The 112,088-nt window shown below is 67.0% G+C and carries 106 protein-coding genes and 1 tRNA gene (1 of these 107 running past the window's edge); 54 read left to right on the top strand and 53 right to left on the bottom strand.

Annotated features, from left to right (window positions below; all coding sequences use genetic code 11):
* From iolG to AE618_RS16725, 6 genes are all read left to right on the top strand, one after another.
* Nucleotides 1-242: the end of an inositol 2-dehydrogenase gene (gene iolG / locus AE618_RS16750; RefSeq protein WP_054210213.1), read on the top strand. Its footprint begins 757 nt before the window's first position; the window shows 242 of its 999 coding nt (coding positions 758-999); its start codon lies off the left edge, out of view; it ends in the stop codon at nt 240-242.
* Between the two features lie 2 nt (nt 243-244).
* The gene (locus AE618_RS16745; protein ID WP_156330316.1) at nt 245-1,042 is read left to right on the top strand and encodes an inositol monophosphatase family protein; all 798 of its coding nucleotides are present in this window, start codon (nt 245-247) and stop codon (nt 1,040-1,042) included.
* A 90-nt stretch (nt 1,043-1,132) separates the two neighbouring features.
* Complete coding sequence (locus AE618_RS16740) at nt 1,133-2,176, top strand: ABC transporter substrate-binding protein (RefSeq protein ID WP_054210212.1); 1,044 nt, start codon at nt 1,133-1,135, stop codon at nt 2,174-2,176.
* A 30-nt stretch (nt 2,177-2,206) separates the two neighbouring features.
* On the top strand, nt 2,207-4,423 hold the full coding sequence (locus AE618_RS16735) for an ABC transporter permease (protein WP_054210211.1): 2,217 nt from the start codon (nt 2,207-2,209) through the stop codon (nt 4,421-4,423).
* 41 nt (nt 4,424-4,464) lie between these two features.
* Nucleotides 4,465-5,487: an ABC transporter ATP-binding protein gene (locus AE618_RS16730; protein WP_054210476.1), complete on the top strand. Its 1,023-nt coding sequence runs from the start codon at nt 4,465-4,467 to the stop codon at nt 5,485-5,487.
* Nucleotides 5,488-5,637: 150 nt separating this feature from the next.
* Nucleotides 5,638-7,359: a Na/Pi cotransporter family protein gene (locus AE618_RS16725; RefSeq protein WP_054210210.1), complete on the top strand. Its 1,722-nt coding sequence runs from the start codon at nt 5,638-5,640 to the stop codon at nt 7,357-7,359.
* 37 nt (nt 7,360-7,396) lie between these two features.
* Here AE618_RS16725 and AE618_RS16720 read toward each other — a convergent pair whose 3' ends face one another.
* Both AE618_RS16720 and AE618_RS16715 read right to left on the bottom strand, forming a co-directional pair.
* The gene (locus AE618_RS16720; RefSeq protein WP_054210209.1) at nt 7,397-7,840 is read right to left on the bottom strand and encodes an NUDIX hydrolase; all 444 of its coding nucleotides are present in this window, start codon (nt 7,838-7,840) and stop codon (nt 7,397-7,399) included.
* A 175-nt stretch (nt 7,841-8,015) separates the two neighbouring features.
* A complete protein-coding gene (locus tag AE618_RS16715) occupies nt 8,016-9,305 on the bottom strand; it encodes an ArgE/DapE family deacylase (RefSeq protein WP_054210208.1) in 1,290 nt (429 codons plus the stop codon).
* 139 nt (nt 9,306-9,444) lie between these two features.
* Between AE618_RS16715 and AE618_RS16710 the strand changes: the two genes are divergently transcribed.
* Nucleotides 9,445-9,789, top strand: coding sequence for a type II toxin-antitoxin system RelE/ParE family toxin (locus AE618_RS16710; RefSeq protein ID WP_054210207.1), 345 nt, complete (start codon nt 9,445-9,447; stop codon nt 9,787-9,789).
* Between the two features lie 13 nt (nt 9,790-9,802).
* Nucleotides 9,803-10,090 carry a helix-turn-helix domain-containing protein gene (locus AE618_RS16705; RefSeq protein WP_054210206.1) on the top strand — a complete coding sequence of 96 codons (288 nt, stop codon included), beginning with the start codon at nt 9,803-9,805 and terminating at the stop codon, nt 10,088-10,090.
* A gap of 34 nt (nt 10,091-10,124) precedes the next feature.
* Here the strand turns inward: AE618_RS16705 and AE618_RS16700 are convergent, their stop codons facing one another.
* The 6 genes from AE618_RS16700 to AE618_RS16675 form a co-directional block, all read right to left on the bottom strand.
* Entirely contained in the window at nt 10,125-11,765 is a 1,641-nt protein-coding gene (locus tag AE618_RS16700) for an ABC transporter ATP-binding protein (RefSeq protein ID WP_054210205.1), read from the bottom strand.
* A complete protein-coding gene (locus AE618_RS16695; protein ID WP_156330315.1) occupies nt 11,762-12,601 on the bottom strand; it encodes an ABC transporter permease in 840 nt (279 codons plus the stop codon). Before AE618_RS16695 ends, AE618_RS16700 begins: the two co-directional genes overlap by 4 nt.
* Nucleotides 12,595-13,566 (bottom strand): ABC transporter permease, encoded by a 972-nt coding sequence (locus tag AE618_RS16690; RefSeq protein ID WP_054210475.1) that lies wholly within the window; start codon nt 13,564-13,566, stop codon nt 12,595-12,597. The genes AE618_RS16695 and AE618_RS16690 overlap by 7 nt, the downstream gene beginning before the upstream one ends.
* Before the next feature lie 166 nt (nt 13,567-13,732).
* Nucleotides 13,733-15,325 (bottom strand): ABC transporter substrate-binding protein, encoded by a 1,593-nt coding sequence (locus AE618_RS16685; RefSeq protein ID WP_082365341.1) that lies wholly within the window; start codon nt 15,323-15,325, stop codon nt 13,733-13,735.
* A 196-nt stretch (nt 15,326-15,521) separates the two neighbouring features.
* Complete coding sequence (locus AE618_RS16680; protein WP_054210203.1) at nt 15,522-15,920, bottom strand: c-type cytochrome; 399 nt, start codon at nt 15,918-15,920, stop codon at nt 15,522-15,524.
* A 122-nt stretch (nt 15,921-16,042) separates the two neighbouring features.
* Nucleotides 16,043-16,873 (bottom strand): alpha/beta fold hydrolase, encoded by an 831-nt coding sequence (locus AE618_RS16675; RefSeq protein WP_054210202.1) that lies wholly within the window; start codon nt 16,871-16,873, stop codon nt 16,043-16,045.
* Between the two features lie 273 nt (nt 16,874-17,146).
* Here AE618_RS16675 and AE618_RS16670 point away from each other — a divergent pair, with 273 nt between their 5' ends.
* The 5 genes from AE618_RS16670 to AE618_RS16650 all read left to right on the top strand — a co-directional run bounded on the left by AE618_RS16670 (nt 17,147) and on the right by AE618_RS16650 (nt 22,978).
* Complete coding sequence (locus AE618_RS16670) at nt 17,147-17,776, top strand: FecR family protein (protein ID WP_054210201.1); 630 nt, start codon at nt 17,147-17,149, stop codon at nt 17,774-17,776.
* Nucleotides 17,777-17,779: 3 nt separating this feature from the next.
* Entirely contained in the window at nt 17,780-18,478 is a 699-nt protein-coding gene (locus tag AE618_RS16665) for a Crp/Fnr family transcriptional regulator (RefSeq protein WP_054210200.1), read from the top strand.
* Nucleotides 18,471-20,405 (top strand): CHASE2 domain-containing protein, encoded by a 1,935-nt coding sequence (locus AE618_RS16660; protein ID WP_054210199.1) that lies wholly within the window; start codon nt 18,471-18,473, stop codon nt 20,403-20,405. The genes AE618_RS16665 and AE618_RS16660 overlap by 8 nt, the downstream gene beginning before the upstream one ends.
* Nucleotides 20,406-20,600: 195 nt before the next feature.
* Entirely contained in the window at nt 20,601-21,791 is a 1,191-nt protein-coding gene (locus tag AE618_RS16655) for a hypothetical protein (RefSeq protein ID WP_054210198.1), read from the top strand.
* Nucleotides 21,788-22,978 (top strand): formylglycine-generating enzyme family protein, encoded by a 1,191-nt coding sequence (locus tag AE618_RS16650; protein WP_054210197.1) that lies wholly within the window; start codon nt 21,788-21,790, stop codon nt 22,976-22,978. The genes AE618_RS16655 and AE618_RS16650 overlap by 4 nt, the downstream gene beginning before the upstream one ends.
* 195 nt (nt 22,979-23,173) lie before the next feature.
* On the opposite strand, the gene AE618_RS16645 is transcribed toward AE618_RS16650, so the two are convergent.
* Both AE618_RS16645 and AE618_RS16640 read right to left on the bottom strand, forming a co-directional pair.
* Nucleotides 23,174-25,090: a TRAP transporter permease gene (locus AE618_RS16645; RefSeq protein WP_054210196.1), complete on the bottom strand. Its 1,917-nt coding sequence runs from the start codon at nt 25,088-25,090 to the stop codon at nt 23,174-23,176.
* A gap of 46 nt (nt 25,091-25,136) precedes the next feature.
* Nucleotides 25,137-26,120, bottom strand: a complete 984-nt coding sequence (locus AE618_RS16640; protein ID WP_054210195.1) for a TAXI family TRAP transporter solute-binding subunit — start codon at nt 26,118-26,120, stop codon at nt 25,137-25,139.
* Nucleotides 26,121-26,629: 509 nt separating this feature from the next.
* On the opposite strand from AE618_RS16640, the gene nadC reads away from it, so the two are divergent.
* Nucleotides 26,630-27,463 (top strand): carboxylating nicotinate-nucleotide diphosphorylase, encoded by an 834-nt coding sequence (gene nadC / locus AE618_RS16635; RefSeq protein ID WP_054210194.1) that lies wholly within the window; start codon nt 26,630-26,632, stop codon nt 27,461-27,463.
* Between the two features lie 16 nt (nt 27,464-27,479).
* On the top strand, nt 27,480-29,537 hold the full coding sequence (gene phnN / locus AE618_RS16630) for a phosphonate metabolism protein/1,5-bisphosphokinase (PRPP-forming) PhnN (RefSeq protein ID WP_054210193.1): 2,058 nt from the start codon (nt 27,480-27,482) through the stop codon (nt 29,535-29,537).
* Nucleotides 29,538-29,699: 162 nt separating this feature from the next.
* Here the strand turns inward: phnN and AE618_RS16625 are convergent, their stop codons facing one another.
* Nucleotides 29,700-30,200: an Lrp/AsnC family transcriptional regulator gene (locus tag AE618_RS16625; RefSeq protein WP_054210192.1), complete on the bottom strand. Its 501-nt coding sequence runs from the start codon at nt 30,198-30,200 to the stop codon at nt 29,700-29,702.
* Between the two features lie 247 nt (nt 30,201-30,447).
* Here AE618_RS16625 and AE618_RS16620 point away from each other — a divergent pair, with 247 nt between their 5' ends.
* The 5 genes from AE618_RS16620 (at nt 30,448) to AE618_RS16600 (ending at nt 36,138) form a co-directional block, all read left to right on the top strand.
* Entirely contained in the window at nt 30,448-31,710 is a 1,263-nt protein-coding gene (locus tag AE618_RS16620; protein WP_248310909.1) for a 3-methyl-2-oxobutanoate dehydrogenase (2-methylpropanoyl-transferring) subunit alpha, read from the top strand.
* Between the two features lie 4 nt (nt 31,711-31,714).
* On the top strand, nt 31,715-32,731 hold the full coding sequence (locus AE618_RS16615; protein WP_054210191.1) for an alpha-ketoacid dehydrogenase subunit beta: 1,017 nt from the start codon (nt 31,715-31,717) through the stop codon (nt 32,729-32,731).
* Nucleotides 32,731-34,056 carry a dihydrolipoamide acetyltransferase family protein gene (locus tag AE618_RS16610; protein ID WP_054210190.1) on the top strand — a complete coding sequence of 442 codons (1,326 nt, stop codon included), beginning with the start codon at nt 32,731-32,733 and terminating at the stop codon, nt 34,054-34,056. Before AE618_RS16615 ends, AE618_RS16610 begins: the two co-directional genes overlap by 1 nt.
* A 173-nt stretch (nt 34,057-34,229) precedes the next feature.
* The gene (gene lpdA, locus AE618_RS16605) at nt 34,230-35,627 is read left to right on the top strand and encodes a dihydrolipoyl dehydrogenase (protein WP_054210189.1); all 1,398 of its coding nucleotides are present in this window, start codon (nt 34,230-34,232) and stop codon (nt 35,625-35,627) included.
* Nucleotides 35,628-35,736: 109 nt separating this feature from the next.
* Nucleotides 35,737-36,138 (top strand): DUF983 domain-containing protein, encoded by a 402-nt coding sequence (locus AE618_RS16600; protein WP_054210188.1) that lies wholly within the window; start codon nt 35,737-35,739, stop codon nt 36,136-36,138.
* Nucleotides 36,139-36,146: 8 nt separating this feature from the next.
* On the opposite strand, the gene AE618_RS16595 is transcribed toward AE618_RS16600, so the two are convergent.
* The 6 genes from AE618_RS16595 to AE618_RS16570 all read right to left on the bottom strand — a co-directional run bounded on the left by AE618_RS16595 (nt 36,147) and on the right by AE618_RS16570 (nt 44,606).
* The gene (locus AE618_RS16595; RefSeq protein WP_054210187.1) at nt 36,147-37,526 is read right to left on the bottom strand and encodes a PLP-dependent aminotransferase family protein; all 1,380 of its coding nucleotides are present in this window, start codon (nt 37,524-37,526) and stop codon (nt 36,147-36,149) included.
* Between the two features lie 80 nt (nt 37,527-37,606).
* Complete coding sequence (locus AE618_RS16590; RefSeq protein WP_054210186.1) at nt 37,607-39,265, bottom strand: hydantoinase B/oxoprolinase family protein; 1,659 nt, start codon at nt 39,263-39,265, stop codon at nt 37,607-37,609.
* Nucleotides 39,262-41,391, bottom strand: a complete 2,130-nt coding sequence (locus AE618_RS16585; RefSeq protein WP_054210185.1) for a hydantoinase/oxoprolinase family protein — start codon at nt 41,389-41,391, stop codon at nt 39,262-39,264. The genes AE618_RS16590 and AE618_RS16585 overlap by 4 nt, the downstream gene beginning before the upstream one ends.
* Before the next feature lie 230 nt (nt 41,392-41,621).
* On the bottom strand, nt 41,622-42,398 hold the full coding sequence (locus AE618_RS16580) for an ABC transporter ATP-binding protein (protein WP_054210184.1): 777 nt from the start codon (nt 42,396-42,398) through the stop codon (nt 41,622-41,624).
* Entirely contained in the window at nt 42,392-43,474 is a 1,083-nt protein-coding gene (locus AE618_RS16575; protein WP_054210183.1) for a FecCD family ABC transporter permease, read from the bottom strand. The genes AE618_RS16580 and AE618_RS16575 overlap by 7 nt, the downstream gene beginning before the upstream one ends.
* Nucleotides 43,475-43,499: 25 nt before the next feature.
* Entirely contained in the window at nt 43,500-44,606 is a 1,107-nt protein-coding gene (locus AE618_RS16570; protein ID WP_248310933.1) for an ABC transporter substrate-binding protein, read from the bottom strand.
* Between the two features lie 259 nt (nt 44,607-44,865).
* Here AE618_RS16570 and AE618_RS16565 point away from each other — a divergent pair, with 259 nt between their 5' ends.
* Nucleotides 44,866-45,654, top strand: coding sequence for a class I SAM-dependent methyltransferase (locus AE618_RS16565; protein WP_054210472.1), 789 nt, complete (start codon nt 44,866-44,868; stop codon nt 45,652-45,654).
* 21 nt (nt 45,655-45,675) lie between these two features.
* Here the strand turns inward: AE618_RS16565 and AE618_RS16560 are convergent, their stop codons facing one another.
* The 5 genes from AE618_RS16560 to AE618_RS16540 form a co-directional block, all read right to left on the bottom strand.
* Nucleotides 45,676-46,377, bottom strand: coding sequence for an SDR family oxidoreductase (locus AE618_RS16560; RefSeq protein WP_054210181.1), 702 nt, complete (start codon nt 46,375-46,377; stop codon nt 45,676-45,678).
* Nucleotides 46,378-46,453: 76 nt separating this feature from the next.
* Nucleotides 46,454-47,278 (bottom strand): NAD-dependent epimerase/dehydratase family protein, encoded by an 825-nt coding sequence (locus AE618_RS16555; RefSeq protein ID WP_054210180.1) that lies wholly within the window; start codon nt 47,276-47,278, stop codon nt 46,454-46,456.
* Between the two features lie 131 nt (nt 47,279-47,409).
* Nucleotides 47,410-48,087: an alpha/beta hydrolase gene (locus AE618_RS16550; protein ID WP_054210471.1), complete on the bottom strand. Its 678-nt coding sequence runs from the start codon at nt 48,085-48,087 to the stop codon at nt 47,410-47,412.
* A 172-nt stretch (nt 48,088-48,259) separates the two neighbouring features.
* A complete protein-coding gene (gene frc, locus AE618_RS16545) occupies nt 48,260-49,510 on the bottom strand; it encodes a formyl-CoA transferase (RefSeq protein ID WP_054210179.1) in 1,251 nt (416 codons plus the stop codon).
* A 69-nt stretch (nt 49,511-49,579) separates the two neighbouring features.
* On the bottom strand, nt 49,580-50,047 hold the full coding sequence (locus AE618_RS16540) for a PAS domain-containing protein (protein WP_082365337.1): 468 nt from the start codon (nt 50,045-50,047) through the stop codon (nt 49,580-49,582).
* A 302-nt stretch (nt 50,048-50,349) separates the two neighbouring features.
* Here AE618_RS16540 and sucC point away from each other — a divergent pair, with 302 nt between their 5' ends.
* Nucleotides 50,350-51,522, top strand: a complete 1,173-nt coding sequence (gene sucC / locus AE618_RS16535) for an ADP-forming succinate--CoA ligase subunit beta (RefSeq protein ID WP_054210177.1) — start codon at nt 50,350-50,352, stop codon at nt 51,520-51,522.
* Between the two features lie 2 nt (nt 51,523-51,524).
* Complete coding sequence (sucD, locus tag AE618_RS16530) at nt 51,525-52,406, top strand: succinate--CoA ligase subunit alpha (RefSeq protein WP_054210176.1); 882 nt, start codon at nt 51,525-51,527, stop codon at nt 52,404-52,406.
* A 224-nt stretch (nt 52,407-52,630) separates the two neighbouring features.
* Here sucD (AE618_RS16530) and bhcR read toward each other — a convergent pair whose 3' ends face one another.
* The gene (gene bhcR, locus AE618_RS16525; protein WP_054210175.1) at nt 52,631-53,461 is read right to left on the bottom strand and encodes an HTH-type transcriptional regulator BhcR; all 831 of its coding nucleotides are present in this window, start codon (nt 53,459-53,461) and stop codon (nt 52,631-52,633) included.
* A 245-nt stretch (nt 53,462-53,706) separates the two neighbouring features.
* Here bhcR and gcl point away from each other — a divergent pair, with 245 nt between their 5' ends.
* From gcl to AE618_RS16495, 6 genes are all read left to right on the top strand, one after another.
* Nucleotides 53,707-55,488, top strand: a complete 1,782-nt coding sequence (gene gcl, locus AE618_RS16520) for a glyoxylate carboligase (RefSeq protein WP_054210174.1) — start codon at nt 53,707-53,709, stop codon at nt 55,486-55,488.
* Nucleotides 55,489-55,565: 77 nt separating this feature from the next.
* Nucleotides 55,566-56,351: a hydroxypyruvate isomerase gene (hyi, locus tag AE618_RS16515; RefSeq protein WP_054210470.1), complete on the top strand. Its 786-nt coding sequence runs from the start codon at nt 55,566-55,568 to the stop codon at nt 56,349-56,351.
* Between the two features lie 45 nt (nt 56,352-56,396).
* A complete protein-coding gene (locus tag AE618_RS16510) occupies nt 56,397-57,281 on the top strand; it encodes a 2-hydroxy-3-oxopropionate reductase (protein ID WP_054210173.1) in 885 nt (294 codons plus the stop codon).
* Nucleotides 57,282-57,306: 25 nt separating this feature from the next.
* The gene (locus AE618_RS16505) at nt 57,307-58,422 is read left to right on the top strand and encodes a 2-dehydropantoate 2-reductase (protein WP_082365336.1); all 1,116 of its coding nucleotides are present in this window, start codon (nt 57,307-57,309) and stop codon (nt 58,420-58,422) included.
* A gap of 66 nt (nt 58,423-58,488) precedes the next feature.
* A complete protein-coding gene (pyk, locus tag AE618_RS16500) occupies nt 58,489-59,901 on the top strand; it encodes a pyruvate kinase (RefSeq protein WP_054210172.1) in 1,413 nt (470 codons plus the stop codon).
* Between the two features lie 102 nt (nt 59,902-60,003).
* Entirely contained in the window at nt 60,004-60,780 is a 777-nt protein-coding gene (locus tag AE618_RS16495) for a fumarylacetoacetate hydrolase family protein (protein ID WP_054210171.1), read from the top strand.
* Nucleotides 60,781-60,843: 63 nt separating this feature from the next.
* On the opposite strand, the gene AE618_RS16490 is transcribed toward AE618_RS16495, so the two are convergent.
* From AE618_RS16490 to AE618_RS16470, 5 genes are all read right to left on the bottom strand, one after another.
* On the bottom strand, nt 60,844-61,569 hold the full coding sequence (locus tag AE618_RS16490) for a GntR family transcriptional regulator (protein WP_054210170.1): 726 nt from the start codon (nt 61,567-61,569) through the stop codon (nt 60,844-60,846).
* Between the two features lie 233 nt (nt 61,570-61,802).
* Nucleotides 61,803-62,702 (bottom strand): succinate--CoA ligase subunit alpha, encoded by a 900-nt coding sequence (gene sucD / locus AE618_RS16485; protein WP_082365335.1) that lies wholly within the window; start codon nt 62,700-62,702, stop codon nt 61,803-61,805.
* Nucleotides 62,703-62,902: 200 nt separating this feature from the next.
* Entirely contained in the window at nt 62,903-64,186 is a 1,284-nt protein-coding gene (frc, locus tag AE618_RS16480) for a formyl-CoA transferase (protein WP_054210169.1), read from the bottom strand.
* Between the two features lie 77 nt (nt 64,187-64,263).
* Nucleotides 64,264-65,994, bottom strand: coding sequence for an oxalyl-CoA decarboxylase (gene oxc, locus AE618_RS16475; protein WP_054210168.1), 1,731 nt, complete (start codon nt 65,992-65,994; stop codon nt 64,264-64,266).
* 58 nt (nt 65,995-66,052) lie between these two features.
* Nucleotides 66,053-66,739, bottom strand: a complete 687-nt coding sequence (locus tag AE618_RS16470; protein ID WP_054210167.1) for a GntR family transcriptional regulator — start codon at nt 66,737-66,739, stop codon at nt 66,053-66,055.
* Nucleotides 66,740-66,999: 260 nt separating this feature from the next.
* Here AE618_RS16470 and AE618_RS16465 point away from each other — a divergent pair, with 260 nt between their 5' ends.
* The 3 genes from AE618_RS16465 to AE618_RS16455 all read left to right on the top strand — a co-directional run bounded on the left by AE618_RS16465 (nt 67,000) and on the right by AE618_RS16455 (nt 70,332).
* Nucleotides 67,000-68,514 carry a tripartite tricarboxylate transporter permease gene (locus AE618_RS16465; RefSeq protein ID WP_054210166.1) on the top strand — a complete coding sequence of 505 codons (1,515 nt, stop codon included), beginning with the start codon at nt 67,000-67,002 and terminating at the stop codon, nt 68,512-68,514.
* A gap of 181 nt (nt 68,515-68,695) precedes the next feature.
* Nucleotides 68,696-69,700, top strand: coding sequence for a Bug family tripartite tricarboxylate transporter substrate binding protein (locus AE618_RS16460; RefSeq protein ID WP_054210165.1), 1,005 nt, complete (start codon nt 68,696-68,698; stop codon nt 69,698-69,700).
* 119 nt (nt 69,701-69,819) lie between these two features.
* The gene (locus AE618_RS16455; protein ID WP_054210164.1) at nt 69,820-70,332 is read left to right on the top strand and encodes a tripartite tricarboxylate transporter TctB family protein; all 513 of its coding nucleotides are present in this window, start codon (nt 69,820-69,822) and stop codon (nt 70,330-70,332) included.
* A 102-nt stretch (nt 70,333-70,434) separates the two neighbouring features.
* On the opposite strand, the gene AE618_RS16450 is transcribed toward AE618_RS16455, so the two are convergent.
* Nucleotides 70,435-70,791 carry a hypothetical protein gene (locus tag AE618_RS16450; protein WP_054210163.1) on the bottom strand — a complete coding sequence of 119 codons (357 nt, stop codon included), beginning with the start codon at nt 70,789-70,791 and terminating at the stop codon, nt 70,435-70,437.
* A gap of 249 nt (nt 70,792-71,040) precedes the next feature.
* Between AE618_RS16450 and AE618_RS16445 the strand changes: the two genes are divergently transcribed.
* Nucleotides 71,041-71,565: a cupin gene (locus AE618_RS16445; RefSeq protein WP_054210162.1), complete on the top strand. Its 525-nt coding sequence runs from the start codon at nt 71,041-71,043 to the stop codon at nt 71,563-71,565.
* A gap of 241 nt (nt 71,566-71,806) precedes the next feature.
* Here the strand turns inward: AE618_RS16445 and AE618_RS16440 are convergent.
* Nucleotides 71,807-71,883: transfer RNA gene (locus AE618_RS16440), tRNA-Arg, on the bottom strand.
* A gap of 217 nt (nt 71,884-72,100) precedes the next feature.
* On the opposite strand from AE618_RS16440, the gene AE618_RS16435 reads away from it, so the two are divergent.
* On the top strand, nt 72,101-72,658 hold the full coding sequence (locus tag AE618_RS16435) for a hypothetical protein (RefSeq protein WP_054210161.1): 558 nt from the start codon (nt 72,101-72,103) through the stop codon (nt 72,656-72,658).
* A gap of 2 nt (nt 72,659-72,660) precedes the next feature.
* Here the strand turns inward: AE618_RS16435 and AE618_RS16430 are convergent, their stop codons facing one another.
* From AE618_RS16430 to AE618_RS16420, 3 genes are all read right to left on the bottom strand, one after another.
* On the bottom strand, nt 72,661-73,026 hold the full coding sequence (locus AE618_RS16430) for a c-type cytochrome (protein WP_156330312.1): 366 nt from the start codon (nt 73,024-73,026) through the stop codon (nt 72,661-72,663).
* Nucleotides 73,027-73,067: 41 nt separating this feature from the next.
* Entirely contained in the window at nt 73,068-73,439 is a 372-nt protein-coding gene (locus AE618_RS16425) for a c-type cytochrome (RefSeq protein WP_054210159.1), read from the bottom strand.
* Between the two features lie 193 nt (nt 73,440-73,632).
* Nucleotides 73,633-74,037 (bottom strand): host attachment protein, encoded by a 405-nt coding sequence (locus AE618_RS16420; RefSeq protein WP_054210158.1) that lies wholly within the window; start codon nt 74,035-74,037, stop codon nt 73,633-73,635.
* A gap of 257 nt (nt 74,038-74,294) precedes the next feature.
* Here AE618_RS16420 and AE618_RS16415 point away from each other — a divergent pair, with 257 nt between their 5' ends.
* The 3 genes from AE618_RS16415 (at nt 74,295) to pgm (ending at nt 78,369) form a co-directional block, all read left to right on the top strand.
* Nucleotides 74,295-75,530 carry a Zn-dependent hydrolase gene (locus AE618_RS16415; RefSeq protein WP_054210157.1) on the top strand — a complete coding sequence of 412 codons (1,236 nt, stop codon included), beginning with the start codon at nt 74,295-74,297 and terminating at the stop codon, nt 75,528-75,530.
* 48 nt (nt 75,531-75,578) lie between these two features.
* Nucleotides 75,579-76,607, top strand: a complete 1,029-nt coding sequence (locus AE618_RS16410) for an alpha/beta fold hydrolase (protein WP_054210156.1) — start codon at nt 75,579-75,581, stop codon at nt 76,605-76,607.
* Nucleotides 76,608-76,719: 112 nt separating this feature from the next.
* Complete coding sequence (gene pgm, locus AE618_RS16405; RefSeq protein ID WP_054210155.1) at nt 76,720-78,369, top strand: phosphoglucomutase (alpha-D-glucose-1,6-bisphosphate-dependent); 1,650 nt, start codon at nt 76,720-76,722, stop codon at nt 78,367-78,369.
* A gap of 204 nt (nt 78,370-78,573) precedes the next feature.
* On the opposite strand, the gene AE618_RS16400 is transcribed toward pgm, so the two are convergent.
* The 4 genes from AE618_RS16400 to AE618_RS16385 form a co-directional block, all read right to left on the bottom strand.
* On the bottom strand, nt 78,574-79,758 hold the full coding sequence (locus AE618_RS16400; RefSeq protein WP_054210154.1) for a hypothetical protein: 1,185 nt from the start codon (nt 79,756-79,758) through the stop codon (nt 78,574-78,576).
* A 260-nt stretch (nt 79,759-80,018) separates the two neighbouring features.
* Entirely contained in the window at nt 80,019-80,465 is a 447-nt protein-coding gene (locus AE618_RS16395) for a hypothetical protein (protein WP_054210153.1), read from the bottom strand.
* Nucleotides 80,466-80,500: 35 nt separating this feature from the next.
* Nucleotides 80,501-80,986, bottom strand: a complete 486-nt coding sequence (locus tag AE618_RS16390) for a hypothetical protein (RefSeq protein ID WP_054210152.1) — start codon at nt 80,984-80,986, stop codon at nt 80,501-80,503.
* Nucleotides 80,970-81,773 carry a hypothetical protein gene (locus tag AE618_RS16385; protein WP_156330310.1) on the bottom strand — a complete coding sequence of 268 codons (804 nt, stop codon included), beginning with the start codon at nt 81,771-81,773 and terminating at the stop codon, nt 80,970-80,972. The genes AE618_RS16390 and AE618_RS16385 overlap by 17 nt, the downstream gene beginning before the upstream one ends.
* A 295-nt stretch (nt 81,774-82,068) precedes the next feature.
* Between AE618_RS16385 and AE618_RS16380 the strand changes: the two genes are divergently transcribed.
* From AE618_RS16380 to AE618_RS16360, 5 genes are all read left to right on the top strand, one after another.
* The gene (locus AE618_RS16380) at nt 82,069-83,055 is read left to right on the top strand and encodes a TRAP transporter substrate-binding protein (RefSeq protein ID WP_054210150.1); all 987 of its coding nucleotides are present in this window, start codon (nt 82,069-82,071) and stop codon (nt 83,053-83,055) included.
* Between the two features lie 40 nt (nt 83,056-83,095).
* Nucleotides 83,096-83,878, top strand: a complete 783-nt coding sequence (locus AE618_RS16375; protein ID WP_054210149.1) for a VOC family protein — start codon at nt 83,096-83,098, stop codon at nt 83,876-83,878.
* 212 nt (nt 83,879-84,090) lie between these two features.
* A complete protein-coding gene (hydA, locus tag AE618_RS16370; protein WP_054210148.1) occupies nt 84,091-85,515 on the top strand; it encodes a dihydropyrimidinase in 1,425 nt (474 codons plus the stop codon).
* A 62-nt stretch (nt 85,516-85,577) separates the two neighbouring features.
* The gene (gene cobF / locus AE618_RS16365; RefSeq protein ID WP_054210469.1) at nt 85,578-86,333 is read left to right on the top strand and encodes a precorrin-6A synthase (deacetylating); all 756 of its coding nucleotides are present in this window, start codon (nt 85,578-85,580) and stop codon (nt 86,331-86,333) included.
* Nucleotides 86,334-86,555: 222 nt separating this feature from the next.
* Complete coding sequence (locus tag AE618_RS16360) at nt 86,556-87,074, top strand: MarR family winged helix-turn-helix transcriptional regulator (protein ID WP_054210147.1); 519 nt, start codon at nt 86,556-86,558, stop codon at nt 87,072-87,074.
* Nucleotides 87,075-87,080: 6 nt separating this feature from the next.
* On the opposite strand, the gene AE618_RS16355 is transcribed toward AE618_RS16360, so the two are convergent.
* Both AE618_RS16355 and AE618_RS16350 read right to left on the bottom strand, forming a co-directional pair.
* Entirely contained in the window at nt 87,081-87,332 is a 252-nt protein-coding gene (locus tag AE618_RS16355) for a hypothetical protein (RefSeq protein WP_054210146.1), read from the bottom strand.
* A 72-nt stretch (nt 87,333-87,404) separates the two neighbouring features.
* Entirely contained in the window at nt 87,405-88,742 is a 1,338-nt protein-coding gene (locus tag AE618_RS16350; protein ID WP_054210145.1) for an 8-oxoguanine deaminase, read from the bottom strand.
* Between the two features lie 135 nt (nt 88,743-88,877).
* Here AE618_RS16350 and AE618_RS16345 point away from each other — a divergent pair, with 135 nt between their 5' ends.
* The 4 genes from AE618_RS16345 to AE618_RS16330 are packed head-to-tail and all read left to right on the top strand — an operon-like array spanning nt 88,878 to nt 91,328.
* Nucleotides 88,878-89,291 (top strand): MAPEG family protein, encoded by a 414-nt coding sequence (locus AE618_RS16345; protein WP_054210144.1) that lies wholly within the window; start codon nt 88,878-88,880, stop codon nt 89,289-89,291.
* Nucleotides 89,292-89,293: 2 nt separating this feature from the next.
* The gene (locus tag AE618_RS16340; protein WP_054210143.1) at nt 89,294-90,004 is read left to right on the top strand and encodes an SDR family NAD(P)-dependent oxidoreductase; all 711 of its coding nucleotides are present in this window, start codon (nt 89,294-89,296) and stop codon (nt 90,002-90,004) included.
* 12 nt (nt 90,005-90,016) lie between these two features.
* Nucleotides 90,017-90,688: a cupin domain-containing protein gene (locus AE618_RS16335; protein WP_054210142.1), complete on the top strand. Its 672-nt coding sequence runs from the start codon at nt 90,017-90,019 to the stop codon at nt 90,686-90,688.
* Nucleotide 90,689: 1 nt separating this feature from the next.
* Nucleotides 90,690-91,328, top strand: a complete 639-nt coding sequence (locus AE618_RS16330) for a TetR/AcrR family transcriptional regulator (protein WP_054210141.1) — start codon at nt 90,690-90,692, stop codon at nt 91,326-91,328.
* Here the strand turns inward: AE618_RS16330 and AE618_RS16325 are convergent.
* Nucleotides 91,295-91,579: a hypothetical protein gene (locus AE618_RS16325; RefSeq protein ID WP_054210140.1), complete on the bottom strand. Its 285-nt coding sequence runs from the start codon at nt 91,577-91,579 to the stop codon at nt 91,295-91,297. The genes AE618_RS16330 and AE618_RS16325 overlap by 34 nt on opposite strands.
* Nucleotides 91,580-91,822: 243 nt before the next feature.
* On the opposite strand from AE618_RS16325, the gene dapD reads away from it, so the two are divergent.
* The gene (gene dapD, locus AE618_RS16320) at nt 91,823-92,668 is read left to right on the top strand and encodes a 2,3,4,5-tetrahydropyridine-2,6-dicarboxylate N-succinyltransferase (protein WP_054210139.1); all 846 of its coding nucleotides are present in this window, start codon (nt 91,823-91,825) and stop codon (nt 92,666-92,668) included.
* 113 nt (nt 92,669-92,781) lie between these two features.
* On the opposite strand, the gene AE618_RS16315 is transcribed toward dapD, so the two are convergent.
* From AE618_RS16315 to AE618_RS16305, 3 genes are all read right to left on the bottom strand, one after another.
* Nucleotides 92,782-93,309: a DUF1269 domain-containing protein gene (locus AE618_RS16315; protein WP_054210138.1), complete on the bottom strand. Its 528-nt coding sequence runs from the start codon at nt 93,307-93,309 to the stop codon at nt 92,782-92,784.
* A gap of 114 nt (nt 93,310-93,423) precedes the next feature.
* Nucleotides 93,424-94,932 (bottom strand): MDR family MFS transporter, encoded by a 1,509-nt coding sequence (locus tag AE618_RS16310; protein ID WP_054210137.1) that lies wholly within the window; start codon nt 94,930-94,932, stop codon nt 93,424-93,426.
* A gap of 172 nt (nt 94,933-95,104) precedes the next feature.
* Complete coding sequence (locus AE618_RS16305; protein ID WP_054210136.1) at nt 95,105-95,935, bottom strand: aldo/keto reductase; 831 nt, start codon at nt 95,933-95,935, stop codon at nt 95,105-95,107.
* Between the two features lie 375 nt (nt 95,936-96,310).
* On the opposite strand from AE618_RS16305, the gene AE618_RS16300 reads away from it, so the two are divergent.
* The 4 genes from AE618_RS16300 to AE618_RS16285 all read left to right on the top strand — a co-directional run bounded on the left by AE618_RS16300 (nt 96,311) and on the right by AE618_RS16285 (nt 98,452).
* Nucleotides 96,311-97,234: a beta-1,6-N-acetylglucosaminyltransferase gene (locus AE618_RS16300; RefSeq protein WP_197280807.1), complete on the top strand. Its 924-nt coding sequence runs from the start codon at nt 96,311-96,313 to the stop codon at nt 97,232-97,234.
* A 25-nt stretch (nt 97,235-97,259) separates the two neighbouring features.
* A complete protein-coding gene (locus AE618_RS16295; protein ID WP_082365331.1) occupies nt 97,260-97,535 on the top strand; it encodes a DUF1488 domain-containing protein in 276 nt (91 codons plus the stop codon).
* Between the two features lie 4 nt (nt 97,536-97,539).
* Nucleotides 97,540-97,758, top strand: a complete 219-nt coding sequence (locus AE618_RS16290; RefSeq protein WP_054210135.1) for a hypothetical protein — start codon at nt 97,540-97,542, stop codon at nt 97,756-97,758.
* A 151-nt stretch (nt 97,759-97,909) separates the two neighbouring features.
* On the top strand, nt 97,910-98,452 hold the full coding sequence (locus tag AE618_RS16285) for an isochorismatase family protein (RefSeq protein ID WP_054210134.1): 543 nt from the start codon (nt 97,910-97,912) through the stop codon (nt 98,450-98,452).
* Here the strand turns inward: AE618_RS16285 and AE618_RS16280 are convergent.
* The 5 genes from AE618_RS16280 to AE618_RS16260 all read right to left on the bottom strand — a co-directional run bounded on the left by AE618_RS16280 (nt 98,447) and on the right by AE618_RS16260 (nt 103,334).
* On the bottom strand, nt 98,447-99,439 hold the full coding sequence (locus AE618_RS16280) for a branched-chain amino acid ABC transporter permease (RefSeq protein WP_054210133.1): 993 nt from the start codon (nt 99,437-99,439) through the stop codon (nt 98,447-98,449). The two genes, AE618_RS16285 and AE618_RS16280, sit on opposite strands and share 6 nt — an antisense overlap.
* Before the next feature lie 34 nt (nt 99,440-99,473).
* Nucleotides 99,474-100,361, bottom strand: coding sequence for a branched-chain amino acid ABC transporter permease (locus AE618_RS16275; protein WP_054210132.1), 888 nt, complete (start codon nt 100,359-100,361; stop codon nt 99,474-99,476).
* Nucleotides 100,362-100,559: 198 nt separating this feature from the next.
* On the bottom strand, nt 100,560-101,765 hold the full coding sequence (locus AE618_RS16270) for an ABC transporter substrate-binding protein (protein ID WP_054210131.1): 1,206 nt from the start codon (nt 101,763-101,765) through the stop codon (nt 100,560-100,562).
* 71 nt (nt 101,766-101,836) lie between these two features.
* Nucleotides 101,837-102,580, bottom strand: a complete 744-nt coding sequence (locus AE618_RS16265) for an ABC transporter ATP-binding protein (protein WP_054210130.1) — start codon at nt 102,578-102,580, stop codon at nt 101,837-101,839.
* Complete coding sequence (locus AE618_RS16260; protein WP_054210129.1) at nt 102,570-103,334, bottom strand: ABC transporter ATP-binding protein; 765 nt, start codon at nt 103,332-103,334, stop codon at nt 102,570-102,572. The genes AE618_RS16265 and AE618_RS16260 overlap by 11 nt, the downstream gene beginning before the upstream one ends.
* A 429-nt stretch (nt 103,335-103,763) precedes the next feature.
* Between AE618_RS16260 and AE618_RS16255 the strand changes: the two genes are divergently transcribed.
* The 3 genes from AE618_RS16255 to AE618_RS16245 all read left to right on the top strand — a co-directional run bounded on the left by AE618_RS16255 (nt 103,764) and on the right by AE618_RS16245 (nt 107,039).
* Nucleotides 103,764-105,434 (top strand): caspase family protein, encoded by a 1,671-nt coding sequence (locus AE618_RS16255; protein ID WP_054210128.1) that lies wholly within the window; start codon nt 103,764-103,766, stop codon nt 105,432-105,434.
* Between the two features lie 155 nt (nt 105,435-105,589).
* On the top strand, nt 105,590-106,294 hold the full coding sequence (locus AE618_RS16250; protein WP_054210127.1) for a CoA transferase subunit A: 705 nt from the start codon (nt 105,590-105,592) through the stop codon (nt 106,292-106,294).
* A gap of 91 nt (nt 106,295-106,385) precedes the next feature.
* Entirely contained in the window at nt 106,386-107,039 is a 654-nt protein-coding gene (locus AE618_RS16245) for a 3-oxoacid CoA-transferase subunit B (protein WP_054210126.1), read from the top strand.
* Nucleotides 107,040-107,199: 160 nt separating this feature from the next.
* On the opposite strand, the gene bluB is transcribed toward AE618_RS16245, so the two are convergent.
* From bluB to AE618_RS16220, 5 genes are all read right to left on the bottom strand, one after another.
* Nucleotides 107,200-107,820 (bottom strand): 5,6-dimethylbenzimidazole synthase, encoded by a 621-nt coding sequence (bluB, locus tag AE618_RS16240; protein ID WP_054210125.1) that lies wholly within the window; start codon nt 107,818-107,820, stop codon nt 107,200-107,202.
* Nucleotides 107,817-109,136, bottom strand: coding sequence for a cobyrinate a,c-diamide synthase (locus AE618_RS16235; RefSeq protein WP_054210124.1), 1,320 nt, complete (start codon nt 109,134-109,136; stop codon nt 107,817-107,819). The genes bluB and AE618_RS16235 overlap by 4 nt, the downstream gene beginning before the upstream one ends.
* Nucleotides 109,137-109,320: 184 nt before the next feature.
* The gene (gene cobM, locus AE618_RS16230) at nt 109,321-110,085 is read right to left on the bottom strand and encodes a precorrin-4 C(11)-methyltransferase (RefSeq protein WP_054210123.1); all 765 of its coding nucleotides are present in this window, start codon (nt 110,083-110,085) and stop codon (nt 109,321-109,323) included.
* Nucleotides 110,086-110,263: 178 nt separating this feature from the next.
* Entirely contained in the window at nt 110,264-110,653 is a 390-nt protein-coding gene (locus tag AE618_RS16225) for a cobalamin biosynthesis protein (protein WP_054210122.1), read from the bottom strand.
* Between the two features lie 154 nt (nt 110,654-110,807).
* Nucleotides 110,808-112,019 (bottom strand): bifunctional cobalt-precorrin-7 (C(5))-methyltransferase/cobalt-precorrin-6B (C(15))-methyltransferase, encoded by a 1,212-nt coding sequence (locus AE618_RS16220; RefSeq protein ID WP_054210121.1) that lies wholly within the window; start codon nt 112,017-112,019, stop codon nt 110,808-110,810.
* Nucleotides 112,020-112,088: the final 69 nt, after the last annotated feature.

Genomic DNA, 112,088 nt, shown 5'->3' with positions numbered 1-112,088 from the left:
AGACGACGGTTGAAAGCGCGACGGGGCAGGGCTTCCGGGCCGATCCCGTCCAGAACTTCTTCCTGGAGCGCTACGCCGCCGCCTACCGCGCCGAGCTCGACGCCTTCTTCACCGCCTGCAAGGGCGGCAAGGCACCGACGCCGTCTGGTCTCGACGGGCTCAAGGCGCAGATCCTGGCAGACGCCGCGACGGAATCGTCGAAGACCGGCAAGCCGGTCACTGTTTCGCTGACGGAAGCCTGAGCATGAGCCAGGCCACAATGAGTTCTGCAGAACTGGAACTGCGCTACTATGCCGTCCTCGGCCTCGTCAGCGAAGCCAGCCGCATGGCGCTCGACTATTTCAACAGGAGCGACAGCCTCGGCATCACCATGAAGGGCGCGCAGGACTGGTTGACCGTCGCCGACGGCAAGGTTGAGGATTTCCTGCGCCAGCGCCTTGCCGTCCTGTTCCCGACGGACGCGATCATCGGCGAGGAGGGCGGCGGCATGGCCTCCGACGCGGTCTGGATCATCGATCCGATCGACGGCACCTCGAACTTCGCCCGCGGCGACCGCAACTGGTGCATCTCGATCGGCTTCCTTTTGAACGGCGTGCCCGAGATCGGCATTATCGCCGCCCCGGCGATGCAGGAGGTCTACTGCGCCCGGCGCGGGCAGGGCGCCACCATGAACGGCCAGCCGATCAAGGTGTCGGGAGCCACCGATATCACCCGCGCCTATGTCGAACTGGGCTGGTCGACGCGCGTGCCGGCCGAAAACTATCTCGCGGTGATCGAGCGCGGCTACAAGGCGGGCGCCTCGATGAAGCGCTCGGGCTCCGGCGCGCTCGGCATCTGCCATGTCGCGATCGGCCGCAGCGAGGCCTATGCCGAGCTGCACATCAACGCCTGGGACGTCGCCGCCGGCCTCGTCATCGCCAGCGAGGCGGGCGCGGCGGTGAATGACTTCTTTGCCGGCGAAGGCGTCTCAAAGGGCAATCCGGTGCTGTGCTGCACGCCCGCGCTGAAGGCCGAGCTGGAGGCGATCACCGGAATTCGTTAGCCAGCACGATATGCGTTGATCTTTCGGGAAAACTCGTCTCAGTTTCACTGCAACCACAGAAGAACGCAGGTTCTCATCAGGGAGGTTTCGATGCACACCAGGTCCGGGCTCAAGGCGAGCCTCTTTGCGCTTGCAGCCGTCGCTGCCACCGCTTTCTCCGCCGCTCCCGCCAGCGCACAGGGGTCGCTGGTGATGTATTGCGGCGTCCAGGAGGAGTGGTGCCGCGCCATGTCCAACGCCTTCGAAAAGGACACCGGCATCAAGGTCGCGATGACCCGCAAATCGGCGGGTGAGATCTATGCCCAGCTCAAGGCGGAATCCTCCAACCCGCGCGGCGACGTCTGGTGGGGCGGTACGGGTGATCCCCATCTCCAGGCAGCCGAGGAAGGGCTGACCCAGGAATACACCTCTCCCCTAAACAAGGACCTGCATGACTGGTCGCTGAACCAGTGGAAGGCCGCCAAGCAGCGTTCGATCGGCATTTATGCCGGCGCTCTCGGCTTCGGCTTCAACACCGAGCAGATCAAGTCGAAGGGCATCCCCGAGCCGAAATGCTGGGCCGACCTGCTCAACGCCAAGCTCAAGGACGACGTCCAGGTCGCCGACCCCAACTCCTCGGGCACCGCCTACAACCTGCTCGCCACCGTCGTGCAGCTGATGGGCGAGGACAAGGGCTTCGAATACCTCAAGGCCCTGCACAAGAATGTCAGCCAGTACACCAAGTCGGGCGCGGCTCCTGCCAAGGCTGCGAGCCTCGGCGAGACGGCCGTCGGCATCGTCTTCATCCATGACGCGGTCGTCTTCGCGGTGCAGGGCGACCCGATCAAGCCGGTCGCGCCCTGCGAGGGCACGGGCTACGAGATCGGCTCGATGTCGATCGTCAAGGGCGCGCGCAATCTCGACAACGCCAAGAAGTTCTACGACTGGGCGCTGACCCCGGTCGCCCAGGCCCTCGCCGGCCCGGCCAAGTCCTATCAGCTGCCGTCGAACAAGGCCTCGCCGGTTCCGGCGCAGTCGCCGAAAATGGATCAGATGAAGCTGATCGACTACGACTTCGTGAAATACGGCTCCTCGGCCGAGCGCACCCGCCTGCTCGCCAAATGGGACAAGGACGTGAAGGCGCTGCCGAAGTAAATCCGTCCCGGACGGCTGGGAGCCGCATCGATGCGTTCCGCTACGAAGCTTGCGCTGCTGCTCGGCTGGCTCGGCTATGCCGTGCTGCCCTGGTACTTCGTCGAGGGCATGAGCCTGACGCGCCTGGACTGGGCCGCCGGCTATCCGCTCGGCAAGGCCGGCAGCGCGCTTGCGCTCGGCCTCTCCGGGCAGGCGCCGTGGCTCCTGCCCATCGGCGCCGCGCTCGCGGCCATCACCGCCTTCGTCGCCAGCCGCGACGCGGCCCGCACCGCGACGGTCCTGATCTGGGCCGGCGCGCTCGGCCTGGCGCTGCTTTTCGCGCAAGGCTTTGCGATCGCGCTCGAAAACCAGGGCATTCCCTGGCTCGCCGCCCTGCTCGGCAGCACGGGCGCGACGCAGCGCGGCATGGGCGGCGGCGCCTTCGTCACGGTCGTCGCGCTGCTGCTGCTGCTCTGCCATGGCTTGGCCTATCGCGGCATCTGCCGGGGCGACCTGTTCACGACCTGCTCGATCGGCATCGTCATCCTGCTGATCGGGCTGTTCATCTTCTTTCCGGTCTCGACCATCCTGCGCAGTGCGCTGGTCGACCAGAGCGGCGCCTTCGCGCCGTCGGCCTTCTTCGCGCGCTTCTTCGATTCCTCGATCTGGGGGCTCGGCTGCCTCAGCGCCAACGTCAATTGCGGCGTGGCCTGGAACACGCTGGTGCTGGCCGTGCTCTGCGGCGTGATCACGACCCTGCTCGGCCTCGCCTGCGCGCTCTTGATCCTGCGCACCGGCATGCCCGGAAAGCGCGTGATGCGGGCGCTGACGGTGCTGCCGATCATCACCCCGCCCTTCGTCATCGGCCTGGCGCTGATCCTGCTTTTCGGCCGGGCCGGCGTGATCTCGACCTTTCTGTACGAATGGTTCGGCATAGCCCGCTCGCGCTGGCTCTACGGTTTGCCGGGCGTCTTGCTGGCGCAGGTGCTGGCCTTCGCGCCGATCGCCTTCCTCGTCCTGATCGGCGTCGTCCAGGGCATTTCGCCCAGCCTGGAGGAGGCTTCGCAGACGCTCGGCGCCAAGCGCTGGCAGACCTTCCGCACCGTGACCTGGCCGCTGCTCAAGCCCGGCATCGCCAACGCCTTCCTGCTCGGCTTCGTCGAAAGCATGGCCGATTTCGGCAATCCGCTGGTGCTCGGCGGCAATTTCGAGGTGCTCTCGACCAAGATCTTCTTCGCCGTGGTCGGCGCTGCCTACAACCAGGGCCAGGCGGCGGTGCTCGCCATCATCCTGCTTGCCTTCACGCTCGGCGCCTTCTGGGTGCAGCAGCGCTGGCTCGGCGGGAAATCCTACACGACCGTCACCGGCAAGGGCGATTCCGGCCTGCCGACCCCGCTGCCGCGTCGCATCACCTGGCTCGCCACGACCGCGATCGTGCCCTGGGTCGCGCTGACCTTCGTGATCTACCTCGTCATCCTCGTCGGCGGCTTCGTGAAGTCGATGGGACGCAACCACACCCCGACGCTGGAGCACTACGCCACCGGATTCGCCATCGACTTCAGCAACGGCATCTATTTCCAGGGCTCGGCCTGGAACTCCTTCTTCACGACGATCAAGGTCGCAGCGATCTCGGCGCCGCTGACGGCGGTGATCGGCCTGCTCACGGCCTATCTGCTGACGCGCCAGAAATTCGGAGGGCGCGGAATGCTCGAATTCGCGACGATGCTGTCCTTCGCCATTCCCGGAACCGTGCTCGGCGTCGCCTATATCCTGGCCTTCAACGTCCCGCCGATCGAGATCACCGGCACCGGCCTGATCCTGATCATCGCCTTCGTCTTCCGCAACATGCCCGTCGGCGTGCGCTCCGGCATCGCCGGCCTCTCGCAGATCGACAAGAGCCTCGACGAGGCCTCGACGACGCTGCGCGCCCGCAGCTTCACCACGCTCTGGCGGGTCGTGCTGCCGCTGCTGCGGCCGGCGCTGGTCTCGGCGCTGGTCTATTCCTTCGTGCGCTCGATGACGGCGGTCAGCGCCGTGATCTTCCTGGTCTCGGCCGAGTACAACCTCGCCACGGCCTATATCGTCGGGCGCGTCGAGGCCGGCGAGTTCGGCCTGGCCATCGCCTATTCCTCCGTTCTGATCGTCTTCATGGCCTTCGGCATCGGATTGATCCAGCTCGGCGTCGGCGAGCGCAAGCTCGGCCGTCGCAAGGTCGCCGCGCTCAACAGCTCGGTGTCCGACCCCATCACGCAGGGAGCAGCAAGTTGACCAAGGCCGGCCCCGCATCCGTCGAATTCCGCAATGTCTCGATGCGCTATGGCAGCGTGACGGCGGTCGACAATGTCAGCTTCACCGTCGAGGCCGGCAAGCTGGTGACGCTGCTCGGCCCGTCCGGCTGCGGCAAGACCACGACGCTGCGCATGATCGCAGGCCTGGAGATCGCCAGCGATGGCCAGATACTGATCGGCGGGCAGGACGTGACCAGGCTCTCGGCCGCCGACCGCGACGTCAGCATGGTCTTCCAGTCCTATGCGCTGTTTCCGCATATGAGCGTGCTGGAGAACGCGGCATACGGCCCGACCGTGAAGGGGCTCGGCAAGGAGAAGTCCCGCGAGATGGCGCTGGACAAGCTCGCGCTGGTCGGCCTGAAGGGCTTCGAGAACCGCTACCCGTCCGAATTGTCCGGCGGCCAGCAGCAGCGTGTCGCCGTGGCGCGCGCGCTGGTTCTGGAGCCGCAGGTCCTGCTCTTCGACGAGCCGCTCTCCAACCTCGATGCCAAGCTGCGCCGCCGTGTCCGCGAGGAGATTCGCGAGCTGCAGCAGGACCTCAACCTGACCGTCGCCTATGTCACGCATGATCAGGAGGAGGCGCTGGCCGTCTCCGACAAGATCATCGTGATGTCGAACGCGAAGATCGCCCAACAGGGCGCGCCGCGCGCGCTCTACGAGGAGCCGGCCAACGCCTTCGTCGCCGACTTCATCGGCGACGCCAACCTGATCGACGTCACTGTCACGGCCGTCGTCGATGGTCGCGCCGACGTCGCCATCGGTCCAGCCAGCGTGTCCCTGCCGGCACGCGGGCTCGGCCCAGGCCCGGCCAAGGTGGCGATCCGGCCGGAAAGCCTGTTGCTGTCGGGGCAGGTGGGGCAGTCCTCATTGCCCGGCACGATCAGCAAATGCGCCTATCTCGGCAACCATCTCGACATCATGGTCGAGACGCCGGTCGGCGAGCTCTTCGTCATCCAGTACGGCCATCACGCGATGCTGGAGCCTGGGACGCCGGTCAGCCTTTCCTTCGCCGGCTCCGGTGTGACGCTGATTCCGCCCGCTTGAATCGGCAAAAACACCGCATCTGCGCAAAAATGCCGGCCGCTTTGCCGCAAAATCAGCACGTTTCGCTGGCATGAACGATGAGTTGGCTAATGAAAATGTAGCGATTCAGAGGTACTCTCGACCCCTGACACGGAGAAAGACCCTGCGGCGATGACGACGAGCGACAGCGCGACCACGATTCTGATCCACCTCGCCGGCGGTGTCGCGCTGCTGATCTGGTCTGTCAGGCTGGTGCGCACGGGCGCGATGCGCGCCTTCGGCTCGTCGCTGCGCCAGGCGCTCCAGACCTTCACCAAGAACCGCCTCGCCTCCTTTGGCAGCGGCGCCGCCGTCACGATCGTGCTGCAAAGCTCGACGGCGACGACGCTGCTGGTCTCGTCCTTCGCAGGACGCAAGCTGATCGCGCCGGCCATGGCGCTCGCTGTCCTGCTCGGCGCCAATCTCGGCACCTCGCTGGCCGCCTTCGTCATCTCGATGGATCTAGGCTGGCTCTGGGGGCTGCTGCTGGCGCTCGGCGTCGCGCTCTATCTCGGCCACGAGGCGATGGACCGCGCCCGCAATATCGGCCGTGTGCTGGTCGGCATCGGCCTGATCCTGCTCTCGCTGATCGAACTCAACACGGCAGCGGCGCCGCTCGCCCAGTCACCGACCTTCCGGACCCTGCTCGGCGCGCTCGGCAACGAGCCGCTGCTCGCCGCGCTCGTCGCCGTCGCCGCGACCTGGCTGACCCATTCCAGCATCGCGGTCATCCTGCTCATCGCAACCTTCGCCGCCTCTGGCCTGTTCCCGCCAGCGACCGCACTGACTCTGGTGATCGGCGCCAATCTCGGCAATGCCCTGATCCCGGTGCTCGACCAACTCGGCGCGCCGGTGGCCCAGCGCCGCGCCGCCGTCGGCAATCTGCTGACGCGCCTCGCCCTGGCTCTGATCGTGCTGCCCTTCGTCGGGCCGCTCTCGGGCTGGCTGATGGCCTTGCCATCGCCCGACAGCCGCCTCGCCATCGAGTTCCATGTCGCCCTGAACCTGGTCGGCGCGCTGCTCTTCCTGCCCTTCGTCACGCCGATCGCTGCGCTGGTCGATCGCTTCATGCCCGCCAAGGAGACGGCGGAGGCGACCGTGACGCCGCGTTATCTCGATCCCAATGTGCTCGACTCGCCCACGGAGGCACTCGCCTGCGCCATGCGTGAGGCGCTGCATCTGGGCGATCGCGTCGAGCTCATGCTGCGGGACACGATGACGCTGCTGGAAAAGGATGAGTTGAAGCTGTCACGCGCCATCGCGCAGGCGGATGACGGCGTCGATTCGATCCACGAGGCGATCAAGCTTTATCTCGTCCGTGTGTCGCGCAACGAACTCACTGACGAGGAAGGCCGCCGCCTGCTCGAGATCATCACGCTGATCACCAATCTCGAGCATATCGGCGACATCATCGACAAGAACCTGCGCGAGCTGGCCGAGAAGAAGATCCGCAAGCGCTATGCCTTCTCGCCGGAGGGGCTGGTCGAGATCCGCGAGTTCCACCAGCGCGTTTCGTCGGGGCTGGTGCTCGCGCTCAACGTCTTCGCGACACGAGACCTTGCCTTGGCGCGCCAGCTCTTCGCCGAGAAGGCGACGATGCGCGACGCTGAGCGGCGCGCCACCGAAAGCCACTTCCAGAGGCTGCGCAGCGGCCGGCCGGAATCGATCGAGACCAGCGCGATCCATCTCGACATCATCCGCGATCTCAAGCGAATCCACGGCCATATCGCCTCGATCGGCTATCCGATCCTGGAAAGCGCCAATGCGCTGCGCGAAAGCCGGCTCATGGAGACCAAGGAAGCGCGGCGCCAGGAGCGAGACCTGCTCGTGCCATCACCGCAGACCGGCCACTGAGCGGAAAGCGGGTCGCCCGGACCTGGCCGGGCGAATCTCAGCTGACGAGCACGCCCGTCAGATTGCGTATGGCCGTCGCAAGTTCGGGCTCGTCGACGAGATCGGCCGCGTCGTCGGGCTGGAACCATTGCACCTGACGCTGGCCCTGCTCCGCCCAGCTTGGGAGCTGGCGTTCGACCTCCAGCAGATAGAGGGTGACCTCGCACAGGGCGAAATGGTCCGACATCCGCTTCCAGTAGATGTAACTGCCGGCTGGCTCCGGCACGATGCGGCCAACGACGCCGGCCTCCTCGAAGGCTTCGCGCGCAGCCGCTTCGGGAGCCGTCAGCCCCTTGATCGGCCAGCCCTTGGGGACGATCCAGCGATGCGTCGTGCGCGAGGTCACGAGCAGGATCTCCATCGAGCCGTCCGCCAGGCGCCGGATCGGCATGGCTGCGATCTGCGCTCGGATTTCGCCGGGGGCGCGCTTTATCTTCTTCATCGCCTGGTGATGCCCTTGCCTCCAGCGTCTCCGCCGCAGCCGATTCGCACGGCCGATCAGCGATTCAAATATTGCGCCGATGCAGTGATATGGAAAGAGCATTCCACATAATAACGTGTCGCAATTGAGGATCGACGTTGACGAAATCGCGAGCGCACTAACTCGTGCCGGCCTCCTAGCCGGAGAGGCTTTCCACGCCGCACCATTCGGCCACGAACAGCGCCATCGTCCCGGTGATCCGCTTCAGTGACGCGAGGCTGACGCGCTCGTCGTAAGCATGGATGTTCTCGCCCATGGGGCCGTAGCAGAGCGCCGGAATCCTGTCGTAGAGCGCATGCACGCGGGCATCGAGATAGGCCGGCGTCATGAACGCCTCGAGCGGCTTGCCCATGGCGGCCTGATGGGCGCGGCCGAGCACGGCTTCCGCTTCACTGCCGGGCTCCAGCACATAGCCCTCGGCCCAGAACCCGTTGAAGGTCACCTTGGGCGGGTTGTTGGCGAGGAAGGCATCGCCGCGCGAGGCGGTGCGGATGCAGTCTTCGATCCGGTTGGCGGTCTCCTGCGCACTGACGCCGGGATACAGCCCGACACGGCAGTCGACCTTGCACCAGCACGGCACCGAGGACGCCCAGTCGCCGCCCTCGATCTTACCGATATTGAGGTTGATCGGATGGGCTTCGTTCTCGAAATGCTCCCGGCCGACCTTCTCGGCGTTGAACTGCTCCTCCAGCGTCCGCAACGCCGCGATCACGCGATAGGCGGCATCGATCGCATTGGCGCCCGCACCCATCTCGCGCACATGCACCGGCACGCCGCGCACCTCGAACTGGAACCAGAGCACCCCGGCATTGGCGCGGCACAGCATCTCGTATTCCGGCTCGGGGATGAGCGCGGCCTCGGCCCGATAGCCGCGTAAGTGCGTCATCAGCGCGCCGTTGCCGGTGGACTCCTCCTCGACGACCGACTCCAGATAGAGCGTCGCCGCCGGCTGCAGGCCGATGCGCCGGAGCGCGTCCAGGCAGGCGAAATTGGCGCCATGCCCGGCCTTCATGTCGGCACCGCCGCGGCCATAGAGCCAGTCGCCCTCGATCACGGGGTCGAAAGGTGCATGGGTCCACTGGTCGGCGGGCCCGGTCGGCACCACGTCGACATGCGCCTGCAGGATCAGCGACCGGCCGGTCTCGTTGCGGGGGTGATGGATGCCGACGACGATCGGCGCCTCGGAATGGCTGTCCGAGAACGGCGCCCCGCCCGGATGGGCCGCGATCAGGTCGCGGTCCATGTGGAAGCGGTCCATGGTGAAGCCGCGATCCCTTAGCGCCCGGAAGACGAAGTCCTGGCAGGCATGCTCCTCGCCGCGCAGCGAGGGAAAGCGGATCAGCTCCTGCGTGAAGGCGATCTGCTCGGCAAAGCCGGCCTCGACGGAAGCCAGGATCTTGTCGCGGAGGGCGGGGTCGAGCGGCATGGGATTGGGCTCCGTCAAGGACAACGACGTTTCGGCAGGACTATGCTTGACAAAATGGGCCATATATGGCACATATTCTACTGTAACGAACTCGGACATTGGAGAGAGCGATTGAATCAGACTAAGGATTTTCAGGTCAATGTTTACCGTCGTATTTTTTAAGACAACAAGCGACAATTCGCCAGTTTTAGAATGGCTTAGAGATTTAAGCAGGGAAGAAAGAGCCGTTATCGGTGAAGACCTGCGCGTCGTTCAGTACGGCTTCCCATTGGGGATGCCCCTTTGCCGTCCGCTCGGTAAAGGTCTTTTCGAGGTCCGTAGCAGCCTGCCGAGCAAAACCGAGGCCCGTTTGATTTTCTTCCAGGACGAAACCGATTTGGTCGTTGTCGAGGGGTTCATCAAGAAAACAAGGACAACGCCGGCAGGTACGATAGCCCTCGCGAACAAGAGGAAAGCCGCATACCTCGCAGCGAAAAAAACGTAACCGAGAGAGATTCATGAAGACGAACAACCCTCACAGAGGGCCGACGCTTGACGACTTCCTGAACGAGGAGGGGATCAACGATCAGGTGACATCGGCGGCTGTCAAGCGCGTGATCGCTTGGCAGCTGCAGCAAGCCATGCGCGATCGGAATATCAGCAAGACCGACATGGCGGCCAAGATGGAGACCAGCCGCCGCCAGCTGAGTCGCGTGCTAAATCCCGACGATGGGAATGTCACCCTCGATACGCTGCAGCGCGCTGCGAAGGCAGTCGGGCGCAGCATCAGGCTTGAACTGGCCTGACGTCTTGCCGACGGCGGGGCGGTGACGAACGCGCTCAATGCCCGAACCGCCCGCCGCCCGGAACCGCCGCCAGAAGCGCGCGCGTATACTCATGCTGCGGAGCCGCAAACATTGCGGCCGTCGGCCCGGTCTCGACGATGCGGCCGCGCTGCATCACCGCGATCCGGTCGCAGATCTGGGCCGCGACGCGCAGATCGTGCGTGACGAACAGGATGGCGAGCCCGAGCCGCTGCTGGATGTCCTTGATCAGCTTGAGGATCTGCGCCTGGACGGAGACGTCGAGCGCCGACACCGCCTCGTCCGCGACCAGAACGTCGGGCTCCAGCGCCAATGCGCGCGCGATGCCGATGCGCTGGCGCTGGCCGCCCGAGAACTCGTGCGGATAGCGGTCGATCGCATTGACGGACAGGCCGACCAGTTCGAGCAATTCGGCCGCTTTGGCCAGCGCAGCCTTGCGCGAGACGCCATGCGCGACGGGCCCGTCGGAGATGATCCGGCCGACCGTCTGGCGCGGGTTGAGCGAAGCGAAGGGGTCCTGGAAGACCATCTGGATGCGCTTGCGCTGCGCGCGCAGTGCGGCGGGCTTGAGGTCGCTGAGCACGAGATCGCCGACAGCCGGACTGCTCAGCACGATCCGCCCGCTATCGGGCTCGATCAGCCGCAGGCAGCAACGCCCGACGGTCGATTTGCCCGAGCCGGATTCGCCGACGAGGCCCAGCGTCTCGCCCCGCACGAGCGAGAACGAAATCGCGTCCGCCGCCTTGACCTCGCGGGCCGTGCCGAAGAAGGCGCGCTTGCGATAGACCTTGCCGAGCCTCTCGACGCTGAGCACCGGCGGCGATGCCGGCAGCGGCGGCCGCTCCGGCGGGATCAGCGAGGGTACGGCGGCCAGAAGCTTCTGCGTATAGGCATGGCGCGGTGAGCCGAGCACCTGGTCGGCCGTGCCCTCCTCGACCAGGACGCCCTTCTCCAGCACGGCGATGCGGTCAGCGATCTCGGCCACGACGCCCATGTCATGGGTGATGAACAGAACCGCCGTGCCGTGCTTGTGGCGGAGATTGTCGATCAGCTTGAGGATCTGCGCCTGCGTGGTCACGTCGAGCGCCGTGGTTGGCTCGTCGGCGATCAGCAGCTTGGGCTCGAGCGCCAGCGCCATCGCGATCATCACGCGCTGGCGCTGCCCGCCGGAGAGTTCGTGCGGATAGGCCTTCGCCAGCCGCGGCGGATCGGGCAGGCCAACCTCCGTCAGCAGATCGACGGCGCGCTTGTAGCGCTCAGAACGGCTGAAAAGCCCATGCGCCTCGAAGGTCTCGACGATCTGCTCGGCGACCCGCATCACGGGATTGAGCGAGGTCATCGGCTCCTGGAAGATCATCCCGACCTCGCGGCCGCGCAGATCCTGCATCGCCGCCTCGTCGAGGCCGATGATATCGCGCCCGGCGAGGCGGATCGCGCCGCCGGCCGGTTTCACCGCCTTGGGCAGCAGCCCCATCACGGCATGGGCGATCATCGACTTGCCCGAGCCGGATTCGCCGACGACGCAGAGCGTCTCCCCGGCTGCGATCGTCAGCGTCACGCCCTGGACGGCATGGGCCCGGTCCGCGAGCGCCGGCAGCGCCAGCGTCAGGTTCTCGATCGACAGGGCAGGCAGGGAAGCCGGGGACAGCGCGCTCATTCCCGCCCCCTCGCCAGGCGCGGGTTCAGCGCGTCGTTCAGGCCCTCACCGGCGAGGTTGAGCGCCAGCACGGTCAGGAAGATCGCGAAGCCCGGGAAGAACGAGATCCACCAGGCATCGAGCAGGCGCGTGCGCCCGGCCCCGACCATATAGCCCCAGCTCATCAGGTTGGGGTCGCCGAGCCCGAGGAAGGAGAGCGCCGATTCCAGCAGGATCGCCGAGCCGATCATCAGCGAGCCCATCACGATGATCGGCGCGATGGTGTTGGGCAGGACCTGGCTGAAGATGATGCGCGGCGTCGACTGGCCGATGGTGACGGCAGCCTGGACATATTCGCGCGATTTCAGCGACAGCACCTCGCCGCGCACCAGCCGCGCCACTGGCGGCCAGGACACGACCCCGATGGCGAGCACGATCGAGCCGAGCTGCGGCTGCAGGATCGCGACCAGCACGATCGCCAGAGCAAACGAAGGGATCGTCTGGAAAAACTCAGTGAAGCGCATCAGCGCATCGTCGACGAACCCGCCCGCATAGCCGGCCGCGGCGCCCAGCGGCACGCCGATCAGCAGCGCGACCAGCGTCGACACCACGCCGATCATCAGCGAGACGCGCGCGCCATGGACGAGGCCGGAGGCGAGGTTGCGGCCCAGCGTATCCGTGCCGAGCGGGAAGCGCTCCATCGTGAACGGCGCCAGGAACGGCCGCCCGACCGGCCGCCAGGGCGATTGCGGATAGAGCGTCGGGGCCAGCAAAGCGAAGGCGATGACGGCGAGCAGGATGACCAGCCCGAGGACGGCGCCGCGATTGCGGCAGAAGCGTTTGAGAAAACTCACGATGTCGCCTCGATGCGCGGATCGGCGATCCGGTAGACCAGATCCGTGATGATGTTGAAGCCGACCACCATCGCCGACGACATGAAGAACACGCCGAGCAGCACGGAATAGTCGCGCTGCACCAGCGCATCGAACATCAGCCGCCCGATGCCGGGCCAGGCGAAGACCGTCTCGGTCAGGACCGCGCCGCCGACGAGCTGCCCGGCCTGCAGGCCCGCCAGCGTCACCACCGGCAGGATCGCGTTGCGCGCGACATGCCGGCGCCAGACGCGGGCTTGCGAGACGCCCTTGGCGCGGGCGGTCTTGACGAAGTCGGCGCCGGCGATCTCGAGCATCGAGGCGCGCATCATCCGGGCATAGAGCGCCGTGAAGAACAGCCCGAGCGTCGTCGCCGGCAGGATGAGGTGGTGGCCGATGTCGAGCGCCCGCGCCAGCCCGGTGTAGTTCGCGCCGATCGTCTCGTAGCCGACATTGGGCACGAGCCCGAGCTTCAGCGCGAAGACGATCTGGCTCATCAGCGCGATCCAGAATAGCGGCGTCGCGTAGAAGACGAGCGAGAGCGTCGTGATCAGGCTGTCCGACCAGCGCCCGGCGCGCCGCGCGGCCAGGGCCCCCATTATCACGCCGAGCGCCAGCGAGATCACGAAGGCGGCGCCCGTCAGCAGCAGCGTCGCCGGCAGCCGGTCGAGCACCAGCGTCAGCACCGGCTGCTGCTGCCGGTAGCTGAAGCCGAGATCGAAGGTCATGTAGCCCTTGATGTAGATCCAGAGCTGGGTGGTGATCGGCTCGTTCAGGCCGAAGCGCTCGCGCAATTGCTCGAGCAGCTGCGCGTCGGCCGCGCCCGCCTCGCCGGCCAGAACCTGCGCAGGGTCACCCGGCGCGGCGCGGATCAGGAAGAAGTTCAGCACGGCGATGGCGAAGAGCACGAGAATGCCCTTGGCCAGGCGGCCGGAGAGGAATTGCAGCAGGTTCATTCAGTCATGGTCCGGACAGATGGGCTCTCGCCGTCATGCTCGCCCTTGGGGCGAGCATCCACGTCTTGAACACAGTCCTGGGTCGACGAAGACGTGGATGGTCGGGACAAGCCCGACCATGACGACATGCGCGTGGTCCCCCCGGCAGGGGCAACCCGCATCACTCCTTCCACGCATCCTTGAAGCCGTCATTCACGCCGATCGCGGTCGTGACCAGGTTCTTGACGTTGCAGCGATAGATCGTCGGGAAGTCCATCTCGAGCTGCCACAGCACCGGCACCTCGTCGGCGAGCAGCTTCTGGACCTTGGTGTACAGCTCCTGCCGCGCGGCATCGGTCGGCGCGACCGCGGCGTCGGCGAAGAGCTTGTCGACCTCCGGGTTCACATAGGCGCCCTGGTTGCCGAAGGGGTTGCCCTTGACGATGTTGGTCGAGATGTAGTTGCGCGCCACGCCCGTCGCCGGGTCGCCGAGCTGATAGAGATAGTTGAAGGTCAGGTCGAAATCGCCGTTGCTGGCCTTCTGCGTCCAGCCCGGCACGTCGGTGGTCTCGATCGAGACGTTGACGCCGGCATCGGTGAGGTTCTGCTTGATGGATTCCGCCCAGCGGCTCCAGACCTCGCCATAGGGCAGGGCCAGGATCTTGAGCGGCTCGCCCTTGTAGCCGGAAGCCTTGATCAGCTCCTTCGCCTTGGCGACGTCGTAGGTGTATTTGGGCACGTCGGCCGAATAGAACTTGGTCTTGGACGAGATCGGCCCGGTCGGCAGCTTGCCCAGCCCGCCCCAGACCACGTCCTTGCCGAATTCGCGGTCGATCGCGAACATCATGCCCTGGCGGAACTGCTTGTTGGCGAGCGGCCCGCCCTTGGCGGTGTTGGGGGTCACCCAGGCATGGGGGGCGAACATCTCCCAGCCCTTGGTGGTGACGCAGGTGTTGGGCAGCTTGGAGAGCCGCGCCACGTCGTAGACATCGACCGAACCGCCCGTGAGAACATCGACCTTGCCGGTCTCGTAGGCGACGGCCCGCGCAGCCGCGTCGGGGATGATCTGCCAGTAGATCTCGGCGAGGTTGGGCTTGCCTTTCTGCCAGTAGTCCTCGTTCTTGACGAGGTGGATGTAGGAGCCCTTCTTCCACTCCTTGAGCTTGAAGGGGCCGGTGCCGATCGGCGTGTTGTTGGCCGGATTGGCGCGGTAGTCGGTGCCCTCATAGATGTGCTTGGGGATCATCGGCGCGCCGGCGGCCTCCTGCGACAGGATCAGCGGGCCGAAGGGCTGCTTGAGCGTGATCCTGACGGTGAGGTCATCGACCTTCTCGATCTTGTCGACCTGGCCGTTGGCGATCGGGCGCCAGCGCGGATGCACCTCGCGCAGGAACTTGTCGAGCGAGAAGACGACGTCGTCGGCGCTGAACGGCTTGCCGTCATGCCACTTCACGCCTTCCTGGAGCTTGAACGTGTAGACCTTGGAATCCGCAGAGATCTCCCAGCTCTTGGCGAGCGAGGGCTGCGGTTGCAGCTTCTCGTCATAGCGCAGCAGCGACTCGTAGATGTTGCCGGCGACCATGTTGGTCGGGCCGTTCTGGTTGAGGCCCTGCATCAGCATCGGCGGCTCGGGCTGGACGACGACATGGACCGTGCCGCCCGCCTTCGGCGTCTGGGCCTGGGCGGCCAGCGGCGTCAGGCTGAGAGCAGCCAGCGCTGTCGTCAGGGCCAAGGTCGCCTTGACGGCAAGGCGTCGGCGGATCGCTGAAGTCATCGTCGTTCTCCCGTTAACCTGAAACACTGGCATGCTCGGCGGCGCCCCCTCAGGCGCCTGCCGAGCAGAATAGATCACAGCCCGATGCCGGCGCACAGGCCAATGCCGCGGACGTGAGGTCTGCCGTTGTCCCCGGCAAGTTTCGGGCCATCGCGCTGCCCGCCGTGCCGGCTGTCCGGTCGGCGAGGGCGCGCGCTTACAGCTTCTTGCCGTCCTTGTCGTACTGCTTGAGGAACGCGGTCAGATCCAGGATTTCCTTGTCGTTCTTGATGCCCGGGAAGATCATCTTGGTGCCCGGGATTTTTGCCTTCGGGTCCTTGATGTACTCGGCGAACACCGCCTCGTCCCAGGTGATGCCCGAGCTCTTGTTGGCGGCCGAATAGCTGTAGCCCTCGACCGATCCGGAGTGACGCCCGATCAGCCCGTTCAACTGCGGGCCGACGAGGTTCTTGGCGCCTTCGCCGATCTGGTGGCAGGCGCGGCACTTGTTCCAGGAGCGTTCGCCTGCGGCGATATCCTGCGCCGAGGCGGGCAAGACGGCCAATGCGGGGGAGATCAGGGCGCTCAGGAGCGCGAGGCGGGCGAGGGCGTGCATGGTGAAACTCCTGGCTGCGACCTGGAGCCGGCGCCGGCATCCAGTGTCCAACTGGAATAATGCAACCTCGTGCGGAGCCCATGAGCCAATTCGACGCGGGCGCGCCGCGACCGGGCTCGCGATCAGCCGAGCCGGCTGATCCAGTCGGCGACCGTGGCGGTGAAGGCGTCCGGCCGCGAGACCGGGAAGAGATGGCCGCCGCTGTCGAGCATGGTCTTGGCGCAGCCCGGCAGGGCCGCTGCGAGCTCCTCCTGCAGGAAGGCCGGTACGACCATGTCGTCGCGCGCGCCCAGCACCAGGATCGGCATGGCCAGGGCCGCGGCCTCGGCCGAGCCGTCGAAGGACAGCAGCGCGTCGATGCGCTCGCGCATGACGGCTTGCGCCTGCGCCGTGGCCGGGGCCGCCGCCAGCGCCGCCTCGAAGACAGGCCAGTTCGCCTCGATCCAGGCCGGCGGATAGGCGCAGAGCACGGAGCTTGCGGCATAGGCCTCCGGATTCGTCGCAAGGATCGCGCGGCGTGCCCCGAAATAGCCCGCCATGTAGCGACTCGGCTTGAGCCAGCCGCCGCTCAGGATCAGCCCGTCGATACGCTGCGGCGCCTGCCGCGCCAGCGATTGGGCGATACAGCCCCCGGTCGAATGGCCCAGCACCACCGCGCGCTCGATGCCGGCCGCGTCGAGAACGGCGACGCAGTCCCGTGCCAGTTCGTCGATGCTGCAGTCGGCGCTGCCGCGCGTGCTGGCGCCGATGCCGCGCTGGTCGAAGCTGACGACGCGGAAGGAGCGCTCCAGCGTCGCCGCGATGTTCTGCCAGAAGACGCCTGAGCCGCCGAGGCCGCTGACGAGCAGAAGCGGCTGGCCACGACCCTGCGCAAAGGCGTGCAGGGTGGCGCCGTCGGCTGTCGCCACTGCGAATGTGCAGGGACCGCTGAGGTCGCTCTCGTTCTGGATCATCGGCAACGCTCCTTGTCCGGCGCGCGCTGCGCCCCTCGTCCAATACCGGACGCGATGCAGCTGCCGCCAAGGGCGGAGGATGGCGCAGGCAAGCCGCTGCCGCCATGGCCGCAATGGCGGGGGCGTGACGCAATCGGCGCAGGACGACGGCGCGCCTCGAAGCTGTTTCCCCGGTTACAGATCGCGCTGTCCGTGCATGCGAGTTTTCTTGACCTTGCGGCACCATTCATGGCGGATGGCGGGTGCCGGAACGGCGTGGAAGCGGAGGCTGGAATGAGTTGCGATGACGGCTTTGCCATCGATCGGCGCCGCCTGCTCGGAGCGGCGTCGCTGCTGGGCGTGGCGGGTTCGCCGGATGCGGCTTTCGCTCAGGCCGTGGCGGCGGCGGGCATGGTGACGGATGTCAGCGGTGACGCCGTCGCCGAGCTCAGGGACGCGCGGCGCACGCTCTCCGCGGACGGGCCGGTCTTCGTGGGCGATCGCGTCGCGACAGGCGATGGCGCCCGGGCGGGCTTCAGGCTTGGCCGCGCCACCGAGCTTCGACTCGGCGAGAAGGCGCGCATCACCATCGATCGCTTCATCGTCGATGCCGGCGGCACCATCACGCTGGGCGACGGCGCGCTGCTCGTCGACAAGGCGCCGGGCAGCGAGGCAGGCCGGATCCGCGTCCGTTCCTCCTATGGTCTGATCGCGGTGCGGGGCACGCGTTTCTTCGCCGGGCCGAGCAACGGCGTCTTCGGCGTCTTCGTGCTGCGCGGCGAAGTCTCCGTGCTCGCTGCTGGCCAGGAGGTCTCGCTCGCCGCGGGCGAGGGGACCGACATCGCGTCGCCGGGCGCAGCGCCGACGCCGGCACGAGGCTGGGGCGATGCGCGCATCCGCGCTGCCATGGCACAGGTTTCGTGAGGGATGGACCACGCCGCCGTTGCCGCGATGCTGGGCGAGGCCGCTTTGTTCGCGCGGCTGTCGCCAGAGGCGCTGCTGGCCTGCGCGGGTGAATTCCGGGAGCAGCGCTTCGAGCAGGGCCAGATGCTGTTCTCGCGCGGCGACACCGGCGATCAGCTCATTCTGGTGGGCGAGGGTCGCGTCCGGCTTGCGGTCACGACCGAGGACGGCCGCGAGCTGAGTGTGCGCCATGCCGCGCGCGGCGAGCTTCTCGGCGAGATCGCCGTGCTCGATGGCGGCGAGCGCAGCGCCGACGCGGTCGCGCTGACGGCCGTCGTCGCCTATGGCCTGAGGCGGACGCCCTTCGAGCAGCTCGTTGCCCGCTATCCCGAGCTGTCGGCCGGGATCATCGCCTTTCTGTGCCGGCGCCTGCGGCAGACCACGGACCAGCTCGAAGGCATCGCGCTCTATTCGATCGAGGTCAGGCTGGCGCGCTTCCTGCTGGTCGGGCTCGGCGGCCGCCGCGCTGCACCGGGCAAGCGCGTGCCGCTCGACATGGCCTTCTCGCAGGGCGAACTGGCGCAGCTGCTCGGGGCGAGCCGGCCCAAGGTCAATGCCGCGCTCGGCTCGCTTGAGCAGGCCGGCGCCATCCGCCGCACCGCCGACCGCATCTTCTGCGATCCCGACGCGCTGGCGAAATGTGCCGGGATCAGCGATGGCTGAGCGGCGGCTGCGGCTCTCGCCGACCGTTCTGGCCGGGCTCTTCGCCGGCCTCGCTGTGCTGCTGCTGTTGCTCTGTGCGCCCTTCGTCTGGCGCGAGACGCTGCGCGAGCGCGTCTTCGACGCGATGCTGCGTAGCGTCTCCGGCTGGCGCGTCGATACGTCCGCGACGAAGCTCGCGATCGTCGACATCGATACCGCCAGTCTCGAGGCGATCGGCCCCTGGCCGTGGCAGCGCGAGACGGTGGCGCGCCTGATCGCCGCCGTCACCAACGCCAGGCCGGCAGCCATCGCCGTCGATATCCTGCTGGCCGGCGAGGATATGCGCTCGCCCGCCGCGCTCGCGCGACAGCTTGCGGCGGAGACCGGACGCGTCGATGTCGGCGAACTGGCCCGGACACTGGTCGATGGCGACAAGGCGCTGGCGGAGGCACTCGGTGCCGGGCCGGTCGCGCTCGGCTGGGTCCTCGATCCACGCGGACGCGACGAGGTGGCGGAGGTCCCGATCCTCACCCGCGATACCGCCGCGCTCGGCCCGCTCTGGCGCGAGAACGGCGCATCGGGGCCGCCGCCGGCCCTGGCCTCGGTGGCCGCGGGCGCCGGCACGCTCTCCCTGCCGGGCGACGAGGACGGCATGGTCCGGCGCGTACCTCTCTTCGTCGCGGTCGGGGACGAGATCCGCCCCGGCCTTGCCCTCGAGGCCTTGCGTCTCGCCTCCGGCGCGTCGGGCTATCTGCTCTCGGGCGATCCGGCTCGGCTCGGCATCGGCGCGATGACGCGCCCGCTGCCCCCGGACGGCATGCTGCGGCTGGTGCCCGGCATGGGAGCAGGGGCGAGCTTGCGGGCCTCCGATGTTCTGCGTGGCGCCGCCGATCTCGCGCCACTCGCCGGCGCGATCGTGTTCATCGGCGGCTCGGCATCCGAACTCGGTGCGCTGCGCGCCAGCGCGCGCGACCCGCTGACGCCGTCCTCGCTTCTCCAGGCCGATGCCGTCCGCCAGATCTCGGCCGGCGTGGTTCCGCAGCGACCGGCAGGGGCCTATGCCTGGGAGTTCGCCGCTGCGCTCATCGTCGTCATGGCGGCGATCGGTCTGGGGCGCAGCTTGCGGCCGGCCCTGGCCTTGCCGGCGGTTGCGCTTCTGCTGGCTGCCGTGGTGTCGGGTGCGGCAGGACTCGCCGCCGCCGACCTTCTGCTCGATCCGTTGCCGTCGGCCGTGTCGGGCGTGGCAGCCTTCCTCGCGACCTCGCTGGCTGGTTTCTCCGAAACCCGTCGTCGCGAGGCTCGCCTGCGCCGGCGGTTCGAGCAGCATCTGGCGCCGGGCGTCGTCGAGCGCATCGTCGCCAACCCGACGAGCCTCAAGCTCTCGGGCGAGCGGCGCGAGATCACCGCTCTGTTCACCGACATAGAGGGCTTCACCCAGACCACGCGCGATATCGGCCCGGAACAGCTCGTCAGCGTGCTCGACGGCTATTTCGAGGGCGTGACGCGGATCGTGGGCGAGCATGGCGGCATGGTCGACAAGCTCGTCGGAGACGCCGTCCACGCCTTCTTCAACGCTCCGCTCGATCTCGCCGACCATCCCCGGCGGGCGCTCGCCTGCGCGGTCGCGATCCTGGCCTGGACGGAAGGGTATCGCGCGCAGGGTCTCGCCGCGGCGATCCGGCTCGGCCGCACCCGGCAGGGAATCGAGACCGGCGTCGCCATCGTCGGCGATGTCGGCGTCGGCGCCAAGCTCGACTACACCGCCCATGGCGATGCCGTGAACATGGCGGCGAGGCTCGAGGCCCTCAACAAGGAGCTAGGATCGTCGATCTGTATCGGCCCGGAGGCAGCGCGGATCTGCGGGTCGGCTCTGGTGCGCCCGCTCGCCGAGGTCGAGCTGCGCGGGATCGGCCGCGTTTCGGTCTTCGCGCCGCTGGAGGCTGCGTGATGGGCTTGTTCCCTGCGGAACAGGCAAGCGTATCGGCTTCGCGCATTGTCATGGCACGCGCTGCTCCGGCCTGGCCCGGCGCACGGATGGTTCAAATAGGGAGATGACGTTATGGTTCAGCCTTCAATCCTCGTCCGCCCAGTCCTCGGTCGTGGGCATCCGGTCGCAAAGCTGGACCTCTGCCGGAAACGCGCCGTGACCCTCCGTTCGCTCAGCGCTGCCGTGTTCCTGGCCCTTGCGGCTGTCGGCAGTGCACCGTCCGCGATCGCCCAGCCGGTCGCCGCGACCAAGGCCCCGGCGCTCGTGCCGCTGGAGCAGGCCTTCATGAAGGCTGCGACCGAGTTGTTCGCCAAGCTGCCCGCCAGCGCCGGCGAGACGACGATCGTGATCGATCCGCTGATCGACGGAGTCACCGGCATCCAGTCGGCCGCGACCCGCGGCTTCGACAAGCGCATCGCCGAGCTCGTCGCGCAGCGCTATCCGCATGTGAAGGTTCTGGCCTTCACGCCGGAGAACGTCGCCAAGGCGAAGTTCGTCTTCATCGGCACCTTCAACACGATCAACAATGCCGGCCAGCCCGGCGGCGAGCGCGATGCCTTCTGGATCTGCTTTGCCCTGGTCGAGCGCGAGGCCAAGACCGTCTATGCCCGCAGCGTCTCGCGCTCCGTCGTCAACAATGTCGATATCGCCCCCGCCGCGTCCTACTCCGACAGCCCGGTCTGGGGCATGGATGCCGCCACCCGCGCCTATATCGAGGCCTGCCAGAAGGGCCAGCCGGGCACGCCCGTCTCGGCGGCCTATATCGACCAGCTCGGAGCCGCTGCCCGCATCCGGGAGGCAACCGCCGCCTACGAGGCCGGCGATCACGCCAAGGCGCGCGACCTCTACCGCGAGGCCAAGGAACAGCCGGGCGGCGACCAGCTTCGCGTGCTGAACGGGCTCTACCTCTCCTATGCGGCACTGGGCGAGACCAGCCAGGCCGACTCAACCTTCGGCCAGATGGTCGAGCGCGGCTTCTCGCTGGGCCAGCTCGGCGTGAAGTTCCTGTTCGAGCCGAACTCGACCGCCTTCAACGCCGACCGCAAGCTCTCCGCGAGCTACCCCGCCTGGCTGCGCGAGATTGCCGCCAGCGCGACCAAGGCCGGCGTCTGCCTCGAGGTTGTCGGCCATGCCAGCCGCACGGGTCCGGAAGGCCTGAACGACCGGCTCTCGCGCGACCGCGCCGAGCGCATCGCCTCGCTGATGGCCGGCCAGGCGCCCGGCATCTCGCAACGCCTGCGCCCCTCGGGCGTCGGCTATCGCGAGGCGCTCGTCGGCCTGCCGCGCGACGACGCCAGCACGGCCGTCGACCGCCGCGTCGAATTCAAGACCGCGCCCTGCGCATGATCCCCTCCCGCGACGCGCCGGGCCTGCAGCAGCGCTGCCTGCCCGGCGCAAAGCCTGCGCCGACATCGCCCGGCGCCAGCATCGCCCTCCCGATCATCGCCGCCGGCATTGGCCTGCTCATGACGGCGGCCGCCGCAACGGCCCAGACCAGGCCGCCGCAGCAAGGCGCGGCCAGCGCCACCCCCACGCTGAAGCTCCTGCCGGTCGCGCCGCCCAAGGACCCCGCCGTCGAGATGGCGCAGCGCATCGCCGCCACCACGGACCGCGCGGCACTGCTCGAACTGCTGGCGGCCGGCGTCGACAAGAACCGGATCACGTCGCGGCTGGCCGCGCTCGGCTATGTCGATCTCGCCGCCGCCGGCACCCGGCTCTGGATCAAGCCGGGCTCGGGCGAGGGCTTCCGCGATTGCGCCGATTGCCCGGAATTGGTGCTGGTCCCTGACGGCGATGTCCGCATGCAGCTCTCGACCGGGGCGACGCCGCGCATCGTCGAGGTCAGCCTGCCGCAGCCCTTCGCGGTCGGCCGCTTCGAGGTGACGCGCGCGCAGTACCGCGCCTTCGTCGCGCAGTCCGGCCATGTCGTCGAGCTCGGCTGCCATGTCCGCGCGCCGGTCTGGAAGCTCGCGCCGACCTTGTCCTGGCAGGATCCGGGCTATCCGCAGACGGAGAACGACCCGGTCGCCTGCGTCAGCCATGGCGATGCCAAGGCCTATGTCGCCTGGCTCTCGAAGCGCAGCGGCCAGCGCTACCGCCTGCTGACCGACCCGGAATGGCATCATCTCGCGGCGAGCTCGGCCAAGGACATGGCCGATCCGGCAAGGCTCTGCGCCATCGGCAACGGCGCCGACCAGACCGCGAAGGAAGCCAATCCGTCCTGGGCCGCTGCGCCCTGCCGCGATGGTCATCGCAACACCGCCCCGGTCGGCAGCTTCGCCGCGACCGCCTGGGGCCTGTCGGATCTCAGCGGAAACCTGTGGGAATGGGTCGATACCTGCCCGCCCGACCCGTCAGTGCCCGGCCAGCCCTTTCCGCCGCCGATCTGCCGCGAGGAGGAGGGTCGCATCCTCAGGGGCGGCTCATGGGCCGATCCGCCGGCCGCGCGCACCCTGGATTCCCGCATCGTCAGCGAACCCGGCATCCGCGATCAGGTGGCGGGCTTCCGCGTCGCCCGCGATCTCGGGAACTGAGCGGCGCGCGAACGGCCCTTGCCGTCATTCCGGGGCGCCCGTAGGGCGAGCCCGGAACCCATAGCCGCGGTCGGTTCAGAAGGGGGCGCGGCGCGCGGTCACGTCATCCTGACGAAGCAGCGGATATGGGTTCCGGGCTCTTCGCTCCGCGAAGCCCCGGAATGACGGCGTGGCTCCGAGCCCGGACAGCAAGCGCTATGCGATCCCCGGCGTCGCTCGCGTGGCCCGCTTGCCCGCCCATAGCCAGGCCGTCACGGCCGCCAGCAACAGCGCGCCCGTTATCTGCAGGCTCTGGAACGGCAGGAACAGCGCGACGCCGGCCGCAAACAGCAGGACGCGCTTCGTCAGGTCGAGCATGACGATGTAATAGCCTTCGATCGCCGCATTGAGGGCGAGCACGCCGAGCGCGACCGCCCCCACGGCTGTAACGATCTGCCAGAGCGATCCCACCAGCAGCAGGGCCGGCTGGTACATGAAGACGAAGGGCAGGATGAAGGCCACCATCGCGATCCGGCAGGCGACGAGCGCGATCATCACCGGATTGGCCTTGGCGATCGAGGCCGCAGCGAAGGCAGCGACCGCGACCGGCGGCGTGATCGCCGACATCGAGGCGATGTAGACGATGAAGAGATGCGCCGGCAGCACCGCGATCCCGAGCGCGATGAGCGCCGGCGCGGCCAGCACGGCCGAGAGCGCATAGACGGCCGGCGTCGGCATGCCCATGCCAAGCACGATGATGACGAAGGCGGCGACGATGATGGTCAGGATCGGGCTGCCGCCGGCCATGTGGAACAGGCCGGAGCTGATCTTGCCGGTGAGGTCCGTCATCGAGAGCGTGCCCACGACGAGCCCGGCGATGGCACAGGCGACGCCGACGCCGATCATGCCGCGCATGCCGTCGCTGAGGCCGAAGAAAAGCGTCTTGACGAGTTGAACCGGACTCCGCTGCCGCAGCAGCGCGACCGGCAGCAGGGCGGCGCAGGCGATGGCGCCGGCGAAGGACGGGCGGTTGAGGTTGAGCACGCCCCAGACCAAGAGGCCGATCGGGACGAGGTAAAGCCAGTCCCGCCGCAGCACGGTCAGGATCGACGGAGCCTCGCCATGCGACATCGGCTCGAGCCCGTCGCGATGCGCGCGGAAATGCGCCGCGAGGAAGACCGACTGATAATAGAGCAGGGCCGGAACGAGCGCCGACAGGGCGATCGTCGCATAGGGGATGCCGGTGAAGTCGGTCATCAGGAAGGCCGCCGAGCCCATCACCGGCGGCAGCAGCGCGCCGCCCGTCGAGGCCGCCGATTCGATCGCGCCCGCATAGGTGCGGCTCACGCCGGTGCGGATCATCAGCGGGATGCTGAAGGAGCCGGTGGTGACGACGTCGGCCGTCGGCGAACCCGAGATCGAGCCATAGAGACCAGAGGAGACGACCGCGACCTTGCTGGCGCCGCCGACCTGCTTGCCGACGAGACTGTTGGCGACGTCGTAGAAGAAGTCCGCGCCGCCGATCCGGTCGAGCAGTGCGCCGAAGATCACGAAGACGACGACCAGAAAGGCGGCGACCTCGAGCGCCGGCCCGAACAGGCCGTTGGTCGAGAAGACCAGATGGTCGACGATCTCCTGCGTGCTGAAGCCGCGATGCGCGAAGGCGCCCGAGAGTTTGCTGCCGAAGATGGCATAGGCCAGGAAGGTCGCCACCAGCACGACGAGGATCATGCCGATGCAGCGCCGCGTCGCCTCCATCACCAGCGCGATCAACACGATCGAGGCGGCGATATCGAGGTTGGACAGTTCGTCGATCATCGGCAGGCGCATCTCATGGACGGGATGCATCGCGATGAAGTAGCCGCATGAGGAAACCGACAGGCCGACCAGGCCCCAGGCCCACCAGGAGCGGCCGGTCCGGCGCAATGGATTGGCCGTCGTCGTCAGGAAGGCGAGCGACAGAACGGCTCCGAGGAACAGGAACAGCGCGATCTCGCGGTTGACATACCAGCCGAACGAGATCGCCAGCAGCAGAACCGCGGTGGCGACGCCGACGATATGCACCGTCCATTGCTCGGGTGCATCGAGCTGGCGGGGTCGTCCCGGTGCCAGCAGCTTCAGCAAGGGCGGCATCGCGACACCTCGTCCTCTGGATGGCGGAACGGGATGGAGCCGCGCCTTACTTCAGCAGGCCGGCTTTCCGATAGGCGGCCTCTGCGCCGGGGTGGAGGGCCAGCGGCGCGGTCTGCGTCAGGTTGACCGGCTCCAGCCGGGCCATCATCGCATGGGCCTGCCGCAGATAGTCGAAATGCTTGATCATGCCGTCGACGATCAGGGCCGCATCCTCGTTCTTCATCTCGGCCGAAGCGAAGAGCACGACGCTGCCGGTGATGGTCGGCACCGCGGCCGGCTGGAAGGCATAGGTCCCGGCCGGTACGGTGATCGGCGCCGTGCCGAGCAGGGCACCCAGCTTGGCGGTCGCCTCGGGCGAGATGCCGAGCATCTTGACCTTCATCTCCCGCGTGGCGCTGTTGATCTGGCCGGACGGGAACGCGAGCATGTTGATGATGACATCGACCTGTCCGTTCTTCATCATCTCCAGGCCGGCATTGTAGTCGACATGGTGGATGCGGCCGCCCCAGCCCTCGATGTCCTTGGCCGTGATGCCGTAGGCCTTGAACACCTCTTCGCCGGTCACGGCCATCAGCGTGCCACGCTGGTTGAGCGCGATCCGTACGGGCTTCTTGGCGGCCAGGATGCTCTCGAAGCTCTCGATCCCGGCATCTTCGCGCACGAGAATTTGCACCGCGGCCGTCGGGTCGATCAGCGCGATCGCGCGCAGATTGGTGATCGGCGCCTTGAACGGCTCCTCGCCCGCCTGCGCCCGCTTGATGAGCTGCGCATGAGCGATGCCGAGCTCGACCTTTCCGGTCGAGACGAGCTGGATGTTGGCGGCCTCGCGCCCGGGCTCGTAGCCGAAGGAGGCGCCGGGCGATTCACGCCGGATCGTCTCGCCGATCGCATTGCCGATGGCGCTCCAGGCGCCGCCGACGGAGCCGCCGGTCAGGGTGATCTTCTTGGTCGCGGCGGTCTGTGCCTGGCTCAGGCCGGCACAAAGGCCCAGCGATGCCGCCAGGATGGTTGCGATTGCGAGTCTTTTCATGATTGCCCTCCCAGGCCTGCATCGTGCGGTCCATGCATGGGGCGGCCCATGCATCATGAGTGGCCCGGCTGACGGGCCACAAACCAAATGCTCATCGCCCGCGACTGTGCGTCGATGATCTGCCGTAGCTGTCAATCCCCGGCGGCTTCAAGCCGCTTCGTAGCGTTTGTGTCTTGCCCGCCGCATAGAAGTCTTGCGCGGGACGAGGTGAAGTTTGTTGGTATACATATGGCTTGTCAATGCTGGTTCTCGCCCAATCTGGCGGCGGGCGGTGCAGCAATTGCTTGCGAATTTAGCGCGCCAACGGCGATACAGGCCCGATTTCAAGCGTGGAGGCGTCGAGAGCTGGTCATCCCGAGCATCGCGCTCCATTCCTTGCTTGACAGCCCGGGATCCGCTCAGCATCGTTGGTACACAAACGGTCATGATATCGGGCCATCCATGCTATTTGCTCCCCATGGCGAGGCCCGCGCCAAGGTTGCGGGAGCGCGTGTCAGGGGCTGCAGCGCATGTATGACCGTTTCCAGACGCAGCGGTTGATCGACCTCTGGCTGCAGGAGGACATCGGCTCCTGCGACCTGACCGTGCAGCTCATGATCGAGCCCGGTGAGACCGGCGCCTTCCGTATGAACGCCCGCGAGCCGATGACGCTGGCCGGCATGGAGGTCGCTGCCGCCATCTTCCAGCGTTATGAGCCCAGGCTGTCGCTCAAGGTCGAGGTCGCGGATGGCGACCGCGTCGAGGCCGGAGCGACGCTGATCCTGGTCGAGGGCCCGGCCCAGGGCATCCTCACCGCCGAGCGCACCGCGCTCAACATCGTCCAGCGCCTGTCTGGCATCGCCACCGAGACGGCGCGCTATGTCGAGATCATCAAGGGCACCTCGGCCCGCCTGATCGACACCCGCAAGACGACGCCCGGCCTGCGCATGCTGGAGAAGCACGCCGTCGCCTGCGGCGGCGGGCTGAACCATCGCCTCGGGCTCGACAACGGCGTGATGATCAAGGACAACCACATCGCGGTCTGCGGCGGCATCGCCCAGGCGGTCGAGCGGGCCCGCAAGAGGCTGCCGGTGCTGACCAAGATCGAGGTCGAATGCGACCGGATGGATCAGGTCCGCGACGCGGTCGCGGCCGGCGCCGACGTCATCATGCTCGACAACATGCCGATTCCGGAGATGAAGGAAGCGGTGGCCTATGTCGCAGGCCGCGCCAAGATCGAGGCCTCGGGCGGCATCCGCTACGAGACGATTCGCGCCATTGCCGAGACCGGCGTCGACTACATCTCGACCAGCAAGATCACCCAGTCGGCCCCCGCGGTCGATATCGGACTCGACGAGGCCTGAAGGCGATACCGGGATCATGCGGCCAGGCATCCTCTTCGTCGTCGTCGGCCCCAGTGGCGCTGGCAAGGACACGCTCATGGACGGCGCCAGGGCGGCGTTGTCCGACAGCGGCCGTTTCGGCTTCGCCCGGCGCCTGATCACCCGCCCGGCCGATGCCGGCGGCGAGGATCACGAGGCGATCGACGAGGCGGGCTTCGCCGCGCTGTCCGCCGCCGGCGGGCTTCTGGTCTCATGGAATGCCCATGGCCTGCATTACGGCCTGCGCGCGTCCCTGCGCGACGACCTCACGCAGGGCAGGCACGTCATCGCCAATGGCTCGCGCGGCGTGCTGGAGGTATTGGCTGCCGCGGTGACGCGCCTGATCATCATCAACATCACTGCCTCGCCCGAGACGCTCGCCCGCCGGCTCGCCGCCCGTGGGCGCGAGACCGCCGCCGACATCGCGGCACGTCTCGCCCGCGCCGCGCCGCAATGGCCTGAAGGCATCGAGACCATCACCGTCTCGAACGACGGCACCGTCGAGGAGGGCGTCGAGCATGTCCTGGCCGCGATCGATGCCGCGACCCGCCGCCTCGTGCTGAAGCCGATCCCGATCGACGCCTGGCGCGACACCATCGCCTATCTGCCCCGCGACAGCCTGCTCGGCGTCGAGGATTTCGACGGGCCGGGCCGGGTCGATGTCGCCGGCCAGCCCGATGCGCAGGGAAATCGCCGCAGCATCCGCGCCCGCATCAACGTTGTCGAGCCCGGCTGGCTGCTCGAACCCGACGAGATCGGCCTGTCGCGCGAGGCCTTCGCCCAGCTGGCGCTGCCCGCGGGCAGCGAAATCACGCTGACCCGCACCCCGCCACAGCACAGCCGCGACGCGCTGCGCGCCAAGATCCAGGGTGCCGAACTCGATGCCGCGCAATACGCGATGTTGCTGCGCGACATCGTCGAGGGGCGCTATCCCGAAGGTGAGATCTCGGCCTTCCTCGTCGCCGCGACGCGCTCGCTCAGCGATGCCGAGGTCGGCGCGCTCAGCCTTGTCCGCGCCGGCTTCTCCACGCCGATGCGCTGGGACGAGCCGATCGTCGTCGACAAGCATTCGATGGGCGGCATACCCGGCAGCCGCATCACGCTGATCGTGGCGCCGATCGTCGCAGCCCATGGGCTGGCGATGCCCAAAACCTCGTCGCGGGCGATCACCTCGGCGGCCGGAACGGCCGATGCGATGGAGGTGCTGGCCAAGGTCGATCTCACCCAAGACGAGGTTCGCCGCACCGTGGCGCAGGCCCGCGCCTGCATCGCCTGGAACGGCCGCCTCAACCATTCCGCCGTCGACGACGTGATGAACGCGATCACGCGCCCGCTCGGGATCGATTCCAATCGCTGGTCCGTTGCCTCGATCATCTCCAAGAAGCTGACGGCCGGCTCGACCCATGTCGTCGTCGACCTGCCCTATGGGCGGCGGGCGAAGCTACGCGACCAGGCGGAAGCCGTGGAACTCGGGGCGCTGTTCGAGACGGTCGGCCGTGCCGTCGGCTTGCATGTCGAGGCCATCCCGACCTGTGGCGCTGGCCCGATCGGGCGCGGCATCGGCCCGGCGCTGGAGGTTCGCGACGTGCTCTGGGTGCTGGAGGGCCATACCGAGGCTCCCACCGACCTGCGCGACAAGGCGCTCGCCTTCGCCGGGCGCATCCTGTCCTGGGACCCGGCGATCGCGACGCTGGAACATGGCCGCGCGCGGGCGACCGAGCTGCTCGCATCGGGGGCGGCTCGCCAGGCTCTCGACGCGATCGTCGCGGCGCAGGGACGGCGCGATGTCGTGCCGAGGCCGGCCGCGCTGACCCACACGGTGCGGGCGGCACGAGCGGGCCGGATCGGTGAGATCGATGGCTGGTGCATGTCCGGCATTGCACGCCGCGCCGGCGCGCCCTTCGACAAGAGCGCCGGCATCGATCTGCTGCGCCGGGTCGGCGACGATGTCGCGGTTGGCGAGGGCCTTTTCACCATCCACGCCTCGGCCGGACCGGATCTGGAGGCGGCCGTCGCGATGGCGGCGCAGGATGACGGTTTCGTGCTGGCCGGCTGACACGTTTCCTCGGAGCCACCACTGTCATCCCGGGCATGACCCGGGATCCATGTCAGAGCGCTTCCGATGGAGGTTCAGGCATGGATTCCGGATCTCCGCTTCGCTACGTCCGGAATGACGATGCGCTTCGAGGGGCAATGACCAGACTGGAATGCAGAAGCCTCACGGCTTCGGCATCTTCAGCGGATCGATCGAGATCGCCCGTTTCAGCGTCCGAAGCCCGAAGGTCGTGCGGGTCTGGCGGATGCCGGGGATGCGATAGAGCGTCTCGCGCAGGAAGCGCTCGTAATGGTCGGTTCCGCTGACCACGACCTTGACGAAATAGTCGTATTCGCCGGTGACCAGATAGGCCTCGACCACCTCTGGAATCCGGGTCAGTGCCTCGCCGAAATGGTCGAGGATCTTGTCGTCATGCTTGTCGAGCGTGATCTCGACGAAGACGACATTGGTGAAGCCGAGCACCTTCTGGTCGAGCACGGCGACGTATTTCTCGATCGTCCCATTCTCCTCCAGCCGCTTCACCCGCGTCCAGCATGGCGAGGGCGACAGGCCCACCTTCTCCGCCAGCGCGTTCGTGGTCAGCCGGCCATCCTCCTGCAAGGCGGAGAGAATCCGCAGATCGGTCTGGTCGGGCTCGTCCTGTCGCTTGTTGCGCGGTATCACGGGAAATCATCCTGCATAATCGAACATAGGCAGATATTATTTCTGCGGACTGTTCCTGGTGCAACCATTTTCGAGAGAATTCTTTTCGCGGACCGCGCTAGCTTGGGATCAAGAGGGTGAAGGTCCGTGCGCCGTTTTGCCGGCATGGAAACGAGGCCCCGGGACGACGTTACGGCTTGCCGTCCGGACCGGACGGCGGAATGCTGGGGAGCAAGGCGATGCCTGTGGAACGACTGGAGCGCGGCCCATGACCTCCAACACGATGATCTCCAACAGCGTGACCGCTGACACTCCGCTTCGTTTCCATGTGCCGGAACCGGCGAGCAGGCCGGGCGGCCAGCCCGATTTCTCGAATGTCGTAATCCCCGAGGCAGGCTCGGTCCGCAGACCGCCGGTCGATGTCGCGCCCGAAGAGATCCGCGACCTCGCCTATTCGATCATCCGGGTGCTCGATGGTGAAGGAAAGGCGGTCGGCCCCTGGGTGCCCGATCTCGGCAACGACGATCTGATCGCAGGCCTGCGCAACATGATGACGCTGCGCGCCTTCGATGCGCGCATGCAGATGGCGCAGCGCCAGGGCAAGACCTCGTTCTACATGCAGCACACCGGCGAGGAGGCGGTCAGCTCCGCCTTCCGCATCGCGCTGTCGCCGGGCGACATGAACTTCCCGACCTATCGCCAGGCGGGCCTGCTCATCGCCGGCGGCTATCCGCTGGTCGACATGATGTGCCAGATCTATTCCAACGAGCGCGACCCGCTGAAGGGCCGCCAGCTTCCCGTGATGTACTCCTCCAAGGAGAACGGCTTCTTCACGATCTCCGGCAATCTGACGACGCAATTCGTCCAGGCGGTTGGCTGGGCCATGGCCTCGGCGATCAAGGGCGACAGCCGCATCGCCGCCGCCTGGGTCGGCGACGGCGCCACCGCTGAGCCCGATTTCCACGCGGCGCTGGTTTTCGCCTCGACCTACAAGGCGCCCGTCGTGTTGAACGTCGTCAACAACCAGTGGGCGATCTCGACCTTCCAGGGCATCGCGCGCGGCAATTCCGGCACATTCGCGGCGCGGGGCTTAGGCTTCGGCATCCCGGCGCTCCGTGTCGACGGCAATGACTACCTTGCTGTGTATGCCGTGGCGCAATGGGCGATCGAGCGGGCGCGGCGCAATCTGGGGCCCACGCTGGTCGAATACGTCACCTACCGCGCTGGCGCCCATTCCACCTCCGACGATCCGTCGGCCTATCGCCCCAAGGCGGAATCGGATGGCTGGCCGCTCGGCGATCCGCTGCTGCGTCTCAAGGACCATCTGATCGCGGTCGGTGCCTGGTCGCAGGAGCGCCATACCCAGGCCGAGGCGGAAATCCTCGCCACCGTGATCGCCGCGCAGAAGGAGGCCGAGAGCTTCGGCACGCTGCATTCCGGGGGCAAGCCCTCGGCGCGCGACATCTTCGAGGGCGTCTACGCCGAGATGCCGCCGCATCTGCGCCGCCAGCGCCAGCAGATCGGAGTCTGACGCGATGGCCCGCATGACGATGATCGAGGCGATCCGCTCCGCCATGGACGTGTCGATGGGCCGCGACGACAATGTCGTGGTCTATGGCGAGGATGTCGGCTTCTTCGGCGGCGTGTTCCGCTGCACCCATGGCCTGCAGCAGAAATACGGCGTCAACCGCTGCTTCGATGCGCCGATCAGCGAGCTCGGCATCGTCGGCACGGCGGTCGGCATGGCGGCCTATGGTCTGCGCCCCTGCATCGAGATCCAGTTCGCCGATTACATGTATCCGGCCTACGACCAGATCGTCTCGGAAGCGGCCCGGCTGCGCTACCGCTCGAACGGCGATTTCACCTGCCCGATCGTGATCCGCATGCCGACCGGCGGCGGCATCTTCGGTGGCCAGACCCACAGCCAGAGCCCGGAAGCCCTGTTCACCCATGTCTCGGGCTTGAAGACGGTGGTGCCGTCGAACCCCTATGACGCCAAGGGGCTGCTGATCGCGGCGATCGAGGATCCCGACCCGGTCATCTTCCTCGAGCCCAAGCGGCTCTATAACGGCCCCTTCGACGGCCATCACGACCGCCCGGTCACGCCCTGGTCGAAGCATGAGCTCGGCGAGGTCCCCGAGGCGCATTACGCGCTGCCGCTCGGCAAGGCCGCGATCCGCCGCGAGGGTTCCGCCTGCACGATCGTCACTTATGGCACCATGGTCCATGTCGCGCAGGCGGTGGCGCAGGAGACCGGCATCGACGTCGAGGTCATCGATCTCAGGACCTTGGTGCCGCTCGACCTGGAGAGCATCGTCGCCTCGGTATCCAAGACCGGGCGCTGCATGGTGCTGCACGAGGCGACGCTGACCTCCGGCTTCGGCGCCGAGCTCGCAGCCCTGGTGCAGGAGCATTGCTTCTACCATCTGGAGGCGCCCGTCGCCCGCGTCGCCGGCTGGGACACGCCCTACCCGCATGCGCAGGAATGGGCCTATTTCCCCGGCCCCGACCGTGTCGGCCGGGCGCTCACCGAGCTGATGGAGAGTCGCTGATGGCTGAGCGCATCATCAAGCTGCCCGATGTCGGCGAAGGCATCGCCGAGGCCGAACTGGTCGAGTGGCACGTCAAGGTCGGCGACATCGTCCGTGAGGACGACCTCCTCGCCGCCGTGATGACCGACAAGGCCACCGTCGAGATTCCCGCACCCACCGACGGCGAGGTGCTCTGGATCGGCGCCGAGATCGGCGACACGGTCGCGATCGGCTCCGCCATCGTGCGCCTGAAGATCGCGGGCGACGCGCGCACCGCACCGGAGCCGGCCGCGGAACCGGAACCCGAGGTTTCCATCGCATCCGAGCCCGCCCCGGAGACGCCGGCACCGCAATCTGCTCCTGCGAAGCCGAAGGCACCCGAGCCTGCCGCGCCCGTGGCGATGCCGACATCGGTGCCCAAGCGAACCGCTCCGCCGCAGGCTGCCGCTGTCGCCGCGCCGAGGCGCGCAGCCGGCGAAAAGCCGGTTGCCTCGCCCGCCGTGCGCCTGAAGGCGCGCGAGGCCGGCATCGACCTGCGGCAGATCGCCGGCACAGGACCCGCCGGCCGCATCCTGCACGAGGATATCGACGCCTTCCTGCTGCGCGGCCCCGAGGCCGAGCGCAAGCCCGGCCTGTCCGAGAAATCAGGCGTCACCGACGTCAAGATCGTCGGCCTGCGCCGGCGCATCGCCGAAAAGATGGCGCTGTCGAAATCGCGCATCCCGCACATTACCATCGTCGAGGAGGTCAACGTCTCCCCGCTGGAGGATCTGCGCGCGACGCTCAACAAGAAGCCGACGCCGGAACGGCCCAAGCTGACGCTGCTGCCCTTCCTGATGCGCGCTATGGTCAAGGCGCTGGCCGAGCAGCCCAATCTGAACGCGCTCTTCGACGATGAGGCCGGCATCGTTCACCAGCATGCCAGCATCCATCTCGGCATCGCCACGCAGACGCCGGGCGGGCTGATGGTCCCGGTCGTGAAGCATGCCGAGGCCCGCGACATCTTCGGCTGCGCGCTCGAACTGAACCGCATCGCCGAGCGCGCCCGCGACGGCACCGCGACCCGCGACGAGCTCACCGGCTCGACGATCACCATCACCTCGCTGGGCGCCATGGGCGGCATCGCGACGACGCCCGTAATCAATCACCCCGAGGTCGCCATTGTCGGCGTCAACAAGATGATGGTCCGGCCAGTCTGGGACGGCACGACCTTCGTCCCGCGCAAGATGATGAACCTGTCGTCGAGCTTCGACCACCGCGTCGTCGATGGCTGGGATGCTGCGGTCTTCGTGCAGCGCCTCAAGGAACTGCTGGAAAACCCGGCTCTGCTGTTTGTGGACCTTTGATGCCTTGGCGATTGTCCGATGAAATTCACGGGGTCATCCCGGACGCAGCGAAGCGGAGATCCGGGATCCATGCCTGAACCGTTCCGGAATGGGTCCCGGATCTCCCTTCGGTCGCCCGGGACGACCGCGTGTTTCCAATGGAAAGCCTTCCCGGTTCCGGGTGGAGTTCAGTCATGACCGAGATCATCTGCAAGCTGCTCGTCATCGGCGCCGGCCCTGGCGGTTATGTCTGCGCCATCCGCGCCGGGCAGCTCGGCATCGACACCGTCATCGTCGAAAGCGGCAAGCTCGGCGGCACCTGCCTGAATGTCGGCTGCATCCCCTCCAAGGCGATGATCCATGTCGCCGAGGAATTCGAGAAGGCGGTCCACGCCGCAGCCGGCAAGACGCCCTTCGGCCTGACGGCCGGCGCGCCCGCCCTCGATTTCGGCAAGGCTGTCGCCTGGAAGGACGGCATCGTCGCGCGCCTCAACAACGGCGTCGCCGGCCTGCTTCGCAAGGCCAAGGTCAAGATCGTCCATGGCCGCGCCCGCTTCCGCGACGGCAAGACCGTCGTGGTCGAGACCGAGACAGGCCCCAAGGTGATCCGCACTGAGCGGATCGTCATCGCGACCGGCTCGGTCCCGGTCGAATTGCCGTTCCTGCCCTTCGGCGGCGCGGTCATCTCCTCGACGGAAGCGTTGTCTCTTTCGGAGGTGCCGAGGCGCCTCGCCGTCGTCGGCGGCGGCTATATCGGGCTGGAACTCGGCATCGCCTTCGCCAGGCTCGGCAGCCAGGTCACGGTCGTGGAGGCGCAAGGGCGCATCCTGCCGCTCTACGACGCCGAACTGACCGCGCCGGTTGCAAAGCAGCTCACCGCGCTCGGCGTCGAGGTCCTGCTCGGCGCCAAGGCGCGCGGCGCCACGCCCAAGGGCGACGCCCTGCTGGTCGAGACGGCGGACGGCCAGGAGCGCCGCATCGCCGCCGACAAAATCCTCGTCACGGTCGGAAGGGCGCCCGCCACGGCTGGCCTCGGCCTGGAGGAGCTGGTGCTCGACATGGATGGCCGCTTCATCCGCATCAATGAACGCTGCGAAACCACGATGCGCGGCATCCATGCCATCGGCGACGTCACCGGCGAGCCGATGCTGGCCCACCGCGCCATGGCCCAGGGCGAGATGGTCGCGGAGATCGCAGCCGGGCTGCCCCGCGCCTGGGACAAGCGTTGCATCCCGGCGATCTGCTTCACCCATCCCGAAATCGTCTCGGCGGGACTATCCCCCGAAGACGCCAAGCGCGCCGGGCTCGACGTCAAGATCGGCCAGTTCCCCTTCGCCGCCAATGGCCGGGCGATGACCCGCGACGGCGAGCAGGGCTTCGTCCGCATCGTCGCCCATTCCGAAACGCAGCTCGTGCTGGGCATCCAGGCAGTTGGCTCCGGTGTTTCCGAGCTTTCGACCGCGTTTGGCCTCGCCATCGAGATGGGCGCGACGCTGGAAGACGTCGCGGGCACGATCCACGCCCATCCGACGTTGGGCGAAGGCTTCCAGGAGGCAGCCCTCAAGGCGCTCGGCCACGCCATTCATATCTGAGCGGATTGCCGCAGGCCGTCCGCAGTGATGCATACAATATTGACATTGTATTCATCCGCTCCCATGTGAAGGCGGCGCCGGCCATGCGGCGCGCTTTCGGGAGACCGTCATGTCCGGCGAGCAATGGCCGCCACTCTCACCGCTGCAGACCGGGCTGCGCGGACGCTGCCCGCGCTGCGGCAAGGGGCATCTGTTCCAGAGCTTCCTGAAACTGCGCCCGTCCTGCGAGGTCTGCGGCCTCGACTATTCCTTCGCCGATCCCGCCGATGGTCCGGCCTTCTTCGTGATGATGTTCGTCTGCGTGCCGGCGGCCGCGTTCCCGCTCTGGCTCGAGCTGACCTATAATCCGCCGACCTGGGTCCATCTCGTCACGACGCTGCCGCTGATCCTGCTGACCTGCATTCCGCCCTTGCAGCCGCTCAAGGGCTGGCTCGTCGCGGCGCAGTTCTTCCACAAGGCCGAGGAGGGGCGTCTCGCCCGGCCGAAGGAGCGTGACGAGCCGGAAGGCTGATCGGACACTCAAACGACGGCGTGGTCAGCCACGCGCTCATCGCCGATGATGGCGGCGAGCGTCGTCAAGGCCTCGCCAAGCCGCGCCCGGTCGGGCACGCCCCCCAGCGAAATCCGCACCGCGTCCGGCGCCCGGCCCTCGACGCTGAACGCATCCGACGGCGTGACGCCGAGCCCCGCGCGGCGCGCGGCCTCGATCAGGCGGTGACGGTCCCAATGCGCCGGCAATGGCTGCCAGATATGCAGGCCATTGGGATGGCTGCGGCCCGAAGATGGCAGGATCGCACGCGCCAGAGCCTGCCGCGCCGCCGCCTCGCGGCGCACGCCGTCGAGCAGGTCGCCGGCCGCGCCGACCCTGATCCAGTGCGTCGCCAACGCCGTCATCAGCGGCGCCGGCATCAGCGTGATCGCGCGCAGCGCCTGGACCAGCGCGTCGGGACTCGTGCCCTTGGGCATGACGATGAAGGCTGTGCGCAGGCCGGGCGTCAGCGTCTTCGACAGCGTCGCGACATGATGCGTCAGTTCCGGCGCCAGCGCGGCGATGGCCGGCGGCGCATCCGTGGCGAGCAGGCTGTAGGGGTCGTCTTCGACGATGCTCAATCCATGCGCCCGCGCGACCGCGACGATCTGCCGGCGGCGCTCCAACGGCATAGTGATGGTGGTCGGGTTCTGGATCGTCGGGGTCAGGCAGAGCAGCCGCGCGACGTGCTCGCGAATGGCGGCTTCGAGCGCGTCGGGGCGCAAGCCCTCGTCGTCGCCCACGACCGGGACCGGCCGCAGACCTCGCTGCCGGGCGGCGGCGAGCAGCCCAGGATAGGTCAACGGTTCACACAGCACGGCCTCGCCCGGCCGCGCCAACACGTTCAGCAGCGCGACCAGCGCCGGCTGCGCGCCTGGCGCCACGATCAGACGCTGCGGCTCGATGCGTCCCAGCACGGGTTCGAGCCAGGCGCAGCCGGCCGCCCGGTCGGACAGCGAGCCGGGGCCGACATGATAAGTCATCAGCCGGTCGGCGCTGGCGCGTGCCAGGACCTCGGCGATACCGCGCTGCATCAGTTCGGCCAGCCGCACGCCCTTGGGCGCGGGCGGGATGTTCATGCTGAGATCGACCGGAGGCCCGGAGGCGTCCGGCTGTGCCGCGATGAAGGAGCCGCGCCCGGTCACGGCGTCGAGCAGGTTGCGCTGGCGCGCCTCGGCATAGGCGCGGGTCACGGTCGTCAGGTCGATATCGAGCAGGTCTGCGAGCCGGCGCTGCGGCGGCAGCCGGTCTCCCGGCCGCAGCGTGCCGACGGCGACGGCCTGCGTGATCCGGTCGGCGATCTGGAGATAGCGCGGCCCCCCCGCCGGATCGAGCCGGCCGATCCATGCGATGCTGTCGTCTTGCGCCATTCCACGGAACCCCGGCACATCCATACGCACCGCTATATTGTCCGGATCGTGCAAGCGGGCAAGCTCGTGACCGACGGATGCTATGTCTCGTCCGTGTCCATGCCAAACTCTGCAGCGCCATAGTCGCGTGCCACGCCGTCACGGGTGACGAAACCCCTCCGGATGTCGTCCTCGATCTGCTCGCGCCGCCGGGCCGCTGGCGGCCCGAAACCTGCTCCTCCGGCCTCCTGCAGCGTGAGCCGGTCGCCGGGAGCCAGTTCGTGGCGCCCTTGCGCCGCGATCGCCTGCCCATTGACCAGATGTTCGCGCCGCGCGCCCGGCAGCCCGCCGGCGATGCCGAGCGCCGGAAACTGCGTCCGGTTCGCCATCGAGAACAGCGTCATGGGATGGCCGCTGTCGTTGCGCATCACGACGTCCTGCCCCGGCCCGCCGCGGAACTGCCCGGCGCCGCCGGAATCGGGCCGCAGCGCCTTGCGCTCCACCAGCAATCCGCTCAACGGCTCGAAGATCTCGGTCGGCGTGCTGCCCATGTTGGACGAGCCCGGAGTGGTCGGCCGGCCGTCGAGCCCGCTCATGGCGCCGAAGCCGCCGGCCGCGAAATAGCCGGTCGTCGCCGCAGTGCCGTCGGGGAGCCGGCCCTGAAACGTCATCATGTTGATCAACCCGCTGCCGGCCGTGACGCGCTCGGGCACGATCTCGGCCAGCGCGCCGAACAGCAGCGGCATAATGAAATGGCCGATTGTGTGCCGTCCGGCCGATGGGGCGGGCGGCACGGCGTTCAGGATGCAATCGATGGGCGCGCAAACCGTGATGGGTGCGGTCGCGCCGTCATTATTGGGCAGCTTCGGCGTCGCGACGCATTTCAGCGTGTAGAGCGCCATCGACTTCGTATAGGAGAACGGCACGTTGATGCCGGCCCGCACGCAAGGCCCCGTCTCCGCGAAATCGATCGAAACTGCGTCGCCGCGCTTCTCGATGCGGCAGCAGAGCCGGCGCACCTCGTCCAGCGCCTCGACGTCCAGGCTATTCTCGTAGATCCCGTCCGGGATCGCTGTCAGCGCGGCGCGCACGGCCGCTTCCGTCTGGGAGAGGATCGCGTCGGCGATCGGCCCCAGGCTGTCGAGGCCGGCCTCGTCCATGAAATCGATGAGCTGGCGGCCGACGATCTCGATGCAGCTGACATTGGCCATGATGTCGCCCAGCACCTGGTCGGGCACGCGCACATTCAGCGCGATCAGGTCGATCAGGTTCTCGTCGCGCCGGCCGGCGTCGAACAGCTTCCAGATCGGCAGCCGCAAGCCCTCATGGTAGATTTCCGTCGCCGCCGCCGAAAAGCCCATGCCGCCGATATCCGGCAGATGGGTGATGCTCATCGCATAGGCGACGATTGCATCGCCCCGGAAGATCGGCCGCATCACCGCGATGTCGAACATATGCCCGGTGCCGATGACGGGATCGTTCGAGACGACGACGTCGCCGGGCCGCAGCGTCTGTGGCGGGTGCTTTGCCAGCATCGCCGCCATGGTCACCGGCGCGGTGCCGATGAAGACAGGGATGCATTTCGTGCTCTGCGCGATCATCCGACCCTGCGCATCGAACAGCATCACGGAGAGGTCGAGCCCCTCGCGCACGAGCGTCGAGAACGAGGTGCGGATCAGCGCGGCGGCGCCCTCGTCGACGATCGAGATCAGCCGGTCCCAGCCGATCGCGATATCGACCGGATCGAGCGCGCGAGTCATGATGCGGCTCCGATTTCGGCGACGAGGTTATGGCGTTCGTCCACCACCGCGACGTCGCCGGCGTCGAGCAGGCAGGTCGATTCCGGCTCCTCGATCAATGCCGGCCCGGTAATGGTCATGCCCGGCGCGAGGTTCAGGCGCTCATGCACGGGGCAGGTGACATAGCCGCCAAGGCTCGGGAACCAGGCCGCCCGTTCGCCCTTGAGCGATGTCCCGCGTGAACCGGCTGTGTCCGGCGAGGTCATGAACCGCTCGGGTGCGGGGCCGCTCGCCTCGACCTTCCAGCCGACGATCTCGACCAGGCCGGGCAGGTTGGCATGGAAGATTTCGCGATAGCGCGCGGCGAAAAGGTCCGGCAGCAGGCGCAGCAGCTCCGAGGCTGAGGCATCGGCTGGAAGCGGCACCTCGATATCATGGCCCTGGCCGAGATAGCGCATGTCGACGCGCCGCTCCCGGATGATCTGCGATGGCAGCACGCCGCAGACCAGCAGCGGCGCCGCGGCCTCGGCTTCGAGCTCGCCCAGAACGGTCGCGATCTCGTCCTCGGCCAGATCGTCGAGCCGGCGCGGGAAGGCCCGCATCGTCTCGAAGGAGGGCGCGCCCGAGAGCATGCCGAAGGCCGACATCACGCCCGCGCCGGCCGGGAAGATCACGCGGGGTACTCTGAGCTTGCGGGCGATGCGCGCGGCATGGATCGGCCCGCCGCCGCCGAAGGCGACCATGCTGCAATTGCGGTAGTCGAAGCCGCGCTCGGTCGCATGCATCCGGAAGGCCCGCGCGATGTCCTCATTGGCAATGTCGTGGATGCCCCAGGCGGCGCGCTCCAGCGACAGCCCGAGCGTCGCTCCGACCCCGTCTTCGATCGCCTGCTTCGCGGCCCCGACGTCGAGCGCCATCCGCCCGCCGAGGAAGGAGCCGCCGTCGAGATAGCCGAGCACGAGATTGGCGTCGGTTAGCGTCGGCTGGGTCCCACCCCGGCCGTAGCAGGCCGGTCCCGGATCGGCCCCGGCGCTGCGCGGGCCGACACGCATGCGACCGAGGGCATCGAGCGAGACGATGCTGCCGCCGCCCGCCCCGATCTCGGTCATGTCGATCACCGGGATCTGCAGCAAAAGCCCGCTGCCGCTGCGATAGTCATAGGCATGCGCTGCTTCGAAGGTGTAGCTCCGCAAGGGCTTGCCCTGCCGCACCAGCGCGCCCTTGGCGGTGGTGCCGCCGAGATCGAAGGACAGGATGCTGTCGCGGCCGCCCTCGACGCCGAACCGCGCCGACATCAGCACACCGGCGGCAGGCCCGGATTCGAGCAGGCGAACCGGGTAGCGCCGCGCCGTCTGCGGCGTCATCAGCCCGCCGCTGGAGCCGATGACCCAGAGGCGCCCGGCAAAGCCCATCGCGCCAAGCCCGTCTTCGAGTCGCGACAGATAGCTGTCCACCAGCGGTTGCGCATGGGCGTTGGCGCAAGTCGTGGTCCAGCGCTCGAACTCGCGGCGGTAGGGAAAGACATCGGCCGAATGCGAGATGGGAAGCTGCGGATAGAGCGCCTGCGCGATCTCGCGGCTGCGCACCTCATGGGCGTCGCTGGCATAGGCGTGCAGATAGCAGATCGCCAGCGCCTCGATGCCCTCCTGCTCGACCAGCCGCGTCACGGCTGCGCGCACGGCGTCCTCGTCGAGCGGCGTCAGCACCACGCCGTCATGGCGCAGACGCTCGGGCACCTCGGCGCGATGCGCCCGCTCGACCAGCGGCTCGGCGAAGAGCAGCCGCATGTCGAACAGGTCGTAGCGCCGCTCCTTGCCGATATCGAAGAGGTCTCGGAACCCCTCCGTGACCAGCATGCCGGTGCGCGCCCCGCGCCGCTCGATCAGCGCGTTCGTCACCAGCGTCGTGCCATGCACGATCTCGCTCAGCTCCGCGAGCGCGATGCCGGTCTCAGTCAGGATGCGCCGCGTGCCCTCCAGCACGGCAAAGGAGGGGTCGTTGGGCGTGGTGAGCTGCTTGTGGACGCCGACACGGCGGCCGGCGCCATCGACCAGGGCGAAATCCGTGAAGGTGCCGCCGATATCGACGCCGAGGCGAAGGGCGCCGGTCCCAGGCGCGGCGAGAGGCAAGGCTGGCGATCCGCTCATGTCCCGGTGCGCAAATCCGTCATCAACTCGTCTGCGACCTGCATGTCGACAATCCCCGCCAAGCTCGGCGCGTTGCGCCGACGCCGTCGAGCCTGCGCAGCCGATCTTCGACAGTCAATCCCGCCGACGCTGCCGCATTGGGCGATCGGCCGCGATTCTGCCTGGAGGCTGGGCAGGCATGGCGCGATCGGCCATGGGACGGTGGTCCAGGACGCCCGGGGGTGCCAGGCTCAGGCGACCTGCCGGCTCGACCCTTCGACGAGGACGTAAGGTTCTCCGCCCGCGAGCATCTCGACGCGGGCATGGACGCCATAGACCTCGTCGAGCAGGGCGGGCGTCACGATGATGCGCGGATCGCCCAGCGCCACCAGGCGCGCATGGGCCAGCACCATCACCCGGTCGGCGAAACGCAGCGCCTGGTTGAGGTCGTGGATCGAGACCAGGATCAGCATGCCGCGCTCATGCGCCAGGCGGCGGACGAGTGAGAGCACCTCGAACTGGCGGTGCAGGTCGAGCGCGCTCGTCGGCTCGTCGAGCAGCAGGATGTCGGGCTCGCGCGCCAGCGTCTGGGCGATCGAGACGAGCTGGCGCTGTCCACCCGAGAGCTCGCCGAGTCCGCGGAAGGCCAGATCGCTGATCTCGAGCTCGTGCAGGACACGGTCGATACGCTGGAGTTCACCGTCGCTGACCGACCAGGAGCCGCCCTGCTTGAGCGCCAGCAGGATCGATTCATAGACGGTGAGCACGGCGTTCACGGCGGTGTCCTGCGGCAGGTAGCAGGTGGTGGGCACGCCACGGCCGGCAATGCGGCTCTGACCGGAGACGGTCACCGCGCCTTCGCCGCCGGCGAGACCGGCAATGCGGCGAAACAGGCTCGATTTGCCCGCCGCGTTCGCGCCGATGACGGCCACGACCTCGCCGCCGCGCAGATCTTCCGCATCGACGTCGCTCAGCACCCGGCGCTTGCCATAGGACACGCCGACACCGCTCAGCGCGAGGCTCACCATGCGCGTTTCCGGCTGGCCATGATCAGGCTGAAGAAGAACGGCACGCCGATCAGCGCCGTGACGATGCTGATCGGGAAGATCAGGCCGGGGATCAGCGATTTCGAGACGACCGAGGAGGCCGAGAGGATCGCAGCGCCCGCCAGCGCGGAGGCCGGCACGAAGAAGCGCTGGTCCTCGCCGATGACCATGCGCGCGATATGGGGACCGACGAGCCCGATGAAGCCGATCGTGCCGACGAAGGAGACCGGCACGGCCGCGAGCAGGCTGACCAGCAGCATGATCTCGAGCCGCAGGCGGCGGACATTGATGCCGAAGCTCGCCGCCTTGTCGTCGCCGAGCCGCAGCGTCGTCAGGGCCCAGGCCCGGCGCAGGAAGAAGGGCAGGGTGAACACCAGCACGGCGGTGGTGATCGCGAGCTTCTGCCAACTCGCCTTGGTGAGCGAGCCCATCGTCCAGAACACGACCGCCCCCAGCGCCTGTTCCGAGGCGAAGAACTGCAGCAGCGCCAGCAGCGCGTTGAAGGTGAAGACCAGCGCGATCCCGAGCAGGATCACCGTTTCGGTGGTGACGCCGCGCGACTGGCTGAGCACATGGATCAGTAAGGCAGCACCCATCGCCATGACGAAGGCATTGATCGGGACGATATAGTCGGCCGCGACCGGCAGCAGCCCAACGCCGAACACCAGCGCGAGAGCCGCCCCGAAGCTCGCCGCCGCCGAAATGCCGAGCGTGAACGGGCTGGCGAGCGGGTTGTTCAGGATCGTTTGCATCTGCGCGCCGGCGATCGCCAGCGAGGCCCCCGTGACGACCGCCATCAATGCGACGGGCAGGCGGATGTCCCAGATCACGACGCGCAGCGCAGCCGGCGCCTCCGACGGGTTCAGCAGCGTCGTCAGCACCTGGCCTGCATCGTAGCGCGCCGGCCCCAGCATCAGATCGACGACGAGGCTCGTCAGCAGCAGGCCGAACATCCCGAGCAGGATCAGCCGCCGCCGGAGCGTCAGCGCGCGATAGGTCAAGCGACCTTGCGGGACATCGCGGCCCTGCGAGGTATCGCGGGTGACGGCAGCACTCATCGCTGGCTCGCTTCTGCTGGCGGGTTCACTTGCGCTCGAGGCTCACCCAGTAGCCGGGCTCGTAGGGCAGGGGCAGGAAGCGCTCATGCAGCGTCTTCAGCGTGGCGTCGGCATCGAGATCCTTGAACAGCTCCGGGTGCAGCCACTTCGCGATCTCCTGGATCGCCACGAACTGATAGGGGCTGTTGTAGAACTGGTGCCAGATCGCGTGGACGCGCCCATCCTTGACGGCCTTGGTCTGGCTGTAGGCCGGGCGCTTGGCGAGGCCAGCGAGCTTGCGGCGTGCCTCGACCATGTCGGTGCCGGGCCCGAGCCCGACCCAGGCGCCGCCGGGCACATAGGCGCCCCAGTTGCCGCCGGTGATGATCACGACATCCGGGTTGGCGGCGACGACCGCTTCCGGATTGACCGTTCCGAAGGTGCCGGGGATCAGGTCCGAGGCGAAGTTCTTGCCGCCGGCGATCTCGACCATCTTGCCGAAATTCTCGGATCCGAAGGACATGCAGCAATCATCGGAATAGCCGCCGGCGCGCTCCATCATGACGAGGGGGCGCTTCAGGTTCGCGACCTTGGCGAGTCGGTCGGTGACGCGGGCGATCTCGGCGGCGCGGAAGGCGATGAAATCCTCGGCGAGCGTCTCCTGGCCGAAGAGCTTGCCGATCACCCGCATCGAGGGCTCGGTGTTCTGGAAGGGCTTCTCGCGGAAATCGACATAGACGACGGGGATGCCGACCGCCGCGAGCTTGTCGACCAGGCTCGCCTCGTCGCTGGCGACCTTCGCCTCGACGTTGAGGAAGAGCACGTCGGGCTTCAGCGCGATCGCCTGCTCGATGTCGAAGGCGCCTTCCTTGGCCCCGCCGAAGCTCGGCAGCTTGGCGATCTGCGGGTAGCGCGCCAGATACTGCTTGTAGCTGTCGGGGTCAGCCTTGGAGAGGTCGTCGCGCCAGCCGACGACGCGCTTGAACGGATCGTCCTTGTCGAGCGCGGCGACGAAATACATCTGCCGCCCCTCACCGAGGATCACGCGCTGGACCGGGGCCTCGACCTCGACCTTGCGGCCGAGCACGTCGATGACGGAGACCTTGTCGGCGAGAGCGGGGGGCGCGGCGGCGACGAGTGAAGCCGCAAGCATGGCCGAGCCGAGAAGAGCGCGCAGGAACAGCATGAGAAGACCTCCAGACGAAGTCGCTGGCTCGTAGGTCCGCGCCTTGAGGGGGTCAAGATTTATCTTCTGGAATTATTATAAACAGAAACAGCGAAATCATCATCTTGAGAAATATTGTCGTCGTATCGGGCACGGATACTCGACGGTGATCAGATCTGTGTCTTGCCTTCGATGCGGCTTCATGGTTCTCGATACCGCGCCGCATAAACCGAAGGGCCGCCGGGCCATGACCACACTGCATCACAACCTCAGCCTCAAGGACGAAATCCGCGACTACTGGTCGATGCGGTCGGAGACGTTCGACAGCCAGCCCGGCCATGAGATTTTCTCGGGCGAAGAGCGGCAGGCCTGGCTGTCGCTGTTCTCGCGCCATCTCGGGCCTGCCTCGGCCGGGGGAGGCAGGGCGCTCGATCTCGCCAGCGGAACCGGCGTGATCTCGTTGCTGTTGGCCGAACTCGGCTATGGCGTCACCGGCCTCGACCTGTCGGAGGCAATGCTGGCGCGCGCCCGCGCCAAGACGGCGGGCAAGCCGATCAAGCTCTATGCCGGCGATGCCGAGGACACGCTCGAGGCGGCCGACAGCTACGACGTCGTGGCGACGCGCCATCTCGTCTGGACGCTGCCCGATCCGCCGGCCGCGTTCCGGGAATGGTTCCGGGTGCTGAAGCCCGGCGGTCGCGTCGGCATCGTCGATGCCGACATGACCAATCCGCGTCCGGGCAATGGCCGGGCGCTGCGCGTCCTGGCGAAGCTTGCCAGGCGCCTCTCGACGCCGAAGCCTCCGGCCGCCCATGCCGCGACGCATGAGGAGATCGTCTCCCGCGTCTATTTCTCGCAAGGCTGCCGGCCGGAGGAAATCGCCCGGCTGCTCGCCGAGGCAGGCTTCGTCGATGTCGCGATCGATCGGGACCTTGGCGCCATTCACCGCGCGCAAGGCCGCTTCATGCCGCTCTATCAGCGGCTCGAGCGGGCGAGCCAGGACCGCTTCATGGTCTCGGCCCGCAAGCCCGGATGACCTGGCAGGCGCCCCTGCCGCTCAGATCGATTTGGTGACGCCGCCATCGACGCGGATGTTCTGGCCGGTGATGTAGCCGGCGTCGGCCGAAAGCAGGAAGGCGATCGTGCCGGCGATCTCGTCGCTGGTGCCGTAACGCTGCATCGGCACGCGCTGGCGTCGCTCGTCGGTGGCGGGCAGGCTGTCGATCCAGCCGGGCTGGACATTGTTCATCCGGATGTTGTCGGGCGCGTATTTGTCGACGAAGATCTTGGTGAAGGCCGCCAGCCCCGCCCGCGCCATCGCCGAGGTCGGAAACATCGCATCGGGCTCGAAGGCCCAGGCCGTCGAGATGTTGACGATGGCGCCGGATTTCTGCGCCTGCATGATCGGCGTCACCAGCCGGATCGCCCGGACCGCGCTCAGGAAATAGACCTCCAGGCCGCGATGCCAGTCCTCGTCGGGAATCTCGAGGATGGGCGCCCGCGGGCCGTGCCCGGCGCTGTTGACCAGCGCATCGACGCGACCCCAGCGTTCGACCGTCAGGTCGACCAGGCGCTTGACGTCGTCCTGCGACAAATTCGAGCCGGTGACGCCGAGCCCGCCGAGTTCCTTGGCCAGCGCCTCGCCCTTGCCCGACGAGGACAGGATCGCGACCTCGTAGCCGTCCTTCGCCAGGCGCCGCGCCGTCGCCGCGCCCATGCCGCTGCCGCCCGCCGTGACGATCGCCACTTTCTTGGTCATGTCGTGTTTCCTCGGATCGCTGGATTCGCAACCGTTCTAGAACCTCGCGGAGCGAAGCGGAACCGGCGCCACGGCCCTACCGGGTCGGCTCGTCGTCGGGATGGCCGAGTTCGCAGAACCAGCCGCCGAGATATCTGACCGCCGGCGCCTTGGGGTCGGGAACCGGCGTGCGCGCTTCGATTCCCGCGCGGAACGGCTCGGTGCTGTCCTGTGGGACGAAGCCGAGATGGCCGGCGCCGCTGGTGTCGACCGGCTTGACGGGGTTGTCCGACATCCCGAACGCGATGCTGTGCCCGACGCGCGGCGCCGTCAGCGCTGCCGTGACCAGGCGGACGCAATCGTCGAAGGAGAGATAGGACCAGAGCATGCGCCGGTCCGCCGGCTCCGGAAAGGACGAGAAGATGCGCAGACAGGCGGTCTCGATGCCGAACTTGTCCCAGTAGAGCCGGCTCAGGCTCTCGACGAAAGTCTTCGAGACGCCATAAAGCCCGTCCGGCCTGACCGGCGCATCGACGCCGATATGCGCCTCGAGCGCGTGAAAACCGATCGCATGGACCGACGAGGCGTAGACCACGCGGCGCACGCCATGTTTCCGCGCGCCCTCATAGACATGGTAGGAGCCGCGGATGCTGGAATCGAGGATGGTTTGCCAGCCGGTCTCCATCGCCGCACCGCCGAAATGCACGATCGCATCGCAGCCCTTCGTGGCCGCGATCGTCGCATCCATGTCGGCGAGGTCGAAGATCGCCGCTTCCTCGTTGGCAGCGAGATCGCCCAGCGGCTCGCGATCCGCCAGGCGGATCGTCCGGGCGAGCGGGGCGAGGCCCTGCCGCAACCGGGAGCCGAGCCGCCCGGCCGCGCCGGTGAGCAGGATGCGATCATAGCGAGGTGTCGCGGGCAAGAGGCCTTCTCCAGGGCTGATGGGGCCGCGAAGTCATGCACTCCGCCTCCGCTGTTGCAAGCACCGGAATCGGCATGGGGCCTGCGCGTGACGGTGCTGCGCACCGGCCAGACGGGACCGGCGGCCGATCCTCAGGCGAGGAAGAAGTCGACGGCCTGCGCCACCACGGCCGGCTGATGCGCGTGTGGCCCGTCATATTCGATATAGGTCACGTCGTAGCCCGCCGCCTTGAGCTTGGCGGAATGGAAGCGGCCGCTGCGGTCGATGGGGATCTGCTCATCCCGGGTTCCGTGGGAGATGAAAACGCGCGGCGCGCCGCTTTGCAGATGCACCGACATGAAGCCGGCCGACGAGGCCACCACATGGGTCACGAACTGCCCGTTGGTGAGGCCCAGCGACAGCGCATAGCTGCCGCCGTCGGAATGGCCGGCGAAGACGAGTCGGGCGGGGTCCAGCCGGAAGCGCGAGGCGACCTCGGCGAGCGCGGCATCGAGCCGCTCGCGGTCGGGCCCGTTGCCGCCGATGACGATGTCCCAGGTCGGGAAAACCGACTGCGGCACGAGCAGCAGAAAGCCGCGCGCCTGCGCATGCTGCTGCAGCATCGGCAGGATCTTCGCCGCGCTGCCGCCCCCGCCATGGAACAGCACGACCAGCGCGGTGGGGCTGCGCGGATCGATGCCAGGAGGCACGTAGAGCGCCGGATTGCGGGATTCGAACAGGCGAAGCGCGTTCAGGCCGGCCGGCAGCGGCACCTTGTCCGGCAGCCTGTGGACGAAATCGAGCCGCCCCATCAGATGCGGGTGGCTCATGAGATCGGGGAGGGTCATGCCGCCGCCTCTCGCCTCGGGCAGGGACGTCCATGCCGCCTGAATCGCCGGCGGCCATCCACCGCGCGGGGCAGCGGGAATTGACAATCCGGTCGTGGAGAAACGGCGCGCCTCTCGGCGCGCCGTTCCTGGTGTCAGATCAGGGCCTTGCGCCTCAGACGGCGCGGGCCTGATGCAGCTCCTCGATCTGCTGCGCGGTGTAGCCGAGGTCCTGGAGCACCTCGTCGGTGTGCTCGCCCAGCAGCGGGGACGCCTTGATGTCCACGTTCATGTCCGAGAACTTGATCGGGCTGCCGACGGTGAGATAGCTGCCGAGCTGCGGGTGCTGCACCTCGACGACCGTGCCGCTGGCGCGCAGCGACGGATCGACGGAGATTTCCTTCATGGAGAGCACCGGCGAGCACGGAATGTCGAACTTCCTGAGGATGTCGACGGCCTCGAACTTGGTCTTGTCGGCGAGCCATGCCTCGATCGTGCCGAAGATGTCCATGATCTTGTCCTGGCGCGCCCGGGCCGTGTTGTAGGCCGGATCCTCGATCCACTCTTCCTTGCCGATGGCCTTGCAGATCGGCGCCCAGGCATGGCCCTGGATGGTGAAGTAGATATAGGCGTTCGGATCGGTCTCCCAGCCCTTGCACTTCAGCACCCAACCCGGCTGACCGCCGCCGCCGGCATTGCCGCCGCGCGGCACGACGTCCGTGAACGTGCCGTGCGGATATTGCGGATACTCTTCGAGGAAGCCCAGCGCATCGAGGCGCTGCTGGTCGCGCAGCTTGACGCGGCAGAGGTTCAAAACCGCGTCCTGCATCGAGACCGCGACCTTCTGGCCCTTGCCGGTCTTGTTGCGCTGATGCAGCGCCGTCAGGATGCCGATGGCCAGATGCATGCCGGTGTTGGAATCGCCGAGCGCGGCCGCGCTGACCGTCGGCGGGCCGTCCCAGAAGCCGGTGGTCGAGGCGGCGCCACCGGCGCATTGCGCGACGTTCTCATAGACCTTCAGGTCTTCGTAATGGTGGCCGTCGCTGAACCCCTTGACCGAGGCGACGATCATGCCGGGGTTGAGCTCGTTGATCCGCTTCCAGGAGAAGCCCATGCGGTCGAGCGCGCCGGGGCCGAAATTCTCGACCAGAACGTCGCTTTCCTTGATCAGCTTTTCCAGGACTTCCTTGCCCTGCGCGGTCTTGGTGTCGAGCGTCAGCGAGCGCTTGTTGCTGTTCAGCATGGTGAAATAGAGCGCGTCGGCGCCATCGACATGGCGAAGCTGCGACCGCGTCACGTCACCCGCGCCCGGACGTTCGACCTTGATGACGTCGGCGCCGAACCACGCCAGCAACTGCGTGCAGGCCGGACCCGCCTGGACGTGCGTGAAGTCGATGATCTTGATACCTTCGAGCGGCTGGCTCATAGCGTTTCTTTCCTCCGGACTGCTTCAGGTTAAATCACTGAATATTTTGGTGTTTGACGTTGGTCTTCCCTAGCTTGGGACAGAAGCACCCAGGTCCTTTGGCTTGGCCTGGGCGGCCTCTGCTTCAAGTTCTGCCAGGCGACGGCGCATCTGGCGGTCTTCCGTCCAGCGCTGGGTGTCGTCGCGAATGACGGCGGTGATGCCGGTGACGGTGTTGGCGGCGTCGACCATCAGCCCGACGGTGAAGGCGATCGACAGCGGCCGGCCATCCTTGTGCAGGGCCGGCACCCGCAAGACATCGGCGCCGTAGCGCGTCTGCCCCGTACGCATCGTCTTCTCGTAGCCGGCCCAATGGCGCTCGCGCTGGCGCTCCGGCGTGATCAGATCGAGCGACTGGCCCAGTGCCTCGGCCTCGCTGAACCCGAAGATCCGCTGCGCCGCCTGGTTCCAGACGGTGATGATCCCCTGCGCATCCGACACGACGATTCCGTCGCCTGCGCGGGCCACCAACTGAGCGAAATCAACCGACTGTGACAAGGCGGTTCCCACGGCTTCACTTTAGTCCTCGACACGACGTCATCGCAGCGACCGGCAACTCCGGCAGGCCGAAGCCCGGCGCAATTTCTCTGGTATTTGGCATTCCTAATTATTGGTATGCCAGCGTCGAAGGAGCGTCAAGGGGACTGATGGTGCGGCCTCTCCGCTCTCTGCTGAGGTCCTCCAGTCACTCGCGGTCTTGGCCGATTCCATACGCGATCCGCTTGACGGCATGTTCTACTGGCATAATGTATACCACATATAAAAGATCCTGCGATGTGGGACGTCAGGGAGAGAAGCCGATGAAAATCCACGAGTTTCAGGCTAAAACGCTGCTCGCGCCCTATGGCCTTCCCGTGCCCGATGGCGGCATTGCGATCTCGCCCCGCGAGGCCGGCGAGATCGCCGGGCGCCTCAATGGGCGCGGCGTCATCGTCAAGGCCCAGATCCATGCCGGTGGACGCAAGCACGCTGGCGGCATCCGGTCTGTCGACGGCCCCGAGGCGGCGGAAGCCGCGGCGGGCGCGCTGCTCGGCAGCATGCTGGCGACGGCGCAGACCGGACCGGAGGGCCTGAAGGTCAGGAGCGTCCTGGTCGAGACCGCGATCACGGTGGTCCGCGAACTCCATCTCGCCCTGTTGATCGAGTCCTCGTCAGGCGAGGTCATTCTGATCGGCAGCGCCAAGGGGGGCGCCGATATCGAGGAGCAGGCGGCGAGCGGCACTGTCCGGGTCAACCAGTTGCGGCTCGGCACCGGACGCGAGCCGCGTCTCGACGCGGTGGCGCAGTTCGTCGCCGATCTCGCCCTCGAGGGCTCGCTGCACGACCAAGGCTGCGCGCTCATCGACGGCATCAGGCGGGCTTTCGTCGAGCTCGATGCGAGCCTGATCGAGATCAATCCCCTGGCAGTCACGGAAACCGGCACGCTGATGGCGCTCGACGTCAAGATGGTGCTCGACGACAACGCCCTGTTCCGGCACGCCGACCTGGCGGCGCTGCGCGACGAGGACGAAACCGATCTCGTCGATCTGCAGGCCCAGCGCCACCAGCTCAACTATGTCCAGCTCGACGGGGACATCGGCATGGTCGCCAACGGCGCCGGGCTTGGTCTTGCGACGCTCGACATGGTCGTGGCAGCCAAGGGGCGCCCGGCCAATTTCATGGATATCCGGACCACGGCCAGGAGCCTCGACATCGCCCATGGCTTCCGCCTGCTGCTCGACAATCCCGCGACCCGCGCCATCCTGATCAACGTCCATGGCGGCGGCATGCAGCCCTGCGACGCGATCGCGGAGGGCTTGGGCATCGCCATGCGGCGCACCGGCCGTTCGCTGCCGCTGGTGGTGCGATTTGCCGGCAACAACGCCGATTTCGCCCGCTCGCGGCTGCGGAATTTCGGCTGCGCGGTGATCGACTGCCCGGATATGTGGACCGCCGCCGCGAAAGCGGTCGCGCTGGCCGGGAAGGGAGCCTGACCATGTCGGTTTTTCTGGATCGCCAGACCCGCGTCATCTGCCAGGGCATGACCGGCTGGGCCGGCACCCACCATGTCGCGCGGATGATGGAATACGGCACCCATGTCGTCGGCGGCGTGACGCCCGGCAAGGGCGGCCGCTCGCATCTGAACCTGCCGGTCTATGACCGGGTCGCCGATGCCAGGCGCGAGACCGGCGCCAATGCCAGCATCGTCTTCGTGCCGCCGCCCAATGCCGCTGCCGCCATGATCGAGGCGATCGAGGCCGAGATGCCGCTGGTCGTCGCCGTGACCGAGCGCGTGCCGACGCTCGACATGGTGCGGGTGCGCGATGCGCTGAAGGGCGGCCGCACCATCCTGGTCGGCGCCAATTCGCAAGGCATCCTGGTTCCCGGCGTCGGCAAGCTCGGCGTGATGGCGACCGGCAGCGAACGTCCGGGCGGCATCGGCATCATCTCGCGCTCGGCGTCGCTGACCAGCGAGGTCGTCGCGCAGATCAGTGCGGCGAAGCTCGGCCAGTCGACCACGGTCGGCGTCGGCGGCGATGCGATCCACGGCATCCGCATGCGCGAATGCCTGGAACTGTTCCTTGAGGATGCCGATACGGAAGGCGTGGTGCTGATCGGCGAGATCGGCGGCACCGAGGAGGAGGAGGTCGCCGAGTTCATCTCCGGCATCAGGACATCCAAGCCCATCGTCGCGCTGATCGTCGGCCGCGAGGCCCCGCCCGAGCGACGCATGGGCCATGCCGGCGCGCTCACTTTGGCAGGAAAAGGCGATGCCGCCGGCAAGATCAGGGCGCTGGAGGCTGCCGGCGTGCGGATCGCCCCCAGCGCCCATCTGGTCGGCGAAACCATCCGGCAGGCGCTTGCGGAGCGAGGGTGAGTCCCTTCTCCCCTTGCGGGAGAAGGTGGCGCGCAGCGCCGGATGAGGGGACGCACCGCCCTGCGCCGTCATTGCGAGCGCAGCGAAGCAATCCAGGAGACATAGAGCGCGACGAGGCTGGATTGCTTCGCTGCGCTCGCAATGACGGGAATCGTCGCGTGAGCCCTCAGCCCGTCTCGGCCTCACCGAGCCCCGTTTTCCCGCAAGGAGAGAGGGGAGGCGTCTCAATCCCGCCGTGGAAGCTGCCCGCCGATCGACAGGGTGATCTCGTCGGCGGCGCGGCGCACCATCGGGCCGAAGGCGTCGAGCTTGCGCTGGGTCACGCGTACGGCGGGGCCGGAGATCGAGACGCCCGCGATCGCTTCGGCATGCTCGTTGAAGATCGGCGCGGCGACGCAGCGCATGCCGAGCGTGCGCTCCTCGTCGTCGATCGCCCAGCCGCGACGGCGTCCTTCCGCGAGTTCGCGCAGCAGCGCGCCGAGATCGGTGAGGGTCTGGTCGGTGAAGCGCTCGAGCCGCCTCGCGGCGCAGATCTGGCGCACGCGATGCTCGGGACATTCCGCCAGCAGCGCCTTGCCGACGCCCGACGAGTGCATCGCGCCGCGGCTGCCGGCGCGGAAGAAGGCACGCAAGGTGTCGTGGCTCTCGACCTGCGAGATGAACACGACCTCGCCATTGTCCTCGATGCCGAGATTGACGGTCTCGCCGCTGGCTTCCATCAGCGCATGCATCGTCGCCCGCCCCATGCTGGCGACGCGGCGGTTGCGCAGGAAGGCCGAGCCGATCTTGAAGGCCGCGACCCCGACCAGCCAATGGCCGCGATCGGTGTCGTGCTGGACAAAGCCCCGGCTCTCCAGCGTCAGCAGAACGCGATGCACGGTCGAGGCCGAGACACCGGAGCGCCGGCCGAGCTCGGTCAAGGTCAGGCCGTCCTCCTCGGCGAGGATTTCGAGCAAAGCCAGTCCCCGGTCCAGTGCCTGGACCGATCCGCCGATGAGCGCCGCCTTCACCGAGCGCGGCCGCCCGCGCCCCTTCCGCTGCTCGACCAGGCTCATGCGCTGTCCTCTCGCCACCGTTCCGGAACCGAGGAAAACACAGCAGGCGCGCCTTGGCGAATAAAAACTGAAAGGGTTTTTCAGATTGGCGAAGTGGAATTCATGAAATATATGCAAGCAATTGATATAAAAGGATATTGTGTCGATAGCAGGCCGACAGAATAAGTTTCTGAAATAAATTGACCGGTATAGGGCGATGGTATCTGGTATGCCAATCAACAAGCATCTCGCCGGGAGACTGCGCCATGCCGAAAATGAGAGCCATCGAGGCCGCCGTCAGGGTTCTGGAGCGTGAGGGTGTGACGCAGGCCTTCGGCGTGCCGGGCGCGGCGATCAATCCGCTTTATGCCGCCCTGAACAGCCGCCAGTCGATCCATCACATCCTGGCGCGCCATGTCGAGGGCGCCTCTCACATGGCCGAGGGCTACACCCGCGCCAAGGCCGGCAATATCGGCGTCTGCATCGGCACCTCCGGCCCGGCCGGCACCGACATGATCACCGGGCTGTATTCGGCCATTGCCGATTCCATCCCCATCCTCTGCATCACCGGCCAGGCCCCCCGCGCGCGCCTCTACAAGGAGGATTTCCAGGCCATCGACATCGAATCGATCGCCAAGCCGGTGACGAAATGGGCTGTGACGGTGCGTGAGCCGGGCCTGGTGCCCCGCGTCTTCCAGCAGGCCTTCCACATCATGCGCTCGGGCCGTCCCGGCCCAGTGCTGATCGACCTGCCGATCGACGTCCAGATGGCCGAGATCGAGTTCGACGACGAGACCTACGAGCCCTTGCCTGTCTACAAGCCGGCGGCCTCGCGCCGCCAGATCGAGAAGGCGATGGCGATGCTGCAGGCCGCCGAGCGGCCGCTGATCGTCGCCGGCGGCGGCATCATCAATGCCGATGCCTGCGACCTTCTGGTCGAGTTCGCCGAGCTGACCGGCGTGCCGGTCGTGCCGACCCTGATGGGCTGGGGCGCGATTCCCGACGACCACCCGCTGATGGCCGGCATGGTCGGCCTGCAGACCAGCCACCGCTACGGCAATGCGACGATGCTGGCCTCCGATTTCGTGCTCGGCATCGGCAATCGCTGGGCCAACCGGCACACGGGCTCGATCGAGACCTATACCAAGAACCGCACCTTCATTCATGTCGATATCGAGCCCACCCAGATCGGCCGCGTCTTCAACCCGGATTTCGGCATCGTCTCGGACGCCAAGGCGGCGCTCGAGCTGTTCGTCGCCGTGGCGCGCGAGCAGGAGGGCAAGGGCCGGCTCAAGAATCGCAACGACTGGGCGAAAGACTGCCTCGGCCGGCGCGAGACCATGCTGCGCAAGAGCCATTTCGACGATGTCCCGCTGAAGCCGCAGCGCGTCTATGAGGAGATGAACGAGGCCTTCGGCCGCGACGTCTGCTACGTCTCGACGATCGGCCTGTCGCAGATCGCCGGCGCGCAGTTCCTGCATGTCCACAATCCGCGCCACTGGATCAATTGCGGCCAGGCCGGGCCGCTCGGCTGGACGCTGCCGGCGGCTCTCGGCGTGCGCGCCGCCGATCCCGAGCGCGAGATCGTGGCGCTGTCGGGCGACTACGATTTCCAGTTCCTGATCGAGGAACTCGCGGTCGGGGCGCAGTTCAAGCTGCCCTACATCCACATCGTCGTGAACAACTCCTATCTCGGCCTGATCCGCCAGGCCCAGCGCGGCTTCGACATGGATTTCCAGGTCGGACTCGCCTTCGAGAACATCAATGCGCCCGATCTCGCCGGCTATGGCGTCGACCATGTCGCGGTCGCCGAAGGTCTCGGCTGCAAGGCGATCCGGGTGCGCAGCCCCAACGAGTTCAAGGCGGCCTTCGCCCAGGCCAAGGCCTGGCTCAAGGAGCATCAGGTGCCGGTGGTGATGGAGTTCATCCTGGAGCGCGTCACCAACATCGCGATGGGCACCGAGATCGACGCTGTCGTGGAGTTCGAGGAGGTGCTCGACCTGCCCTTGCCGGCCTCGCCGCACACCGAACTCGAGCCGGCGGAATGACATCCCAGCGCGCGGCGTTCACCCGCCGCGCCTGTCGCCCCCTTGCCCATCCGGCCTTCGCAATCACGGACGAGACCATGCCACGCTTTGCCGCAAACCTGACGATGCTGTTCAACGAGCTGGAATTCCTCGACCGGTTCCAGGCGGCCGCCGAGGCCGGCTTCACCGGCGTCGAGTATCTGTTCCCTTATCCCTTCGACAAGCGCACGCTCGCCGCTGCGCTGACGCGCTGGAACCTCGCTCAGGTTCTGCACAATCTTCCCGCGGGCGACTGGGCCGCGGGCGAGCGCGGCATCGCCATCCTGCCCGACCGGGTCAGCGAGTTTCAGCGCGGCGTGTTCGAGGCGATCGACTACGCCACGATGCTGGGCTGCAGGCAGGTCAACTGCCTCGTCGGCGTGGCACCGCCCGGCATCGAGCCGGCCCGGCTGCATGAAACCCTGGTCAACAACCTGCGCTTCGCCGCCCATGAGCTGGGGCAGGAGGGCATCGCGCTGCTCGTCGAGCCGATCAACACGCGCGACATTCCAGGTTTCTTCCTGAACACCACCGCGCAGGCGCTGCGCCTGCTCGACGACGTCGATTCCCCCAATCTCTTCCTGCAATACGACATCTACCACATGCAGATCATGGAGGGGGATCTGGCGCGCACGATCGAGGCCAATCTCGACCGGATCGCCCATATCCAGCTCGCCGACAATCCCGGACGCAACGAGCCGGGCACGGGTGAGATCAACTTCCCCTTCCTGTACCGCCACCTCGACGCGATCGGCTACGCCGGCTGGGTCGGCTGCGAATACAAGCCCGCAAGCGACACGCGCGACGGCCTGTCCTGGCTGCCCGGCAAGTCCTTGGCCGCCTGACGGTCGCCAGGGTCGTCGAATGCTGACTGCGGAGAGGGTTGAGACATGACGCATATCGGTTTCATCGGATTGGGCATCATGGGCCGCCCGATGGCGGAGCATCTGATCGCCGGCGGCCACAGCCTGCATGCGTCGAGCCATCACAAGCCGGTGGCGCCGGAGCTCACGACGAGCGGCGTCACCGTCCATGCGACGCCGAAGGCGGTCGCGGCGGCGAGCGACGTCGTCATCCTGATGCTGCCCGACACGCCGCAGGTCGAGGACGTGCTGTTCTCGCCCGATGGCGTCGCGGCCGGCCTCTCGGCCGGTACAATCGTCATCGACATGAGCTCGATCTCGCCGATGGCGACCAAGGATTTCGCGGCGCGGATCGAGGCCGCTGGCGGGCTTTATCTCGATGCTCCCGTCTCGGGTGGCGAGGTCGGCGCCAAGGCGGCCAGCCTGACGATCATGGTCGGCGGACCCGAGGCTGCGTTCGAGCGGGTCAAGCCGCTGTTCGAACTGATGGGCAAGAACATCACCCTGGTCGGCGGCAATGGCGACGGCCAGACCACCAAGGTCGCCAACCAGATCATCGTCGCGCTGACGATCGAGGCGGTCGGCGAGGCGCTGCTCTTCGCCTCCAAGGCGGGCGCCGATCCGGCCAAGGTGCGCCAGGCCCTGATGGGCGGCTTCGCCTCGTCGAAGATCCTGGAGATCCACGGCGAGCGCATGATCAAGCGGACGTTCAATCCCGGCTTCCGGATCGGGTTGCACCAGAAGGACCTCAACCTCGCGCTGCAAAGCGCCAGGTCGCTCGGCCTGTCGCTGCCCAACACCGCGACCGCGCAGGAACTCTTCAACGCCTGCGTCGCCCATGGCGGCAAGGACTGGGACCATTCCGCCATGGTCAAGGCGCTCGAACGGATGGCGAACCACGAAGTCGCCTGACCATAACAACGGAGGAGGACGCTCCATGAAGATCTGCATCTACGGCGCCGGCGCGATCGGCGGATATATGGGCGTGATGCTGAAGCGCGGCGGCCACGACGTCTCGCTCGTGGCCCGCGGCGCCCATCTGGAGGCGATCAAGGCCAAGGGGCTGACGCTGATCCTCAAACACGAGACGGTGACGGAAGCGATGCCGGCGAGCCGCGATCCGCGCGATCTCGGCCGTCAGGATGTCGTCATCATCGCGCTCAAGGCGCATCAGGCCTGGGAGGCGGCCGAGGACATCAAGCCGCTGCTGGGGCCCGACACCGCCGTCGTCACCGCCCAGAACGGTGTGCCCTGGTGGTATTTTCACGGCCTCGACGGCGAGTATGCCGATCGCAGGCTCCGCAGCGTCGATCCCGGCGACCGGCAGTGGCGCGCCATCGGCCCCGAACGGATCATCGGCTGCACGGTCTATCCCGCGACCGAAATCCTCGAGCCCGGCGTCGTCAAGCATGTCTATGGCGACCAGTTCGGCCTCGGCGAGCCCAACCGAAGGGAAAGCCAGCGGTTGACCCGTTTTGCCGATGCGCTCACGGAGGGAGGGCTGAAGCCGCGCCTGTTTTCCGACATTCGCGATGACATCTGGCTCAAGCTCTGGGGCAACCTCTGCTTCAACCCGATCTCGGCCCTGACCCATGCGACGCTCGACGTCATAGCGACCGAGCCCGGCACCCGCGCGCTCGCCCGCAGCATGATGCTGGAGGCACAGGCGATCGGCGAGACGCTCGGCGCGCATTTCCGGGTCGATGTCGATCGCCGCATCGACGGGGCGGCGGGCGTCGGTGCCCATCGCACCTCGATGCTTCAGGATCTCGACAAGCGCCGGCCGCTCGAGATCGATGCGCTTTTGACCGCCGTCCAGGAGATGGGCCGGCTGGTCAAGCTCGACACGCCCTATATCGATGCGGTGCTGGGGCTGGTGCAGCAGATGGGCCGTGCCGAGGGCGTCTATCCGACCGTTCCGCAAGACATGTCCGGACGCGCGCAAGACGCTTCCTCTGAAGAAAAAGATGCTTACCCTCAGGAAACCAGCCAGCCAGAAACCCGTGCGGCAGACCGTCCCGCAGTGGACGAGCGTCAACTGGCCGTCTCATGATGCGCGCGAATCGACGCCGGTTGGGGCAGGACACCTGCCGCCGGCCCGGGGCATTGTGAGGACACCGTGAAAAGACAACGACGCGCGAAGATCGTGGCCACGCTGGGGCCCGCGAGTTCCGATGCCGACACCATCAAGCGCCTGTTCGAGGCCGGGGTCGATGTCTTCCGGCTGAACTTCAGCCATGGCAGCAAGGACGACCACCGGGCGCGGCACGACATCATCCGTGCGCTCGAAAAAGAGGCGAACTATCCGATCGCCATCCTGCAGGATCTGCAGGGGCCGAAGATCCGCCTCGGAGCGGTCAAGGACGGCAAGATCGCGCTTCCCACCGGCTCGACGATCAGGCTCGTGCTCGACAAGGCGGCCAGCGATGCGGGGCATCTGCCGCTGCCGCATCCGGAGATCTTCGAGGCGGTCATGCCGGGCCACAACCTGCTGGTCGACGACGGCAAGGTCCGCCTTCAGGTGACCGGCTGCACCAGCGACATGATCGAGGCGCGCGTCGTCACCGGCGGCGTGGTCAGCGATCGCAAGGGCGTCAACCTGCCCGACACCGTGCTGCAGCTCTCGCCGATCACCACGAAGGATCGCGAGGATCTGGCCTTCGGGCTCGATCTCGGCGTCGACTGGGTGGCGTTTTCCTTCGTCCAGCGTGCGTCCGACCTGATCGAGGCCCATGCGCTGGTCGGCGGCCGCGCCGGCGTCATGTCCAAGATCGAGAAGCCCTCGGCGCTCACCGCGATCGACGACATCATTGCGCTCTCCGACGCCGTCATGGTGGCGCGGGGCGATCTCGGCGTCGAAATCCCGGCCGAGGACGTGCCCGGCGCGCAGAAGGATCTGGTCCGGCTCTGCCGCCTCGCCGGCAAGCCCGTGATCATCGCGACCCAGATGCTGGAATCGATGATCGTGACGCCGACCCCGACCCGCGCGGAGGCCTCCGACGTCGCCACCGGCATCTATGACGGCGCCGACGCGGTCATGCTTTCGGCCGAGAGCGCCTCGGGCCAGTTCCCGGTCATCGCGGTCGAGACCATGGACCGGATCATCCGCCGCACCGAGCAGCATCGCTCCTACCGGCCGATCATCGAAGCTCTGAAGCCGGCTATCGAACCGATGCCGCAGCATGCGGTGGCCGCCGCCGCCTCCGAGGTCGCCGATGCGCTCGGCGCCTCCGCCATCGTCGCCTTCACTCAGAAGGGGACCACGGCCTACCGCATCGCGCGCCAGCGTTCGCCGGTGCCGATTCTCGGGCTGACGCCGGAACTCTCGACCGCGCGCCGTCTCGCGCTGTTGTGGGGAACCTACAGCATTCAGTGCGACGATGTCGGCGAGTATTCGCAGATGGTCGAGCAGGCGGCCGCCCAGGCGCTCGCGGCGGACTACGTCAAGCGCGGCGAGACGATCGTCGTGGTGGCCGGCGTTCCGTTCGGACAGGCCGGCAGCACCAACAATCTCAGGGTGGTGGCGGTCTGAGGCTCTCGGCCGTCGTCGCCCCGTTTCAATAAGAAGCCGACAAGGGGGAAGACGATGGCCAGTTCAGCAATCAAGCAGAGGATCCGGCAAGATCGCCAGGATATGGCGACCTTCTGGATCCGCTTCTCATGTGATGGAGCCGAGGGATTCGGCACGGTCGAGGGCGAGATGGTCAGCATCCATGAAGGCGGCATGTTTGCCGGCTCAAAAGCGACGGGCGAACAGGTGCCACTCTCAGACGTCACACTTCTGGCGCCGACCGCGCCCTCCAAGATCATCGCCTTGTGGAACAACTTCCACGCGCTCGCCGCCAAGATGTCGATGTCGGCGCCGGTGGACCCGCTCTATCTGATGAAGGCGCCGTCCTGCCTGGCGGCGCCGGGCGCGACGATCCCCCGGCCGCCATCCTATGCCGGCCGGGTGGTCTATGAGGGCGAGCTCGGCATCGTCATCGGCCGGAAATGCAGTCGCGTCACGCCGGAGGCGGCCGGTGATGTCATCTTCGGCTACACCTGCGTCAACGACATCACGGCGGCGGATTTGATCGCGGCCGATCCGACCTTCGCGCAATGGGTGCGCGCCAAGAGCTTCGACGGCTTCGGCCCGTTCGGGCCGGTCGTGGCGAAAGGCCTCGATCCAAGCAGCCTGACGATCCGCACCGTGCTCAACGGCCAGGAGCGCCAGAACTATCCCGTCGCGGACATGATCTTCCAGCCGTATGAGCTGGTCAGCCGCATCTCGCACGACATGACGCTGCTGCCCGGAGACCTGATCTGCTGTGGAACCTCGCTCGGCGTCGGCACCATGAAGGAGCCGGTGAATACCGTGGAGGTGATCATCGACGGCATCGGCACGCTGACCAACGGCTTCGTCCAGTAGCCTCGGCTTCTTGCGGATCGCGGAAGGCTGGCCCTCAATCGAAGATGTCGGCGTGCCCCACGCTCAATCGAAGATGTCGGCGTGCTCGTCGACATAGGCGGCGAGCCCGAGCGCATGGTCGCGCGACAACTGCTCGGCCTGCACCATGTCGCGGCGCTCCAGCGCCTCGATGATCTTCAGGTGATCGACGATCGAACGGCTGGCGCGGTCGTCGCGGCCGATCGTCATCTGGCGGATTCCGCGCACATGCAGCAGCAGATTGTCGGTCATGTCGACCAGCAGTTGCGAGCGGCTGAGGCCGATCAGCGTCTGGTGGAAGACGACGTTGGTGTCGGAATATTCGTTGAGATGGTCGGATGGCTTGTGGGCGTCGTTGAAGTCCTTGAACAGCGTCCGCAACGTGCCGATCTCGGCATCCGTCGCACGCTGGACCACAAGGCGCGCCGCCATGCTCTCCAGCGCCGCCCAGGCCTGGATCATCTCCACGACCTCGCTCTTGGTCTTCTTGAGAACCATGATGCCGCGCCGCGGCAGCGACTTCACGAAGCCCTCCTGCTCCAGCATGGCGACCGCCTCGCGCACCGGCGTCCGGCTGACGCCGAGCTTCTCGGACAACTGGCGCTCGTCGATCCAGGTCGGCTCCGATGAGCCGTAGATGTCCATGTTGATGATCGCGTGCTTCAGCGCGGCGTAGACCTTGGTCTTGAAGGTTTCCTCCGGCGCGAAACGCTCGAGGACGAGGCTCTGCGCGGAACTCTCCGGCGGCGACTTAAGCCTTGGAACTTTCAAAGGGGGCAACTCCTGATGACCCGGCCGAGATGCGCGCGTCGGCGCGCCGGTGCATCGTCATGGTCTACCAGATACCTCGGTGTCGTTGAAATCCCTGTTTCGGCGCGAAGCCGGCACGATCATACCTGTTTGGGCGCCAAAGCCTCCCGGCCCGGCCTTCCCCCGCTCGTTGCCCCCATGAGCCTCGCATGGCGCTGGGGCGGGTGGAACGAGACAGGCGGCGGAGCCCCCTGTCAGAACGACCACTCGATCTCGGACACACGCTGTCTGATCTCCGTGGCCCGCTTTTCCCGACTCAGCGGCTGATTCCGCAGGACGGCGGCGAGCGTCTCGCCCATGCGGTCCGGCGAGAACGAAACCCTGATGCCGGCGGCTTCCATGGCCGCGATCTTGTCTGCGGCGCCGCCGCCATTCCCGGCGATGAAGCCGACCATCGGCTTGGAGCGGCCACGCTTGGCCTCGTCCTTGATGAACTGCGCCGCATCCTCCTCGGCCGAGCCGCCGATCTCGCCGATCATCACGATCGACTTGGTGTGCTCGTCGGCCAGGAACATCTCGAGCATGTCGATGAACTCGGTGCCCTTGACCGGGTCGCCGCCGATGCCGACGGCGGTCGTCTGGCCCAGCCCCTCGCGGGTGGTCTGGAACACCGCCTCATAGGTCAGCGTGCCCGAGCGCGAGACGATGCCGACAGAGCCCGGCTTGAAGATGTTGGCCGGCATGATGCCGATCTTGCTCTCGCCCGCGGTCACGACGCCGGGGCAGTTGGGCCCGATCAGCCGCGACTTGGAGCCGATCAGCGAGCGCTTGACCTTGACCATGTCGAGCACCGGAATGCCCTCGGTGATGCAGATGATCAGCGGGATCTCGGCGTCGATCGCCTCGCAGATCGCATCGGCCGCGCCCGGAGGCGGCACATAGACGACCGACGCGGTCGCGCCGGTCTTGGCCTTGGCCTCATGGACGCTGTCGAAGACCGGCAGGCCGAGATGAAGCGAGCCGCCCTTACCCGGGGAGGTGCCGCCGACCATCTGCGTGCCATAGGCGATCGCCTGCTCGGAGTGGAAGGTGCCATTCTCGCCGGTGAAGCCCTGGCAGATGACCTTGGTGGTCTTGTCAATCAGAATGGACATGGATCCTCCCCAGGATCGTTTTTCCGCCTATCCCGTCGATCTGTGTTCGATCGTTCAATCGGGATTGGTGCTTATTTGGTATTTGGCATGCCAATATGAATCGCTGTCAAGAAGAGAATGGTTGCATGCGCAACAAAAAGCCAGAGCCTCCCGCGAGAATCTGGCCCAAGGTGGTCGAGAGAAAAAAAGCGGCCGGTGCCTTACTCGGCTGCGACACGTGACGGGGCCTCGGTCGCGCCCGTGGCGCCCGACGCCAGGATCGCCGCGATCCGGCTGTCGTCGAACTTTAGCACGTCGCGGAGGATCTCGTTGGTGTGCTCGCCGAGCAGCGGGGAGCGCGTCACCTCGGTCGGGCTGGCGGAGAGCTTGATCGGATTTCCGACCGAGAGATATTTGCCGCGAAGGGGGTGGTCCACTTCGACCACGGTCCCGGTCTCGCGCAGCGACGTTTCCTCCGCGATTTCCTTCATCGACAGAATCGGGCCGCAGGGAATGTGGTGGACGTTCAGGATGTCCATGGCCTCGAACTTGGTCTTGGTCATGGTCCATTGCTCGATGCGCGCGAAGATTTCGTTCAGCCGGGGCAGGCGGGCCGCTGGCTTGGCGTAGTCTGGATCGGTCTTCCAGCCCGGCTCGCCGATGACGTCGCAAATGGCGCCCCAGACCGGCGTCTGGGTGATGAAGTAGATATAGGCGTTGGGATCGGTCTCCCAGCCCTTGCATTTCAGGATGCGGCCGGGCTGGCCGCCGCCGGAATCGTTGCCCGCGCGCGGCACCGAGGTGCCGAAGGGCTCGCCGTCACCGAACTGGCTGTATTCCTTCAGCGGCCCGTGCTCCAGGCGCTGCTGGTCGCGCAGCTTGATGCGGCAGAGGTTCAGGACGCCGTCCTGCATCGCGCAATCGACCTTCTGGCCGAGCCCCGAACGGGTGCGGTGGAACAGCGCCGTGACGATCCCCAGCGCCAGGTGAAGGCCCGTGCCGGAATCGCCGATCTGCGCGCCGGTCACCAGCGGCGGCCCGTCGCGGAAGCCGGTGGTCGAGGCGGAGCCGCCGGCGCATTGCGCGACGTTCTCATACACCTTGCAGTCGGCATAAGGGCCGGGGCCGAAGCCCTTCACCGAGGCGACGATCAGGCGCGGATTGACCGCGTGAAGCTTGTCCCAGGAGAAGCCCATGCGGTCGAGCACGCCCGGCGCGAAATTCTCGACCAGCACGTCGCAGACCTTGGCCATCTCCCAGAGCACGTCCATGCCCTCGGGGGTCTTGGTGTCCAGCGTGATCGAACGCTTGTTGTGGTTCAGCATCGTGAAATAGAGGCTGTCCACATCGGGCAGGTCGCAGAGCTGGCCGCGCGTGATGTCGCCGGTGCCGGGGCGCTCCACCTTGATCACATCGGCGCCGAACCAGGCGAGCAACTGCGTGCAGGTCGGCCCGGATTGCACATGGGTGAAATCGAGAATCCTGACACCTTCGAGCGCTTTCATTCGGTCTCCCCCTTTCTTGCCGCGGGTTGTCGCCGGCGCCGGGTTGCCTCCGGCGCCGGGAATCTCCTCTGCGCAGCCTATTTCTTGCGGACGACGCTTTGCGGGTTGAGGTTGCCGATGCGGCCGCTCTCGGTGCCGGCTGCGGGGTCGATCACGGCGTTGATCAGGGTCGGCTTGCCGGAATTCATCGCCGCATCGACGGCGCGCTTCAGCTCGTCGGGCGTGGTGACGTTGACGCCGACGCCGCCGAAGGCCTCCATCATCCTGTCGTAGCGCGCATTTTCGACGAAGACCGTGGTGGCGACATCGCCACCCAGCGGATTGACGTCGGTGCCGCGATAGATGCCGTTGTTGTTGAAGATGACGATGCAGACCGGCAGATTGTATCGGCAGATCGTCTCGACCTCCATGCCGGAAAAGCCGAAGGCCGAATCGCCCTCGACGGCGAGCACCGGCTTGCCGGTCTCGATGGCGGCGGCGACGGCGAAGCCCATGCCGATGCCCATGACGCCCCAGGTGCCGACGTCCAGGCGCTTGCGCGGCTGGTACATGTCGATGATGCCGCGCGCGAGATCGAGCGTGTTGGCGCCTTCATTGACGAGGATGGCGTCCGGCCGCTCCTTGATGACGGTGCGCAGGGCACCGAGCGCGCCGTGGAAGTCCATCGGCGACGAGTTCTTCATCAAACGCGGCGCCATCTTGGCGATGTTCTCGTCGCGCTTCGCATTGACGGTCGAAATCCAGTCGGCTGGCGGGGCCGGCCAGTTGCCGTCGATGCCTTCGAGCAGCGCCGAGACGCAGGAGCCGATATCGCCGACCAGCGGGGCGACGATCTCGACATTGGAGTCCATTTCCTTGGGCTCGATGTCGATCTGGATGAACTTCTTGGGCGCGTCGCCCCAGGTCTTGCCCTTGCCATGCGAGAGCAGCCAGTTGAGCCGCGCGCCGACCAGCATGACGACGTCGGAATCCTTGAGCACCGTCGAGCGCGCCGCGCCCGCCGATTGCGGGTGGGTGTCGGGCAGCAGGCCCTTGGCCATGCTCATCTGCAGGAACGGAATCCCGCTTTTCTCGACCAGCGCGCGGATCTCGTCATCGGCCTGGGCATAGGCTGCGCCCTTGCCGAAGATGATCAGGGGACGCTTGGCGCTCTTCAGCACATCGAGCGCGCGCTTGACGGCCGACGGGGCGGGAATCTGGGCGGGCGCCGCGTCGATGACCTTGACCAGCGACTTCTCGCCGGCCTTCGCATCCATCGTCTGGGAGAACAGCTTCGCCGGCAGATCGAGATAGACGCCGCCGGGACGGCCCGACACCGCGGCGCGGATCGCGCGGGCGACCGCGATGCCGATATCGGCGGCGTGCAGCACCCGGAACGCAGCCTTGCACAGGGGCTTGGCGATGGCGAGCTGGTCCATCTCCTCATAGTCGCCCTGCTGCAGGTCGACGATCTCGCGCTCGGACGAGCCCGAGATCAGGATCATCGGAAAGCAGTTGGTCGTGGCATTCGCCAGCGCGGTCAGGCCGTTGAGGAATCCGGGAGCCGACACGGTGAGGCAGATGCCGGGCTTCTTCGTCAGGTAGCCGGCGATCGCCGCGGCATTGCCGGCGTTCTGCTCGTGGCGAAACGAAATGACGCGGATGCCGGCAGCCTGCGCCATGCGCCCGAAATCCGTGATCGGGATGCCCGGCACGCCATAGATGGTCTCGACGCCGTTGAGCTTGAGCGCATCGATGATCAGGTGGAAGCCGTCCGTCAGCTCCTGCTCGTCTGCATTGTCGCCGATGCTGTGTAGTGTCGCGGACATTCCGATTCCTCCTGATGATCTTTTTGAAGCCGGTTGTTTCTTGGTCTTCGCGTCCGGCTCAGTCGAGCTGGACGTATTTTTCCACATGCGCCCTGAGCTTCAGGGTGTGCTCGCGCACGAGCCGCTCGGCGCGCTCGCCGTTGCGTACCTCCATGGCCTCGACGATTTCCTTGTGATCGACGATCGAGCGGCGCGCCCGATCCTGCTCGGCGATGGTGCGCTCGCGAATGGCGCGCACATGCGCGAACAGGCCATTGGTGATCTCGGCGATGAGCTTGCAGCCCGACAGGGCGATGATCGCCGCATGGAACCGGATATTGGCGTCCGAATATTCGCCCATATGCGAGTCGAGATCGGCACTGTCGAAGGTATCGACGAGACGGTGCAGGTTGGCGATCTCGTCGTCGGACGCGACCTGGGTCACCAGCCGCGCAGCCATGCTTTCGAGCGCGGCCCAGACGGTGATCATCTCCAGGATCTCGGCCTTGGTCTTGCGCACGATATAGATGCCGCGGCGCGGCGCGATCCGGACCAGGCCCTCCTGTTCGAGCTGGGCGAGCGCCTCGCGCAGCGGCGTGCGGCTGACGCCGAACTGCAGCGAAAGAGCACGTTCGTCGAGCCGTAACTTGGCGCCGTCATCATAGATGTTCATCGCGCTGATCGCTGCCTTCAACGCGTCATAGGCGCGGCTCTTGAGGCTCTGGACCTCTTCGATCGGCTGGATGTCTAGGCGAGCTCTGACCATTGCGGATCGGTTTCCGTGCCGTCACGACCAGCCGTCAGTGGCGCGTCATGCGCTGGGAGCGGTGGTTTCTGGCATACCATATAATGAAAGAAGAGAGGCGCGCAACGGCCATTTTACCGCAACATTATTGCTGCAATGCACCAAGAAATGGCATATTGCATGCCACGAATTTTCATCTTACGCTACTTCCAACAAGGCTCGTCGGTTCTGCGCTGACCATTGCGCAGTCCTAGAACACGCCGTTTTTGGGGAAATGCGCCATGGATGAACTGAATGCCCTCATGGGGGGCTTCGCTGTCGCCCTCAGCTTCTACCACATCATGCTGATGGTCATCGGCATCACGCTTGGTGTCATCATCGGCGTCTTGCCGGGGCTGGGGGGCGCGAACGGCGTCGCCATCCTGCTTCCGCTGACCTTCACGATGGCGCCGACCTCGGCGATCATTCTTCTCACCAGCATCTACTGGGGCGCGCTGTTCGGCGGCGCCATCACCTCGATCCTGTTCAACATCCCCGGTGAGCCCTGGTCGGTCGCGACGACCTTCGACGGGCACCCGATGGCGCAGAACGGCAAGGCCGACGAAGCCCTGGTCGGCGCCTTCACCTCCTCCTTTGTCGGCGCGATCTTCGCTGTGGCGCTGATCACCTTCCTAGCGCCGGTGGTCGCCAAATTCGCGCTCAAATTCGGCCCGGCCGAATTCTTCGCGGTCCAGTTCCTGACATTCGCCAGTTTCATCGGAATGGGCCGAGGCTCGGCCTTCAAGACCGTCGCCTCGATGTGTCTCGGCTTCGCGCTCGCCTCCGTCGGTCTGGACAACGTCACCGGCACGCTGCGCATGACATTCGGTCAGGATGAATTGCTCAACGGCTTCAAGTTCCTCGTCGCGGTCATCGGCCTCTTCGGCATCGGCGAGATCCTGTCCTCGATGGAAGATGGGCTGAAGTTCAACGGTGCCGCCGCCAAGCTGCGCATGGATGCGGTCATCCGCACCTGGAAGCAGCTGCCCCGGATGTGGGCGACCTTCCTGCGCAGCTGCATCGTCGGCTGCTGGATGGGCATCACGCCCGGCGGTGCGACGCCCGCCTCCTTCATGGGCTACGGCATCGCCAAGCGGCTTTCCAAGAAGGGCAACAATTTCGGCAAGGGTGAGCTCGAGGGCGTGGTCGCGCCGGAAACCGCCGCCCACGCTGCGGGAACGGCCGCCCTGCTGCCGATGCTGACGCTCGGTATTCCCGGCTCGCCCACCGCTGCGGTTCTGCTGGGCGGCTTGCTGATCTGGGGCCTGCAGCCCGGTCCGCTCCTCTTCGTCGAGCAACCCGACTTCGTCTGGGGCCTGATCGCCTCGATGTATCTCGGCAATGTCGTCGGCCTGGTCATGGTGCTGACCTGCGTGCCGTTCTTCGCCGCGATCCTGCGCGTGCCGTTCTCGATCATCGCCCCGGCGATCGTCTTCATCTGCGCGGTCGGTGCCTTCACCGTGAACAACGCGATGTTCGATGTCTGGCTGATGCTGGCCTTCGGCGTCCTGGGCTACCTGTTCAACAAGCTGCGCTACCCGCTGCCGCCACTGGTCCTGGCGATGGTACTCGGCGACCAGGCCGAGAGCTCCTTCCGGCAGGCGATGCTGGTCTCCCAGGGCAATGTCGGCGTCTTCTGGTCGAACTGGCTGTGCGGCGGCATCATGACGCTTGGCCTGGTGATGGCATTCTGGCCCGCGCTCACGGCGCTCAAGGCCAAGCTCGCCGGCAACGGTCCGGTTCCCCGGGCGGCCTGACCGGCAACCCTGGCTGACATGGCCGCGCCAACGCGCGGCCATCGACGACGGCGACGCCGTTCAAAGCATCCTCGCAGGAAGAAGACCTCACGCGGGGCTAGAAATCCAAAAAATCGACTTCATGACGAACAACCGCGGCAGCAAGCCGCCAACAAGGAGAAGCATGATGGTCCGGAGGGGAATGTCCAAGATCCAGGGTGTCGCGGCAGCGCTGGCGGCAAGTGCCTGCCTCGCCTCGCCAGCCCTGGCGCAAGGCTGGGAGCCCGTGAAACCGGTGACGCTGATCATCCCGGCGGGAACGGGCGGCGGTGCCGACCAGATGGCGCGCTTCATTCAGGGCGTCGTCCAGAAGCACAATCTGATGAAGCAGCCGCTGATCGTCATCAACAAGGGCGGCGGCGCTGGTGCCGAAGGCTTCCTGGAGATGAAGGCCAGCGCCAACGATCCGCACAAGATCGCCATCACCCTGTCCAACCTGTTCACGACGCCGCTGGGAACCGGCTCGCCGTTCAATTGGAAGGACATGAAGCCCGTCGCCATGCTGGCGCTCGACCAGTTCGTCCTCTGGGTGAACAGCGAGACGCCGTACAAGACGGCGAAAGACTATGTCGAGGCGGTCAAGGCCGGCACGGACCGTCAGTTCAAGATGGGCGGCACCGGCTCCAAGCAGGAAGACCAGATCGTCACGGCGGCGGTCGAACTGCAGACCGATGGCAAGAAGTTCACCTATGTGCCCTATGCCGGTGGCGGGCAGGTCGCGGTGCAGCTCGTCGGCAAGCACGTCGATTCGACCGTCAACAATCCGATCGAGGCCGTTGCCCAGTGGCGGGCCGGTCAGTTGCGGCCGCTCTGCATCTTCGACGCCAAGCGCTCGACCTACACCGCCAAGGTCACGGACAAGGAAGCCTGGGGCGACATTCCCACCTGCAAGGAATCGGGACTGCCGGTCGAGTACCAGATGCTGCGCGGCATCTTCACCACCAAGAACGCCACCCCGGCGCAGGTCGCCTTCTACGTCGACCTGATGAAGAAGATCGTGGCGACGCCGGAGTGGCATGAATTCATGGAAAAGGGCGCCTTCAACCAGACCTTCCTGTCCGGTGCCGACTACGAGAAATGGGTGACGGAAGCCCAGAGCCTGCATGCCGACCTGATGAAGAAGGCCGGCTTCCTGGCGACGCAGTGATCGCGCCGCGACATCGATCGTAACCGGACCGCGAGCGGGCAAGGCTCCTCGCGGTCCATAGGCCCCCTTCCTGCAGCGCCGGCGCGGTGAAACGCATGGATCCGGCGAGGAGCATCCCAATGAGCACCAACGAAGAAGCCGAAGGCCGGCCCCTCGCCAGTTATCGCACGCTCGACATCGCGGTTGCCATCTTCTTCCTGGTCGTCTGCGCGATCGTGGTCGTCGACAGCCTGCGCATCGGCATCTCCTGGAAGGCGAACGAAGGACCGCAGCCAGGCCTGTTCCCGTTCTACATGGCGATGGCGATGGGCATCGCGAGCCTCGTCAACCTCTACAAGGCCCTGCCGCATTCGGACGAGGGCGCGGAGACGGCAGTGAACTCGGTCGGGCTTGGACGCATGGCCGCGATCTTCGTTCCCGCCGTCATCTTCGTGCTGGCGACGCATTTCATCGGCATCTATGTCTCGGCGACGATCTATATCGGCGCCTTCATGGTCTTCTTCGGCAAGTTCCCGCTCTGGAAGGCCGCCACGGTCTCGCTTGGGATCGCGATCGTCAACTTCCTGATGTTCGAGGTCTGGTTCCTCGTGCCGTTGCCCAAGGGTCCGCTCGAGGCCGCGCTCGGCTACTGAGCGCCGCCATCTGGTCAGGCGGCGCGGTGCCGCCGGACGAGATGATCAGATACGCCTCCTTAGCTGGGAGGCGGCATTGCCTCCCTCTCGCGACTTGCTGAATCAGGACCGCGCCGGGGGCGTCGTCCGGCGCGCAGGCGGCCTTGGTGCCGCCGGGGGCGCCGCGGGCTCGCTCTCCCGCGCCGAGCCGCTCGATGCGCCCGCCGCGATCAGGTGTTCGGCCGTGGCGATGGCGCGCGTTCTGCCTTCCGGCGAGACCATGGCGGCCAGCAGTGCCGGCACCCAGGGCGGCACGGGCAGTTCGCCCGCCAGCCATTCGTGGACACGCTTGACCCTGCCGTTGCAGAACAGATCGGCAAAGCGTTCCGGGCTCAGACCGACCTCGTCGAGGCCGAAGCGGAACTGCGCGCCATCGATGTGATGGGCTTTCGATTTCGGCAATCGAAGCGGGCTGGCCATCTCGGTGTGTCTCCTCGGGTGCCCAGCGGGCCGCTTCGGCCGAACGCAAGGGAGCCGTCATGCTTTGGGCGATGCTGCCAGCGATAGCAAATACAAGGGCCGTCGTCAGCTTTGTCCGATGGGCAAGGCCAGGGTTGCTCGGAAACGCCGGCCCCGCTGGAAAGCCGTTTGCCGGATCGGGTTCGTCGAGATCAGGCGCGGAACAGCGCCGGCAGACGAGCGTTTCCCGGTCTCCCAAAGGAGATCGGCATGAGCGACGCGACGACGACGGCCATTCACCTTGAAGCCCGCGGCTTTGTCCCGAACAATCCCAGGCTACCGGTCCTGATCTACGCGCAGGCCTTCGCGCCCGACGCCGATCTTGCATCGATCATGGAGAAGCGCTTCGACGACAATGGCTGGCCGCCGCAGTGGCGTGACGGCCTCTACGACTTCGATCACTACCATTCGCGGGGTCACGAGGTCCTGGGCATAGCGGCGGGAGCAGCCGAGCTCGTCCTTGGCGGCGATGGCGGCCGGCGGATAGCGGTCAAGGCCGGGGATGTTCTCCTGCTGCCGGCGGGCACGGGGCACCGTCGCATCGAGCAGTCCCGTGATCTCCTCGTCGTCGGTGCCTACCCGCCTGGACAATCCGGCGATATCATCCGCGAGGCCCCGACGCCGGCGATGCGCCAGCAGATCGCTTTCCTTCCCTTCCCCTTGGTCGATCCGGTGCTGGGTCGGGACGGGCCGCTCTTGCGTCTGTGGCCTGACACGGTCGTGAGCAAATCCTGAAGAAGGCAGGCGGCCGATCACGAGCAGGTGCGGCGAAACCCGGCGATGTCGCACGGCACAGGACCTTCCATGCACCGTCGGCAAGTCGTCGCGGAGTGCGATGCGTTCGCGCCGTCCGGGCGCTCGACCTGATGCACAAGAACCGGGGCGGGCTTCTGTCGGGCGCCAAGGCCGCAGCCGGGCGCCTCACATGTCGAGCGACCCGCCTAAGCGGATACCATTGGGATTTTCGATTGGGACATGGCGCGCCCGACACGATTCGAACGTGTGACCTCTGCCTTCGGAGGGCAGCGCTCTATCCAGCTGAGCTACGGGCGCAAACCGTGGAAGGGCAATAGCTGATCGCGGCTGCTTCGGCAATGTGGGATTTCGCGACGAGCACGAACTTGGAACGGCACCGATCAAGCGTCAGAGCCGGTCGGCGGTCGAATCCGATGGAGGTGCGTCGCATCATGGCGGGTGCCGATCCGCTACGTTGTGCCGCAGTCGTCATCGGGATTGCGCCGGCTGCGGCGGCGATGACAATGGCAGCGTCATGCCGATTCTCAGCGCCATTCCTGCCGACATCCGGCGCGCTGCCTGCGCCTTTCACGAGGCAGGCCATATCGTCGTGGGCTGGCATCACCAGCGCTGCATCACCCATGCCTGGCTGCGGCCGCCTTACGGCTTCTCCGGCGAGACCTGCTTCGAGCCCTATCGGCGCGGCTTCCAGGCCGACAGGCCCGGCGATCAGCTGCGTGCCGAGGTCGAGATCACGATCCTCTCGGCCGGGCATTGCGGCGAGATGATCTACTGGAACGAGGGGAAGGCCGCGAAATGGTATCCGGGCGAACTTCACTCGCATGCGGATGATCTCGACCAGATGAAGCCCTATATCGCGCTGCTGCGGCCAGCTGACGAGGTGCTGTTGCGAGAGCGCTGCGCGAGGGCGGCCACCGTGATCCTCTACCAGCCGTCGATGCGCCTGGCCCATGCGGCCGTCGCGCAAAGACTGTTCGCTGACCGACGGATAGAACGCGATGAGGTGGATGACATCATCGGAAGCGTCACCGGCGCTGGCCGCGGTCGGCCTGTCCTGCCGGCGGGACCCTGACGTCAGCGGGCTCTGAGGCTCTGGATATAGGCAATGACGTCGTCGGTCTCGGTGGGTGTCAGCTGATAGCGCGGCATGGCGCCATGCGGCGTCTGCAGGAAGACGCGCAGCGAAAGCGCGGTTTGCGAGGCCATGTCGGCGACCGCGCCGAAACCAGGCGGAACCCGGGAGGGATCGCGGGCCGCGCCATCGATGTCGTGGCACTGGATGCAGAGCGACGTCGCGACTGCCCGGCCGGCACGGGCATCGCCGACGCCTTGCGCCAGGGCGCCGCCCGCGCAGGCCACGCTGGCACAAAGCGCCCCGAGACCCCATCGGAGCAGGCGAGGGCCATCGGTTTGCGGTGAGCTGGTGATGGTAGCCTTCATGGCGCCGTGCTCCTCTTGTCGCGAAGAGCCCCCCGCTGGGGTCAGGACGCGGGTTTCCACAGGCGCGAAACGCGCCGGATATAGGCCACGAGCCCGTCGGTTTCGTGCTCGATCAGGCTGAATTCAGGCATGCCGGGATGGCGGACCACCGTGCCGTCGATCAGAACGGGCGCGGGGTTACCGCCCGGATAGCGCTCGGCGATCAGCGGAAACGGAGGGGATCGCGGGTTCGGGCTGGCGCCGCCCGCCTCGATGGCATGGCAGCCGCCGCAATGCTGCTGCGCCACGCGCTTGCCGATGGCGACGCTCTCGGCATTGTCGGGCCGCTGCGCATCGGCCGGCATCGCCTGGCTTGGCTGGGCGAGCATGAAGCTGCCAACGATCATGGCGCCGGCGACGCGCATGAGCCGCATCGCACCGCGTGCGTCCCTGGGAGGCTTGCCCGCCCGGGATGTCGTGCTTGTCATGGCTGGTCCCGAATGTGAGGTCGCCGAGCGCATCTATGCTGCGGGTGCAAAGCCCCAGCCTTGATCGAGGTCAAGGCAAGAGCTTCAACAAGATGTGGCGCGCGTTGCAGCGCCCCGCCGGGGCGCTACTGCCGCTTGGTCACTTATCCTGCAGGGCGGCCAGAAGCTCCGGTCCGCTCTTGCCGATCAGGTTCTTGGACAGCTCGACGACAAGTGCCGCCTCCAGCTGCTTGTGGTAGTGGCGCCGCATCTCGCCCAAGGTCCGCGGCGAGGCGACGACCACGAGCTTCTCGATCTTCTGCCCGGTGACCTGGTGATTGAGCCAGACTGTGACGGCGGCGGCATGGGCATCCTCGTCGATCTGATGCCCCGTCGGATTGGCGGAACTCGAATCCCGTCCGGCGCCGCTGGCCCTGTTGTGCTCGTCCAGATCGGGCGCCGGCATCGCTGCGAGCGCCGGGTCGGCTTCGTTGCCGCTGTTGCGGAAAAGCGCGAACTGCTTGCCGTCGACGAGAGCGATGACGGTACCGTGGGGGAGTTGCATTGAGGTGTCCTCGGCTGGGTCCGGCCCGGGAAGCAGGCGACCTGCATGTCTTTGATCGACAACGCGCCCGCCGCCGCATTGATCCCGATCAAGGCTCGTTTTCCCTGACCGGTTTCGCTCGAAGGGAAGATCATCGAAGGCTGGCGCTGCCGAAGAGACATGGGTTTCCAATGCGGCCACATTCGGCGTTGCCGAAACCGCCTCCGCCGGAGCACGTTGTCGCGGCGCTGTTGAATGCACCGACCCGGAGAACGCCCTTGCCTCGTCTCGCGATCGACCCCGACCGTCTCTGGTCGGACACCTTGACTCTGGCCCAGATCGGCGCGCTGCCGGCCGGCGGCTGCGATCGCCTGGCACTGACGGAGGCCGACGGCGCGGCCCGGAGCCTGCTGCGCTACTGGTTCGAGCAGGCGGGCCTCGCCGTCTCCATCGATCCGATCGGCAACATCTTCGGGCGGCGCGAGGGCACTGAACCCGGTCTCGCGCCGGTCTTCGTCGGCAGCCATATCGACACGCAATCGCCCGGCGGCAAGTTCGACGGCGTGCTCGGCGTGCTGGCGGGGCTGGAATGCCTGCGCACGCTGGACCGGGCCGGCATCGCGACGCGCCATCCCATCGAGGTGGTGAACTGGACCAATGAGGAGGGCGCCCGCTTCGCGCCGGGCCTGATGGGATCGGCGGTCTTCACCGGCCAGCTCGATCTCGCCACGGCCCATGCCTCCAGGGACCCGGCCGGCATCTCCGTCGCGCAGGCGCTGGCACAGATCCGCCAGCTCGGCGATGCCCCGATGGGCCGCCCGGTCGACAGCTATTTCGAGCTCCATATCGAGCAGGGCGACCGTCTGCAGCAGGCCGGGCGGACGATCGGCGTGGTCGAGGGCAGCGAGCACAACTGCTTCGCCGACGTTACCTGCCTCGGCGACAACGCCCATGCCCAGGCGACGCCGATGGGCCAGCGCCGCAATCCGCTCGCCGCCGCGGCCGAATTGATCACCGCGATCGAGGCGATCGGCCATCGCAACGCGCCGGTCGGATCGATGGGTGTGGCCTCGCTGCGGCTCTGGCCCAACAACCGCATCAACATCCCCCACCGCGTCGTCTTCACCTATTCGGGCACGCATCCCGATAGCGTTGCCATGGGCGCGATGCGTCGCGAGATTACGGCGGCCGCCGCGGAGATTTCACGGCGCACCGGCATTGCGATCGAGGTCGAGGCCTCGCCGGACCGGCCGGCCGTCGATTTCGATCCGGGGCTCGCCGACCTCGTCGAGGGCATCGCTGGAGAACAGGGCTTCAGCACGATGCGCCTGCGCTCGCGCGCGGGCCATGACGCCATCCGGATGGCGCCCTGGTGCCCGACGCAGATGATCTTCATCCCCTGCAAGGACGGCATCTCGCATAGCGAATACGAGGATTGCCGGCAGGACGATGCGGCCGCCGGCAGCAATGTGCTGCTGCACGCGCTCCTGGCTCGCGCCAACCGCGCCGGCTGATTCTGTGTTCTCGTCATATGAAGCCACGACCGGCTCGGAGCAGCGCACGTGACCAACTCTGACCATGCCGTCTTCGAAGCCGGCGATGTCACCCTGCGATCGGGTGTCGTCTTCCCCGATATGAAGCTGGCTTACAAAACCTTCGGCACGCTGAACGCGGCGCGCGACAACGTCATCCTCTATCCGACCTCGTTCAGCGCACAGCATCACGACACGCAATGGCTGGTTTCGCGCGAGGGCGTGCTCGATCCGCAGCGCTATTTCATCATCATCCCCAATCTCTTCGGCAACGGCCTGTCCTCCTCGCCGTCGAATACGCCCGATGCCTGGGGCGATGGCCGTTATCCGCTGGTCAGCTATCACGATGCCATCGCGGTCCAGCGCCGGCTGCTGATCGAGCGCTTCGGCGTCGACAGGCTCGCTCTGGTCTATGGCTGGTCGATGGGCGGCATGCAGGCCTATCACTGGGCGGCGCTCCACCCCGAGATGGTCGAACGCGCGGCAGTCGTCTGCGGCAGCGCGCGTTGCTCACCCTTCAATCACGTCTTCCTCGAAGGCGTGAAGGCCGCGCTGATCGCCGATCCGGCTTTCCAGGATGGTCGCTTCGTCGCGCAGCCGGTTGCCGGCATGCGCGCGATGGGGCGCGTCTATGCCGGCTGGGCGCTGTCGCATGGCTTCTACCGCGACGAAGCCTGGCGGGGCTTAGGCTTCACCTCGCTGGAGGATTTCCTGGCCCGGTCGTGGGATGGCGCCTTCGCGCGGCGCGACGCCAATGATCTGCTCGCCCAGATCGCCACCTGGCAGGATGGCGATGTCAGCCGCTGCGATGCCTTTGGCGGCGATCTCGCCGCCGCGCTGGCCGCCATCCGCGCCCGCATCCTGCTGATGCCGGGCGCGACGGACAGCTATTTCCAGCCCGGCGACAACGAGGCGGAACGGCCTTTGCTGGTCCATGCGCGCTCCGTCGATTTCAGCCCCATTCCGTCGATTTACGGCCACAGGGCCGGCAATCCGATCCACATCGCCGCCGATCGGGAGTTCCTGCGCCGCAAGATCGCCGATCTGCTCGCGCAGTGAGTGACGTGCAGCCCCATCCGGTCCAGATTGGCGGATGCGATTGACGAATGGGAACAGAGGCTGCATCCGGGCGTCTTGATACTGCTTTCCGCTTTGCTGCCGAGGAAATCCGATGACGTCCACCGTGAGCCCGCTCGCCGGAAAGCCCCTCGCCCCCGGCCTGCTCGTCGATGTCGCCAAGCTGACGAAGGCCTATTTCGATCTCCCCGATCCCGGCCAGGCCAGCCAGCGCGTCGCCTTCGGCACCTCGGGCCATCGCGGTTCGTCCCTGCTGCTCTCCTTCAATGAGGCGCATATCCTGGCGATCGCCCAGGCGATCTGCCTTTACCGCAAGGGCAACGGCATCGACGGCCCGCTCTTCCTCGGCATCGACACCCATGCGCTGTCGCGCCCCGCCTTCGAGACATCGCTCGAGGTCTTCGCCGCCAATGGCGTCGTCACCATGGTCGACGAGGATCTGCGCTTCACCCCGACGCCGGTGATCTCGCACGCCATCATCGGCTATAATCGCGGCCTCAGCGCGGGGCTGGCCGACGGCGTGGTGATCTCGCCCTCGCACAATCCCCCAGCCGATGGCGGCTTCAAATACAACCCGCCCCATGGCGGACCCGCCGATACCGACGCCACCGGCTGGATCGAGCGCAAGGCCAATGAGCTGATGGCCGGCGGCCTCGCCGGCATCACGCGCATGCCGTATGCGAAGGCGCTCGCCTGCGAATTCACCCGCAGGCACGACTACATCACGCCTTATGTCGAGGACCTCGCTGATATCGTCGACATGGAAGCGATCCGCTCGTCGGGCGTCAGCATCGGCATCGACCCGCTCGGCGGCGCCGGGCTCGACTATTACGCGCCGATCATCGAGCGCTATGGCCTGAACGCGACCGTGGTCGACACGACGCTCGACCCGACCTTCGCCTTCATGCCGGCCGACTGGGATGGCAAGATCCGGATGGACTGCTCCTCGCCCTATGCGATGACCCATCTGATCGGCATGAAGGACCGCTTCGACGTCGCCTTCGCCAACGACACCGATGCCGACCGGCACGGCATCGTCGCCCGCAGTTCCGGGCTGATGAACCCCAACCATTATCTGGCGGTGGCGATCGCCTATCTCTTCGAGAACCGTCCGGGCTGGCGTAGCGATGCCGCTATCGGCAAGACCATTGTCAGCAGCGCGATGATCGACCGCGTCGCCGCCAAGCTCGGACGCCGGCTGGTCGAGGTGCCCGTCGGCTTCAAATGGTTCGTCGACGGGCTGTCGGATGGCAGCTTCGGCTTCGGCGGCGAGGAGAGCGCCGGCGCCTCCTTCCTGCGCCAGGACGGCACCAGCTGGACCACCGACAAGGACGGCCTGATCCTCGGCCTGCTCGCCGCCGAGATCACCGCCGTTACCGGCTCCGACCCCGGCGAACGCTATGTCGAACTGACCAGGGACCTCGGCGAACCGCTTTACGCCCGCATCGATGCGCCGGCCTCGCGCGAACAGAAGGCCGTGCTCAAGACATTGTCGCGCCAGCAGATCAAGACCGACACGCTTGCCGGCGAGCCGATCACGGCCGTCCTGAACGAGGCGCCCGGCAATGGCGCGGCGATCGGCGGCGTCAAGGTCGTCACGGCCGATGGCTGGTTCTGCGCCCGTCCCTCAGGGACGGAGGAGGTCTACAAGATCTACGCCGAGAGCTTCCGCAGCAACGCCCATCTGCGCCAGATTCAGGACGAGGCTCAGGCGATCATCAACGCCGCGTTCGCAGCGGCGTGAGCGCATCCCTGGCTTGTTGGGCTCGCAACCACGCCGTCATCCCGGACAAGCCGCATCAGCGGCGCCGATCCGGGATCCATGCCTGAGCGCCCACTGGAGAGGCTCCGGAATGGATCCCGGGTCTGCGCTTCGCTTGCCCGGGATGACGGTGTGGTTCTGAGCCTAACCGTTGGGCAACAGGCTTCACCTGCCTGCCCCTGATCCTCAGTCCTTCTCGCCGACGGCCTTGCGCTTCGCGGGTGCCTCATAGGCATCCGGCGCAGCGGCCTCCGCCGCCTGGCGCTTGCGCGCCATGGCATCGATCAGCTGGCGGTTGGAATGCTCGAGCGTTCCGACATGGTCGATATGGTGCCGCAGATCGTCGCGGAGTTGCTGGTTCACGCCGATCAGGAAATCGCCCCTCGATTGCAGGGCCGAGAGCTTGATGTCGAGATCGTAGACACGCCGGTCGCGCAGGGACAACTCGTCGATCAGCTTGCGTTCGCGCTCGGTTGCTGCCGTCGCTTGCGCTTCCATTTCCTTGATCGTCTGGAGCGCGGCCACGATGCGCGCCTGCGCCTGGGTCGCCGCCTCGTTGGCGGCCTCGCGCTCGCCGCTCATCTTCTCGGCCAGCGCGGCGATGTCGCGTTGCAGGCGCTGGTTTTCACCGCTGGCGGCGACGAGGTCGGAACGCAGGATCGCGACCTCCCGCGACAGCCTCTGCCCCGTCGCGGATTGTTCGAGCAGCTTCTGCTCGATCACCTGGCGCTCCTCGGATAGGCGCTGGACGCGCGAATCGGTGGTGGAGAGCTTCTGGAGCAGCCCGTTCGCCTCGCCCTGCAGCTTGCCGTGCTCGGCTTCGAGCGTGGCCAGCGAGCCTTGCGTCTGGTCGAGGACAGCACGGGTGCGGTGCAACTCCTCCTCGTAGCGCAGCGCCAGCGGGCGATAATGGCCAAGTTCGCTCTGCAAGCCCGCGATCTCGCGGTCCTGCCGGTTGCAGGCGGCGCTGAGCTCCTCGATCTGCGCGGCCTGGTCCTGCGAGGTCTCGATGAATTTCGGCAGGATCTGCTGCATCGTCGCGGTGCGCGTCATCAGCAGGTCGAGCTGGACAGACCAGTTCGAGATCTTGGCGAATTCGGTCTGGAGATCGTTGGACTGGTCGCTGATCGCCGCCATGAGCTCGCCGACCTCATGCGACGAACTCGGCTTGACGAAAGCGGCCTGGGCCGCGGCCGGGGGGGTGCCCGGCTCGTTGGCGGGCATGGCCGAGTCGAGCGGGGCAAGATCGAGCGGCGCAAGCCCGGGGGGAGCGAGGTCGGCGACATCCAGCGCCCGTGGCATCCGCAGATCGCGGCCGTCGTCGCGCTCGCCCGGGAATGCGCCCCGCGCGCTCGCGCCCGGCTTGCCCATGAGCCGTCTCAGACCTGCTCCAAACATCGACGCCACCTCAACCTTGCCCCATTGACGCGGTCCGCGCCGCCTTCAGGCCGCCCGGTCCCCGAGGCGTTCAGACTCAACCGAAGGCGATAGGCCAGCAGAAGGCGCCGCGCGATCCATGGCAATGTTCCGGCCTCGGCTTTGACGAGTTGCGAACAACTTCTTTCGAGCTGTCAGCGGCGAAGCTGCACGGTCCTGCGGCAAGGCAAGGCACCGCGGTCGTCGCCGTGACATCAGGCCGGTCGCTGCGGCACCCCTGACTGGCGCAGCTTCAGTTCGAGCACATAGGCGCGCTGGACGGCTTCGCGCTCGCGCAGGATCGCCTTTTCGAGAATGCCCTGCTGGGTCTGCAGCACCTGGTTGGCCTGTTCGAGCGTCGCTTCCGCCTTGCGGGCGCGCTGGCTCCAGCCATCCTTTTCCTCTTGCAGCGCCGCAATCTCGGCCCGGAGCTGGTCCCGTTCGTGATGGACCTCCTGAAGCGAGCTCCTGGCCTTCTGGACGACGCCCAGCAATTGCAATTGCAGCGTCTCGAAAGCGTCGCGCGCGCCCTCGACCAGGGTCAGCGTCTCCTGCGGATTCGGCCGATTGGCGGCGCGGCCGGTAAGCGGGCGCCTCGGAGCCGGCGAAGCGGCGACCGCATTCCCGTCCCTCGCCTCGCTCCGGCCCGGGGTCCGAAGCATGGCCCGGGTCAGACTGGGCATCTCCTGCGTCACGATCAGCCGCGCGACTGTGGGCGGTTGGCCGACGAGAAGGAGCTGGTCACGGCGTCGTGCAGTCGGGCGAGCCAGGCCTCGGCCTCGACAGCACGGGCCTCGGCCTGGCGGGCCCGTTCCTCGGAGCGCCACAACATCTCATTGGCGGTTGCGATCTGGCCTTCCAGCTCGCGCATGTTGACGGCGGCCTGGGTGATCGTCTGCTGCAGGCGCTCTTCGAGCTGGGCGTAGCGAAGATCGCTGATCCGGATGGCTTCGCTGGTTTCCTCGATCAGCGCGAGCGCCGACGGCCAGTCGCGCTGCGGAGCTGCCGGAGGGGCGGCGGGGCTGACGGCCTCCGGCAGGGCGTAGGCCGGTGCGGCGGGGGGCAAGGAAGCCGAGGGGAACGCCGCGATCTTGTCCGAGGCATTCAGGAACATCTCGGAGGTCGATGCGGTCTGGCGCGGCAAGGTCGTGATGGTCGCGAGATCGTTAAGAGCAGGCTGCATGATGGTCTCCGTTCGAGCTGAGCAAGATCGCCGTGCCTGACGAGGCTTGCCCGAGGGACTGACGGGCGGGCGGGACGGTTGGAGGCGAGGCGGGCGCAGCGAGTCCGGTCGACTGCCGAACGTGCTGCTCGATATGCGTCTGCAGCGCGCGGCGGTTGGCCCGGGCGAGATCGAGCGCGCGTTGCAGGAGAACCTTGTCGCGGCGTTCGCTCTGCACGGCCTCTTCCAGGCGCTGGCATTCCCGGTGCAGCACGTCCGTCGCCGAGTTCTGCCTGGCTCTGACCGCCCGCAGATCGGCCTCGACGGCGGCGCCTGCATCTCTCAGGCGTTCGATCTCGGCCGTCCGGCTGGCCAGCGCCGCCGTCAGCCCCGCGATCTGATGGTCCTGTCTGATCTTGTCGAGGGTGGCTTCATGCAAGCTCTGCTTCAGCCTCTCGAGTTCCGTCGCGACGGCGCGGTGGCGCTGATCGGCGGATGCGATCGCGTCGCGCTGCTGTTCGAAAGCCCGCTCGCTCAGGCTGAGCGCGGCTCGCGCTTCGCGCCCATGCAATCGCTCCGCTGCGAGCAGGGTTTCGGTGGCGGCCAGGCGACCCAGCGCAGCCTCGAGCCGCAAGGCGAGGAACCCGTCCTGCGCCAGCGAAAGCCGGTGAATCGAGTCGGTATCGACCGCAAACTCGCCTGTCTCCGACGTCGCTGCGCCCAACGCCGCCGGCCCGCCGGGCCGTCCCTCATGGTGCAAGGGCGATCCCAGCCAGTCATTGGGGCGGGCAACCGGAAGGGCGTTCAAGTGGTGGCCTCGAAGATAGCGCCGGTGGGAGCTGTGGGAACGCCAACACGAATCGATCGCTCATCTTATCTACTCTTAAGGAATCGTATCAATACGGGATTTCATCCGGTTGTCGTTGCAGCGCCCCGCCGACAGTTTTTCTTGGGGATGCCGCGGTTCTTGCCGAGGCTGGCTTGCGTCAAGCGGGCGCCCCGACATTCCCGCGATGCACGCCCGCGTCTTGCGGCGGGCGCCATTCCAGCCGAGTCAGGACATCGTCGTCCCTGGACGACACGCTCGTCCATGGAGGTCCCCAATGATTGTGAGCCGCCGCAGGGTTGCCGCCGGGCTGCTCGCCGCGCCCGCGCTGCTGACGGCCCGTCCGGGTTTTGCCGCCGGGCGGCCGGTGACGGTCGCCTCGCTCTTTGGAGAGGACAAGCCGGAGACGATGGTCTGGCGCAGGATCGCGCAGACGCTGGAGCGGACGGCGCCCGGTCGCTTCGACCTGCGCATCGTCGGCAATGCCGCGCTCGGCGGCGAGAAGGAGGTCGCCGAAGGCCTGCGGCTGGGCTCGGTGCAGGCTTCGCTCTCGACCATTTCCGCGCTGTCGGGCTGGGTGCCGGAGGGCCAGATCCTCGATCTTCCCTTCCTGTTTCGTGACCGGGGCCATCTCCGCCGCGTGCTCGACGGCCCACTCGGAGCCGAACTCAAGGGACGGTACGAGGCCCAGGGCTTCGTCGTGCTCGGCTTCATCAATTACGGCGCGCGCCACCTTCTGGCGAAGGAGCCGATCACCACGCCCGCCGCCATTCGCGGCAAGCGCATCCGCGTCATCCAGAGCCCGCTCCACACCGAGCTCTGGTCGGGGCTTGGCGCCTATCCGACGCCGATCCCGATCCCCGAGACCTACAACGCGCTCAAGACCGGCGTGGTCGACTGCATGGACCTGACCAAATCCGCCTTTGTCGGCTTCCGCCTGCATGAGGTCGTGCCCTGGTTGATCGAGACCGGCCATATCTGGGCGAGCGGCGTCATCATGGTCTCGGCCGCCTTCTGGAAGGGCTTGTCGGCGGACGACAGGACGGCGCTCGCCGCCGCCGCCGCCGAGGGCACGGCCTATTTCGACGAACTGATCATCGCCGACGAGGCTGCCTCGATGGCGAAAGCCGCTTCCGAGGGCGGCAAGGTCGCCCAAGCCGAGGACCGGCCGGCCTGGGAGGCTGGCGCACGCAAGGTCTGGACGACGTTCGCGACGAAGCTCGGCGGGCTCGACCGGATCGAGGCCATCGCCAGAAGCGCTTGAACCTGACACTCGCCTTCGCCCCGTTTTCGAGGAGCCTCCCATGACGCAGTCCATCGACCACATCGTCATCGCTGTCGCCGATCTCGACCAGGCGATCCGCGACTACGAGTCGCTGGGCTTCACCGTGCTCGAGGGCGGCGAGCATCCGCGTGGCTCGCGCAATGCGCTCGTGGTGTTGGCCGATGGCGCCTATCTGGAAATCATCGCCTTCTCCCGGCCGGTGCCGGGCTTCCGCTGGTGGCAGGTGCTGGACGGGGCCGGCAGCGGCCTCGTCGACTACGCCCTGCTTCCGGCCGACACGCTCGATGTCGATCTGGCGCGCACCCGTGCGGCCGGCATCGAGATCGACGGGCCGATCGATGGCGAGCGCCTGCAGCCGGACGGCACGCGCATCGCCTGGCGCTCGGCCCGCCCGCCCGAGCCCGACATCCCCTTCATCTGCGAGGACGTCACGCCGCGCTCGCTGCGGGTGCCGGAGGGCAAGGCGCGCAAACATGCCAATGGCGTCACCGGCGTGGCCGGCGTCACCGTCGCCGTGCGCGATCTCGCGGCCTCCGTGGCGCGCTACCGCGCCCTGACCGGGCTGGAGCCGCTGGCGTCAGGCGGTGTGCCGGGTCTCGGCCTCGGCCTCGTCCAGTTCAGGATCGGCCGCCAGATGCTCTCGCTGACGCAACCCCGCGGCGAGTCCTGCGAGGGCCTGACCCGCCATCTCGGCCGGCGCGGTCAGGGCGCCTACGCAATCTCCTTCTACGGCCCCGCCGATCGCTGCTTGGACCGCGCCCTCGCCCACGGCGCGAGGCTGGAGATCGTCAAGGCGCTGTGAGGGACGCGCTCCCGCTTCATCAAACAAGCGCGACGTCGTCCCGGGCGACCGTAGGGAGACCCGGGACCCATTCCGGAACCTCTCCTGCAAGCGCTCCGGAATGGATCCCGGATCTCCGCTTCGCTGCGTCCGGGATGACGGCGTGGGAATAGCGCGGGATACCTTCAAGGCCCGCGACTTGCATTCGTGACGCTCCACTCGAAGGGCAATCCATGGCTTACGACCTGATCATCGCCAACGGCACGATCGCCACGGCGTCCGACGTCTTCTCCTGCGATATCGGCATCCGCGACGGCGTCATCGTTGCGCTTGGTCATGATCTCGGCGAGGCCGCCGAGACGATCGATGCCAGCGGCAAGCTCGTGCTGCCGGGCGGCATCGACAGCCATGTCCACATCGCCCAGCCGAGCGGAGACGGCATCGTCATGGCCGATGATTTCGCCTCCGGCACGCTCTCGGCCGCCTTCGGCGGCAACACCACTGTGATGCCGTTCTGCATGCAGGAGAAAGGCACCAGCCTGCGCGAGACGGTGAAGGATTATCACAAGCTGTCGGAGGGCCGCTGCTACACCGACGTCTCTTTCCATCTCGTCATCTCCGAGCCGACCGAGCAGGTGCTGGGGCAGGACCTGCCGGCGCTGATCGAGGACGGCTACACCTCCTTCAAGGTCTTCATGACCTATGACGGGCTGGCCTTGAACGACCGGCAGATGCTCGAAGTCATGTCGGTCGCACGCGAGACCGGCGCGCTCGTCATGGTCCATGCCGAGAACGATGACGCGATCCGCTTCCTGACCGACCGGCTCGAACGCGGGGGCCAGATCGCGCCGAAGTTCCACGGCACCTCGCGGCCGATCCCCGTGGAGCGCGAGGCGACGCATCGGGCGATCTCGCTTGCCGAACTCGTCGATGTTCCCGTGATGATCGTCCATGTCTCGAACCGCGAGGCGATGGAGGAAATCCAGCGCGCCCGCTCGCGCGGCCTCAAGGTCTATGGCGAGACCTGCCCGCAATATCTCGTGCTGACCGAGACCGACATGGACGGTCTCAACATGGAGGGCGCGAAATATGTCTGCTCGCCGCCGCCGCGCGACACCGCAAGCCAAATCGCCTGCTGGGAAGGGCTCGCCAACGGCACCTTCAACGTCTTCTCCTCCGACCACTGCCCGTTCCGCTACGACGACCCGGCCGGCAAGCTGACACCCAAGGGCCGCACCTCCTTCCGCTGGGTGCCCAACGGCATCCCCGGCGTCGAGACGCGGCTGCCGATCCTGTTCTCGGAAGGGGTGGGCAAGGGCCGCATCACGCTGAACCAGTTCGTCGCGCTGTCATCGACCAATCACGCCAGGACCTATGGCCTGACGAAGAAGGGCTCGATCGCGATCGGCATGGATGCCGACATCGCGATCTGGGACCCGCAGCGGCAGGTCACGATCAGCCAGTCGCTGCTGCATCACGGCAGCGACTACACCCCCTATGAGGGCATCGCGGTCACCGGCTGGCCGGTCACCACCATCCTGCGCGGGCAGGTCGTGATCCGTGACGGAGAACTGGCGGGAAAGCCGGGGCAAGGCGGGCATGTCGCGCGCGAACGCTCGCAACTGGCGCGGCCGGTTGGGGCGCCGCCGCACGCCTGAGCCTATCCCTTCGCGTCGGCCGGCATGCTATGGCGCCCGCACCAGGCTATCGCGAGGCGAGGATGCGCAAACTTCTGATCATCGGCATCGGTGCCGGCGACCCGGACCACATGACGGTCCAGGCGATCAAGGCGCTGAACCGGGCCGATGTCGTCTTCCTGCCGGACAAGGGCCAGGAGAAGGCGGCCCTGCGCCATCTGCGCGAACAGATCTGCGCCCGCTTCATCGAGAAGCCCTACCGGACGGTGACGGTGGAGACGCCGCAGCGGGCCGAGGCCGGTTCCGACTATCGCGGTGTCGTCGACGACTGGCATGCTCGCATCGCTGCGAACTACGCGCGCCTGTTCACGGCAGAGCTTGCCGAGGGCGAGCATGGCGCCCTGCTCGTCTGGGGCGACCCCGCGCTCTATGACAGCACGCTGCGCATCGTCGAGCGCGTCCGCGCGGGCGGCCTCGCGCTCGACTGGGAGGTCATCCCCGGGATCAGCAGCGTGCAGGTGCTGGCGGCTCGCCACAGGATTCCGTTGAACCGCATTGGCGAGCCGATCCTGATCACCACCGGCCGCAAGCTCGCCGCCGGCTTTCCGGCCGGCCAGGACAGCGTCGTCGTCATGCTCGATGGCGAGCAGGCCTTCGCGCAGATCGCGCCGGAGGATCTCGAGATCTTCTGGGGCGCCTATCTCGGCACGGCCGACGAGATCCTGATCGCGGGCCGTCTTTCCGAGGTCGCCGGCGAGATCGAGCGCGTCCGCGCGCAGGCCCGCGAAAAGCATGGCTGGATCATGGACACCTATCTGCTGCGGCGGATGCAGGCGTAGGCGGTTTTCTGAGGAATCACCTTGTCATCCCTGGCCAAGCGGCGGAGGCCGCGCAGCTCCGGGATCCATCGGAGGGGGCCGGAGCTCGACCATGGATCCCGGGTCGACCTTCGGCCGCCCGGGATGACGCTGTGTTCCTGCGGATAGTCAGGCGAGGCGCCCATCGCTTGCTCCTCGCCACGCCCGCATGTGAGATGCGCGCTACGGAACGCAGGACGAGCCATGCCTTCGACCAAGCGCCACAGGATCGCCGAGGATGGCGGCGTCGAGCGGGATGTCCTCGATCTCGGCGGTTATGTTCCCTATTTCCTGACGGCGATCTCCAACACCTGGTCGCGCAGCTCGTCGCGGCTCTATCTGGAGCGCTTCGGCGTCGGCGTCACCGAATGGCGTGTGATCTCGCAGCTCGCGATCGAGCCTGGTATCGCGGCGCAGCGCATCTGCGAGGTCATCGGGCTCGACAAGGGCGCGGTCAGCCGCAGCGTCGCGGCGCTGGTGGCGGCTGGCCATGTCGCCGAGAGCACCGACGGCCGCGACGCCCGCCGCCAATTGCTCGAGCTGACGCCGAGCGGCTATGCCCTGCATGACAGCCTGATCGCGCTGGCCACTGCGCGCGAACGGATGATGCTGGAAGGCTTCACGGACGAGGAGCGGGCACAGCTCACCGGCTTCCTGCGGCGGCTTCATGCCAGGCTGCCGGAGCTGCGCGAGTTCCGGCCGGACGGAGAGGGCGAGAGTTAGCCCCCGTCACCAGCGGCGGTAGCCGTAACCGAAACCATAGCCGCCGAAAGGCCCGCCGAAGTCGCGATAGGCATAGGCCCGGCGGGCGTCGGCGCGGTCGAGGTCGATCTGCTGCAGGCAGCTCGCAAAGGCGTCGGTCCCGGTGCGGAAGCCATAGCCCCGGCATTGCTCGGCATCGAGCGCGCGGCGCTCTTCGAGGGTGACGCAGCCGCCGGCCGTGAGCGTTAGGGCCAGCGCCGCCAACAGCGCGATCTTCATGTGGTCATCCCTTCAGCGTGCCGTCACGCGCATGAATCAAAGCCGCAATTGCGTCGAGATTGCGAAGAGCCTTCACGCATAGCGCCGCGCCGCCTCGCCATGCGCCCGTCGCAGTGCCGCGACATCGAGCCCCGGCACCGCGCCGTCGACGACACGCCAGCGCCCGGCGACCATCACGCGGTCGGCACGGCCCGCGCCGCACAGAACCAGTGCCGCGACCGGATCATGCGCGCCCGAGAAGCGCAATTCGTCGAGCTGGTAAAGCGCGAGATCGGCCTGCATGCCCACCGCGATGGCGCCGATATCGGAGCGCCCCAGGCAGCGCGCCGAGCCCTGCGTCGCCCAGCGGATCACATCGCGCGCCGTTACTGCGGTGGCGCTCTCATAGCGCAGCCGGTTGATCAGCAAGGCGTGGCGCAGTTCCTCCATCAGGTTGGAGCCGTCATTGCTGGCCGAGCCATCGACGCCCAGGCCCAGCGGTGCGCCGGCGGCTTCCAGCTCGCGCGTGCGGCAGAATCCCGAGGCCAGCACGCCATTCGAGGTCGGGCAGTGGCACACGCCGACACCGGCCTTCCCCAGCCGCTCGCATTCCTCGCAGGAGAAATGCACGCCATGCGCCAGCCAGGTCTTCGGCCGCATCCAGCCGGTGTCCTCCAGCAGGTCGAGGGGCCGCTTGCCATAGACCTGAAGGCAATAGGCGTCCTCGTCCCGGGTCTCGGCGAGGTGGGTGTGCAGCGGCGCGTCGAAGCGCGCAGCCAGTTCCGCCGATTTCGCCATCAGCGACGGCGTCACCGAGAAGGGCGAGCAGGGCGCGAGCGCGATCTGGATCATGCTGCCCGGCGCTGGGTCATGGAACAGGCCCAGCACGCGCTCGCTGTCGGCGAGAATGGTGTCCTCGTCCTGCACGACGGAGTCGGGCGGCAACCCGCCATCCTTCTGCGACAGGTTCATCGATCCGCGCGAGATCGTCGCCCGGATTCCGAGCGCGCGCGCCTCATCCACCGCGATGTCGACCGCGTTCTCCAGCCCCTTGGGGTAGAGATAGTGATGGTCGGTCGCCGTGGTGCAGCCCGACAGCAGAAGCTCCGTCAGCGCGACCCGCACCGCCAGCCGCAGATCCTCGGGCGTCAGCCGCGCCCAGAGCGGATAGAGCGCGGTAAGCCAGGGAAACAGCTCGCGGTCGATAGCCGCCGGATGGGCCCGCGTCAGCGTCTGGTAGAAATGGTGGTGCGTGTTGATGAGCCCGGGCAGCACGACATGGCTGGAGGCGTCGAAGGTCTCTTCGACGGGCAGGGCAGGGGAGCCCCCTGACGCCACCAGTTCGACGATCACCGAGTCATCGACGACAACCCCTCCGCCAGCGTTGTCGGCGACAATTCCGAGCGGGTTCCTGATCCAGAGGCGCATCATCGATCCTGGCTCTCAAATCGCCTTCGGTGCAAGGAGTTCGCGCCGCTTGCACAAGGGTTCCCGCCGGCCGCCGCGGTCGGCACTTGTTGCGTCTTGACAGTCTACTTACTAGTAGGTAGGTAAAATCGGTAACCCATGGAGATCACGATGAGCACTGAGCTTTATTGGCTGACGCTAACGATCCTGATGACCGCGCTGTTCTGGCTGCCATATATTCTCGACCGCCTTGCCATCCGCGGCGTGGTGCCGGCCCTGACCGACACCGGACCAGAGTCGGGTGGGCCGCATTCGCTCTGGGCAAAGCGCGCCATCAAGGCGCACACCAACGCGGTCGAAAATCTTGTCGTCTTTGCGCCAGCCGTCTTCCTGGTGCAAATTCTCGGCGTTTCCTCGCCGGTGACGCGCTCCGCCGTGATCGTCTATTTCTTCGCCAGGCTGGCCCATTTTCTCGTTTACACCTTCGGCGTCCCGCTGGCGCGTACGATCGCCTTCGCCATCGGTTGGTTCGCTCAGATCGCGTTGCTGCTGACAGTGCTGCGCTGGATTTGAGCATGGCCACAACGAAGCGTCCCCTTCTGCTCATCGCCGGCATCGGCGAGGGTTTAGGCCTTAAGCTTGCCCATAGCTTCGCCGTCGGCGGCCATGACGTCGTCGGTTTGGCGCGCCGATCCGAGCCGCCTGCGGGCGTGGCCGAGGCCGTTGCGGCGTCTGGCGGGCATTATAGGCACTTCGTGGCCGATCTCGCCGACCCGGCCGCTGTCTCGCAGGTGCTGCGACCGCTCGCCCCGAGCGTCGACGTGCTGGTCTATAATGCTCAGCGACTGCAGATCGCGACAGTGGGCGAGATCGAACCCGAGACCTTCGAGGCCGTCTGGCGCGACGGCTGCTTCGGTGCCTTTCTCGTGGCGCGGGCGCTGCTGCCGGTCATGGCGGCACGCGGCGGCGGCACCGCAATCTTTTCCGGCGCGACGGCGAGCCGGCGCGGCGGAGCACGGTTTTCGGCCTTCGCCTCGGCGAAATTCGGCCTGCGCGGCTTGGTGCAGGCGCTGGCCCGTGAATTCGGGCCGGCCGGGATCCATGTGACCCATGTTGTGATCGACGGCCTGATCGCCGCGCCGCAGACCGAGCGACGCTTCGGTCCAGCCGAAGGCCCCCGCCTCGACCCCGCCGCCGTGGCGGCAGCCTATCTTGCCCTAGCGCGCCAGCCAGCATCGGCCTGGACCCAAGAACTCGATCTGCGCTCCGGCAGCGAACGCTATTGATGGAGAAGAAGCATGGATGAACCGATTCGCAACGCTGATTTCTCACAGCGGGTTGTTTTGGCGACCGAGGCGCTGCCCTGGGAGGCATCGCCGCAGCCAGGCGTCGCGCGCCGAATTCTCGATCGAATAGGCGGCGAGGTGGCACGTGCGACCTCGCTGGTTCGTTATGCGCCAGGCAGCACTTTCCCCGAGCATGAACACGCGCTGGGCGAGGAATTCCTCGTCCTCGAAGGTGTCTTCTCTGACGAGCACGGCGACTATCCGGCCGGCACCTATGTGCGCAACCCGCCGGCGAGCCGGCATAGTCCGCGCACGGCCGCAGGCTGTGTCATCTTCGTCAAGCTGCGGCAGATGTCGCTGGCCGAAAGCGTGCGCGTTGTCATCGACACGGCCGCTTTCGCCGCGGACGGCCCGGCGCGGCTGCCGCTGTTCGAGGGGCCACAGAGCGGGGAGAGCGTCGCCATTGAAAGGCTGCGCCCAGGCGAAAGCCGTGCTCGACACACCAGTGCCGGTGGCGAGGAGATTCTAATCCTCTCTGGCGACCTTGTCGACGCGTATGGCAGCTATGGGAAGGGCACTTGGATCCGCACGCCGCACGGTATGCCGGGCAGCGGACGCTCCAGCGCCGGCACTGTGTTCTGGGTTAAGCGCGGGCATCTACCGGCTCCGATCAGGGCGAGTTGAGATGCCGGCAGCAACACCAAACCCTAGTGCTCGCACAGGTACTGCCGATGCGATCCTCAACATCGCCCAGGCGCTGATCCAGTCGCGCGGCTACAGCGCGATCAGCTATCAGGACATCGCGTCGGCGCTCAACATCCGAAAGGCGTCGATCCACCACCACTTCCCGACCAAGGCCGACCTGGGCGCCGCCGTGGTAGAGCGCTATATCCAACGCTTCGAAGTCGCCCTCAATGCGATCATGAGTGCAGAAACCACCAACTCACTGGCGATGCTGGATTTCTACTTCCGACCCTATCGCGAGATCGCGGCGACGCCCGACCAGATATGCCTTTGCGGCGCGCTCGCCGGCGAGATGCCGGCGCTGCCGCCGACGCTGCGCGAGCGAGTCGACTATTTCTTCAAGAGCCATCACTCGTGGCTCGCCGCAATCCTGCGGCGTGGTTCTGGACGCAAGGAGTTCGTCCTCGTCACCAGTCCCGAGCGCAGCGCCCGGCTAATTTTCGACGCGCTCCAGGGTGCGCTCCTTGTCCGGCGCACGACCGGCGAGACGGCCGAGATTGAAGAGGTCATCGCCGCACTCCTGGCGCAGATAGGGGCCTGCCTGCCTCAATCCCAGGGCGAATCGACTTTGCAGCGATAGCCGATGAAGCATTGGGCCACATCGCGACTGGGCACGAAAGCCTGTTCGAGAAATTCGCCATGCGCGCAGAAGCCGGGGTCGCGCACAAAGCGGTCATAGGTCGCCCCGCCGGTGCCGAGCACGATCGCCCCATTGGCGTCGACGCTCTGCCGGTTGGCGGCGCAGGTGCGCTCCGGGCTCGAGGGCCGCGACTGGGCGAGCGCGGAACCGGCCGCGAGCACTAGCATCAGGGACAGGGTCAAACGCTTCATGACGGCCTCCGTCGGACTGCGACTGTGATGGCACCGTAACACGGCGGCCGGCTCTGTCGTTCCCTCGCGCGTGCACGGCCGCCATTCCGCCGTTCGGCCCGCCCTGCTTGACGACGGGGCCGCCTTCCGCCATCGCTCCGCCGTCATGCTCGGGCCTGTCCCGAGCATCCCACGTCTTCCCCTGTCCACGTCGCAAGACGTGGATGGTCGGCACAGGGCCGACCATGACGAGAGAGCCGCGCCATGACGAACCTCACCGATCTCGCCGCCACCATCGACGCCGCCTGGGAGGCCCGCTCGGAGATCGGCATCACCACCAAAGGTGCGGTGCGCGAGGCAGTCGAGCAGGCGATCGAGATGCTCGATTCAGGCACGGCCCGCGTCGCCGAGAAGCAGGGCGCCGACTGGGTCGTGCATCAGTGGCTGAAGAAGGCGGTGCTGCTCTCCTTCCGCCTGACCGACAACATGATCATCGCCAACGGCCCCGGCGAGGGCGTGTTCTGGGACAAGGTGCCCTCGAAGTTCGAAGGCTGGGGCGAGAACCGCTTCCGGGCCGCCGGCTTCCGCGTCGTGCCGCCGGCTGCCGCGCGCAAGGGCTCGTTCCTGGCGCCAAACGTCGTGCTGATGCCGTCCTTCGTCAACATCGGCGCCTATGTCGACTCAGGCACCATGGTCGACACCTGGGCGACGGTCGGCTCCTGCGCCCAGATCGGCAAGAACGTCCATCTGTCCGGCGGCGTCGGCATCGGCGGCGTGCTCGAGCCGCTCCAGGCCAACCCGACCATCATCGAGGACAACTGCTTCATCGGCGCCCGCTCCGAGGTGGTCGAGGGCGTCATCGTCGGCGAGGGCTCGGTGCTCTCGATGGGCGTCTTCATCTCGGCCTCGACCAAGATCGTCGACCGCGCCACCGGCGTGATCCATATCGGCAAGGTGCCGCCCTATTCGGTGGTCGTGCCGGGCTCGCTGCCGGGCAAGCCCTTCCCGGACGGAACGCCCGGCCCCTCGCTCTCCTGCGCCGTCATCGTCAAGACGGTGGACGCCCAGACCCGTTCGAAGACCGGCATCAACGAGCTGCTGCGGGATTGAACAAGGCCGTCATTCTCGGGCGAAGCAAAGCTTCGACCCGAGAATCTCTGGCAGCATGGGCCTCTGGTCATGAGATGGTCGGGGCAAGCCCGACCATGACGTGAGGCTGATCCTCACCCCACCGTCGTCGGCGCACCCGCTTCCGGCGCCGCCGCGCTCACGCCCGCCAGCGCGTCGCGCAGGGCCTGCTCGCGGGTGTGGTCGAGCGAGGTCTTCAGCACCGTGCCGCCGCTGCCCTTGATCGCTTCCAGCACCTTGTCGCCGGTGACGCGCTTGACCAGCACGAACAGCGCCGCGTTGCCCGGCTGCAGGCTGGCGGCCAGTTCCTTCATGAAATCGTCGTTGATGCCGTAATCGGTCAGCGCCCCGCCGAGCGCGCCCGAGGCCGCGCCGAGCGCAGCTCCAGCCAGCGGCATCAGGAAGATCGCGCCGATCAGCAGGCCCCAGAAGGAGCCGGACGCGGCGCCCATCGCGGTCGTGTTCAGAAGCTGGTTCAGCTTCACCTTGCCGTCCTCATGCATCACCGCGATGGCGGCGTCGCCGATCTCGATCAGATACTCCTTCTGCAGCGCGAAGACCTTCTGGCGCATCTCCTCGGCACGGGCTTCGGTCGGGTAGACGATGACGACGAGATCGGACATGGGGCTCTCCTGCACGGCATGGGCGCCGGGTGTCTGGCGACCAAGATCTGGGCCTCGTATTTGACGGCCCTGTGGCAAGCCTAGCCGAAAGCGCTTCGGGCGTCCTGAGCTGCATCAATCGCCGGCGATTGTCTTTGCCGCCTCGACGGCGCGGCCGCGCAGTGGCCGTTCTTCCATGCGCAGCAGGAAGAACAGCGCGCAGGCGAAGCCGAGGAAGGTCGCGCCGAAGACATATTGGAACAGCCGCACCATGGTCTCGCGATCGACGGCGCCGAGCTTGAGCGTCTCATGCGAGGCCCCGGTGCCCGTGGCGCCGATGCCGCCGAGCACGATCGCCCCGAACACGGCGACGATCAGCGCGCCGCCGATCTGCCGGAAGAAATTCGCCGTCCCCGTGGCCGTGCCGAGCTGATGCGGCAGGACGGCGTTCTGGATCGAAACGGTGGCGACCGGCAGCATCGTGCCGAGCCCCAGGCTGACCACGCCGAGCAGCAGGCAGAACGGCGCCAGCGGCATCGTGCCGGCATAGATCGTCAGCAGCGCCATGCCGAAGAGCGCGACGCTCAAGCCGGCGACCGGCACGCGGCGATAATGCGTCAGCCGCGTCATCGCCTGGCCCGACGAGGTGGCGCCCAGCACCGTGCCGCAGGTCAGCGGCAGCAGGCCGAGGCCGGAATAGGTCGCGCTCAGGCCCGCGACGGTCTCGAAATAGACAGGCAGGTAGATGGTCAGCCCGATGAAGGTGCCCATCCCGAAGCCGGCCGCGATCGTGCCCATCCGCACGACAGGATTGGCCAGGATGTCGAGCGGGATCAGCGGCTCGTCGGCCGTCCGCAGCCGCCAGGCGAAGCCGAGCCAGAGCAGCAGCGACAGGGCGATCAGCCCGCCGATCGGCGCCGACATCCAGGGGTAGTGCGTCCCACCCCAGGACAAGGCCAGCAGCAGCGTCATCGTCGCGGCGGTGATCAGGGTGGCGCCGAGCACGTCGAGCTTGTGCGGCCGCTCATGGCGCGGCAACCGCTTCAGCGCCGAACTCGTCATCCAGTAGGCGGCGAGCCCCATCGGCAGGTTGATCCAGAAGATCACCGACCAGTGCAGCGCCTCGGCGATCACCCCGCCGAGCACCGGGCCGAGCAGGGAGGACGTCATGAAGACGGTGGCGATGTAGACCTGATAGCGACCACGCTCCTTGGGCGGCACCATGTCGGCGATGATCGTCTGGGCCAGCGCGATCAGGCCACCGCCACCCAGCCCCTGGACGAAGCGCGCCAGCACCAGGACCCAGAGCGAGGGCGCCAGCGCGCAGGCAGCCGAGCCGATCACGAAGACGACGATGCCCGACAACAACACGACCCGTCGGCCATGGATGTCGGCGAGCTTGCCGTAGAGCGGAGTCACGGCGGTCGAGGCCAGCAGATAGGAGGTCACCACCCAGGAGAGATGCGTGACGTCGCCGAGTTCGCGCCCGATCGTCGGCATCGCGGTTGCGACGATGGTCTGGTCGAGCGCCGCCAGGAACATCGCCAGCATGATCCCGAACAGGATGCTGCGGATGTCCTCATGGCTCATCGGCGCGGCAGGGGTCGGCGCCTGATGCGCGTGATCGTCGACCCGTTTGTCCATGAATGCCGCGCCTGCCCGTGCGTCTTTGCAGGGTTTTAATCTAGAAGACGCCCAGGCCGTGCGCCAGAGGCGGGACCAGCCGTCAGGGTCTGTCGGCCATGCCGTTGCGCATGGAACCATTGCCGGTGAAAGCCCTTCGACAGGCCGCGATCACCGTTGCGTCCCTCGGCGTTCAGGCCGCGTCCCATTGCGGCGAGAGCCCCTCGGGCTTCAGCACGCGGCCATCCGGCACCGCCAGAGCATGGATCGCGGCCATCTCCGCCGCGTCGAGCGAAAAGTCGAAGATCGCCGCGTTCTCCTGGGCCCGGCTCTCGCTCACGGTCTTCGACAGCGCCACGACGTCGGGCTGCTGCACCAGCCAGCGCAGCACGATCTGGGCGATGCTGCGGCCGTGACGGGCGGCGATCTCCGCCAGCAGGGGATCGGCGAAGACCTTTCCGTCCGCCATCGCGTAATAGGCCGTGAGCGCGAGGCCAGCCTCGCGCATCGCCGAAAGCAGCCGGTTCTGGTCGAGATAGGGATGATATTCGACCTGGTTGGTCACCAGCGGCGCGGCACTCAACGCCCGCGCCTGTGCCAGAAGCGCGATGGTGTAGTTGCTGACACCGATATGGCGCGTCTTGCCGGCCTCACGTGCGGCGTTGAGCGCGCCGATCTGCTCGGCCAGCGGAACCGTGCCGTTGGGCCAGTGCAGCAGCAGGAGATCGACATGGTCGGTCCTGAGCTTCGCCAGGCTTTCATCGACCGAGGCGATGAAGCGATCGGGCGCGAAATGATCGATCCAGACCTTGGTGGTCAGGAAGACATCGGCCCTCTTCACGCCGCTGCCGGCGATCGCCTCGCCGACGGCTGCCTCGTTGCGGTAGATCTGGGCCGTGTCGACATGGCGGAAGCCCAGCCGCAGCGCCGCCGGCACCATCCGCAGCACGTGCCTGGCCTCCATCCGGAAGGTGCCGAAGCCCAGCGCGGGGATCGAGGCCCCGTTGGCAGTGATGGTCGCCATGTCGCTCTCCGCAGCCGGCCGGAACGGCGGCCGCTTCACCGCTAGCATGCCGGCTGCGCCCGGCGGTGGTTGTTTGCGCCGCCGGCTTATTCCCGCCGGGGCCTTATAATCGGGGGTTGCCTTCCCCATGTGCAAATCACGGTCGTCGAGAGCAAGCCGCCATTGCGGTTCCGCTGCTCCGGTACGACCAGCCTCGAGACACTATCGGTCCTGCTGAAGCTCCTTTCCGGAGCCGATGGCGCGTGCTCGCGCGGTCGGCCGGCGTTCTGCGCCGGCCTTGCCCGCTGTCCGCTGGCGTCGTCTGCCCGGATTGGCTGGCCGCGCATGGCCTATCCAAGATCTTTTACGGTTCTCGGTTCCAAAGGAAATACCGCGTTGATCGCTTATCTTGTTCTGGTTCATCGTTACCCTGCGCAGTTCAAGCGCATGTTCAAGTCGATCTACGATCCCGCCAATCACTATCTGATCCATATCGACAAGAATTCGGGGCCGGAACTGGAAGCCGATATTCGCCGCTTTCTGCGAGGTTTTCCCAACTCCGCGATCCTCGAAGGGCGCCGCGCGCTCTGGGGCGGCTACAGCCTCGTCGACGCGGAACTGCGCGGGATGGCACAATTGCTCGAGATGGGCGCCGACTGGGAATTCATCATCAATCTGAGCGGCCAGGATTATCCGCTGAAGAGCCAGGACGAGATCACGACCTTCCTGAAGCGCAATCGCGGCAAGGAGTTCATCAAGGTCCTCGACCAGGCCAAGATGCGGCCCGATACGATGAAGCGCGTGGGTCGCTATGTCATCGAGTTCGAGAAGCGCATTCTGCGGACGCCGTTCTCGCGCTCGTTCCTGTCCGGCGTCTCGCCCTATATCGGCAACCAGTGGATGATCGTCAGCCGGCGCTTCTGCGAGTTCGTCTGCCACGATCCCAAAGCCGAGCGCTACAAGGCCTTCTACAAGAACACCTTCATCGCCGATGAAGGCTTCTTCCAGACCGTGATGATGAACACCGCCGACCATGGCGAGATCGTCAGCGACGATCAGCGCCTGATCGACTGGGTGCCCGACGGCGACATCAAGCTGCGCCCGCGCACCTATGGTGCCGAGGATGCACAGGAGCTCCTGGCGAGCCATTGTCTCTTCGCCCGCAAGTTCGACGCTATGGTCGACGACGACATCCTCGACATCCTCGATGACCGCCTGCGCGCCGACGACCTGCCCGAGCTTGTCGTGGCCACGCCGCGCAAGCCCGCCCCGATCCATATCTCGCTGCCGGTCACCCAGGCGGCGATCCTGGCGTCCTGATCATCAGTCGCGAAACGAGGACATCATGGCACTCAATTTTCCCAATCCCGTCCGCAGCTTCGATGCCGGACGCTCCTGCGTCAGCTTCTGGGGCTCGGACGCCTCGCTGGAGATCGCCTTCCAGATCGAGATCGACGCCCTGCGCAAGCTCGGTGCAAATATCGGCGATGGCGAGGCGCAGATGCTCGCGACTTTCGACAGCCATCGCGACGCCATCCTGAATGCGGCCGCGACGGCCTATGGCCGCCGCAAGGCGAGCTATCACCGCATCACCGCGGCCGATATCTCAGGGAAGGGCTGAAGAGATGGCGCGCAAGTCCTACAAGGTCGGCGACATGGTCAACCTGACCGCCGGCTTCCACAATCAGGTTCGCCCCGGCCCCTTCGAGATCACGCGGCTGATGCCGCCGCGCGACAACAAGGAAGAACAATACCGCGTCCGTGGCCCCGACGGCATGGAACGCGCCGTCGGCCATCACGAGATCGAGGAGGAGATTCCGCTGCCGGGCGGGACGCCGGGCTGAAACGAGGGAGGCGTTCCCCGAGCCCTCGTCTGTCGGGATGCAAGGCCTGGATGAGGCGTCCCGGCATGACGCGGTGGTTTCGGGCTCGCGCCGCATGCTCTATAGTCCAGAGGCTCTAATCGCCGACCGACGATGGAAGCGGACCCTTGCCATGCCTCTGCTCAGCGCTGCGCAGTCCACTCTGGTGATCGTCGATTTTCAGGCGCGGCTGATGCCCGCGATCCATGATGGTGCCCGTATTCTGGCCAATGCCAGGCGGCTGGCGGACGCGGCCGGCATGCTGTCGGTGCCGATCCTGATGACCGAGCAGAATCCGGCCGGTCTGGGCAATACGGTGGCAGAGCTCTCCGGAGCCGGCCCGGTCATCGCCAAGATGAGCTTCGATGCCTGTGCCGAGTCCGCCTTTCTCGATGCGCTCGCGGGCGACGGCGATCTCGTGCTCTGCGGCTGCGAAACGCATGTCTGTCTGGGCCAGAGCGCGCTTTCGCTTCTGGAGCACAAGCGCCGCGTCGTCGTGGTGCAGGATGCGGTCGGCTCGCGCCTGCCGGAGTCGAAGGACGTTGCCCTGCGCCGCATGGAGTGCCACGGTGCCGAGATCGTCACGACCGAGATGGTGCTCTTCGAGTGGCTGCGGAGCGCGACCCACCCGCGCTTCCGCGAGGTGCTGAAGCTGGTCAAGCAAGACGGCCTATAGCGGCTTCTTGATCCATTTCGCGATGACGCCGACGATTCCCTCGCGGAAGGTCATGACGCAGATCACGAAGATGACGCCCTGGACGACCAGCACCCAGGATCCGAGGCTGGCGAGATAGTTCTGCATGGAGACGATGACGGCGGCGCCGACGATCGGCCCGAACACGGTCCCCAGACCTCCGACCAGCGTCATCAGCACGACCTCGCCCGACATCGTCCAGTAGACGTCGGTCAGCGAGGCCAGCTGGAAGACGATCGCCTTGGTCGAGCCGGCGAGCCCCGCCAGCATCGCCGAGAGCACGAAGACCGCGAGTTTGTACTGGTTGGCGCGGTAGCCCAGCGAGATCGCGCGCGGTTCGTTGTCGCGGATCGCCTTGCAGACCTGGCCGAAGGGCGAGTGGATGATGCGGTAGATCGCCAGCACGCCCGCCATGAAGATCGCCGCCACCAGCCAGTACAGCGTGCGGTCGTCGGAAAGGTCGATCAGCCCGAAGAGCCGGCCGCGCGGCACGGCCTGGATGCCGTCCTCGCCGCCGGTGAAGCGCGGCGTCTGCAGCGAGAAGAAGAACACCATCTGCGCCAGCGCCAGCGTGATCATGGCGAAGTAGATGCCCTGCCGCCTGATCGCCAGCGCACCGAAGACGAGCCCGAGCATGCCAGAGACCGCCGTGCCGAGCAGGATCGCGAGTTCCGGCGTCAGGCCCCAGTTCTTGGCCGTGTAGGCGCAGACATAGCTCGCCATGCCGAAATAGGCGGCATGTCCGAAGGAGAGCAGCCCCCCGTAGCCGAGCAGCAGGTTGAAGGCGAGCGCAAACAGCGCAAAGCACAAAACCTTCATGACGAAGACCGGATAGGCGACGAAGGGCGCGATCACGAGCACGACGGCGATCCCGATCATGATGGCGCGGTGCAGCCGCTGCGTGCCCTGGTCGGTCTCAGCCGGGATCAGCGCGGCGGCGGGAGTGTCGATGGTGGCGATATCGGCCATGGTCAAATCCTCGTCTCGGGGCGGCGAGCGGCCATCACGCGGCCCGTCCGAACAGGCCGGCGGGCCGCACCAGCAGCACCAGCACCATGATGATGAAGATCACCGTCGCCGAGCCTTCCGGGTAAAACACCTTGGTCAGGCCCTCGATTAGCCCCAGCGAGAAGCCGGTGACGATCGCGCCCAGGATCGAGCCCATGCCGCCGATCACCACCACCGCGAAGACGACGATGATCAGGTCGGCGCCCATATTGGGATTGACCGAATAGATCGGCGCGGCCAGCACGCCGGCAAAGCCCGCCAGCGCCACGCCGAAGCCGTAGGTCAGCGTCACCAGCAGCGGCACGTTGATGCCGAACGCCTGGGTCAGGGTCGGGTTCTCGGTCGCGGCCCGCAGATAGGCGCCGAGCTTGGTCTTCTCGATCAGGAACCAGGTCGACAGGCACACCACGAGCGAGGCGACGACGACCCAGCCGCGGTACCAGGGCAGGAACATGAAGCCGAGATTGATGCCGCCGCGCAGCTCGGCGGGGATCTGGTAGGGCAGGCCCGATGAGCCGTAACTGTTGCGAAACAGCCCCTGGATGATCAGCGCCAGGCCGAAGGTCAAAAGCAGCCCGTAGAGATGGTCGACATGGGCGATGCGCTTGAGCAGCAGCCGCTCGATGACGACGCCGGTCGCGCCCACGATCAGCGGCGCCAGCAGCAGCGCCGCCCAGTAGTTGATGCCGAGATAGTTCAGGCACATCCAGGCGACGAAGGCGCCCATCATGTACTGCGCGCCATGGCTGAAATTGATGATGTTGAGCAGCCCGAAGATCACCGCCAGCCCGAGGCTGAGGATGGCATAGAACGAGCCGTTGATCAGGCCCAGAAGGACCTGCCCGAACAGGGCTTGCGGGGGAATGCCGAGGAGTTCGAACATGCGGGGCTCAGATCATCTCGATTGGATCAGCAGTCAGTCTTGCCAGCGTCCTGGCCGCGTCATGGTCGGGCTAGACCCGACCATCTCGGAAACCAGAGACCTCTGGTCATGAGATTCTCGGGGCAAGCCCGAGAATGACGCGCCTTGGATGGTCGCAAGACACGCCGCGCGAAACCGATGCGCGACGTGTCCAAGCGCTCACTTCTTGACGAGCGGGCACTCGCTTTCGGCGAGCGGGCGGAAGGCCTGCTCGGCCGGCAGCACGGCGAGCTGCTTGTAGTAGTCCCACGGACCCTTCGAGTCGGCCGGCTTCTTGACCTCGAACAGATACATGTCGTGCATCTTGCGGCCATCGGCACGCACCGAGCCCTTGCCGAACAGCGGATCGTCGGTCGGCAGCTCCTTCATCTTGGCCATGACGGCGGCCGAGTCCTTGCTTTTGGCCGCCTCGACAGCCTTGAGATAGTGCAGCATGCCGGAATAGACGCCGGCCTGCACCATGGTCGGCTTCTTGCCGCCATTGGCCTTGGAGAACCGCTCGGACCAGGCGCGGGTGCCGTCATTGGTGTCCCAGTAGAACGATTCCGTCAGCACCAGCCCTTGCGCCGTCGGCAGGCCGAGCGAGTGAACGTCGGTGAGGAAGACGAGGAGGCCTCCGAGCTTCTGGCCGCCGGCTGTGATGCCGAACTCGCCCGCCTGCTTGATCGAGTTGATCGTGTCGCCGCCGGCATTGGCCAGCCCGATCACCTTGGCCTTCGAGGCTTGCGCCTGCAGCAGGAAGGAGGAGAAGTCGGTGCCGGGGAAGGGGGTCCGCACAGCACCCAGGACCTTGCCGCCGTTCTTGGTGACGACGGCCGAGGCATCGCGCTCGAGCGCATGGCCGAAGGCGTAGTCCGCGGTGAGGAAGAACCAGGTGTCGCCGCCGGCCTTCACCATGGCGCCGCCCGTGCCCTGGGCCAGCGCATAGGTGTCGTAGGTCCAGTGGACCGTGTTGGGCGTGCAGGCCTTGCCGGTCAGGTCGGAGGCGGCTGCGCCCGAGTTGATGTGGATCTTGTTCTTGTCCTTGGTGATCTGGCTGACCGCCAGCGCCACCGAGGAGGTCGGCACGTCGAGGATCAGGTCCACGCCGTCCTGGTCGTACCAGGTGCGGGCGATGGTCGAGCCGACATCGGGTTTGTTCTGGTGGTCGGCCGAGACGATCTCGACCTTGATGCCCTTGTCGGCCGCCTTGAAGTCTTCGACCGCCATCTTGGCGGCGATGACCGAGCCCTCGCCGGACAAATCGGCATAGAGGCCGGAGCGGTCGTTGAGGACGCCTGCCTTGACGCTGATCTGCTGGGCGAGTGCCGGGCCGGTCATCAGCGCGCAGAGCGCGGTTGTTGTCAGAAACGTCTTGAGCTTCATGTGGTCTCTCCCTGGAATGGCGTCTTTTCGACGTGCTGTCCGATATGGATCGGATTGGGGGTCTCTTGGATTCAGACCCCGAGATAGCCGTGCAGCTTGCCGATATTGGCGTCGAGCTGGTCGTTCTCGATCATGTCGATGACCCGGCCCTGCTCGACGACATAATGCCGGTCGGCGACGGTGGCGGCAAAGCGGAAGTTCTGCTCGACGAGGATGATGGTGTAGCCATCTTGCTTCAACCTGCGGATCGTCGCGCCGATCTGGTCGATGATGACGGGCGCCAGTCCTTCGGTTGGCTCGTCCAGCAGCAGGAAATGCGCGCCGGTGCGCAGGATGCGCCCGATCGCCAGCATCTGCTGCTCGCCGCCGGAGAGCTTGGTGCCCTGGCTCTTGAGCCGCTCCTTGATGTTGGGGAACAACGTGAAGATCTGCTCCAGCGAGAGCCCGCCCGGCCGCACGCGCGGCGGCAGCATCAGGTTCTCCTCGACGCTGAGCGAGGCGTAGATGCCGCGCTCCTCGGGCACATAGCCGATGCCGAGCCGGGCGATCGCGCGCGAGGGCAGATTGATCGTCTCCGCGCCCTCCAGCACGACCGAACCCTTGCGCTTGCCGATCACGCCCATGATCGATTTCAGCGTCGTGGTCTTGCCGGCGCCGTTGCGGCCGAGCAGCGTCACCACCTCGCCCGGCGCCACGTCGAAATCGATCCCATGCAACACATGCGATTCGCCGTACCAGGCCTCGAGCCCGCGCACCTTCAGCATCGGCGCTATGGTCGCGGCTTTCGCCGGAGAGGGCGCGGCCTCAGTGAGCATGGCCGACTCCCGAACCGATATAGGCTTCGATCACGCGCGGGTCCTTCGAGACATGGGCATAGTCGCCCTCGGCCAGTACCTGCCCGCGCGCCAGCACGGTGATGTGGTCGCAAAGCGAGGCGACGACGGAGAGGTTGTGCTCGACCATCAGGATGGTGCGGTTCTGCGAGACCTTGCGGATCAGCGCCTCGATGCGCTCGACATCCTCGCGGCCCATGCCCGCCATCGGCTCGTCGAGGAGCATCATCTCGGGGTCGAGCGCCAGGGTCGTTGCGATCTCGAGCGCGCGCTTGCGGCCATAGGAGAGCTCGACCGCCGGCAACTCGGCGAAGGCGGACAGGCCGACCGCCTCGACCAGGCGCAAGGCCTCATCGTCGAGCGGCTTCAGCTCGCTTTCGGAGCGCCAGAAATCGAACGAATCGCCGCGCTTGCGCTGCAGCGCGATCCGGACATTGGTCTTGACGCTGAGCTGCGGGAACACCGCCGAGATCTGGAACGAGCGCACCAGCCCGAGCCTGGCGATCTCGGCCGGCTTCTCACGGGTGATGTCGCGACCATTATAGACGATAGTGCCCTTCGTCGGCGGAAGAAACTTGGTCAGGAGGTTGAAGCAGGTCGTCTTTCCGGCGCCGTTGGGGCCGATCAACGCATGAATCGTGCCGCGTTTGACCTTCAGGTCAACGCCTTTGACGGCCGTGAAGCCCCCGAAGTCCTTGGTTAATCCCGAGGTCGATAAAATAACGTCCTCAGTCATGCATATCGCTTACGGTTGTCATCTTGTTCTTTCTTGTTTTTGCTCGTCTCCCTTGTATGGTATGCTGCACCGCGCTCACGGCACGAGTCAACGCCGCAACGGCGCCAAACGGCCTTGTGAAGCCTCGCTTATCCCTTGGTCGTAGACCGGGCTGTGCCGCGTGCGCGTCTCATGCAAATGCATGACGCGGCCGCCATGCCGGCAGCCTATCTGCTGTATCATGCAGGACGGCTCGACACGTCGGGATGAACGATAGGGAAGCTCGATGACCGTTGGAAAAGCCGGTTTACGTGCCGGGGCGGTTTCGGGTAATGTATCGGACTGTTTCTTGGCTATCGTTTGTCTTTCCTGTGACGGCATCCGCTGATCGCATAGTTCCGCCCATGCGCGATCGGCTTCAAGGCAGTGGCGGCAGGACAGGAGGATACCGTGACCTTCGCCTCTCTGGGTTTGGCGTTTCGCGCCCGCATCACCGCTGCCCGCGCAACCGCCGCCCGCGCATGTGCGCTGGGCGCCGTCGCGGCGATGGTCGGTGTCGCCGTGATGGCTTCGGTGCTGCCAGCGCAGGCTGCGCCTGATCGCCGCGTCGCGCTGGTCATTGGCAACAGCGCATATACAGCCGTGCCGCGGCTCGCGAACCCGCAGCGCGATGCCACCGCCATCTCCGCATCGCTGAAGCGCCTCGGCTTCGAGGTCGTCGAGGGTTACGACCTGAAGATGGACGAGATGACCGGCATCGTCCGCGAATTCGCCCAGAAGCTCGACGGCGCCAAGGCCGGCGTCGTCTATTATGCCGGCCACGGCATCGCTGTCGGCGACGAGAATTATCTGATTCCCGTCGATGCCTCGCTCAAGTCGGAGGCCGATCTCGACTTCCGGGCCGTCAACGTCCAGCTCATCCTGCGCCAGATGCAGCGCGACGAGCGCGTCAACATCCTCATTCTCGACGCCTGCCGCGATAATCCCTTCACGACGCAGCTTGCCGCCAAGTCCCGCTCCGTGGCGCGTGGCCTGACCGCGATCGACACCCAGACGGCCTCGGGCATCCTGATCGCCTTCGCGACCGACCCGCGCTCGACCGCGCTCGACGGCGAGAAGGACGGCAACAGCCCCTTCACCTCGGCGCTGCTCAAGCATATCGAGACGCCCGAAGTGTCGATCACCACGGTGATGGACCGGGTGCGCGCCGATGTGTGGGAGAACACCGGCAAGAAGCAGAAGCCCTGGACCAACTCCTCCATCATCGGCGAGTTCAAGATGAACCCGACGCTGAAGCTCGCCGCCGTCGATCCGTCGGTGACGATCAAGGCGATCGATGGCGCCGTGCCGGTGCCGACGACGCCCGCGCCGGTCAATCTCGACCGTGCCCAGATGGACGTGCGGATGTGGGAGACGGCCGAGCGCGGCAATTCGCCGGGCGACTACAAGGCCTATCTCGAAGCCTTCCCGACCGGACAGTTCGCCGCCTTCGCCAAGAACCGCCTGGCGCGGCTGGAGCCTGTCGCGGTCGCGGCCCTGCCCGCCGCAGCGGCCGGCGCCGCCGCGGCTGTGGCCGGTGGCGCTGCCATCGCTGCCCTGCCGTCGTCGCGTGAGACCGGCAAGGCGATCGCCGACGAGGCGATGAAGACCGAGATCGGCAGTGCCGAGACGGAGAAGGAACTCAAGCTCTCGGCCGCCGAGCGCCGCGAGTTGCAGAAGCGCCTGACGCTCTCGGGCTTCAAGCCCGGCAAGCTCAGCGCCAATTTCGGGCCGAGCCAGCGCGCCGCCATCAAGGAATGGCAGACCACGCGCGGCGCCGCCTCGACCGGCTTCTTCGCGCCGATGCAGGTCAAGGCGCTGCGTGCCCAGAGCGAGCCCGCCTACCAGCGTGCGCTCGCCGAGGAGGCCAAGCCCGTGACCCGCACCCGCACGGTCCGCGAGCCGTCCGAGCCCCGCGCCCGCGGCGTCGCCTATGAGCGCGATCCGGTGATCCGCCGCGACCTCGCCCGCGAGCGCGCCGGACAGGGCTCGGGTGCCGGAAGCGCGGCCGGCGCGGCCGTGTTCGGGGGCGTCGTCGGCGGCGTCCTCGGCGGTGTCCTCGGCGGACGCTTCCGCCGCTGACGCCAGGCGCCTCCCTGTCGGGGACATCAAGAGCCGGCTCCATGCGGGGCCGGTTTTCCCGTATCGTCGAACGGCTAGTTGCCACCGAGCCGCCGGCTCGGCTAGTGCTGTAGTGAGCCGTCCGGCGACGTCATTTCAGCGGCAGAGGCGATGCGATGAAGAAGGTTTTTCCTGACGCGACGGCGGCACTCGCCGGCGCCATCAAGGACGGCATGACGATCATGGCCGGCGGCTTCGGCCTCTGCGGGATTCCCGACGTGCTGATCGAGGCGGTGCGAGAGAGCGGCGCGAAGGGCCTGACCTTCGTTTCCAACAATGCCGGCATCGACGGCGCCGGCCTCGGCATCCTGCTCGAGACCCGGCAGATCCGGAAGATGATCTCGTCTTATGTCGGCGAGAACAAGCTCTTCGCCGAACTCTATCTCTCAGGCCAGCTTGAGCTCGAATTCACGCCCCAGGGCACGCTGGCTGAGCGCATTCGCGCCGGTGGCGCCGGCATACCGGCCTTCTTCACCAAGACCGGCGTCGGCACGCTGGTGGCCGAAGGCAAGGAGGAGCGCGAGTTCGATGGCGAGCGCTACATCATGGAGCGCGGGATCTTCGCCGACATTTCCCTGGTTCATGCCTGGAAGGGCGACACCGAGGGCAACCTCGTCTACCGGAAGACCGCGCGCAACTTCAATCCGATGATGGCCTCGGCCTCGCGCATGACCATCGCCCAGGTGGAGAATCTGGTCGAGGCCGGCGAGATCGATCCGGATCAGATGCACACGCCCGGCATCTTCGTGAAGCGCCTCGTGCACACGCCCCAGAGCGTCAAGCGCATCGAGCAGCGCACCGTCCGCAAGCGCGCGGCCTAGAGCGCGCTTTCCGTTTGGTCGGGACGACCGGGCGATCGGAATTCGCGCAAGATCAGAGTTCGCGCAAGACAAGATTCTTCGGAGAGATCAGATGCCCTGGACGCGTGAACAAATGGCGGCCCGCGCCGCCAAGGAACTGAAGGACGGCTTCTACGTCAATCTCGGCATCGGCATCCCCACGCTGGTTTCGAACTACATTCCCGACGGCATTTCGGTGCAGCTCCAGTCGGAGAACGGCATGCTCGGCATGGGGCCGTTTCCCTATGAGGGCGACGAGGATCCCGATCTGATCAACGCCGGCAAGCAGACCATCACCGCCCTGCCGACGACGAGCTATTTCTCCTCGGCCGACTCCTTCGGCATGATCCGCGGCGGCCATATCGACCTCTCCATCCTCGGCGCCATGCAGGTTGCGGAGAACGGTGACCTCGCCAACTGGATGATCCCCGGCAAGATGGTGAAGGGCATGGGCGGCGCCATGGACCTCGTCGCCGGCGTCAAGAAGGTCGTCGTGGTGATGGAACACGTCGCCAAGAACAAGGACGGCACCGAATCGCCGAAGCTGCTCAAGGCCTGCGACCTGCCGCTGACCGGCGCCGGCGTGGTCGACATGGTGATTACCGATCTCGGCGTCTTCAAGATCGACGAGAATGGCGGCGGCATGACCCTGATCGAGCTGGCCGACGGCGTGACGCTCGACGAGATCAAGGGCAAGACGGAAGCCGCGTTCAAGGTCGCTGTCTAGTCGTCAGATAGCGGCGCGTTTTGCAGAAAACGCGCCGTCGTCCCGGGCTTGACCCGGGACCCATTCCGGAACCTCACCGAGCAGCGCTTCGGAATGGATCCCGGATCTCCGCTTCGCTCCGTCCGGGATGACGGGCGCTTTTGCTGAACCGAAGCAAGCGCTACCGCCCGCGCTCCCAGCCCGCGCGCACCAGCTCCGGCACCTCGCTATCCGCTTCCGGCCAGCCGACGCAGAGCCAGGCGATCAGCTTCCACTCAGCCGGCACGCCCAGCGCCGTGCGCACGACCTCCGGCTCGACGATCGAGACCCAGCCGACACCGACGCCGGCAACCCGTGCCGCCAGCCAGAACTGCGTGATCGCGGCGACGACCGAATAGTCCAGCATTTCCGGCATCGTCTTGCGGCCGAGCCCATGGCCCTGAGCCGTGCCATGGTCGCAGAACACCGCGATCTGCTCGGGCGCCTCGCGCAGCCCTTCCAGCTTCAGGCTGGCATAAAGCCGTGCCCGCTCGCCCTCATAATCCCCGAGCGCATCCGCATTGCAGCGCGCGAAGCTCGCCTGCACCGCCTCGCGCTGAGCCGCGTCGGTCACCCGCACCCAGCGCCAGGGCTGCGAATGCCCGACGGAGGGGGAAAGCTCGGCCTGCGCCAGCAGCGCCTCGATGAGCCCTTCAGGCAGGGCTTCGCGCCGGAACCGCCGGACATCGCGCCGCCAGGCCAGCAGTTCGGCGAACTGCGCCGCGAAGGCCTCGTCGAAGCGGGGAGGGGACGTCCCGCTCACCCCGCCACCGCGATCGCATGGAAGAACGAACCTGTGACATGCCCACGCCGGCTGCCGGCGGGCACCGGCGCCGAGCCATGCGGGTCGGTCACCATCGCCAATGGCCGGTCCTCGCCTTGCGCGACGATCGTGGCGTAGTGGAACTCGTGGCCTGTGAGTCCCGCGTCGGCGGGCCCGAGCGGGCCGTCCTCTTCCAGGATCGCGCGGCGATATCCGAGAGTCATCTTGCGCCTGGCGAAGCTGGTCTCGACGGAGAGCAGCCCCGCCATCGCATGCGAGGTGCCATCGGCATCGACGAGCGTCCGCCCGAGCACCATGTAGCCGCCGCACTCGCCATGCACCGGACGGCTCCCGGCGAAGGCGCGCAGCCCCGCCATGAAGCGCGTTGCCGATGCGAGCGTCCCGGCATGCAGCTCGGGATAGCCGCCGGGGAGCCAGCAGGCGTCGCACCCGTCAGGCGGCGCCTCGTCCGCCAGCGGCGAGAACGGCACCAGTTCGGCGTCCGCCGCCAGCCAGCCGGCCTCGACATGGGGATAGACGAAGCTGAAGGCGGCATCGCGTGCGATGGCGATCCGCCGCCCCGGCGCCGGCAGGAGCGCGGCCCGCGCGCCCGCAAGCGGCAGACGCGTCTCTCCCGCCGCCGAAATCACCGCATCGAGATCCACCGCAGCGGTCACCGCATCCGCCAGCGCGTCGAGCCTTGCGTGCAGATCGGCCGTCTCGCCGGCCTGGACCAGCCCGAGATGGCGTTCGGGCAGGATCAGGCTGGCCTCCCGCGCCAGCGCGCCGAGCACGGGCAAGCCGATGCGCTCCATCCCCTGTGCGACCAGCCGCCGATGCCGCTCGCTCGCGACCTTGTTGAGGATGACCCCGGCGATCCGGATGCGCGGGTCGTAGAGCTTGCAGCCGAGAGCGATGGCCGCAGCCGACTGCGCCTGGCCCGAAACGTCGATCACCAGCACGACCGGCCAGCCCAGCAGCGCGGCGATGTCGGCGCTGGCACCGGTGTGACCCTCCGGCCCCGGCACGGCATCGAACAGCCCCATCGAACCCTCGGCGATGACGATGTCGGTGTTGCGCGCTGCCTCGCCCGCGATCTGTCCGAGCAGCGTGTCGGGCATCGCGAAGGAATCGAGATTGGCGCTGGGCGCACCTGTCGCCGCGGCATGAAAGGCGGGGTCGATATAATCGGGCCCGCATTTCAGCCCACGCACGGTCAGCCCGCGCCGGGTCAGCGCGCGCTGGAGGCCCAGCGTGATCGTGGTCTTGCCCGAGCCGGAGCGCGGCGCGGCGATGATGAGGCCGGGCGCGGTCATGGACGGGCTCCGGAAGCGCCGCGCCAACTCCCTCCCCCCGCTTGCGGTGGGGAGGGTTGGGGTGGGGGGCAGTGCCGCTCGGCTCGACCGACGGGAACAGAGCTCCGGCTTTCCGGCCCCCCATCCCTAGCCCTTCCCCACCGCAAGCGGGGGGAAGGGGATTGTGTTGCGCCCGCCAGGACTGTCATACCCCGCCCCCCGGCCGGAAGCGGCGGTCATAATCGGTGGAATAGAGCGCGCTCTCGCCGAAATCCTCGGCCGCCAGCGCCGGTCCGATGAGGATCAGCGCGGTGCGTTCCAGGCCTGAGTCCCGCACCAGTCCGGCGATCGTGGCCAGTGTCCCACGCAGCACGCGCTCGTCCGGCCAGGAGGCCCGGAAGACGATCGCGACCGGGCATTCCGCGCCATAGAACGGCGTCAACTCGGCCACGACCGTGTCGATGACATGGATCGAGAGATGCACGGCCAGCGTCGTCCCTGAAGCCGCGAAGGTCGAAAGCGTCTCCTTCGGCGGCATCGCCGAGGCGCGCCCCGAGGTCCGCGTCAGCACGAGCGATTGAGCGACGCCCGGCAGGGTCAGCTCGCGCTCTAGCGTCGCGGCAGCGGCCGCGAAGGCCGGCACGCCCGGCGTCACGCTGTAGGGGATGGCGAGCGCATCGAGCCGGCGCATCTGCTCTCCCGTGGCGCTCCAGATCGAGAGATCGCCGGAATGCAGCCGCGCGACATCCTGCCCAGCCGCATGCGCGGCCTGCATCTGCGCGATGATCGCATCCAGATCGAGCGGGGCGGTGTCAATGATGCGTGCGCCGTCTGGGCACCAGTCGAGCATCGCCTTCGGGATCAGCGATCCCGCATAGAGGCAGACCGGACAGGCACCGATGAGGTCGCGCCCGCGCAACGTGATCAAATCGGGCGCGCCGGGGCCGGCGCCGATGAAATGGACGGTCATGAAGGAGCCTGCTCGATGGGCCGCAACATTGTCTTTCCGGGGCAGGCCGCAGGCCTGAACCCGGAACCCACGACCGGGTGAGCGATGTCACAACGCGACGCTGAAGGGCTGATCCCAGTCGTGGGTTCCGGGTTCTTCGCTTCGCGAAGCCCCGGAAAGATAACGGTGGTCGCGTTCCTCATAAGGCTGCCCTGGCCAATGCACAGGTGACGCGGGCGGTCGTGATGCGTGGCTGCACCAGCGTCCCGCCCGGCCCGGCTGCGGCGAGAGCGGCGGCTTCCGCGACCGATCCCACACCGTAGAGCGAGGCGATCCGGGTCGAGCGCGTGGCGCAGGCCGCCTCGAACCCCTTCAGCGCCTCGTCGGGCACGAAGACGATCTCGGCCTCCCGGCTGGCGGCGGCGGCGGCGAGCCCCGGTTCGCCGATCCGGCTCGACAGCGTCGCGAGGCGCGGCGTGCCTTCGCCGGAAAGCCCGGCGATGGCCAGCGCCTCGTCGAGGCAGGCCAGGATGTCGGCCTCGCTGGTGCCGGGGCGCAGGCCCAGACCCGCGACGAGACGTCCGGTCATCGGATCAAATTCCCGTAGATCTCGCCCTCGCCGTCATCCCGGACGCAGCGAAGCGGAGATCCGGGATCCATTCCTGAACCGTTCCGGAATGGGTCCCGGGTCTCCCTTCGGTCGCCCGGGACGACCGGGCGCAGGTGGCACGGACGATGAAAATTCACGGCTTCTCGACCCGCCACTGCGTCACCGGCATCGCCGGGCGCCAGCCATGCATCCTGCCGACGGGCGCGAGACGGTCGATCGAAATGCGCCGCAGCGAGCCGCCATGCAGCGCATGCAGCGCCACGAGCTTCGCCTCGCCCTCGATCGTCACGACATTGGCGACGAGCCGGCCGCCCGGCTTCAGCGCAGCCCAGGCGCCCTCGAACAATCCGTCCACCGTCAAGCCGCCGCCGATGAAGACGGCGTCCGGTGCCGGGCGCCCCGCGAAGCCCTCCGGCGCTGCGCCGGCGACCTCGACCGAAAGCCCGCCGAGCTCGACCTTGTTGCGGGTGATCCGATGGGCGCGCTCTGGCTTGGCCTCGAAGGCGATGGCCCGGTTGCGGACATGGCGCTGGCACCATTCGACCGAGATCGAGCCCGAACCGGCCCCAACATCCCAGAGCAGTTCGCCGCCGCGCGGCGCGAGCGCCGACAGGGTGATGGCGCGGATTTCCGATTTGGTGATCTGCCCGTCATGGGCGAACCAGTCTTCGTCCAGCCCGGGCGCCAGCGGCAAGATGCGCGACTCGCGTCCGGCCGCGACATCGACCGCGATCATGTTGAGCGGCACGATGTCGTCGAAGGCAAAGGCGTCGGCGCGGGTCTCGCGCACGCGCTCCTGCGGGCCGCCGAGATGCTCCATCACCACGATGCGGCTGGCGCCGAGCCCGCGCGCGCTCATCAGTTCGGCAACGGCGCGCGGCGTCGTCTCGTCCCATGAGAGGGCGAGGATGCGCGCGCCAGGCTGCAGATGCGGCACGATCCGGAAAAGCGTGCGGCCATGCAGCGAGACCAGCGCGCATTCCTCCTGCGGCCAGCGCATCCGCGTGCAGGCCATCGCGAAGGAGGAGATCTGCGGGATGATCCGCATCTCCGACGCGGGAATCGCCTTGGTCAGCCCGGCGCCGATGCCGTAATGGAAGGGATCGCTGGTCGCCAGCACGCAGACCTTGCGGCCGCGTTCGGCGAGGATCGCCGGCAGGGCGTTGCGGAAGGGCTGCGGCCAGGTCCGCGCCTCGCCTGGAACGGTCCCGACCAGCGCGATGTGGCGTTCGCCGCCGAAGACGATCTCGGCCTCGTCGAGCGCCGCCAGCGCCTCGGGCGAGAGCCCGGCGCGGCCATCCTCCCCGAGCCCGACCAGAGCGAGCCAGGGGGAGGGCGCGGCCATTGTTTCAGGCGCGACGCGTTCTTCTCCCTCCCCCCGCTTGCGGTGGGGAGGGTTGGGGTGGGGGGCAGT

Source organism: Allobosea vaviloviae (genome assembly GCF_001298265.1).
Classification (GTDB): Bacteria; Pseudomonadota; Alphaproteobacteria; order Rhizobiales; family Beijerinckiaceae; genus Allobosea; species Allobosea vaviloviae_B.
The sequence above is the reverse complement of the archived record's forward strand: the minus strand, read 5'-3'. Positions and strand labels throughout refer to the sequence as shown.

Excerpts from the sequence above, each read along its gene's own strand:
- AE618_RS16580 (WP_054210184.1), bottom strand. The coding sequence starts at position 42,398 with ATGGTGAGCCTCGCGCTGAGCGGTGTCGGCGTGTCCTATGGCAAGCGC.
- AE618_RS16330 (WP_054210141.1), top strand. The coding sequence starts at position 90,690 with ATGCCGGCAGCAACACCAAACCCTAGTGCTCGCACAGGTACTGCCGAT.
- AE618_RS16450 (WP_054210163.1), bottom strand. The coding sequence starts at position 70,791 with ATGGCCAGCCCGCTTCGATTGCCGAAATCGAAAGCCCATCACATCGAT.
- AE618_RS16700 (WP_054210205.1), bottom strand. The coding sequence starts at position 11,765 with ATGAGCGCGCTGTCCCCGGCTTCCCTGCCTGCCCTGTCGATCGAGAAC.
- AE618_RS16570 (WP_248310933.1), bottom strand. The coding sequence starts at position 44,606 with ATGCTTGCGGCTTCACTCGTCGCCGCCGCGCCCCCCGCTCTCGCCGAC.
- AE618_RS16735 (WP_054210211.1), top strand. The coding sequence starts at position 2,207 with ATGCGTTCCGCTACGAAGCTTGCGCTGCTGCTCGGCTGGCTCGGCTAT.
- AE618_RS16740 (WP_054210212.1), top strand. The coding sequence starts at position 1,133 with ATGCACACCAGGTCCGGGCTCAAGGCGAGCCTCTTTGCGCTTGCAGCC.
- AE618_RS16680 (WP_054210203.1), bottom strand. The coding sequence starts at position 15,920 with ATGCACGCCCTCGCCCGCCTCGCGCTCCTGAGCGCCCTGATCTCCCCC.
- phnN (WP_054210193.1), top strand. The coding sequence starts at position 27,480 with ATGCGGCCAGGCATCCTCTTCGTCGTCGTCGGCCCCAGTGGCGCTGGC.
- AE618_RS16565 (WP_054210472.1), top strand. The coding sequence starts at position 44,866 with ATGACCACACTGCATCACAACCTCAGCCTCAAGGACGAAATCCGCGAC.
- AE618_RS16645 (WP_054210196.1), bottom strand. The coding sequence starts at position 25,090 with ATGCCGCCCTTGCTGAAGCTGCTGGCACCGGGACGACCCCGCCAGCTC.
- AE618_RS16325 (WP_054210140.1), bottom strand. The coding sequence starts at position 91,579 with ATGAAGCGTTTGACCCTGTCCCTGATGCTAGTGCTCGCGGCCGGTTCC.
- AE618_RS16600 (WP_054210188.1), top strand. The coding sequence starts at position 35,737 with ATGTCCGGCGAGCAATGGCCGCCACTCTCACCGCTGCAGACCGGGCTG.
- sucD (WP_082365335.1), bottom strand. The coding sequence starts at position 62,702 with ATGTCCATTCTGATTGACAAGACCACCAAGGTCATCTGCCAGGGCTTC.
- AE618_RS16420 (WP_054210158.1), bottom strand. The coding sequence starts at position 74,037 with ATGCAACTCCCCCACGGTACCGTCATCGCTCTCGTCGACGGCAAGCAG.
- AE618_RS16335 (WP_054210142.1), top strand. The coding sequence starts at position 90,017 with ATGGATGAACCGATTCGCAACGCTGATTTCTCACAGCGGGTTGTTTTG.
- AE618_RS16705 (WP_054210206.1), top strand. The coding sequence starts at position 9,803 with ATGAAGACGAACAACCCTCACAGAGGGCCGACGCTTGACGACTTCCTG.
- bhcR (WP_054210175.1), bottom strand. The coding sequence starts at position 53,461 with ATGAGCCTGGTCGAGCAGCGGAAGGGGCGCGGGCGGCCGCGCTCGGTG.
- AE618_RS16745 (WP_156330316.1), top strand. The coding sequence starts at position 245 with ATGAGCCAGGCCACAATGAGTTCTGCAGAACTGGAACTGCGCTACTAT.
- AE618_RS16560 (WP_054210181.1), bottom strand. The coding sequence starts at position 46,377 with ATGACCAAGAAAGTGGCGATCGTCACGGCGGGCGGCAGCGGCATGGGC.
- sucD (WP_054210176.1), top strand. The coding sequence starts at position 51,525 with ATGTCGGTTTTTCTGGATCGCCAGACCCGCGTCATCTGCCAGGGCATG.
- pgm (WP_054210155.1), top strand. The coding sequence starts at position 76,720 with ATGACGTCCACCGTGAGCCCGCTCGCCGGAAAGCCCCTCGCCCCCGGC.
- AE618_RS16465 (WP_054210166.1), top strand. The coding sequence starts at position 67,000 with ATGGATGAACTGAATGCCCTCATGGGGGGCTTCGCTGTCGCCCTCAGC.
- AE618_RS16315 (WP_054210138.1), bottom strand. The coding sequence starts at position 93,309 with ATGTCCGATCTCGTCGTCATCGTCTACCCGACCGAAGCCCGTGCCGAG.
- AE618_RS16470 (WP_054210167.1), bottom strand. The coding sequence starts at position 66,739 with ATGGTCAGAGCTCGCCTAGACATCCAGCCGATCGAAGAGGTCCAGAGC.
- AE618_RS16510 (WP_054210173.1), top strand. The coding sequence starts at position 56,397 with ATGACGCATATCGGTTTCATCGGATTGGGCATCATGGGCCGCCCGATG.
- AE618_RS16460 (WP_054210165.1), top strand. The coding sequence starts at position 68,696 with ATGTCCAAGATCCAGGGTGTCGCGGCAGCGCTGGCGGCAAGTGCCTGC.
- hydA (WP_054210148.1), top strand. The coding sequence starts at position 84,091 with ATGGCTTACGACCTGATCATCGCCAACGGCACGATCGCCACGGCGTCC.
- AE618_RS16340 (WP_054210143.1), top strand. The coding sequence starts at position 89,294 with ATGGCCACAACGAAGCGTCCCCTTCTGCTCATCGCCGGCATCGGCGAG.
- AE618_RS16350 (WP_054210145.1), bottom strand. The coding sequence starts at position 88,742 with ATGATGCGCCTCTGGATCAGGAACCCGCTCGGAATTGTCGCCGACAAC.
- AE618_RS16285 (WP_054210134.1), top strand. The coding sequence starts at position 97,910 with ATGCCTCTGCTCAGCGCTGCGCAGTCCACTCTGGTGATCGTCGATTTT.
- AE618_RS16380 (WP_054210150.1), top strand. The coding sequence starts at position 82,069 with ATGATTGTGAGCCGCCGCAGGGTTGCCGCCGGGCTGCTCGCCGCGCCC.
- AE618_RS16720 (WP_054210209.1), bottom strand. The coding sequence starts at position 7,840 with ATGAAGAAGATAAAGCGCGCCCCCGGCGAAATCCGAGCGCAGATCGCA.
- frc (WP_054210179.1), bottom strand. The coding sequence starts at position 49,510 with ATGAGCCAGCCGCTCGAAGGTATCAAGATCATCGACTTCACGCACGTC.
- AE618_RS16665 (WP_054210200.1), top strand. The coding sequence starts at position 17,780 with ATGGACCACGCCGCCGTTGCCGCGATGCTGGGCGAGGCCGCTTTGTTC.
- AE618_RS16295 (WP_082365331.1), top strand. The coding sequence starts at position 97,260 with ATGGCACTCAATTTTCCCAATCCCGTCCGCAGCTTCGATGCCGGACGC.
- AE618_RS16400 (WP_054210154.1), bottom strand. The coding sequence starts at position 79,758 with ATGGGCAAGCCGGGCGCGAGCGCGCGGGGCGCATTCCCGGGCGAGCGC.
- AE618_RS16660 (WP_054210199.1), top strand. The coding sequence starts at position 18,471 with ATGGCTGAGCGGCGGCTGCGGCTCTCGCCGACCGTTCTGGCCGGGCTC.
- AE618_RS16730 (WP_054210476.1), top strand. The coding sequence starts at position 4,465 with ATGCGCTATGGCAGCGTGACGGCGGTCGACAATGTCAGCTTCACCGTC.
- AE618_RS16715 (WP_054210208.1), bottom strand. The coding sequence starts at position 9,305 with ATGCCGCTCGACCCCGCCCTCCGCGACAAGATCCTGGCTTCCGTCGAG.
- AE618_RS16595 (WP_054210187.1), bottom strand. The coding sequence starts at position 37,526 with ATGGCGCAAGACGACAGCATCGCATGGATCGGCCGGCTCGATCCGGCG.
- gcl (WP_054210174.1), top strand. The coding sequence starts at position 53,707 with ATGCCGAAAATGAGAGCCATCGAGGCCGCCGTCAGGGTTCTGGAGCGT.
- AE618_RS16435 (WP_054210161.1), top strand. The coding sequence starts at position 72,101 with ATGCCGATTCTCAGCGCCATTCCTGCCGACATCCGGCGCGCTGCCTGC.
- AE618_RS16585 (WP_054210185.1), bottom strand. The coding sequence starts at position 41,391 with ATGAGCGGATCGCCAGCCTTGCCTCTCGCCGCGCCTGGGACCGGCGCC.
- AE618_RS16675 (WP_054210202.1), bottom strand. The coding sequence starts at position 16,873 with ATGATCCAGAACGAGAGCGACCTCAGCGGTCCCTGCACATTCGCAGTG.
- cobF (WP_054210469.1), top strand. The coding sequence starts at position 85,578 with ATGCGCAAACTTCTGATCATCGGCATCGGTGCCGGCGACCCGGACCAC.
- AE618_RS16280 (WP_054210133.1), bottom strand. The coding sequence starts at position 99,439 with ATGGCCGATATCGCCACCATCGACACTCCCGCCGCCGCGCTGATCCCG.
- AE618_RS16725 (WP_054210210.1), top strand. The coding sequence starts at position 5,638 with ATGACGACGAGCGACAGCGCGACCACGATTCTGATCCACCTCGCCGGC.
- AE618_RS16275 (WP_054210132.1), bottom strand. The coding sequence starts at position 100,361 with ATGTTCGAACTCCTCGGCATTCCCCCGCAAGCCCTGTTCGGGCAGGTC.
- AE618_RS16590 (WP_054210186.1), bottom strand. The coding sequence starts at position 39,265 with ATGACTCGCGCGCTCGATCCGGTCGATATCGCGATCGGCTGGGACCGG.
- AE618_RS16395 (WP_054210153.1), bottom strand. The coding sequence starts at position 80,465 with ATGCTTCGGACCCCGGGCCGGAGCGAGGCGAGGGACGGGAATGCGGTC.
- AE618_RS16550 (WP_054210471.1), bottom strand. The coding sequence starts at position 48,087 with ATGAGCCACCCGCATCTGATGGGGCGGCTCGATTTCGTCCACAGGCTG.
- AE618_RS16505 (WP_082365336.1), top strand. The coding sequence starts at position 57,307 with ATGAAGATCTGCATCTACGGCGCCGGCGCGATCGGCGGATATATGGGC.
- AE618_RS16265 (WP_054210130.1), bottom strand. The coding sequence starts at position 102,580 with ATGCTCACTGAGGCCGCGCCCTCTCCGGCGAAAGCCGCGACCATAGCG.
- AE618_RS16375 (WP_054210149.1), top strand. The coding sequence starts at position 83,096 with ATGACGCAGTCCATCGACCACATCGTCATCGCTGTCGCCGATCTCGAC.
- AE618_RS16430 (WP_156330312.1), bottom strand. The coding sequence starts at position 73,026 with ATGAAGGCTACCATCACCAGCTCACCGCAAACCGATGGCCCTCGCCTG.
- frc (WP_054210169.1), bottom strand. The coding sequence starts at position 64,186 with ATGAAAGCGCTCGAAGGTGTCAGGATTCTCGATTTCACCCATGTGCAA.
- AE618_RS16260 (WP_054210129.1), bottom strand. The coding sequence starts at position 103,334 with ATGACTGAGGACGTTATTTTATCGACCTCGGGATTAACCAAGGACTTC.
- AE618_RS16620 (WP_248310909.1), top strand. The coding sequence starts at position 30,448 with ATGACCTCCAACACGATGATCTCCAACAGCGTGACCGCTGACACTCCG.
- dapD (WP_054210139.1), top strand. The coding sequence starts at position 91,823 with ATGACGAACCTCACCGATCTCGCCGCCACCATCGACGCCGCCTGGGAG.
- AE618_RS16670 (WP_054210201.1), top strand. The coding sequence starts at position 17,147 with ATGAGTTGCGATGACGGCTTTGCCATCGATCGGCGCCGCCTGCTCGGA.
- sucC (WP_054210177.1), top strand. The coding sequence starts at position 50,350 with ATGAAAATCCACGAGTTTCAGGCTAAAACGCTGCTCGCGCCCTATGGC.
- AE618_RS16345 (WP_054210144.1), top strand. The coding sequence starts at position 88,878 with ATGGAGATCACGATGAGCACTGAGCTTTATTGGCTGACGCTAACGATC.
- AE618_RS16610 (WP_054210190.1), top strand. The coding sequence starts at position 32,731 with ATGGCTGAGCGCATCATCAAGCTGCCCGATGTCGGCGAAGGCATCGCC.
- AE618_RS16425 (WP_054210159.1), bottom strand. The coding sequence starts at position 73,439 with ATGCGGCTCATGCGCGTCGCCGGCGCCATGATCGTTGGCAGCTTCATG.
- AE618_RS16685 (WP_082365341.1), bottom strand. The coding sequence starts at position 15,325 with ATGACTTCAGCGATCCGCCGACGCCTTGCCGTCAAGGCGACCTTGGCC.
- AE618_RS16225 (WP_054210122.1), bottom strand. The coding sequence starts at position 110,653 with ATGACCGGACGTCTCGTCGCGGGTCTGGGCCTGCGCCCCGGCACCAGC.
- lpdA (WP_054210189.1), top strand. The coding sequence starts at position 34,230 with ATGACCGAGATCATCTGCAAGCTGCTCGTCATCGGCGCCGGCCCTGGC.
- cobM (WP_054210123.1), bottom strand. The coding sequence starts at position 110,085 with ATGACCGTCCATTTCATCGGCGCCGGCCCCGGCGCGCCCGATTTGATC.
- AE618_RS16270 (WP_054210131.1), bottom strand. The coding sequence starts at position 101,765 with ATGAAGCTCAAGACGTTTCTGACAACAACCGCGCTCTGCGCGCTGATG.
- AE618_RS16250 (WP_054210127.1), top strand. The coding sequence starts at position 105,590 with ATGAAGAAGGTTTTTCCTGACGCGACGGCGGCACTCGCCGGCGCCATC.
- AE618_RS16360 (WP_054210147.1), top strand. The coding sequence starts at position 86,556 with ATGCCTTCGACCAAGCGCCACAGGATCGCCGAGGATGGCGGCGTCGAG.
- AE618_RS16615 (WP_054210191.1), top strand. The coding sequence starts at position 31,715 with ATGGCCCGCATGACGATGATCGAGGCGATCCGCTCCGCCATGGACGTG.
- AE618_RS16445 (WP_054210162.1), top strand. The coding sequence starts at position 71,041 with ATGAGCGACGCGACGACGACGGCCATTCACCTTGAAGCCCGCGGCTTT.
- AE618_RS16390 (WP_054210152.1), bottom strand. The coding sequence starts at position 80,986 with ATGCAGCCTGCTCTTAACGATCTCGCGACCATCACGACCTTGCCGCGC.
- oxc (WP_054210168.1), bottom strand. The coding sequence starts at position 65,994 with ATGTCCGCGACACTACACAGCATCGGCGACAATGCAGACGAGCAGGAG.
- AE618_RS16455 (WP_054210164.1), top strand. The coding sequence starts at position 69,820 with ATGAGCACCAACGAAGAAGCCGAAGGCCGGCCCCTCGCCAGTTATCGC.
- nadC (WP_054210194.1), top strand. The coding sequence starts at position 26,630 with ATGTATGACCGTTTCCAGACGCAGCGGTTGATCGACCTCTGGCTGCAG.
- AE618_RS16235 (WP_054210124.1), bottom strand. The coding sequence starts at position 109,136 with ATGACCGCGCCCGGCCTCATCATCGCCGCGCCGCGCTCCGGCTCGGGC.
- AE618_RS16575 (WP_054210183.1), bottom strand. The coding sequence starts at position 43,474 with ATGAGTGCTGCCGTCACCCGCGATACCTCGCAGGGCCGCGATGTCCCG.
- AE618_RS16710 (WP_054210207.1), top strand. The coding sequence starts at position 9,445 with ATGTTTACCGTCGTATTTTTTAAGACAACAAGCGACAATTCGCCAGTT.
- AE618_RS16290 (WP_054210135.1), top strand. The coding sequence starts at position 97,540 with ATGGCGCGCAAGTCCTACAAGGTCGGCGACATGGTCAACCTGACCGCC.
- AE618_RS16245 (WP_054210126.1), top strand. The coding sequence starts at position 106,386 with ATGCCCTGGACGCGTGAACAAATGGCGGCCCGCGCCGCCAAGGAACTG.
- AE618_RS16310 (WP_054210137.1), bottom strand. The coding sequence starts at position 94,932 with ATGGACAAACGGGTCGACGATCACGCGCATCAGGCGCCGACCCCTGCC.
- AE618_RS16495 (WP_054210171.1), top strand. The coding sequence starts at position 60,004 with ATGGCGACCTTCTGGATCCGCTTCTCATGTGATGGAGCCGAGGGATTC.
- hyi (WP_054210470.1), top strand. The coding sequence starts at position 55,566 with ATGCCACGCTTTGCCGCAAACCTGACGATGCTGTTCAACGAGCTGGAA.
- AE618_RS16640 (WP_054210195.1), bottom strand. The coding sequence starts at position 26,120 with ATGAAAAGACTCGCAATCGCAACCATCCTGGCGGCATCGCTGGGCCTT.
- AE618_RS16305 (WP_054210136.1), bottom strand. The coding sequence starts at position 95,935 with ATGGCGACCATCACTGCCAACGGGGCCTCGATCCCCGCGCTGGGCTTC.
- AE618_RS16355 (WP_054210146.1), bottom strand. The coding sequence starts at position 87,332 with ATGAAGATCGCGCTGTTGGCGGCGCTGGCCCTAACGCTCACGGCCGGC.
- AE618_RS16650 (WP_054210197.1), top strand. The coding sequence starts at position 21,788 with ATGATCCCCTCCCGCGACGCGCCGGGCCTGCAGCAGCGCTGCCTGCCC.
- AE618_RS16220 (WP_054210121.1), bottom strand. The coding sequence starts at position 112,019 with ATGGCCGCGCCCTCCCCCTGGCTCGCTCTGGTCGGGCTCGGGGAGGAT.